This is a genomic window from Aestuariispira insulae (genome assembly GCF_003385955.1).
Lineage (GTDB): Bacteria > Pseudomonadota > Alphaproteobacteria > UBA8366 > Aestuariispiraceae > Aestuariispira > Aestuariispira insulae.
This window is the reverse complement of record NZ_QRDW01000001.1, coordinates 768,769-873,756: the sequence shown is the minus strand read 5'-3', so window position 1 is coordinate 873,756 and position 104,988 is coordinate 768,769. Positions and strand designations below refer to the sequence as shown.

General features: G+C 55.5%; 98 protein-coding genes, 2 other RNA genes and 1 pseudogene. 56 read left to right on the top strand and 45 right to left on the bottom strand.

Annotated features, from left to right (window positions below; genetic code table 11):
• The 7 genes from DFP90_RS04355 to DFP90_RS04325 form a co-directional block, all read left to right on the top strand.
• Positions 1-2,336 (top strand): methyl-accepting chemotaxis protein (locus tag DFP90_RS04355; protein ID WP_245956956.1); only part of this gene is annotated, 2,336 nt, incomplete at its 5' end.
• Positions 2,337-2,421: 85 nt separating this feature from the next.
• Positions 2,422-3,297 carry a CheR family methyltransferase gene (locus tag DFP90_RS04350; protein WP_115935159.1) on the top strand — a complete coding sequence of 292 codons (876 nt, stop codon included), beginning with the start codon at positions 2,422-2,424 and terminating at the stop codon, positions 3,295-3,297.
• 22 nt (positions 3,298-3,319) lie between these two features.
• A complete protein-coding gene (locus DFP90_RS04345) occupies positions 3,320-3,970 on the top strand; it encodes a chemoreceptor glutamine deamidase CheD (protein WP_181905183.1) in 651 nt (216 codons plus the stop codon).
• Positions 3,971-3,994: 24 nt separating this feature from the next.
• Positions 3,995-5,059, top strand: a complete 1,065-nt coding sequence (locus tag DFP90_RS04340) for a protein-glutamate methylesterase/protein-glutamine glutaminase (RefSeq protein WP_115935157.1) — start codon at positions 3,995-3,997, stop codon at positions 5,057-5,059.
• A 63-nt stretch (positions 5,060-5,122) separates the two neighbouring features.
• Positions 5,123-6,184: a methyl-accepting chemotaxis protein gene (locus DFP90_RS04335; protein ID WP_181905182.1), complete on the top strand. Its 1,062-nt coding sequence runs from the start codon at positions 5,123-5,125 to the stop codon at positions 6,182-6,184.
• 75 nt (positions 6,185-6,259) lie between these two features.
• A complete protein-coding gene (locus DFP90_RS04330; RefSeq protein WP_115935155.1) occupies positions 6,260-6,565 on the top strand; it encodes an STAS domain-containing protein in 306 nt (101 codons plus the stop codon).
• A gap of 89 nt (positions 6,566-6,654) precedes the next feature.
• Positions 6,655-7,860 carry a fused response regulator/phosphatase gene (locus DFP90_RS04325; protein WP_115935154.1) on the top strand — a complete coding sequence of 402 codons (1,206 nt, stop codon included), beginning with the start codon at positions 6,655-6,657 and terminating at the stop codon, positions 7,858-7,860.
• Positions 7,861-7,881: 21 nt separating this feature from the next.
• On the opposite strand, the gene DFP90_RS04320 is transcribed toward DFP90_RS04325, so the two are convergent.
• Complete coding sequence (locus DFP90_RS04320; RefSeq protein ID WP_115935153.1) at positions 7,882-8,784, bottom strand: ATP-binding protein; 903 nt, start codon at positions 8,782-8,784, stop codon at positions 7,882-7,884.
• Between the two features lie 244 nt (positions 8,785-9,028).
• On the opposite strand from DFP90_RS04320, the gene DFP90_RS04315 reads away from it, so the two are divergent.
• Genes DFP90_RS04315 through DFP90_RS04300 form a run of 4 tightly spaced genes read left to right on the top strand, consistent with a single transcriptional unit; the run spans position 9,029 to position 12,546 of the window.
• Positions 9,029-11,203: a heavy metal translocating P-type ATPase gene (locus tag DFP90_RS04315; RefSeq protein WP_245956955.1), complete on the top strand. Its 2,175-nt coding sequence runs from the start codon at positions 9,029-9,031 to the stop codon at positions 11,201-11,203.
• A complete protein-coding gene (cueR, locus tag DFP90_RS04310) occupies positions 11,200-11,604 on the top strand; it encodes a Cu(I)-responsive transcriptional regulator (protein WP_115935152.1) in 405 nt (134 codons plus the stop codon). The genes DFP90_RS04315 and cueR overlap by 4 nt, the downstream gene beginning before the upstream one ends.
• Before the next feature lie 23 nt (positions 11,605-11,627).
• Entirely contained in the window at positions 11,628-12,128 is a 501-nt protein-coding gene (locus DFP90_RS04305) for a c-type cytochrome (RefSeq protein ID WP_245956954.1), read from the top strand.
• Positions 12,129-12,138: 10 nt separating this feature from the next.
• On the top strand, positions 12,139-12,546 hold the full coding sequence (locus tag DFP90_RS04300) for a rhodanese-like domain-containing protein (protein WP_115935151.1): 408 nt from the start codon (positions 12,139-12,141) through the stop codon (positions 12,544-12,546).
• Between the two features lies 1 nt (position 12,547).
• Here DFP90_RS04300 and DFP90_RS04295 read toward each other — a convergent pair whose 3' ends face one another.
• Positions 12,548-13,768 (bottom strand): CaiB/BaiF CoA transferase family protein, encoded by a 1,221-nt coding sequence (locus DFP90_RS04295; RefSeq protein ID WP_115935150.1) that lies wholly within the window; start codon positions 13,766-13,768, stop codon positions 12,548-12,550.
• 184 nt (positions 13,769-13,952) lie between these two features.
• Here DFP90_RS04295 and DFP90_RS04290 point away from each other — a divergent pair, with 184 nt between their 5' ends.
• Positions 13,953-15,077 carry an alanine racemase gene (locus tag DFP90_RS04290; protein WP_115935149.1) on the top strand — a complete coding sequence of 375 codons (1,125 nt, stop codon included), beginning with the start codon at positions 13,953-13,955 and terminating at the stop codon, positions 15,075-15,077.
• 19 nt (positions 15,078-15,096) lie between these two features.
• Here the strand turns inward: DFP90_RS04290 and DFP90_RS04285 are convergent, their stop codons facing one another.
• The 5 genes from DFP90_RS04285 to DFP90_RS04265 form a co-directional block, all read right to left on the bottom strand.
• On the bottom strand, positions 15,097-16,005 hold the full coding sequence (locus tag DFP90_RS04285) for a lysophospholipid acyltransferase family protein (protein ID WP_115935148.1): 909 nt from the start codon (positions 16,003-16,005) through the stop codon (positions 15,097-15,099).
• A 2-nt stretch (positions 16,006-16,007) separates the two neighbouring features.
• Complete coding sequence (gene lpxK / locus DFP90_RS04280) at positions 16,008-16,979, bottom strand: tetraacyldisaccharide 4'-kinase (RefSeq protein ID WP_115935147.1); 972 nt, start codon at positions 16,977-16,979, stop codon at positions 16,008-16,010.
• Positions 16,980-16,981: 2 nt separating this feature from the next.
• On the bottom strand, positions 16,982-18,259 hold the full coding sequence (locus DFP90_RS04275) for a 3-deoxy-D-manno-octulosonic acid transferase (RefSeq protein ID WP_115935146.1): 1,278 nt from the start codon (positions 18,257-18,259) through the stop codon (positions 16,982-16,984).
• Complete coding sequence (locus DFP90_RS04270) at positions 18,256-18,963, bottom strand: lysophospholipid acyltransferase family protein (RefSeq protein WP_181905181.1); 708 nt, start codon at positions 18,961-18,963, stop codon at positions 18,256-18,258. The genes DFP90_RS04275 and DFP90_RS04270 overlap by 4 nt, the downstream gene beginning before the upstream one ends.
• 174 nt (positions 18,964-19,137) lie before the next feature.
• On the bottom strand, positions 19,138-19,437 hold the full coding sequence (locus DFP90_RS04265) for a hypothetical protein (RefSeq protein WP_115935144.1): 300 nt from the start codon (positions 19,435-19,437) through the stop codon (positions 19,138-19,140).
• Between the two features lie 193 nt (positions 19,438-19,630).
• Here DFP90_RS04265 and DFP90_RS04260 point away from each other — a divergent pair, with 193 nt between their 5' ends.
• Positions 19,631-20,119, top strand: coding sequence for an RT0821/Lpp0805 family surface protein (locus tag DFP90_RS04260; RefSeq protein WP_181905180.1), 489 nt, complete (start codon positions 19,631-19,633; stop codon positions 20,117-20,119).
• A gap of 80 nt (positions 20,120-20,199) precedes the next feature.
• Here the strand turns inward: DFP90_RS04260 and DFP90_RS04255 are convergent, their stop codons facing one another.
• From DFP90_RS04255 to DFP90_RS22775, 3 genes are all read right to left on the bottom strand, one after another.
• Positions 20,200-21,375: an acetyl-CoA C-acetyltransferase gene (locus tag DFP90_RS04255; RefSeq protein ID WP_115935142.1), complete on the bottom strand. Its 1,176-nt coding sequence runs from the start codon at positions 21,373-21,375 to the stop codon at positions 20,200-20,202.
• Between the two features lie 155 nt (positions 21,376-21,530).
• On the bottom strand, positions 21,531-22,652 hold the full coding sequence (locus DFP90_RS04250; RefSeq protein WP_181905179.1) for an alpha/beta fold hydrolase: 1,122 nt from the start codon (positions 22,650-22,652) through the stop codon (positions 21,531-21,533).
• A complete protein-coding gene (locus DFP90_RS22775; protein ID WP_181905178.1) occupies positions 22,621-22,998 on the bottom strand; it encodes a hypothetical protein in 378 nt (125 codons plus the stop codon). The genes DFP90_RS04250 and DFP90_RS22775 overlap by 32 nt, the downstream gene beginning before the upstream one ends.
• Positions 22,999-23,224: 226 nt before the next feature.
• Here DFP90_RS22775 and phaR point away from each other — a divergent pair, with 226 nt between their 5' ends.
• Positions 23,225-23,836, top strand: a complete 612-nt coding sequence (gene phaR, locus DFP90_RS04245) for a polyhydroxyalkanoate synthesis repressor PhaR (RefSeq protein ID WP_115935140.1) — start codon at positions 23,225-23,227, stop codon at positions 23,834-23,836.
• Positions 23,837-23,892: 56 nt separating this feature from the next.
• On the opposite strand, the gene DFP90_RS04240 is transcribed toward phaR, so the two are convergent.
• The 3 genes from DFP90_RS04240 to DFP90_RS04230 form a co-directional block, all read right to left on the bottom strand.
• Positions 23,893-24,426, bottom strand: a complete 534-nt coding sequence (locus DFP90_RS04240; RefSeq protein WP_115935139.1) for an RNA 2'-phosphotransferase — start codon at positions 24,424-24,426, stop codon at positions 23,893-23,895.
• A gap of 76 nt (positions 24,427-24,502) precedes the next feature.
• Complete coding sequence (locus tag DFP90_RS04235) at positions 24,503-25,279, bottom strand: DUF3750 domain-containing protein (RefSeq protein ID WP_115935138.1); 777 nt, start codon at positions 25,277-25,279, stop codon at positions 24,503-24,505.
• An 88-nt stretch (positions 25,280-25,367) separates the two neighbouring features.
• On the bottom strand, positions 25,368-25,967 hold the full coding sequence (locus tag DFP90_RS04230; protein WP_115935137.1) for a hypothetical protein: 600 nt from the start codon (positions 25,965-25,967) through the stop codon (positions 25,368-25,370).
• Positions 25,968-26,078: 111 nt separating this feature from the next.
• Between DFP90_RS04230 and DFP90_RS04225 the strand changes: the two genes are divergently transcribed.
• The 4 genes from DFP90_RS04225 (at position 26,079) to DFP90_RS04210 (ending at position 29,091) form a co-directional block, all read left to right on the top strand.
• The gene (locus DFP90_RS04225; RefSeq protein WP_281269673.1) at positions 26,079-26,954 is read left to right on the top strand and encodes a division plane positioning ATPase MipZ; all 876 of its coding nucleotides are present in this window, start codon (positions 26,079-26,081) and stop codon (positions 26,952-26,954) included.
• Between the two features lie 103 nt (positions 26,955-27,057).
• Positions 27,058-27,783 (top strand): vWA domain-containing protein, encoded by a 726-nt coding sequence (locus DFP90_RS04220; RefSeq protein WP_115935136.1) that lies wholly within the window; start codon positions 27,058-27,060, stop codon positions 27,781-27,783.
• A 4-nt stretch (positions 27,784-27,787) separates the two neighbouring features.
• Positions 27,788-28,477 carry a DnaJ domain-containing protein gene (locus DFP90_RS04215; protein WP_115935135.1) on the top strand — a complete coding sequence of 230 codons (690 nt, stop codon included), beginning with the start codon at positions 27,788-27,790 and terminating at the stop codon, positions 28,475-28,477.
• A 77-nt stretch (positions 28,478-28,554) separates the two neighbouring features.
• Entirely contained in the window at positions 28,555-29,091 is a 537-nt protein-coding gene (locus tag DFP90_RS04210; protein ID WP_115935134.1) for a hypothetical protein, read from the top strand.
• Between the two features lie 180 nt (positions 29,092-29,271).
• Here DFP90_RS04210 and ettA read toward each other — a convergent pair whose 3' ends face one another.
• Positions 29,272-30,951, bottom strand: coding sequence for an energy-dependent translational throttle protein EttA (ettA, locus tag DFP90_RS04205; protein WP_115935133.1), 1,680 nt, complete (start codon positions 30,949-30,951; stop codon positions 29,272-29,274).
• Positions 30,952-31,061: 110 nt separating this feature from the next.
• On the bottom strand, positions 31,062-32,339 hold the full coding sequence (locus tag DFP90_RS04200) for a LysR family transcriptional regulator (protein ID WP_281269687.1): 1,278 nt from the start codon (positions 32,337-32,339) through the stop codon (positions 31,062-31,064).
• Positions 32,340-32,527: 188 nt separating this feature from the next.
• On the opposite strand from DFP90_RS04200, the gene DFP90_RS04195 reads away from it, so the two are divergent.
• The 5 genes from DFP90_RS04195 to DFP90_RS04175 all read left to right on the top strand — a co-directional run bounded on the left by DFP90_RS04195 (position 32,528) and on the right by DFP90_RS04175 (position 37,008).
• Complete coding sequence (locus DFP90_RS04195) at positions 32,528-32,899, top strand: helix-turn-helix domain-containing protein (RefSeq protein WP_115935131.1); 372 nt, start codon at positions 32,528-32,530, stop codon at positions 32,897-32,899.
• Positions 32,900-33,114: 215 nt separating this feature from the next.
• A complete protein-coding gene (gene hspQ / locus DFP90_RS04190; protein WP_115935130.1) occupies positions 33,115-33,450 on the top strand; it encodes a heat shock protein HspQ in 336 nt (111 codons plus the stop codon).
• Between the two features lie 87 nt (positions 33,451-33,537).
• Positions 33,538-34,242: a DUF2927 domain-containing protein gene (locus tag DFP90_RS04185; RefSeq protein ID WP_115935129.1), complete on the top strand. Its 705-nt coding sequence runs from the start codon at positions 33,538-33,540 to the stop codon at positions 34,240-34,242.
• 9 nt (positions 34,243-34,251) lie between these two features.
• A complete protein-coding gene (locus tag DFP90_RS04180) occupies positions 34,252-35,220 on the top strand; it encodes a hypothetical protein (protein ID WP_115935128.1) in 969 nt (322 codons plus the stop codon).
• A 171-nt stretch (positions 35,221-35,391) separates the two neighbouring features.
• The gene (locus tag DFP90_RS04175) at positions 35,392-37,008 is read left to right on the top strand and encodes an acyl-CoA synthetase (RefSeq protein WP_115935520.1); all 1,617 of its coding nucleotides are present in this window, start codon (positions 35,392-35,394) and stop codon (positions 37,006-37,008) included.
• Positions 37,009-37,025: 17 nt separating this feature from the next.
• Here DFP90_RS04175 and DFP90_RS04170 read toward each other — a convergent pair whose 3' ends face one another.
• Positions 37,026-38,264: a bifunctional alpha/beta hydrolase/OsmC family protein gene (locus DFP90_RS04170; protein WP_115935127.1), complete on the bottom strand. Its 1,239-nt coding sequence runs from the start codon at positions 38,262-38,264 to the stop codon at positions 37,026-37,028.
• A gap of 141 nt (positions 38,265-38,405) precedes the next feature.
• On the bottom strand, positions 38,406-39,974 hold the full coding sequence (locus DFP90_RS04165) for an alkaline phosphatase D family protein (protein WP_245956953.1): 1,569 nt from the start codon (positions 39,972-39,974) through the stop codon (positions 38,406-38,408).
• A gap of 258 nt (positions 39,975-40,232) precedes the next feature.
• Between DFP90_RS04165 and DFP90_RS04160 the strand changes: the two genes are divergently transcribed.
• From DFP90_RS04160 to DFP90_RS04145, 4 genes are read left to right on the top strand one after another with little or no spacing between them, the layout of a single operon-like run.
• Positions 40,233-41,057: an N-formylglutamate amidohydrolase gene (locus DFP90_RS04160; protein WP_115935125.1), complete on the top strand. Its 825-nt coding sequence runs from the start codon at positions 40,233-40,235 to the stop codon at positions 41,055-41,057.
• Between the two features lie 12 nt (positions 41,058-41,069).
• Complete coding sequence (locus DFP90_RS04155; protein WP_115935124.1) at positions 41,070-42,227, top strand: carboxylate-amine ligase; 1,158 nt, start codon at positions 41,070-41,072, stop codon at positions 42,225-42,227.
• 60 nt (positions 42,228-42,287) lie between these two features.
• A complete protein-coding gene (locus DFP90_RS04150) occupies positions 42,288-42,605 on the top strand; it encodes a DUF1244 domain-containing protein (RefSeq protein ID WP_218044564.1) in 318 nt (105 codons plus the stop codon).
• A gap of 36 nt (positions 42,606-42,641) precedes the next feature.
• A complete protein-coding gene (locus tag DFP90_RS04145; RefSeq protein ID WP_115935123.1) occupies positions 42,642-43,358 on the top strand; it encodes an acetyltransferase domain-containing protein in 717 nt (238 codons plus the stop codon).
• Here DFP90_RS04145 and DFP90_RS04140 read toward each other — a convergent pair.
• Both DFP90_RS04140 and hemN read right to left on the bottom strand, forming a co-directional pair.
• Positions 43,355-44,605 carry a NupC/NupG family nucleoside CNT transporter gene (locus tag DFP90_RS04140; RefSeq protein ID WP_115935122.1) on the bottom strand — a complete coding sequence of 417 codons (1,251 nt, stop codon included), beginning with the start codon at positions 44,603-44,605 and terminating at the stop codon, positions 43,355-43,357. The genes DFP90_RS04145 and DFP90_RS04140 overlap by 4 nt on opposite strands.
• Positions 44,606-44,698: 93 nt before the next feature.
• Positions 44,699-46,063 (bottom strand): oxygen-independent coproporphyrinogen III oxidase, encoded by a 1,365-nt coding sequence (hemN, locus tag DFP90_RS04135; RefSeq protein WP_115935121.1) that lies wholly within the window; start codon positions 46,061-46,063, stop codon positions 44,699-44,701.
• Positions 46,064-46,248: 185 nt separating this feature from the next.
• Between hemN and DFP90_RS04130 the strand changes: the two genes are divergently transcribed.
• Positions 46,249-46,554: a DUF2312 domain-containing protein gene (locus tag DFP90_RS04130; RefSeq protein ID WP_115935120.1), complete on the top strand. Its 306-nt coding sequence runs from the start codon at positions 46,249-46,251 to the stop codon at positions 46,552-46,554.
• Between the two features lie 170 nt (positions 46,555-46,724).
• Here the strand turns inward: DFP90_RS04130 and DFP90_RS04125 are convergent, their stop codons facing one another.
• Together DFP90_RS04125 and DFP90_RS04120 are read right to left on the bottom strand one after the other, a co-directional pair.
• Entirely contained in the window at positions 46,725-48,080 is a 1,356-nt protein-coding gene (locus tag DFP90_RS04125; protein ID WP_115935119.1) for a peptidase MATCAP family protein, read from the bottom strand.
• 89 nt (positions 48,081-48,169) lie between these two features.
• The gene (locus DFP90_RS04120; RefSeq protein WP_181905177.1) at positions 48,170-48,928 is read right to left on the bottom strand and encodes a substrate-binding periplasmic protein; all 759 of its coding nucleotides are present in this window, start codon (positions 48,926-48,928) and stop codon (positions 48,170-48,172) included.
• Positions 48,929-49,125: 197 nt separating this feature from the next.
• On the opposite strand from DFP90_RS04120, the gene DFP90_RS04115 reads away from it, so the two are divergent.
• The 4 genes from DFP90_RS04115 (at position 49,126) to DFP90_RS04100 (ending at position 52,382) form a co-directional block, all read left to right on the top strand.
• The gene (locus DFP90_RS04115; protein ID WP_115935117.1) at positions 49,126-50,988 is read left to right on the top strand and encodes a DUF4153 domain-containing protein; all 1,863 of its coding nucleotides are present in this window, start codon (positions 49,126-49,128) and stop codon (positions 50,986-50,988) included.
• Positions 50,989-51,158: 170 nt separating this feature from the next.
• Positions 51,159-51,848 (top strand): substrate-binding periplasmic protein, encoded by a 690-nt coding sequence (locus DFP90_RS04110; protein ID WP_181905176.1) that lies wholly within the window; start codon positions 51,159-51,161, stop codon positions 51,846-51,848.
• Between the two features lie 128 nt (positions 51,849-51,976).
• Complete coding sequence (locus DFP90_RS04105; RefSeq protein WP_115935115.1) at positions 51,977-52,159, top strand: hypothetical protein; 183 nt, start codon at positions 51,977-51,979, stop codon at positions 52,157-52,159.
• Positions 52,160-52,163: 4 nt separating this feature from the next.
• Entirely contained in the window at positions 52,164-52,382 is a 219-nt protein-coding gene (locus DFP90_RS04100; RefSeq protein ID WP_115935114.1) for a DUF2061 domain-containing protein, read from the top strand.
• A gap of 114 nt (positions 52,383-52,496) precedes the next feature.
• On the opposite strand, the gene DFP90_RS04095 is transcribed toward DFP90_RS04100, so the two are convergent.
• A complete protein-coding gene (locus tag DFP90_RS04095; protein WP_115935113.1) occupies positions 52,497-56,015 on the bottom strand; it encodes an indolepyruvate ferredoxin oxidoreductase family protein in 3,519 nt (1,172 codons plus the stop codon).
• Between the two features lie 390 nt (positions 56,016-56,405).
• Here DFP90_RS04095 and DFP90_RS04090 point away from each other — a divergent pair, with 390 nt between their 5' ends.
• The gene (locus DFP90_RS04090) at positions 56,406-57,389 is read left to right on the top strand and encodes an SDR family NAD(P)-dependent oxidoreductase (RefSeq protein ID WP_115935112.1); all 984 of its coding nucleotides are present in this window, start codon (positions 56,406-56,408) and stop codon (positions 57,387-57,389) included.
• A gap of 71 nt (positions 57,390-57,460) precedes the next feature.
• On the opposite strand, the gene DFP90_RS04085 is transcribed toward DFP90_RS04090, so the two are convergent.
• Genes DFP90_RS04085 through DFP90_RS04075 form a run of 3 tightly spaced genes read right to left on the bottom strand, consistent with a single transcriptional unit; the run spans position 57,461 to position 60,724 of the window.
• A complete protein-coding gene (locus DFP90_RS04085; protein ID WP_115935111.1) occupies positions 57,461-58,453 on the bottom strand; it encodes a GlxA family transcriptional regulator in 993 nt (330 codons plus the stop codon).
• Between the two features lie 7 nt (positions 58,454-58,460).
• Positions 58,461-58,889 (bottom strand): OsmC family protein, encoded by a 429-nt coding sequence (locus DFP90_RS04080; RefSeq protein ID WP_115935110.1) that lies wholly within the window; start codon positions 58,887-58,889, stop codon positions 58,461-58,463.
• Between the two features lie 38 nt (positions 58,890-58,927).
• Positions 58,928-60,724 carry an AMP-dependent synthetase/ligase gene (locus DFP90_RS04075; RefSeq protein ID WP_342767791.1) on the bottom strand — a complete coding sequence of 599 codons (1,797 nt, stop codon included), beginning with the start codon at positions 60,722-60,724 and terminating at the stop codon, positions 58,928-58,930.
• Between the two features lie 151 nt (positions 60,725-60,875).
• Between DFP90_RS04075 and DFP90_RS04070 the strand changes: the two genes are divergently transcribed.
• Positions 60,876-62,651 carry a M3 family oligoendopeptidase gene (locus DFP90_RS04070; RefSeq protein WP_245956952.1) on the top strand — a complete coding sequence of 592 codons (1,776 nt, stop codon included), beginning with the start codon at positions 60,876-60,878 and terminating at the stop codon, positions 62,649-62,651.
• A 39-nt stretch (positions 62,652-62,690) separates the two neighbouring features.
• On the opposite strand, the gene DFP90_RS04065 is transcribed toward DFP90_RS04070, so the two are convergent.
• Together DFP90_RS04065 and DFP90_RS04060 are read right to left on the bottom strand one after the other, a co-directional pair.
• The gene (locus DFP90_RS04065) at positions 62,691-63,602 is read right to left on the bottom strand and encodes a tetratricopeptide repeat protein (protein WP_115935108.1); all 912 of its coding nucleotides are present in this window, start codon (positions 63,600-63,602) and stop codon (positions 62,691-62,693) included.
• Positions 63,603-63,794: 192 nt separating this feature from the next.
• Entirely contained in the window at positions 63,795-65,234 is a 1,440-nt protein-coding gene (locus DFP90_RS04060; RefSeq protein ID WP_115935107.1) for an aldehyde dehydrogenase family protein, read from the bottom strand.
• A gap of 403 nt (positions 65,235-65,637) precedes the next feature.
• Here DFP90_RS04060 and DFP90_RS04055 point away from each other — a divergent pair.
• The 6 genes and pseudogenes from DFP90_RS04055 to DFP90_RS04030 all read left to right on the top strand — a co-directional run.
• Positions 65,638-66,873: pseudogene (locus DFP90_RS04055) on the top strand (Re/Si-specific NAD(P)(+) transhydrogenase subunit alpha); the annotation flags it as partial.
• A gap of 123 nt (positions 66,874-66,996) precedes the next feature.
• Complete coding sequence (locus tag DFP90_RS04050) at positions 66,997-67,413, top strand: NAD(P) transhydrogenase subunit alpha part 2 (RefSeq protein WP_115935105.1); 417 nt, start codon at positions 66,997-66,999, stop codon at positions 67,411-67,413.
• Between the two features lie 22 nt (positions 67,414-67,435).
• Positions 67,436-68,830: an NAD(P)(+) transhydrogenase (Re/Si-specific) subunit beta gene (locus DFP90_RS04045; protein ID WP_115935104.1), complete on the top strand. Its 1,395-nt coding sequence runs from the start codon at positions 67,436-67,438 to the stop codon at positions 68,828-68,830.
• 153 nt (positions 68,831-68,983) lie between these two features.
• Positions 68,984-70,201, top strand: coding sequence for an ABC transporter substrate-binding protein (locus DFP90_RS04040; protein ID WP_218044563.1), 1,218 nt, complete (start codon positions 68,984-68,986; stop codon positions 70,199-70,201).
• Positions 70,202-72,157 carry a sensor histidine kinase gene (locus tag DFP90_RS04035; protein WP_115935103.1) on the top strand — a complete coding sequence of 652 codons (1,956 nt, stop codon included), beginning with the start codon at positions 70,202-70,204 and terminating at the stop codon, positions 72,155-72,157.
• Between the two features lie 381 nt (positions 72,158-72,538).
• A complete protein-coding gene (locus tag DFP90_RS04030; RefSeq protein WP_115935102.1) occupies positions 72,539-72,850 on the top strand; it encodes a hypothetical protein in 312 nt (103 codons plus the stop codon).
• Positions 72,851-72,997: 147 nt separating this feature from the next.
• Here DFP90_RS04030 and DFP90_RS04025 read toward each other — a convergent pair whose 3' ends face one another.
• Positions 72,998-73,183, bottom strand: coding sequence for a glutathione S-transferase (locus DFP90_RS04025; protein ID WP_115935516.1), 186 nt, complete (start codon positions 73,181-73,183; stop codon positions 72,998-73,000).
• A gap of 285 nt (positions 73,184-73,468) precedes the next feature.
• Between DFP90_RS04025 and DFP90_RS04020 the strand changes: the two genes are divergently transcribed.
• On the top strand, positions 73,469-75,235 hold the full coding sequence (locus DFP90_RS04020; protein WP_115935101.1) for a monovalent cation:proton antiporter-2 (CPA2) family protein: 1,767 nt from the start codon (positions 73,469-73,471) through the stop codon (positions 75,233-75,235).
• Positions 75,236-75,243: 8 nt separating this feature from the next.
• Here DFP90_RS04020 and DFP90_RS04015 read toward each other — a convergent pair whose 3' ends face one another.
• The 8 genes from DFP90_RS04015 to pgmG all read right to left on the bottom strand — a co-directional run bounded on the left by DFP90_RS04015 (position 75,244) and on the right by pgmG (position 83,165).
• Complete coding sequence (locus DFP90_RS04015; protein ID WP_115935100.1) at positions 75,244-76,230, bottom strand: DUF3179 domain-containing protein; 987 nt, start codon at positions 76,228-76,230, stop codon at positions 75,244-75,246.
• A 78-nt stretch (positions 76,231-76,308) separates the two neighbouring features.
• An RNA gene (rnpB, locus tag DFP90_RS04010) (RNase P RNA component class A) lies at positions 76,309-76,691 on the bottom strand.
• 93 nt (positions 76,692-76,784) lie between these two features.
• The gene (locus tag DFP90_RS04005; protein ID WP_181905175.1) at positions 76,785-77,291 is read right to left on the bottom strand and encodes a bactofilin family protein; all 507 of its coding nucleotides are present in this window, start codon (positions 77,289-77,291) and stop codon (positions 76,785-76,787) included.
• 158 nt (positions 77,292-77,449) lie between these two features.
• Positions 77,450-78,415 (bottom strand): thioredoxin-disulfide reductase, encoded by a 966-nt coding sequence (gene trxB, locus DFP90_RS04000; protein ID WP_115935098.1) that lies wholly within the window; start codon positions 78,413-78,415, stop codon positions 77,450-77,452.
• A 142-nt stretch (positions 78,416-78,557) separates the two neighbouring features.
• Positions 78,558-79,061 carry a dihydrofolate reductase gene (locus DFP90_RS03995; protein WP_115935097.1) on the bottom strand — a complete coding sequence of 168 codons (504 nt, stop codon included), beginning with the start codon at positions 79,059-79,061 and terminating at the stop codon, positions 78,558-78,560.
• A gap of 19 nt (positions 79,062-79,080) precedes the next feature.
• Complete coding sequence (locus DFP90_RS03990) at positions 79,081-79,875, bottom strand: thymidylate synthase (protein ID WP_115935096.1); 795 nt, start codon at positions 79,873-79,875, stop codon at positions 79,081-79,083.
• A 139-nt stretch (positions 79,876-80,014) separates the two neighbouring features.
• On the bottom strand, positions 80,015-81,667 hold the full coding sequence (locus DFP90_RS03985) for a vWA domain-containing protein (protein ID WP_115935095.1): 1,653 nt from the start codon (positions 81,665-81,667) through the stop codon (positions 80,015-80,017).
• A 109-nt stretch (positions 81,668-81,776) separates the two neighbouring features.
• Positions 81,777-83,165, bottom strand: coding sequence for a phosphoglucomutase/phosphomannomutase PgmG (gene pgmG, locus DFP90_RS03980; RefSeq protein WP_115935094.1), 1,389 nt, complete (start codon positions 83,163-83,165; stop codon positions 81,777-81,779).
• A 203-nt stretch (positions 83,166-83,368) separates the two neighbouring features.
• Between pgmG and DFP90_RS03975 the strand changes: the two genes are divergently transcribed.
• The 6 genes from DFP90_RS03975 (at position 83,369) to DFP90_RS03950 (ending at position 87,820) form a co-directional block, all read left to right on the top strand.
• Positions 83,369-83,827 carry a MarR family winged helix-turn-helix transcriptional regulator gene (locus DFP90_RS03975; protein WP_115935093.1) on the top strand — a complete coding sequence of 153 codons (459 nt, stop codon included), beginning with the start codon at positions 83,369-83,371 and terminating at the stop codon, positions 83,825-83,827.
• A gap of 92 nt (positions 83,828-83,919) precedes the next feature.
• Positions 83,920-84,528 (top strand): class I SAM-dependent methyltransferase, encoded by a 609-nt coding sequence (locus tag DFP90_RS03970; protein ID WP_115935092.1) that lies wholly within the window; start codon positions 83,920-83,922, stop codon positions 84,526-84,528.
• 3 nt (positions 84,529-84,531) lie between these two features.
• Complete coding sequence (locus DFP90_RS03965; RefSeq protein ID WP_218044562.1) at positions 84,532-84,918, top strand: hypothetical protein; 387 nt, start codon at positions 84,532-84,534, stop codon at positions 84,916-84,918.
• Between the two features lie 43 nt (positions 84,919-84,961).
• Positions 84,962-85,322, top strand: a transfer-messenger RNA (tmRNA) gene (gene ssrA, locus DFP90_RS03960).
• Between the two features lie 242 nt (positions 85,323-85,564).
• Positions 85,565-86,089, top strand: coding sequence for an SspB family protein (locus tag DFP90_RS03955; protein WP_115935091.1), 525 nt, complete (start codon positions 85,565-85,567; stop codon positions 86,087-86,089).
• Positions 86,090-86,200: 111 nt separating this feature from the next.
• Positions 86,201-87,820, top strand: coding sequence for a fumarate hydratase (locus tag DFP90_RS03950; RefSeq protein WP_115935090.1), 1,620 nt, complete (start codon positions 86,201-86,203; stop codon positions 87,818-87,820).
• A gap of 51 nt (positions 87,821-87,871) precedes the next feature.
• Here DFP90_RS03950 and DFP90_RS22655 read toward each other — a convergent pair whose 3' ends face one another.
• Positions 87,872-88,291, bottom strand: coding sequence for a hypothetical protein (locus DFP90_RS22655; RefSeq protein ID WP_147300928.1), 420 nt, complete (start codon positions 88,289-88,291; stop codon positions 87,872-87,874).
• A 300-nt stretch (positions 88,292-88,591) separates the two neighbouring features.
• On the opposite strand from DFP90_RS22655, the gene DFP90_RS03935 reads away from it, so the two are divergent.
• From DFP90_RS03935 to DFP90_RS03920, 4 genes are read left to right on the top strand one after another with little or no spacing between them, the layout of a single operon-like run.
• Entirely contained in the window at positions 88,592-90,016 is a 1,425-nt protein-coding gene (locus DFP90_RS03935) for a S8 family peptidase (protein WP_181905174.1), read from the top strand.
• A 13-nt stretch (positions 90,017-90,029) separates the two neighbouring features.
• A complete protein-coding gene (locus tag DFP90_RS03930; protein WP_115935086.1) occupies positions 90,030-90,383 on the top strand; it encodes a hypothetical protein in 354 nt (117 codons plus the stop codon).
• Between the two features lie 53 nt (positions 90,384-90,436).
• Positions 90,437-91,360 (top strand): EamA family transporter RarD, encoded by a 924-nt coding sequence (gene rarD, locus DFP90_RS03925; RefSeq protein ID WP_115935085.1) that lies wholly within the window; start codon positions 90,437-90,439, stop codon positions 91,358-91,360.
• A gap of 34 nt (positions 91,361-91,394) precedes the next feature.
• A complete protein-coding gene (locus DFP90_RS03920; protein WP_181905173.1) occupies positions 91,395-92,249 on the top strand; it encodes a VOC family protein in 855 nt (284 codons plus the stop codon).
• Between the two features lie 21 nt (positions 92,250-92,270).
• Here the strand turns inward: DFP90_RS03920 and DFP90_RS03915 are convergent, their stop codons facing one another.
• The 3 genes from DFP90_RS03915 to purD are packed head-to-tail and all read right to left on the bottom strand — an operon-like array spanning position 92,271 to position 95,212.
• Positions 92,271-93,605, bottom strand: a complete 1,335-nt coding sequence (locus DFP90_RS03915; RefSeq protein ID WP_115935083.1) for a TldD/PmbA family protein — start codon at positions 93,603-93,605, stop codon at positions 92,271-92,273.
• Between the two features lie 27 nt (positions 93,606-93,632).
• A complete protein-coding gene (locus tag DFP90_RS03910; RefSeq protein WP_115935082.1) occupies positions 93,633-93,899 on the bottom strand; it encodes a hypothetical protein in 267 nt (88 codons plus the stop codon).
• Between the two features lie 23 nt (positions 93,900-93,922).
• Positions 93,923-95,212 (bottom strand): phosphoribosylamine--glycine ligase, encoded by a 1,290-nt coding sequence (purD, locus tag DFP90_RS03905; protein WP_115935081.1) that lies wholly within the window; start codon positions 95,210-95,212, stop codon positions 93,923-93,925.
• Positions 95,213-95,384: 172 nt separating this feature from the next.
• Here purD and DFP90_RS03900 point away from each other — a divergent pair, with 172 nt between their 5' ends.
• From DFP90_RS03900 to DFP90_RS03890, 3 genes are read left to right on the top strand one after another with little or no spacing between them, the layout of a single operon-like run.
• Positions 95,385-95,789 carry a hypothetical protein gene (locus DFP90_RS03900; RefSeq protein WP_115935080.1) on the top strand — a complete coding sequence of 135 codons (405 nt, stop codon included), beginning with the start codon at positions 95,385-95,387 and terminating at the stop codon, positions 95,787-95,789.
• A gap of 52 nt (positions 95,790-95,841) precedes the next feature.
• Positions 95,842-97,419: an exodeoxyribonuclease VII large subunit gene (gene xseA / locus DFP90_RS03895; RefSeq protein WP_425452142.1), complete on the top strand. Its 1,578-nt coding sequence runs from the start codon at positions 95,842-95,844 to the stop codon at positions 97,417-97,419.
• Positions 97,416-98,240 carry a M23 family metallopeptidase gene (locus DFP90_RS03890; protein ID WP_115935079.1) on the top strand — a complete coding sequence of 275 codons (825 nt, stop codon included), beginning with the start codon at positions 97,416-97,418 and terminating at the stop codon, positions 98,238-98,240. Before xseA ends, DFP90_RS03890 begins: the two co-directional genes overlap by 4 nt.
• On the opposite strand, the gene DFP90_RS03885 is transcribed toward DFP90_RS03890, so the two are convergent.
• On the bottom strand, positions 98,241-98,663 hold the full coding sequence (locus DFP90_RS03885) for a rhodanese-like domain-containing protein (protein ID WP_115935078.1): 423 nt from the start codon (positions 98,661-98,663) through the stop codon (positions 98,241-98,243).
• 106 nt (positions 98,664-98,769) lie between these two features.
• On the opposite strand from DFP90_RS03885, the gene ftrA reads away from it, so the two are divergent.
• Positions 98,770-99,780 (top strand): transcriptional regulator FtrA, encoded by a 1,011-nt coding sequence (gene ftrA / locus DFP90_RS03880; protein ID WP_115935077.1) that lies wholly within the window; start codon positions 98,770-98,772, stop codon positions 99,778-99,780.
• Here ftrA and DFP90_RS03875 read toward each other — a convergent pair.
• Positions 99,730-101,115 carry a formimidoylglutamate deiminase gene (locus DFP90_RS03875; protein WP_115935076.1) on the bottom strand — a complete coding sequence of 462 codons (1,386 nt, stop codon included), beginning with the start codon at positions 101,113-101,115 and terminating at the stop codon, positions 99,730-99,732. The two genes, ftrA and DFP90_RS03875, sit on opposite strands and share 51 nt — an antisense overlap.
• 133 nt (positions 101,116-101,248) lie before the next feature.
• Between DFP90_RS03875 and hutI the strand changes: the two genes are divergently transcribed.
• Positions 101,249-102,481: an imidazolonepropionase gene (gene hutI, locus DFP90_RS03870; protein WP_115935075.1), complete on the top strand. Its 1,233-nt coding sequence runs from the start codon at positions 101,249-101,251 to the stop codon at positions 102,479-102,481.
• 9 nt (positions 102,482-102,490) lie between these two features.
• Here hutI and DFP90_RS03865 read toward each other — a convergent pair whose 3' ends face one another.
• The 3 genes from DFP90_RS03865 to DFP90_RS03855 form a co-directional block, all read right to left on the bottom strand.
• Complete coding sequence (locus DFP90_RS03865) at positions 102,491-103,375, bottom strand: pyridoxamine 5'-phosphate oxidase family protein (protein WP_115935074.1); 885 nt, start codon at positions 103,373-103,375, stop codon at positions 102,491-102,493.
• The gene (locus tag DFP90_RS03860; protein ID WP_115935073.1) at positions 103,372-103,992 is read right to left on the bottom strand and encodes a glutathione S-transferase family protein; all 621 of its coding nucleotides are present in this window, start codon (positions 103,990-103,992) and stop codon (positions 103,372-103,374) included. The genes DFP90_RS03865 and DFP90_RS03860 overlap by 4 nt, the downstream gene beginning before the upstream one ends.
• Before the next feature lie 106 nt (positions 103,993-104,098).
• Positions 104,099-104,974 (bottom strand): LysR family transcriptional regulator, encoded by an 876-nt coding sequence (locus tag DFP90_RS03855; RefSeq protein WP_218044561.1) that lies wholly within the window; start codon positions 104,972-104,974, stop codon positions 104,099-104,101.
• Positions 104,975-104,988 lie beyond the last annotated feature (14 nt).

The window sequence follows — 104,988 nt, the reverse complement described above, 5'->3', positions numbered from 1 at the left end:
ACTGTCAGGCCAATGTGATGTTAGCCGACCCTGACCTCAATATCGTCTATATGAATAATACCATGGTGGCGATGATGAAAAATGCGGAGGCGGATCTGAAGAAGGATCTGCCAAATCTGGATACGGAGAGTTTGTTGGGAACTTGTGTGGATGTTTTCCATAAGAATCCCGCCCATCAACGCGGCATGATCGAAGGGCTGACAAGCGCATATGAAACCTCCATCAATGTTGGTGGCCGGACTTTTGAGTTGATTGCTAGCCCGGTAAAAGACTCGAGAGGTGAGCGCATTGGTACTGTTGTTGAATGGGATGATGTTACAGAGAAGCTGGCCCGTGAGACGGCGGCCAAGCGGACAGCAGACGAAAACCAACGTATCCGGATCGCGCTTGATAATTGTCAGGCCAATGTGATGTTAGCCGACCCTGACCTCAATATCGTCTATATGAATAATACCATGGTGGCGATGATGAAAAATGCGGAGGCGGATCTGAAGAAGGATCTGCCGAACCTGGATACCTCCAAATTGATCGGGACCTGTGTGGATGTCTTCCACAAGAACCCGAGCCATCAACGCGGCATGATCGAAGCTCTGTCGAGTGCCTATGAGACCACGATCGAGGTTGGCGGGCGCACATTTGATCTGATTGCCAGCCCGGTTGTTGATGAAAACGGGAACCGTCTGGGGACGGTCGTGGAATGGGCGGATGTGACGGAAAAACTGGCGACCGAACGCGAAGCAACACGGGTGGCCAATGAAAACATGCGGGTGCGTGTGGCGTTGGATAACTGTGCGGCCAATGTGATGGTGGCGGACAATAGTTATGACATCATTTATATGAACCAAGCTGTCCTAAAAATGATGAAAAATGCGGAAGCCGATCTGAAGAAAGATCTGCCGAGCTTTGATGCTAATAATCTGATCGGGAACTCGATCGACAATTTCCATAAAAATCCCGCGCATCAACGCGGCATGTTGGAAAAGCTTGATTCCATTTATGAAACCTCGATCAAGGTCGGAGGTCGCACCTTCGATCTGATCGCCAATCCGATTGTCTCTGAAGCGGGGGAACGACTGGGCACCGTCGTGGAATGGAATGATGTTACCCAGGAACTGGCCATCCAGGAGGAAGTGGACGAAGTGGTCCAGGCGGTGGTGTCCGGTGATTTCACCAAATCGCTGGCCCTGGAAGGCAAAGACGGCTTCATGCTCAGCCTGAGCCAGGCGATCAATGGATTGAAGGACAATATTGAAAATGTCCTGAATGATGTGGCCGAAGCCCTGGCTTCCCTGGCGCGTGGTGATCTGACCAACCAGATTACTGCCGATTATCAAGGTACCTATGAGACCTTGAAACAGGATGTGAACCAGACGACCGAGCGGCTGGCGAAAACGGTGTCGGATATCATCACCGCCGCCAATGAGATCAGCAATGCTTCCTCCGAGATTGCTGCAGGCGGTACCGATCTGTCACAGCGGACCGAACAACAGGCATCCAATCTGGAAGAAACCGCAGCCTCCATGGAAGAAATGGCGACCACGGTGAAACAGAATGCCGAAAACGCCCAGCAGGCCAATCAGCTTTCTATCACCGCCCGGCAAACAGCCGAAGGCGGTGGTGATGTGGTCAGCAAGGCAGTAACAGCCATGGCCGGGATCGAGGAATCCTCGCAAAAGGTTTCCGACATCATCGGTGTGATCGACGAGATCGCGTTCCAGACCAATTTGCTGGCACTCAATGCCGCGGTTGAGGCGGCCCGTGCTGGAGAGGCCGGGAAAGGCTTTGCCGTTGTCGCCAGTGAGGTCAGGACGCTGGCCCAGCGGTCCAGCGAGGCGGCCAAGGATATCAAGGGGCTGATCCTGGACAGTGACGCCCAGGTCAAAGACGGCGTGCAACTGGTCAATCAGACCGGTGAATCGCTCTCTGAAATTGTCGACAGCATCAAACGGGTGGCGGACATCGTTTCCGAGATTGCGGCGGCCAGCGGCGAGCAGGCAACCGGGGTTGAAGAAATCAACACTGCCATCACCAATATGGATGAGATGACCCAGCAGAATGCGGCGTTGGTGGAAGAAAGTTCCGCCAATGCCCGTTCTCTGGAAGAGCAGTCTGAACATATGCTGGAGATGATGGGCTTCTTCAATATCGATGGCGCCCAGACAGAACCTGCGGAGCGGATACCGGCCAATAACGGCGTCCATAACGGGGCAAAGCCTGCAGCGAAAAAAGCCAAGGCGGAAAACCGGGCGCCGGAGAAATCCGGGAAACCGGCGAAACCCAAGAAAGCTGCAGCTGCAAGTGCGGCGCCCGTGGATGATGATTGGGAGGAATTCTAAGCAGCGATGATGGAGATTCCCGCTTCGCGCCGATACTTGCGGCGTGAAGTGGGTGCCCCTCATCAAATCACAGGATGTACCAGGCATGGCCACGCTGAAGGAAAAGAAAGCCTTGGAGACAGACCGCGAATTCCATTTCACGGATGCGGATTTTCATAAGCTGAGCAAGATGGTTTATGAAAGAACCGGTATTGTGTTGAAAGATCATAAAAAAAATATGGTCTATGGCCGGATATCACGGCGGCTGCGCCAGTTGGATTTGGATCAGTTCAAAGACTATCTGAGTTTGTTGGAAGGGCAGGGTGGTGCGGCAGAGATCGTGAATTTCGTCAATGCGATCACCACCAATCTGACAAATTTCTATCGAGAGGCCCACCATTTCGAACATTTGGGCAAGACGGTGGTGCCGGAGGCGATAGAGGCGATGCGCGAGCAGGGCACCCGCCGTTTCAGGGTCTGGTCGGCCGGATGTTCCTCGGGTCAGGAACCCTACACAATCGCCATGACCTTGTGGGAGCACATACCGGCGTTAGCCCAATATGACGCACGCATTCTGGCAACGGATTTGGATACCAACTGCTTGGATCGAGGTCGCTCCGGGATCTATCCGATGAAACAGGCGGACGGTATTCCTTCGGACTGTCTCAAGAAATATTGCCAGACGGGGAACGACCCCGAGGAAGGCACGGTGGTGATGATGGGGGATAAGCTAAAAAAATTGATTGCCTTCAAACAGCTGAACCTGATGGGGAAGTGGCCGATGAAAGGGCCGTTTGACGCGATTTTCTGTCGGAATGTCATGATCTATTTCGACAATGAAACCAAGGCCGAACTGGTCCGGCGCTTGTCGGCCCTGCTGAAACCACGGGGCTGGCTCTATATTGGCCATTCGGAATCCTTACTCTCCAATGCTGGTGATTTGGAATTGCAGGGGCGCACTGTTTATCGAAGAAAGAACTAAGTGAATGTTGGCGGTACAAAAAATGGATAAAGTAACAGGATCGCGTTATGCGGATGATCTGGACCCGGAGCACCCCCAAGAATCTCCGCTGCATTCCTATTTTGATCCCAAACTAAAACGGACGGCTGTGAAGGTGCGGCCCGGGACCCATTATGTGACGTCCCGCCAATCGGAAGTGATCGTCACTACGCTTGGGTCCTGCATATCCGCCTGTATTCGCGATACGGCTGCAGGTATTGGCGGCATGAACCATTTTATGCTTCCAGAAAGCGAGACAGGGTTATGGGGCGGGGCGTCGGCTGCACTGCGCTATGGCAACCATGCCATGGAGGTTTTGATCAATGATTTGCTGAAAATGGGCGCGGCGCGCAACCGGCTCGAGATCAAGCTTTTTGGCGGCGGTTCAGTGGTCAAATCGCTTTCCGATGTGGGAGAACGGAATATCAAATTCATTCTGCGCTATATGAAAAATGAGCATCTGGCGACGGCCGTGCAGCATCTGGGGGGCAAGCAGGCGCGCAGCATCTGTTATTTCCCCGACAGCGGTCGCGTGCGGATGAAACTGCTGGATCACAGCCGCGACAATGAAATCCTGGCGGATGAGAATGCATTCGGTTCGAAACTGTCGGAGCGGAAGAAAAGCGGCTTTGGCAATGATGCTGAATTGTTTTGATTTAGGGGATGGAGAGGTGGACCTGTGAGTGAGCCGATCAAAGTTGTTGTGGTGGATGATTCGGCGCTGATCCGGCGTCTGCTCAGCAGTCTTTTGGAAAAGGATCCGGAGATCAAGGTGGTGGGGACTGCGGCGGATCCCTATCAGGCAAGGACCATCATCAAGGAAACCAATCCGGATGTGATCACCCTGGATATTGAAATGCCTAAAATGGACGGGCTGGCCTTCCTGGAAAAGATCATGACTCTGCGGCCGATGCCGGTGATCATGGTGTCCTCGCTGACCCGGGCCGGGGCTGAGGTCACACTGCATGCCCTGGAATTGGGCGCGGTGGATTTCTTTGGCAAACCCAGCATCGATCTGGAACGTGGCATGGAGGAAAGATCCCGGCAGCTGATCGCCAAAGTCAAGGCTGCGGCGCGCGCGAAGGTTGCGCCGCGCAGCCGCACAGGCACAGAGGGGCCAGGCGCGCTGCAGGGATATAAATTCTCGACTACTGAGAAAATCATCGCAATCGGTTCCTCCACCGGCGGGGTAGAGGCTCTGCGTGAGGTCATCCCGCGTATGCCGGCAAACTGTCCGGGAATCCTGGTTGCCCAGCATATGCCGGCCAATTTTACCGGCACCTTTGCCCAACGGATGAACGGGATCAGCAATGTGACGGTCAGCGAAGCCCAGAACCAGCAACGCATTCTGCCAGGGCATGTCTATATCGCGCCCGGTAGCTATCATCTTAAGGTGAAGCGGTCCGGTGCCAACTATGTCTGCCAACTGTCGGACGAAGACCCGGTGACGGGGCATAAGCCTTCGGTAGATGTTTTGTTTGATTCCGTTGCCGAAGTCGTCGGGGCGAATGCTGTGGGGGTGATCCTGACCGGCATGGGTAAGGACGGCGCGTCGGGCCTGAAGAATATGCGCGATGCCGGTGCCGCCACCATTGGACAGGATGAGCCCTCCAGCGTTGTATATGGCATGCCAAAGGTGGCGTTTGAGATGGGGGGGGTGGAAGAGCAGATGGATATCCGCAAGATCGCGGAGGCCATCTTGCAGAAATGTGCCGTCAAGGGGGCCGGCAACATCCGGGTTTGAGGGGCAATCGAAAGATACGCATGATTGGATGCCGTCGATATGAAGAGTTTGTTGGATGGATCAATGACTGAAGATCCGCAAATAAGGGCCTTGTTGGATCAGTGGCTGGGACTGTCGGAGATGCAGCGCCGAACCTTTTCCGCCCTGGTGAACGAAGTGCGGACCACCAGTGACCTGGTGGAGGCCAGCGCCGACACGCTCTCGGGAGAGTTTCAAAAGTTGGCTGGCGTGACACGCTCTCAGGCGACTAATCTCGCGGAAGTGATCGAGAAGGCAAGCCGGACTGAGGTCGATGGAAAGGAAATTGCGGTTCGGGCCCTGATGGAGCAGATGCTGGGCGACCTGGAGAATATGGTCGAGAAAGTCCTCTTCATATCCAAACAAGGTATTCATGTGACCAATTCCCTGCAGGATCTGGTCGGGCATATTGATGCGGTGGATGATTCCATCAACCGGATCGAGGATTTCACCCGCCAGACAAACTATCTTGCCGTGAATGCCAAATTGGAGGCGGCAAAAGCAGGTGAAGCTGGAAAAGGCTTTTCCGTTGTCGCTGGTGAAATTGCCAGCATGTCCAAAAGCATTAATTCGCTGTCGGAGGATATCCGTACACGGATGTCAGGCGTGGTTGATGGCCTGGACAAAGGGCGTGATCTGGTTCGCGAATTAAATGCAATCGATATGTCCGACAATATTGTGCTCAAGGAGAAAATAGAGAAAGTATTACATGTATTGTTGGATCAGAATGACAAGCTTAATGAAACCGTCAAAGGATCGCTGAATGAGACGGAGACCATCACCAAGAGTATTGGTGAATTGACGACGACGATGCAGTTTCAGGACCGCACAAAACAGCGCATGGAGCATATAGTTGATATCCTTGAGGTTCTGGCTGGTGCCTCTGCGGACTTGTCTGAGACAACCCGCAATGAATGCCCTGACTTGAAAACAGTGGAGCTGGATGAAGCCTGGGTGCGCGGTCTTTTGGATCGGTTTTTGTTGGATGAGGTCAAACAGCGTTTCATCAGTCACGTTCTGATGGACGGCACTTTTGATGATGTGGATAATTCAACAGGCCGGGGCGTTGAACATGCTTCCGCCTCTGATGATATCGAATTATTTTAAGGATATATAAATATCTGACACGGATATAATATATTCTATCGGAAAGGTGAGGACCGGAAAAGGAGTCTACTCGGAATGGAATATGATATTGGCGCAAATGGTTCGGGCACAGTCTGTCACTTAAGCGCGGATCTGACCTTCAACGACCACGAAGCCTTTCGTGCCATGCTGGATGATGCTGTCGCTCAGGCAAGTGGGGAGATTGTGCTGGATCTCAGCAAGTTGGAATTCATCGATTCTGCTGGTATGGGAATGCTGCTGGTGGCTCAGGAGAGATCACAAAGCGAAGGCTGGTCCCTGGCGATCGACAAACCGCAGGGGCAGGTCCAGAAAATGCTTGAGCTGGCCAAATTGGGACAGGTGGTAACCATCCGATCCTAAATGATCGATTTTTTCCCATATCTATCTGGCTGCATGACATTCGATAAAAGGCGAATCCTGGGGGCGGTTTGGTTTTCCATGGATAGCAAATGGACGAAATGGTTCTACAGAACGATGTGAAACAGAAAGCCGCCTCAGAAGATATCTCTGATGCAAAAATTCTTATCGTCGATGATTTGCTACTCTTGCGTGAATTAATCAAAAATTATCTCTCGAATGAGGGGTTCAAGAATCTTTATACGGCTGAAAATGGTGTCGAGGCTTTGGAAAAAGTCCGGGAAATACGGCCTGATATCCTGATCCTCGATATTCTTATGCCGGAAATGAATGGATTTGAAGTCTGCCGTCAAATCAGAGCCAGTCCGGATTTTTCACAAATACCGATCCTGGTGCAGACTGGTGTCGAAGAGAGCGAAGACAGGCTTGAAGTCTTCAAAGTCGGCGCGACAGACCTGGTTTTGAAGCCAATCAACGGCGCAGAGTTGGTTGCCCGGGTGAAAGTGCATTTGCAAAATGTCTTCATGCAGCGACGACAGGCCCTATATCACCAGCGTATGGCCAGCGAGCTTGCCGCGGCGAGCAAAATCCAATCCAGTTTGCTGCCGTCCAAGGATCAAATGCGTCAAGCCAGGGAAAAGACAGGTTTTCGGATGCTGGCGTTTTACGAGGCATCGTCCGAGCTTGGCGGAGATTTCTGGGGAATGCGATTACTTGAAGGCGGTCGCCTCGCCTTTTTCATGGCGGATTTTTCCGGCCATGGTGTCGTGTCGGCGCTTAACACCTTCCGATTACATACCCTATTGAACCAGGCCGACCTGGACTGGGACCATCCCAAGCTTTGGATGCAGGGTGTGAACGAACATCTTTGCCGGGTTTTGTCGGTCGAACATTTTGCAACAGTCTTTTATGGTGTGCTTGATCCGACGAATAGCACCCTGCATTATTCCGCAGCTGCTTCGCCGCCGGTGGTGATTGGGACCAAGGCGGGTGATGGTGAATTGATCGATACATCCGGCCTGCCGCTAGGTATCTCCACGGATGCAAAATATGAGCAAAAAGAATATCCGTTTGCGCCTGGCGCTTATACGTTGCTCTACAGTGATGCGCTGATTGAAACTGAAGGTGAGGATGGTGAGGTCCTGGAGAGTGAGGCTGTTCTTGCGATGGCACAGGAACGGTCCAGTGAAATGGACCCTGATGTTTTGATCAACGGCATTCTGGATATTTATCCCGGCAAAGACCGGCGACCATTGCCGGATGATCTCACGCTGCTTGCTTTTGTCAGAGAGGTCTGATCTCAGGCCGCCTTTCCGGCGTTAATGGGATGTGCTGGAAAAAATGGTGACAACCACGGTATTGCCATTCCCGATATAACTCATTTCATCAAATGCAGAAGCGGCGGCAATGGCGATCCCCCTGCCATGAGCTGCTAGTAGGCGTCCCGGATCAAGCGTTAGATATTTCTGCCAGTCAAAGCCGGAGCCCTCGTCACGGATGGTGACGGTCACAGAATGGGCGCCGCGCAAAAACTCAATCCGGACTCTTTTGTTGGCATTTTCGGGCAGAGCCAGACGCCGATCCACCTCCTGTTTCCAGGTGCCGTCCTCCAACAGCTTTGTTTTGACTTCGTAATTGATGCCCAGATTGCCATGCTCTATGGCATTAACCATCAGTTCCGACAGTCCAAGGGCCATGGCGCGGGGGTCCGGCCCCGCCTGTGACAAAACTGTTGCCAAAGGGGCGACTTCTTCCAGCGTCCGCAATTCAAATCGGCCGGATTTCAAAATTTTAATGACCGCAGACTGGGTTTCCACTTCGCGGGTCAAGCGATCAAACTGTTCGTAGCTCAGGAAGGCCGCTTCCGTTATGGCAATCAGGCGACTGGCAGAGGCTTTTACGGGCAGATGGTGGAAAATCATTCCTGATTTGAGATTGCGATCAATACTGTCGTCGTCCAATTGGGCGCGCATGATGATCGGTGTATGCCGCAGGGAGGAATCGGATTGAATGCTTTCCAGGCAACTTGCAAGTTCCGGCAGTTTTTCAATATTGGGAAGGATGATCACGCCAAAATTGTCCTGGCCGGTTGTCATCTGCTCCAGCAGGCGTTCGGGTTCCTTCAGGGCGGTTACGGAATAGCCACCGTTTTCCAAGGCCTGGCTGGCAAACTGCCGGTTGTTGTCATCCGGCTCAACAAGCAAAACATGCTTTTTGGTCAAGCTTCCCCCATCTGGCTCGGAATATTTTGATACTAACCAATCCTCGCGAGCGATAGTCAATAATACATCTAAAATGAGAAAAAGTAATAAATTTTAGTCAGGGTCGCGCGTATTTATCCATGTCGGCCATTGCCATGAATACCGCCATTTCCATCTCTCTTGACCTTACAGTTACTGGAAGGGTTATGTTGGTCTTATCGAAATGATTGAAAGTTGCCCAATGCAGAAAGTCGCAGAAAAAAACATGGAACGCAGATTTTCCCTCGCCGTTAGTGGCATGACATGCGCCGGCTGTGCCAGCGGCCTGGAAAGAAAGCTGAAGGCGGAACCCGGTATCGCCGATGCCCTGGTTAACTTCGCCCTGGCCAAGGCAACGGTTTTGACTGCGGATTCCAAGATCGATATCGATCAGGTGATCAGGGCGGTTGATCGTGCGGGATATTCAGCGGCACCGGCGGAAAAGATAGGGTCGGATGATGGGAAACAATCCTATGACGGCTGGCTGGTGTTGGCGGCATTCCTGCTGACAATTCCGTTGGTATTGAAGATGTTCCTGCCTACAGGCCATGTTTTGGCCCCGTCGGGCTGGACGGAATTGTTGTTGGCGACCCCGGTCCAGTTTGTTGCCGGTTGGCGCTTCTATCGCGGTAGCTGGGCTGCGCTGCGGCATGGGAACTGGGGCATGGATTTGCTTGTCGTACTGGGGACGACCGCTGCTTACGGATACAGTTTGGCGCAATTGCTGCTGCTGTCCGGTGACGGGCATCTGTATTTTGAATCGGGCGCGGTGGTCGTCACGCTGGTCCTGTTGGGACGTTATCTGGAAGAACGTGCCAAAAAGCGAACCACCGAGGCCATCCGTTTGCTGATGGATTTGCAGCCTGATCGTGTAACAGTGTTTCGGGACGGCGAGTGGACCGAACTTCCGGCGGATTTTGTCCGGCCCGGAGACCGGGTGAAAGTTCTGTCCGCTGATCGGATCCCGGTGGACGGTCAGATCCAGGCCGGTGCCAGTGAAATTGACGAGCGCATGTTAACAGGCGAAAGCCTGCCGGTTGGAAAGAAAACAGGTGATCCGGTCTTTGCCGGTACGATGAACGGGTTGGGTGTGCTTGAGCTGAACGTCACCGCTGCGGCGGGCGATAGCCGCCTTTCCCGGATTGTTGATATCGTGACCAATGCCCAGCAGGGAAAAGCGCCGGTCCAGAGACTGGTGGATCGCGTTTCCGCCTGGTTCGTGCCGATTGTCCTGGTGATTTCCCTGCTGAGCCTGACCGGCTGGCTGACGGTGGGCGTATCTCTCGAACAGGCCCTGATGGCGGCTGTCTCTGTCCTGGTGATTGCATGCCCCTGTGCCTTGGGCCTGGCGACCCCGACCGCTGTTGTGGTCGGGACCGGGGCAGGCGCGCGTGCGGGCATTCTGTTCCGTGACATCGAAGCTTTGGAGCGGGCTTTCAATGTCAATGCCGTCGCGTTTGACAAGACAGGCACACTGACCGAAGGGGAGCCCGAAATCAGCGCGATTGCGGCTGTGGGGGACCGCACCGCAGATGAGGTCATGACTTTGGCGGCGTCTTTACAGCAAGATAGCAATCATCCTCTTGCCCTGGCGTTTCTCGATCACGCCAAGAAACTGGGGCTGGCGCTGGAGCCAGTGGAGGAAGTCGAAATACAGCCGGGGCAAGGGCTTTATGGGTGCGTTTCAGGCAGCCGGGTTGTTATCGGTAACCGATCTTTAATGGTGACGCAGGAGATCGCTTTGCCGGAAACTGCCGGGAATCCCCCGGCTATTGAAGGCGAGACCCAACTCTTTGTGGCATTGGATGGCCGCTTGGCGGCAGTGGTGAATGTCCGGGACAAAATTCGAGACAGCGCCGCAGCGACCATAGGGATTTTAAGACAAAGAGGGATCACCAGCCACTTGATTTCCGGGGATGCCCAATTGGTGGCCGATGCGGTCGGCCGGCAGGTTGGCGTGGATCAGGCCATGGGCGATGTGCGGCCCGAGGGCAAGGCCCGGGCGTTGGAGACAATCCGACAAACCAATGGAGTCGTGGCTATGGTGGGGGACGGCATTAACGATGCCCCGGCGCTGGCTGTCGCCGATGTGGGAATCGCCATGGGGGCGGGGTCCGACATTGCCAAGGAAACTGCGCCGGTCACTCTGATGCGGGCGGATTTACGCCTTGTTCCTGCGGTGTTTGATATTTCCCGCCGGGTGATTTGGAAGATTCGCCAGAATCTGTTCTGGGCCTTCATATTCAACATCATCGGTATTCCGCTTGCCGCTTTTGGCCTGCTTAATCCCATGATTGCTGGCGGTGCCATGGCCTTCAGCAGTGTGGCGGTTGTCAGCAACTCCCTGTTGTTGCGGCGTTGGAAGCCCGGTCTCTTACTGACAGAAGGGGAGCGGTCATGAATATCGGCACAGCAGCAAGCAAATCCGGGATGTCGGCCAAGACAATCCGGTATTATGAGGATATCGGACTGATCGCGCCGGCAAACCGCCGTGAGAGTGGGTATCGGGATTATTCAGAAGATGATGTGCATTTGTTGCAATTCCTGCACCGCGCGCGGTCCTTGGGGTTTTCGGTGAAACAATGCCGGGAGTTGCTGTCGCTCTACAAGGATCGTAACCGGGCCAGTGGGGATGTGAAGGCGATCGCGCTGGGCCATGTTCATGAAATCAGCGAAAAGATCAAAGAATTACAGGCGATGAAGGATACACTGGAAACCCTGGTGGACAAATGCCATGGTGATGAAAGGCCCAACTGTCCGATCCTGAAGGACTTGGCCGGAAGTGAGCCAAATAATAAATAGCAAAAACAGAACAGGAATATCAGGTGAGTGAAGTCAAAAAAACCAGAGGGCTCGGGCTGATTTTAGGTTTGGTTGCAGTCGCATTTGTCACAGGCGCGGTGCTTTATGTGGTCAATAACCAGAAAAAACGCAGTCCTCATTTTGCGGATTTCCGGAATGCGGAAATGGTTGCGCTCGGCGAACAGGTCTACGAGGCGAATTGTGCGATTTGCCATGGGGCCGGGCTGGAGGGGCAGCCGAATTGGCGTCAACCGTTAGCGAGCGGCGGCTTTCCTGCTCCTCCGCATGATGAAACCGGCCATACCTGGCATCATCCTGACCAAATGCTGTTTCAGGTGACGAAGTTCGGCGGCGCGTCTGTTGCCGGGGAAGGTGCGGTTAGCAACATGCCTGCCTTTGAAGGAATTTTATCCGACCAGGAAATACTGGCGTCGCTCGCTTACATCAAAAGCCATTGGCCGGCAAAGATCCAGGATGACCAGGAAAAGCTCACCTATCGGCAGACATTGCGCGAAAACAGATAGGGGAAGAGTGATGGCAATAAAACCGGTCAAGCAGCTGGTTGAGGACGCGGAACAAGAAATTGAAACCCTTGATCTGGAGGCGGCCAGGGTCCTGCTGGACGATGGGGATGTGTTGTTTGTGGATATCCGTGACATCCGGGAATTGTGGCATGAAGGCACGATACCGGGGGCGCTGCATGCCCCACGCGGCATGCTGGAATTTTGGGTTGATCCGCAGAGCCCCTATCACAAGTCGGAGTTTTCCCAGAAGGCGAAATATGTGTTTTTTTGTGCGGCCGGATGGCGATCGGCTCTGGCGACCAAGGCTCTTCAGGATATGGGATTGACCCCGGTTGCCCATATCCGTGGAGGTTTTGGTGCCTGGAAAGAGGCGGACCTGCCTATGGAACCGGTGGCAAGGCGCCAGAAACCGTCCTAGATCAGATAATGCCGGTTTCCCGCAACCGCTTGATTTCCCCATCGTCGGCCTGCAGGATCTCACGCAGGATCTCGTCCGTATGTTGACCCAAGGTTGGTGGTGCGTTCCGGTATTGCACTGGGGTTTCGGAGAATTTCACCGGGTTGCCAACCAAAGGCACCTTGCCTGTTTCCGATAAAGGGTGATCCATTTCGATGCGCATGCCGCGATGTTGCACCTGCGGATCCTGAAACACCTGCTCGATCGTGTTGACAGGGCCGCAGGGGACGCCTGCTTTTTCCAAACCATCAAGCCAATCCTGCATTGATTTCCCAGCCAGGATCGGTTCCATCAAAGCATGCAGGGCAGCCCGGTTCTTCACCCGGGCTTCATTTGTGGCAAAGCGCGGGTCATCTGCGATTTCGCCACAGCCGGAAAATTCGCACCATTTTCGGAATTGGCCGTCATTGCCTACGGCCAGGATGATATGTCCGTCGCTAACTTCAAAAGTGCGATAGGGAACGATATTAGGATGTTCATTCCCCTGCCGCTCCGGTGATGTGCCTGAGACCAGATAGTTGGTTGCCTGATTGACCAACCAGGCAACCTGAGTATCGAGAAGACAGCAATCGATATGCTGGCCCTTTCCGGTATGATCGCGGTGGCGAAGAGCCGCCAGGATCGCGGTAGAGGCATACATGCCGCACATCACATCGGCAACAGCGACGCCTACCTTCATAGGCAGACCGTCCACAGGGCCTGTAACACTCATGATTCCGCCCATGCCCTGGGCCAGATAATCGTATCCGCCGCGGTTGGCATAGGGGCCATCCTGTCCAAAACCGGTAATGGAACAATAAATCAAACTGGGGAATTCCTGGCGAAGTTTCTCATAAGACAGGCCATATTTATCCAACCCGCCGACCTTGTAATTCTCGACCAGGATATCGCAATGGGCCAACAGTTGGCGGATCAGGGCCTGACCTTCGGGCCGGGCAATATCGATCTCAATGGATCGCTTGTTACGGTTGGCGCACAGATAATAGGCGCTCTCGCTGCTATCCTCTCCATCCTTGCCTTTCACATAGGGCGGCCCCCATTTCCGAGTGTCATCCCCAGCCTTTGGCCGCTCGACCTTGATGACATCCGCCCCAAGATCTCCAAGCAGTTGTGTGCAGGTAGGGCCGGCAAGGATGCGGCTGAGATCAAGGATGCGGACACCGCTAAGAGGCTGGAGGCTCATGATTTTTCTTTCAGGCTTCGGAAATCTTACGTCAGATTGATCCTAGCGGGCCATCCGGCCCCGCGCCAGAGGGTGCAGGCTTCGTTTGCACGATAAAATCGCATAAGGTAAGCACGAAACTGAATTTTCATCCTGCCGGCAAGAGAAGCTGGAAACCTCAAAACAAAATTTAGGTTTAAGACTGATGGACATGCTTCCCAACACCCCATTTCTCCTCCTCGATCAGCAGAAACTGGAGGCGAATTTGGACCGAATGCAACAGGCGGCAAACGGAAAATCTGTGTTGCTCAGGCCGCATCTTAAAACCGCAAAATCCCTTGCGGTGGCTGAAAAGGCAATGGCGCGCGGCGCAAAGGGGATCACGGTTTCGACCCTGTTGGAAGCGGAGTATTTTTTTGACGGTGGCATCGCCGATATTATCTATGCGGTGGGCATGACTGCGGACAAGCTGGACCGGGCGATGGATCTTGTACGCCGGGGGGCTGATCTGAAAATCATGACCGATAACCTGGTTGTCGCACAGGCTATTGCAGATCATGGTCATCGGCATGGGCATTGCCATAAGACCCTGATAGAGCTGGATTGCGGTGATCATCGTGCCGGGCTCTTGCCTGAAGATCCGGATCTTCCGCAAATCGCGGCGATGTTGGAAAGCCAGGGGAAGGGTGGGTTTGCCGGGGTGTTGACCCATGCGGGCCATTCCTATGGGGAAAACACGCCTGCGGGGATTGAAAAAATCGCCAATGAAGAATCCGACTGCGCGCGCCGGGCCGTCGCAATGGTGACAAATGCCGGGTTCGAACCAGGGATCGTTTCCATTGGCTCAACCCCCACGGCGCTGGCTTTGGGGGAGCTAGACGGCGTAACCGAGATCCGGGCCGGGGTTTATATGTTTTTTGATGTCGATCAGATGGCGCGCGGGGTTTGCAACATCAGCGATCTTGCACTCAGTGTGGTCAGTACTGTGATCGGTCATAACCGGGCGGCGGGTAAGATCCTTCTGGATGCCGGAGGTCTGGCCTTGTCAAAAGATCGGAGCGCAGACAGCAATATGGCGCAGGCGGGCTATGGGTTGGTTTGTGACCTGGAAAGCGGGAGACGGCTGGATGGCCTATCGGTCACTGCTGTCAGTCAGGAGCATGGCCATGTGAAGGTCTCGGATGAACGGGATTATGTTCGCCTGCCGATCGGGGCCAAAATCCGCATCCTGCCCATCCATGCCTGCATGACCGCCGCTGCCTATCCGCACTATCATGTATTGCATTCCGGAAAACTGGTGGCGTTGTGGGAGCGGGTAAACGGCTGGTGAGCCTAGTGAAAAGGTGGATTTAGTCTTTGGGCCAGCGGTTATGAACCCAGAACCATTGTTCCGGTCGCTCACGGATCCAGCCCTCCAGTGTTGCATTTATCTCGGTCAGCAGCCGGCGGATATTTTCTTTTTTGTCAGCTCCGTCGGGCAAATCCATGGGTGGGTGGAAGATCACCTTGAACCGGGAACCGGGCAATCGGATCACCTGCATAGGGATCAGTGGGCATTTAAGCCGCAACGCAAAATCGGCCGGTGCGGTGGCGGTCATAGCATCGACCCCGAAAAAGGGGACGGGAATGCCCTCGTTTAATTTCTGGTCCACCAGGACACCCAAGGGTTTTCCTTCTTTCAAGACTTGCAAAAGACGCTTGGCCCCTTCGCGGCCTTTTGGAATAAGTTCCGCACTGGCTTTGCCGCGGACTTTCTGAAACAGTTTTTCGATCCAGGGATTGGATGCCTTGCGATAGACACTCACCATCTTAGTGCCACGGTCGGCAATGACGGTGGTGGCGATCTCCCAATTTCCCAGATGGCCGGTAAAGACGATGAAACTGGTACCGCTCTTGATAGCATCCAGGAGATACGCCTCGCCCACCACTTCTACACGGCTATTGGGGCCGGTTGTTGGCACTTTGTCCATTTGGGGCCATTCGCCGGCACCGCGGCCTAGATTGTCCCAAACGCCTTTAACGATCTCGTCAATTTCCTCCTGGCTTTTGTCCGGATAAAACCGCTTAAGATTTCGCCGGGCGACTTTGTCAGCGCGCAACAGAGGGCCGAATGTCCGAAACATGAAGGCGCCTAATCCAGCAGCCCAACGCAAGGGCACAGCCCGGCAAATGATAAGGCCAAGATAAATCAAGGCTGCCTGTACCGGATAGATCACTGCGGATTTGATCCAGCGTGTTTTCTGCGAATAATGCGCCATGTTTAAACTATGGACTCCAACAAACCCAATAATTTCAATTCGTTATCCCATCGAATTGAAATCGGGACAAATTTTACTTTATCTTTGTAAGATTCCGGCAGACGAACGTAATCCTTTTCAGTCGTCAGCAATTCTGCCTGCTGGGAACCTGCAATATCAACCAATTTTTCGAGATCGCTCTCATGATAGCTGTGATGGTCCGCAAAGGCATGAAATGAAGACAGATTGATTTCAAGAGACTGCAGGCTATCCCGAAATTTCTCTGGTCTGCCGATACCGGCAAAGGCCAGATAACGGGCCTGTTTATCCATGCCGGTCAGGTCAGAAATGATCTGGCCCCGAAAGACCGGTTTGTCCGGTTTGAAGCTGGTTGCATCCACAGCTTCCCCATCTCCTAAAAGCAGTATCGCATCGGCTTTTTTTATCGCATTTGTGATCGGTTCCCGCAGTGGCCCGGCAGGGATGAGCCGTTCATTGCCAAATCCAAATCCGGCGTCGATGACAAGCAGGGACAAGTTTTTTTTGAGGCTGGGATTTTGATAACCGTCATCCATTATCACAAGATCGCATCCAGCTTTCTCGATCTCCTTTATGCCTTTGACCCTGTCTCTTGAAACGGTCACCGGAGCCTCTTTTGCCAGCAACAGAGGCTCATCGCCAATCTGCCCGGCGTTGTGCCGGTTGGGATCAACCAGGACCGGCCCCGGGAGGCTGCCGCCATATCCACGGCTCAGGAAATGAGTTTTTTTACCGCGGCTTTGAAGCATTCGGGCAATGCTTTGTGCTACGGGGGTTTTCCCGGCACCACCTGCGACCGCATTGCCGACACAGATGACGGGGACCTGTGAGTGGTAGGGCGTGGTCAGGCGATTGCGCAGTTGGGAAATTCCCCAATAGACACAGCCCAGAGGAGCCAGCAATCTTGCCGGCAAACTATGTTTTTGATCCCATGTCCAATATCTCGGTTGCCGCATGATTAATCGCTGGCTCCCACTGGAAGATAGGGAGTGATGATCTTAATCATGCGGTCCACGACTTCCGCCTCTTTTTCAACAAATGCAGCAGCAAGAGAGCCTGCAATGGACAGTTTTTCAGGGGCTGTCAGATATCCGTCTAGCGCGTCGGCAAGCTGGTTTGCATCCTTCACTTCAACTGCCGATTTTGTCGCCAGCATGGCATCGGCCAGATCCCGACAGTTGGCCATATGGCTCCCAAACAGGATAGCATTGCCCCAGCGTGCGGGTTCCAGCGGATTATGGCCGCCGATGCCTGGAATAAGGGAGCCGCAAACTGCTGTGATACGGGACAGGCTGTAGAACAGATCCATTTCACCCAATGTGTCGGCTAAATAGATGCTGGTTTCATGCGTTGGGGTTTCACCCTGGCTGCGCTGGGCTGTGATAAATCCCTGTTCGATCAACGCGCGTTTGACCGTTTCTCCCCTTTCGGGATGTCTGGGCGCCAGGATTAACAGAAGGTCTGGATATTTTTTCCGTAAACGCTGTTGAGCCGAGGCGACAATGTTTTCTTCGCCCTGATGGGTGCTGGCAGCCAACCAGCAGGGACGACCGGCGATGGACAGTCCAAGCTCTGAATTCTCCGCGCCAGGCACTGAACGGGGGAGACCGGCGAATTTCAGGTTGCCCGGGTGTTGTGCACGGGGGAAGCCCAATGTTGCAAACTTCTCCCGATCACGCTCGGACTGAACCATGATCTCTTGAAAGCCGGACAGCAGGCTGTCGGCTATTCCCGGAAATTTCTGCCACCGACGGAAAGATCGATCGGAAAGGCGCGCATTGACCAGGATCATGGGAATGTTCCGCCGGCGTGTTTGGGCTAGCAGGTTTGGCCATAACTCCGATTCCATCCACAAAGCGAGATCGGGCTGCCAATGGTCCAGAAAGCGCCGGACCCAGGCGGGATGATCCAAGGGAATAAACTGATGAATGGCCCGATGGGCAAGTCGTTTTTCCATCATCTGGGCAGATGTGACGGTGCCGGTGGTCTGCAATATGGTGGCCTGTGGATGGTCCGCCAGCAACCGATCAATCAGCGGCAGGGAAGATACCGCTTCCCCGACGCTTGCCGCATGAATCCAGATGACAGGTCCTTTTGGCCGTGCGGCTGACGCGATGCCCTTGCGCTCGTTGACGCGGGCAGGGTCTTCCTTGCCACGCGCGAGGCGTTTTTTGATCAGGCGTTCCAGCAAGGGGCCCGAGAGCCAGGTCAGGCTTCTATAGGCGCCAAGGATCATGCTTTTGCTCCGTCAGCGGGCAAGGGAGCGCCTGGCGGTATGGGCGCATGTCCCATCATGCGATCGGCTTCATCGGTCAATTCGCGTAGATGATCTTCGAGTTTTTGCCGCAGTTCCTCTTTGTCCAGATCGGTTGAGAAGCCGGGGATGTCGGTCTGATCGCTCCAGATGAAGACACCTTTGTTAAAAGGGAGAGGAACGTTGAACCGGTCCCAGCTCTTCAAGATGATTCGCCGTTTGACGGAATAGGTTGTGAAGGTGATTCGGGCATTGGCGAGCCGCGCGATGATGATTGGGCCGTCTTTCATTCTTTGACGGGGGCCGCGCGGTCCATCCGGAGAGATGGATATGGCCGTGCCTTGCTTAATTTTCCGGACAACCGTTTTCGTTGCGCCAACCGCCCCCTTTGCAGAAGAACCGATGACGGAATCCACAGAAAAATAGGAAAGTGTGCGGGAAACCAACTGACCGTCACGATGACCCGATGCCAACACGGCCATGGGACGTTTTTTGCAATCCCAGGAATAGGCGGTCAGGGCAATGCGATTGTGCCACATCAGGACCAGGTAGGTTTGACCGTCTTCGATATGGCGATCTCTTTTGTCAAAGCCGACATAAGACCAGCGACTGGTGACAAAAACCAGACGGATATATTGCGCAATCAGCCAGCAGGCCAAACGATGCGCTCCATCGGATTTTATCATTTTTTTGAAGACCCTGGAGAGCTTCATCCCGTCCCCTGATTATCGTTGTGTTTCTTTTTGGTATGTGAGCCAGCCGGCGGGCTGCTTATATCATGCAAAATCAGGAACAACCAGTGCTGCTGGACCGGCCGCCAGCGGTACCGAAGTTTGAGCCTGTCTCTTCCCGATCGGCAATCAATCTTCGGATTGTTTTAGCCGGTATCCCAAAGCGGTCATGCAGTTTTCAAACTCTTCAGCTTTCCGCGCACGGGCATCCAGATAACGAAACTGAGTGTCCAGACTTTCATTGGCTGTGGAACCAGGATCCGTCACGGCATTCGAAGAATTGATTTCATGGCTCAATTGTTGGCTGGCCCGTTTGTCGGCCAGGCGGATACAACGGTACCGGTCCTGGGCGGTTTGTTCCACTGATCGCTTGGGATGTTCCCAGGGCGCATTCATGATATCTTGGGAGATACAGCCAGATAGCGCCATGACGGTTGCCATCAAGCCGAACGCGCGTCCGAAGAATCGTTGTTTGATTATCGGCGGGTTCCGGAATTTTGGAACATATCTTGCTTCTTGAGATGGTAATCGCATGATGTGGGAAGATTATGCCGTTTGCGGTTAGGAGATACTGATCAAGGCGTCTGTCGTTGATTGTTAGTCGGAGAGGTTTATGAAGGCAATGTCCAATAGTCGAATGATGGTTGCAGCGATGCTGGTCGTGGCCCCGCTATCGGGCTGTGTGACGGATTCAAATCTGAGCCGGGAAGACCGTCTCGCATCCGGGACGGGTCTTGGAATGCTGGCCGGCGGCTTGTTGGGCTATAGCATGGGCGGCGGCGATACAGCACCGATCATCGGGATGCTGGTTGGTGCCGGTGCCGGCGGTGTTGCCGGTTATTGGGCAACGGACCGACTGACCCGTTGGGATAAATCCGCCATGAATGATACAGCGTTTCAGGGACTGAATGAATCCAGCAGTGGCCAGACCCTGACCTGGGCCAATCAGGATTCCGGCAATTCCGGCAGTTTCACGCCTGTGCGAACCTTCCTGGATGCCAAAGGGCGGATTTGCAGGGATTTTGTCGTGACATTGGATGTTGATGGCACACCCCGAGAAGGTGAGCGGACCGCGTGCCGCACAGCAACAGGCGACTGGGTGATGCTCTGAGGAGTGGATATGCGTTGGTGCGTAAAAAAAGAAAGGGCTGCCTGATAGGCAGCCCTTTTTCAATATGTCGTGGTTTCTGATCAATCGCGGGCAACACACATGGAAATGCCCATGCCGCCACCGATGCAAAGGGTGGCCAGACCCTTTTTCGCGTCGCGTTTTTCCATTTCATGCAGCAGGGTCACCAGCACGCGGGCACCGGAAGCCCCAATTGGGTGGCCAAGTGCGATGGCGCCGCCGTTTACATTGACGATATCCGGGTTCAAACCCAGCTCATGCACAACAGACAGGGCCTGAGCGGCAAAAGCTTCATTTGCCTCAATCAGGTCGAGATCCTCGGCTTTCCAGCCAGCCTTTTCTAACGCGACCTGGGTGGCCGGGATCGGGCCGGTTCCCATGATGGCGGGGTCAACACCGGCGGTGGCCCAGGAAACGATGCGCGCCATCGGGGCGATACCGCGGGATTTTGCTTCGTCTGCGGACATCAGGACCAGGGCGGCGGCACCATCATTAATGCCTGATGCATTGCCAGCCGTCACGGTGCCTTCCCGGTCAAAGGCCGGGCGCAACTTTGCCAAGCCGTCTGCTGTGACACCGGCTTTCGGGTATTCATCGCGATCGACCACAATCTCGCCTTTGCGGGTTTTGATGGTGACCTGCACGATCTCGTCATCGAAACGGCCAGCATTCTGGGCCGCTTCGGCCTTCTGCTGGGAGTGGGCGGCATATTCGTCTTGCGTTTCGCGGCTGAGCTGCCATTTCTCGGCGATGTTTTCTGCGGTGTTACCCATATGATAGCCATTGAAAGCACACCACAAGCCATCGCGGATCATGGTATCAATGAATTGTACATCGCCCATTTTTTGACCGTCACGCAGATGGGCCGCGTGGGGAGCCTGGCTCATGCTTTCCTGGCCACCGGCCACTACAATTTTGCTGTCACCGTTTTTGATGGCCTGAAGGCCGAGTGCGACCGCACGCAGACCGGACCCGCAAAGTTGGTTGATTTGGAAAGCGGTTTTTTCAACAGGGATGCCGGCTTCCACTGCGGCTTGGCGCGCGGGGTTCTGGCCCTGGGCGGCAATCAGGATCTGGCCGAGGATGGCTTCATCCACGTCGGTGCCGTCCACTTTGGAACGGTTGAGGGCTTCCTTGATCGCGATCGCGCCGAGATAAGAAGCGGGTACGGAACTCAGAGCGCCATTAAAAGCGCCGATCGGGGTGCGGGCTGCACCGGTAATCACCACATCGGTCATGGAATGTCTCCCTCATATTTGCGTGATCTGCGTGCCTCGACCCAGGCCGCATCTGCTTGTGTTGCTGCATTGCAATATAATGCCTGTGGCGATGCAATACAACTATACATCCTCACCTGCACCTTATGGACCGATTATGACGGTTTAATGAGCGGTCATCCGGATTTTCGGATAAACTCGCCAATCAGCGGCCAGGTGCTGGATGCCGCGCGTCGGCCGGCCATCATACCGATATGACCGGCATTGATCGACCGGCTACGGCAAATTGGCAATTGCTGGGCCAGGGCTTCGGCGGAGGCTGGCGGGACAATCCTGTCCCCCTGCGGGATCAGCGCCAGTGAGGGTATCTCTAACTGCTGAGGATCCACGGGCTCTCCGAACAGGTGCCAGTTTTTCTGATGGGTTCGGTTTTGTTGATACCATCCTTCCAAACAATCAAGAGCCGCAGGGCCAACCAACGGCACGCCATCATTGAGCCAGTCTTCCAGGGCTACAAAGGATTTTGCAAACTCTCCATCCGGGGCGGTACTGGCGAATTTCGTGAATTTCCGAAGCGCTAGAAGGGGATCCAACCCGGTGAAAAACATCTGAAGAGCATCGGTCGGCAGGAATCCGACCGTTTCTATTGTCTGATGGATCATTGGCATCATCATGCCCAGAAGCGCGGACTGCCGACCGCCATCGCTGTGAAAGTCCCATGGGGTGGCCAGCAGGGTGAGCGTGGCGGTTTTTTCCTGTCTATGAATGGCTGCGCCCAGTGCCAGAAGGCCCCCCATGCAATAGCCAATCACCGAGACTGGACGCCCATGGCGATCACCGATTTCATCGATGAAATCGGCTAGTCGTCCGGTATAGTCACTTAATGAAAAACCGTGTTCGTCCTGTCCTGGACTGCCCCAATCAACCATGTAGGGGGTCAAACCTTGATCCCGAAGCCAGAGCATAAAACTGTTTTCCGGCGTAAGATCCAGGATATAGGCACGGTTGACCAGCGAGGGAATCACCAAAACCGGTTCTGCACCCTGTCGGCCATCTGAGAAATCAAGCAGGCATGTATTGCCGGACTGCGCGGCAATGGGCCGGTTTTGCGCGGTTCTTTGATAAGGGTGCGAACGATAGCGTTGGATACCATCCAGGAATAGGTTGAACCGTTTTTGGCTCACTAATTCCAGGGCTTCGAGCAGGGTTTTGTCCGCGTCTTGTTCCCGCCCGGTCCGGATTGCCTGCAGGTCTTGTTGGAGACCGTCAACCGCTTCCCGAAGGCTTGGATGGATCATCCCGCTGTTCCAGTCGGTCGAGCCGCTGGTTAAGCATCTCAAGAGTGCGGGCGAGCTCGCGAAGAGTGTCATCGCGGCTGTTAGATGCTGCGGTAGGGGGCGGGGCCCCATTCTCTTTCCCGGCCCCGGCGGGCTGTTGGAAGGCTGTGGAGTTTCTTTCATATGTCAGACCCTGTCCGGGAAAGGGGAAAGACGGACCGTCAGCGGTCGCAAAGCTATTAAACCGGTCCTGCCAGTTTTTGAAAATTACCTGATATTCCGGGTCTTGGGCCACCAATGTCATCTGTTCCTGCCAAAGGTCCAGCAGGCGGATGGCCAATTTTTGATAGTCGTTGGTTTCGCTCATGTCTGTTACTATAGGGGGGCGGTCCCAAAACTGCCAGAGCCCGGAAGGGTTTGGCCAGAAAGAGTGATGCGATGCAGCAAAGCCTTGGCGTAAGGCCTGTTATCTGTTATGCGTTGCACAATAAAAATGAGTGAACTCAAAAGAATAGGGTTACGCAGGCTCCAGATGACATGTGCAGGTGGGCTATGGCGTGACCAGGGGATGCAACTGAAGGCGGACGGCAGATATGTCGGATAATTCCACGGGCAAGGTCGGCCCGATTACGATCAAGAAATACGCAAACCGGCGGCTCTATAATACCGCGACCAGCAGTTATGTGACATTGGATCACCTCTGCCAGATGGTTAAGGACGGTGTTGAGTTTGAGGTTTTTGACGCCAAGACGGGCGAGGATATTACCCGTTCGGTCCTGACCCAGATTATTGTCGAGGAAGAAAGCAAGGGGGACCAAAATCTCTTGCCGATCAGCTTCCTGCGGCAGTTGATCAGCTTTTACGGTGATAATGTTCAACAGATGCTGTTGCCGCAATATCTGGATATGTCCATGCAGTCCTTCACCCAAAACAAGGATCAGATCCAGGATTACATGAACCAGACCTTTGGTAATGTTTTCCCATTTGGCAATCTGGAGGAAATGGGCAAACAGAATATGGCCATGTTTGAGCAGGCCATGCAGATGTTTTCCCCCTTTAATGGCGCTGGCTTTGGTGCCAAGCCCGCCGCGCCGGAACAGCGTGATGGTGCTGAGGAAGCGCCCGCCGGCAATGCGCTTGATGAATTGCAAAAACAGATGCAGATGATGCAGAAAAAGCTGGAAGACATGGAAAAAGGCAAATAAGCCGCTTCGTTCCGAGTTTTCTGTTTGAATTTAAAAGGAGGCCATAGCCTCCTTTTTTATAGGCGGTTCAGGTGGGACGGCCCGATGAGGCCGGAGAGCCAAACGCCATTTTTCGCCAAAAAGAACTGATGACCGGTTTGGTGCATCTCTAGTGCAGGGAGTGCCAGGATTATTGGTTTACCATGTCTGCTGCCGACCATTCGGGCCGTTTCGGCATCGGCAGAAAGATGCACATACTGACGCGACATGGGTTTTAAACCTTCTTTGAGTATCGTTTCCAAAAACCTTTCTGCGGTGCCGTGAAAAAGTGTTTCTGGGGGCTCTGTCGGCAATAGACCGAGATTCACCTGAATAGAATGGCTCTGGTTCGCTCGGATCAGTTGGCCATCTTCTGACAAGGCAAACCGTTTTTTCTCATTGGTGGCCACGACTTCCTCGATCAAGGCGCGGCTAAGCGGAATTGTCGCTTTTTCGATCAGTTCGTCGACAACGGCCCATCCCTCGGCATCCAGTTCAAGACCGATTTCACCTGGTTTGTGGCGCAGGATAAAGCTTAAGAATTTGCTGACCCGAACATGATCTGAAACCATGAATTTCCCCCTTTTTTGCAGACTTTGCAATCTCTCGCCTGGCGAAGGAAGTTAGTCAAGGTCGAAACTGAGGCGCCTACCGACGGGTATCCGTCTTCGGCCCGAGGGTGCCGATGAAAGGTAGGCGCAGGTTCAGATCACCCGGATCAATGCCAAAGCCCAAACCGGCGAGATTGATCTCCAAGCCTTCTTCCTTCGCGATGGTTAGGCCCAGCAATCCGGCCAGGGAGAGCTGGTAACCCGTGCCGCTGATGGCATCGTCGAAAAAGCGGTCGGGCCCGAGATAGTCCTTGCCGATGGCGGTGGGCGGGAGGTCCAGGCGCAGTTCCGGCACTTGGCGACCGATCCAGGCGACAAAGGTGTTGGAGTTGGGGCCGGGAAAAAGCGTGTATTCATTGGCGAAGGGATAGCGTTTGGCGGCGGCTTCGATCTTGTCGATGATTAATTCAGCTTTGCCACCCTGGATATCCACCAGCAGGTCAGGCCTGGATCCAAACCAATGGCGGTCGGGCACGCCCTCTTGAACCGTAAGTGCGGGCAGGCCGCGCCGGGCACGCCATCCTAAGATCTGGTAGATGGAATAGCTGTCCGCTCCGGCCCGTTTGACAGAGATCCAGGGATGGACCGCAAAAGTGCCGCGCCAGCTGAATGCCCGCGCCGCATAGATCTGGACCACAGCTTCCGTTTTGACTTTTGGATCCGGGGCAATCCCGGCAGAATCACGCCGGGCATTGCGCCAGTCGGCCCCAATGGCATTGGCCGTTGCGAAACCGGCAACCGAGAGGAGACCAAGTCCCACAGCCAACCATGTGAGACGCTTTGCTGACCGGCCGGATCGTTTTTTGTCGCTCATTTTCGCCATCCCTCCTAAATGGGCACAAACTGACATTGTGCAAGGAATTGTGGCTACTCCATGAGGGAATTATGTCAGAAACCGGGGGCTATTGCACCTTGGCTGATTGTACCACCGTTTCAGCCTGTCCCGGCGTCAGGGGTTCTCCGGCCGCGGAACAGTAATAACCGGCCAGGCTGGTAGATCCCTGCGGGGTTTTTAGAGCGGGGACTGCCTGGCTGAAAACCACGCAAAGCTGGCCGCCGGAGGAAAAACGCCGCCAGGTGGCGGTGCCGATCTCATTGTTCGTTTTAAAGTAATCCAGGAAGGTGGTTTCACGCCAGGCCAGGTCTGGCCAGAGCGCCAGGGTTTCCTTCGGGTCATCGGGCATTGTGCCGGAGGCATCATCCAGCGGCTGAATCAGGATCAATGCGCCCGACGCCTCCAGGCTGGTGCTGCGGTTCCAATTGGCTTCGCGGCGCAGACGGAAGGGATCTCGCAACAAGCGCTCTTGGTTGATGGGCCGAATCTCCTGTAAAGTCTCAAGATCGAGGGACAACTCAACAGGGGAAGGCATTCTGGCCTTGATTTTTTCCGGCACGAAGGCGGGATCCAGCGGGTTCCAATCCAGCTCGGCGCAGGCGGACAATCCCAGTCCTGCTGCCAGAATTGCCAGTGTCAGGCCTATCGGGGACCGTTTGATTTCCATGGTTGAATTCTCTCCCGAACCGGATATTGAAAGCATGTCGAAAGTAATATGACCCGGAGAGGCGTGATTAAGGCCGCCATAGGGTCGGGAAGTTTTTTTTAGGAACCGTGAATGAGTAATACCGTCGCACCAAAGAATGGCCAAGCCCCCAATCCGGAAGCAATGTCCCTTGAGGGGCACTCAAAGGTGATTGTGGTCGGCAATGAAAAAGGCGGCTCAGGCAAGTCGACCACGGTCATGCATTTGATGACGGCCTTGCTGCATGCGGGATACAAGGTGGCGGCCCTGGATCTGGATGCCCGTCAGGCGACCTTGAGCCATTATCTGGAAAACCGGCGCGACCTCATGGCGCGCAAGGGGCTGAATCTGCCGATGCCGGAATATCATGCAATCCTGCCCAGTGACAAAGTCAGCCGCGATGAAGCGCGCCAGGAAGATGAGGACCGGGTGGAAGAGGCGGTCCAGCGGCTACGCGCGGAAAACGACTTTCTGGTGATTGATACGCCAGGGTCGGATAATTTCCTGAGCCGGATCGGCCATTCCTATGCGGACATCCTGGTCACCCCGCTGAATGACAGTTTTGTCGATCTGGATGTTCTGGCCAAGATCGACCCGGATAATCACAATGTTATCCGGCCCAGCCAATATGCGCAGATGGTGTTTGAACAGAAAATGGCCCGGGCCAAGCGGGAAGGCCTGCATAAAACCTTTGACTGGGTTGTGATGCGAAATCGCATGGGGCATCTGGAATCCAAAAACCAGCAAGCCATGGACCAGGCGATCACCACGCTTGCCAAACGGATAGGCTTCCGGGTCGCGCCCGGATTTTCCGAGCGTGTGATTTTCAGGGAGCTGTTCCTGGATGGATTGACCCTGTTGGATCTTCGGGCGGCAGATACGGGAATCCGCATGAGCATGTCCCATGTGGCGGCCAGGCAGGAGGTGCGCGGCCTTTTGCAATCCATCGGTTTGCCCGTGATCGGATGACCGGGCAGCATCAAGCAGCCATTTTGATCAATATTAGCGCATGATCTTCAGAAAGTCTGGGTTGCCTCTAGGAGGCAGCCCCGTTTCTTCTTATATTCAGGTTATGGCCAAGTTACCGACAGATAAAGAAAAGCAAGCGCCTCAGTCCAGTCAGGCGGATGTGAATGCCTTCCTGGCGAAGGTTGAGAAGGCCGTACCGGCCCAGCGGTCCGCCAGCGACCGGCCGGGGCGGCTGATCTTTGCCATGGACGCGACCGCGAGCCGCCAGCCCATGTGGGATCATGCTTGTCATTTGCAGGCGGACATGTTCCGTGAAACGGCCAACATTGGGGGGCTGAGTATTCAACTGGTTTATTACCGAGGTTTCAACGAATGCAAGGCAAGCCGCTGGCAGCAGGATGGCAAAGGCCTGGCCCGGATCATGTCCGGGGTCACCTGTCTGGGGGGGCATACCCAGATCGGGCGGGTCTTGCGCCATGGGCTGAATGCCAATGACAAGGGCAAGGTGGATGCACTGGTTTTTGTCGGTGATGCCTTTGAAGAGGATATCGACGCGGTCTGTCATGATGCGGGGCAATTGGGACTGGTCGGCATCCCCGTATTCCTGTTCCAGGAAGGGCGGGATCCGGTTGCCGAGCGGGCTTTCAAACAGATTGCCAAACTGACCGGCGGGGCATGGTGTCCCTTTGATGCCGACAGCGCCAAACAGTTGCGGGATCTTTTGTCCGCTGTGGCGGTCTATGCGTCCGGAGGCCGGCAAGCCATGCTCGATTTTGCCCGGGATCGATCAGATTTGAAGCAACTGACCCAGCAGATCCGGGAGCGCTGAGCCTATGTCTTGGTTCTTGATGGGGGTCGCTGTACTGTTTTTCCTGTTGGCCGGCCTGTGGGCAATTGCCAATGCGGATCCTGAAAAACTGGCTCGGATCGCAAAATGGGTCTTCGTGACATTGCTGGTGTTGTTGGTGCTGACTCTGGTTGTGCGCGGCGGGTTTCATCTGGTCTGGCTGCTGATGTTCGGCCTGCTGCCCTGGATCGGGCGGTTGCGCAATATCTTTAAGGGAATGAAAGGGCCCAGCGCGGGACAGTTTGCCGAGGTAAAAAGCGACTATCTGCACATGCGCCTTGATCAGGTGCAGGGGGAGATGGACGGTTATGTGTTGAAAGGTGCGTTTGAAGGGCGCTACCTGAACCAGATGGATCTGGCGGATTGCATGGCGCTGAGGCGCGAGATTGACGGGGATGCCCGGTCGGTCCAGCTTTTGGAGAGCTATCTGGATAAGACCCACGGCCCGGATTGGCGCGATGGATTCGACAGTTCCGACCGGCACGCTGGCCAGGCGGCGGGCGCAATGTCGCGCCAAGAAGCGTTCAAGATCCTCGGTCTATCGGAGGGGGCCGGCGAAGAAGAGATCCGCAAGGCCCATCGGGAATTGATGAAACAGATGCATCCTGACCGCGGCGGTTCGGGGTATCTGGCGGCGAAAATCAATGAAGCGAAGGATGTTTTGCTGGGCCGGTGACTTTCATGCTTGCAAAGGGTGTGTTATCTGACCTGTCAAGTCTGTGATTGCCTCTTTGATCCTGATATTCTCTAGCTATGGAACAAAAGATTTCGCCCAAGGACCGTGACCGGTTTCGCAAGATCATTCTGGTCATGAAGTCTGCCACCATTGACGGTGAGCGTGACGCGGCCAGCATGGCCGCGACTCGTATGGCTGCGCAATGGGATATGACATTGGAAGAGGCGATCGAGGAAACCCATCCGGAGATTTATGGCGACCGCTATGCCGAGCGGGAGCGCACCGCACGGCGTCAGAGTGCTTATGAGGCCTGGGAAACAGGTACCATGCGCATGATGCGCAACAAGGAAGCCCAGGAGAAATACGCTTTCGAGCAGGCCAAAAGACAGGCCCGGCAACGGGGGTTGGATGAGCGGGAAAAGAATGCCGCCAACAGCAATGCCAAGCCCCGGGCCCGCAATTTTCACTCCAATGCCAAAGTCTCGCCGACGGATACCTTCCGGCTGATCACCGTGCTTTTGAAGGATGGCCTGCCTTTGCGGCGTGTGGCGGAATTGGCTGACGTGTCCACAAACGAAGTGGCCCGGGTCTATCTGTTGAACCGTGAGGCGTGAGGCTATTGGTGCTGGATTACCGGATCAAGTCCGGTAATGGCGATCAGAGATACGATCCCATAGAAAGACGTCATCCCCGGACTTGATCCGGGGATCTTGGGCTGAATTCTCCTGCACCACTTGCAAAAAGAAAGGGCCGCGAGTTTCGCGGCCTTTTCCCTTTTAGTCCCAACAGACCAGTTAGCGGCTGATCGGCTTGTATTTGATCCGGTGCGGCTGGTCCGCTTCCGCGCCCAGGCGGCGTTTGCGGTCGGCCTCATAATCTTCATAGTTGCCTTCATACCAGACGACCTGACTATCGCCTTCAAAGGCCAGGATATGGGTGGCGATGCGGTCGAGGAACCAGCGATCATGGCTGATGACCACGGCGCAGCCGGCAAATTCCAGCAAGGCTTCTTCGAGTGAGCGCAGGGTATCCACATCCAGATCGTTGGTCGGCTCATCGAGCAGCAGCACATTGGCACCGCTTTTCAGCATCTTGGCGAGATGAACACGGTTGCGCTCACCACCGGACAATTGGCCGACCTTTTTCTGCTGGTCGCCGCCTTTGAAGTTGAAGCTGCCCACATAGGCACGTGACTGAACCTTACGCTTGCCCAGCTCGATAATATCCAGACCGTCGGAAATCTCTTCCCAGACAGTGGCATTGTCGTTGAGCGTGTCGCGGGACTGGTCCACATAGCCAAGCTTGACGGTTTCACCCAGGCGCAGCGTGCCTTCATCCGGCTGTTCATTGCCGGTGATCATGCGGAACATGGTGGTTTTACCGGCACCGTTCGGGCCAATGACACCAACGATGCCGCCCGGAGGCAGGCGGAAGCTGAGATCATCGTAAAGCAGCTTATCATTATAGGCTTTTTTGATGTTCTCCGCCTCGATCACGACACCGCCCAGACGCGGGCCGGCGGGGATGGTAATCTTGGCATTGCCGGTTTCTTCGCGGTTGGAGTCTTCCAACAGTTTTTCGTAAGCCTGAATACGGGCCTTGGACTTGGCCTGGCGGGCCTTCGGGCTGGCGCTGGCCCATTCGCGTTCGCGGGCCAAAACCTTGGCGCGGGCGGCATCTTCCTTGCCTTCCTGAACCAGGCGTTTTTCCTTCTGTTCCAGCCAGGAGGAATAGTTGCCTTCGTAAGGGATCCCTTGGCCGCGGTCCAATTCCAAAATCCAACCCGTCACATTGTCGAGGAAGTAGCGATCATGGGTGACCATGACGACGGTGCCCGGATAGTCCCCCAGGAAGCGCTGCAGCCAGGAAACCGATTCAGCATCCAGATGGTTGGTCGGCTCGTCGAGCAGCAACATGTCGGGTTTGGAGAGCAGCAGATGGCACAACGCCACGCGGCGGCGCTCACCACCAGAGAGGTCTTTGACCGGCCAGTCGGCAGGCGGGCAGCGCAGCGCGTCCATGGCAATTTCCACATGGCGCTCCAGGTCCCAGGCGTCGGCGGCGTCTATTTTTTCCTGCAATTCGGACTGTTCGCCGATCAGAGCCATCATCTCGTCATCGTCGGTCACTTCACCCAGCTTCATGCTGACTTCGTTGAACCGGTCGACAACGGCCTTGATCTCGCCCAGCGCGTCCATGACGTTTTCGGCGACCGTCTTGCTGTCATCGAGCTCCGGTTCCTGTTTCAGATAGCCGATTTTAACGCCGTCAGCGGCACGCGCCTCACCGTTGAATTCCTTGTCCTCGCCTGCCATGATCTTAAGCAGCGTGGATTTACCGGCACCGTTGTAACCAAGCACGCCGATCTTGGCGCCGGGCAGGAAGGACAGGTGGATATTCTTGAGAACTTCCCGTCCGCCCGGATAGGTCTTGGAAACATTCTGCATGGAATAGACATACTGATAGGATGCCATGTCGGACCTTCTCCTCGCGAAATCTGGATAATCTAGCGCCCGATGTAACCGAATGTGCGCCCGGATGCAATCAATGAAACACCTGGTAGAGGGCGATCATGCCCGGTTTTTCAGGGGGAGAGCCTGGAAAGAAGCTTTTGCGCTAAGACGGTTGCGGCCGCGGATGTTTCCTCCATTCCATGCTGTTCCAGCATATTGACCAGTACCGGTGACCCGTCGGACAGGAACAGACGCAGCATCAATCGGAAATAGACAGCGTGCATGATGCGGCCACTCTTATGCGGGTAAGCTGCCCGTAACAGCTCAAAGCTCGGGATGCCTGTATTCAATGTCGAATAATATCCGTCATTGATTTTCTCGTCGAACTCCCCCCAGATATCCCGGTCACTGATCGAGACACCAATCGCCGTTTCCCGCCAGGCATTGCCAAAATATAAGGTAGCATTATGGCGCTCGCCAATATGGGCGGCGACCAATGTCTCATAATGGGGGCGAAGCGGCCTGCACATCATAAGCTCCGGATGCAGGGCGCGGATCTCTGATGAATTCCACAGGGGGTTTTTCTGCCACGCCTTGTAGAACCGGGCCAGGAAGGGACTGTAACTTTCCACCTGCTCAACATCCAGAGAGATCAGCTTCGGCCTCAGGGAAGGTTCAGGCAGATCGAAATTCTGTATCAGGCCTTTGACCATGATAAGCGGCCCGTCTTTTGAGGCGACCCGCACCACGATCCGGTGATAGGTGACATGCCGATAGGTGTTGTTGGCATCGTCGAGCCAGCCTTGAACCCGTGACAGGCTCGGCTCTCCAGTGACAAAGACCTTGTTATAATTTTTCGTCACGGTCCAGTCGTATGGGTGAAACAGGCCTGTTGGTTGCCGGAGCATGGCAACTTTGCCAATGGCATTTCGGCAATAATCCCATCCCTTATATTCCGCATAGTCATTCCGGCGGCCAATATGGTGGTAGATCCATTGGCCATTTTCCTCCCGGAAGGAGAGTGAGACGTTTTTCAGGGCATAGGCCTTGTCCGGATCGTTGCGCAGATCGAAATCGATGCTGGAAAGATCTTGCCAGAATTTTTTGAGTTTGGGTGACTGGTTGTCGATTTCCCTGTTGAAATCCAGCTCGATCACCTCTGTGGGCAAGGACCGGTTCAAATCCGCGGGAGAGAGATTGTTGAGCGAGGATTGCAGGCGGCTGTAATAAAGCTTTCCGGCATCGGTCAGCTTGGATCGCTTTCCGCGCACGGCCCTTTCAAACAGAGGCTGGCCGGCGATGTCTTCCAACGCTTTAATTTGGATGGAAAGGGCGGCGACAGATTTGCCCAGGCTTTGTGCCGCGTCCTGCAGGGTGATGTTGTCCGCAGCCGCCATAAAGGCGTAGATGGCCTGAATGCTTGGTATTTTGATCGGGGGGCTGATGGCTCTGATCCTGTTGGTCCGTTCCTGTTGCCCAAAACTTATTAAGTTTTTTTAAATAAATAAATCGTTTTGACGATTTCTCTGGCTCATTGGCGGTGATAATTTTTGCTGCTTGCGGTGGTTGCTTGTTGATTGGTTAAGTAGGGGGGGATATGGCACATCCAACGGATATTTACGTGGGCGCGAAGGTTCGCGAGGCCCGGATGCTGAAAGGGTTCAGCCAGGAAAGACTGGCGGAGAGGCTCGGGATCAGTTTCCAGCAAGTCCAGAAATATGAAAAAGGCAGCAATCGGATCGGATGCAGCAGGCTTTGGGATATCAGTGTCGTCCTTGAAACACCGGTGACCTTCTTTTTCAATGGTCTGGAAGGAGAGCACCATGAAGTGCACAGTGATATTTCACCGGTGTTATTGAGATTGGCAAAAAAAATCTCGGACATGCCGGGTGAAGCCAGACGACCTTTTCTGGCCTTCCTGAGTGTCATTCTGGAAGATGGACCTCATGATACCCGTGGTGCCATCTGACGCGGGTTCAATCAAAAACGTGATTTTAGGCGGTTGCTCAAATGATCCGGCTTTTTGGTGAGCTTGGGGGCCGGGGCCGTTTGGCTTGTCTGTGCCAGTATTTGACGTTTCGGGCTGTCTTCTTAAGGTTCGAGTAATCTTTTTTTAAATGTCGAGTAAGGTTTCCCGATTACAATTACAGGCATAACAACAAAGACAAAGATGGTGAGGTCACCATGTACGACTATCGAATGGCCAAATTTTCAATCGGAACGCCTGTGGAGCATAAACGCTATGGGTTCAAAGGCGTCATTTTTGACGTGGATCCGGAATTCGCGAATACGGAAGAATGGTATCAATCTATTCCTTCCGATGTGCGTCCAGACAAGAAACAGCCGTTTTATCATCTGTTTGCAGTTTCTTCCGACAGTGATTCCCCCTATATCGCCTATGTTTCTGAACAAAATCTGAAACAGGTTGCGCCCGGGGACGAGATCAATCATCCCGCTATTGTGGAATATTTTGATGGATCGTGCGGCGGTGTTTATCTGCCGCGACATAAGGTGAATTAAGACCACCGGCCGAATGTTCGGCTTGGTCTTGAGTTCAGAAAAACCCAGAAGATTGACAGGTTCGGTATCATCGCCATAACTTGCGCCATGCGAGTTATTTCTTTGATTGTTTCCTGTCTTCTTCTCGTCTCCTGCAACAGTCCTGAAGAAGTGAATCAGCGCCTGGTCCAGGCCTTTGACGATCTGGTGTTTTTTGTCGCACCTGACCGGCAGGGGGCTGAGGTTCGGCAATGGAACCCCTATCTTGTCCGTTGGGAAGGCGAGGTTCGGTATTTTGTCCAGGTGGAAGGTTCACCAGAACCGGGCATGCTGGAACAGATCGACAGGGCGATGGCCAGGGTTGGTGCGGTGGCCGGCAGAAAAGTCTCTCGGGCTGAAAAACTGACGGAAACAAACATTACGTTTACGTTGAATGCCACTGATCGCGATTATCGGATCAATGGTGCGGAACGGGCCAGTTGTTATGCGAATATTGACGAGATTTTTAAACCGGGAAACCAGTCTGAAGATGGTGGCAAGCTGAAAAAAGCGTCCATCTATCTGCCCGGTATGCGCCCAAGGGTGATGACTGCCTGTTTGGAGCATGAAATACTCCATGTATTTGGGTTTTGGGGACATACCCAGCGGATCCGATCAACGATGTCGTCTTTTGTCTCGGAAAATGAAATGACCAAGTGGGACGAGATGCTGCTCAAGGCGCTCTATAGCCCTAATCTCGAACCTGGTATGAAGCGTGAAGAGGCGCTTAAACGCGCCGAGCAGGAATTGTTGTTAATTTTGGCTGCAAGTTAAGAGGTATTTATGAAAAAACGAGTTTTACAGCTGACGATGCTGTTTGGCACCCTGGCGGCCTTGTCTGCCTGTGTGTCAGATTCTGATCTGGGGGTTCGCAACCGTGCGCTGACAGAGGCGGAAAGTCCTCTGGTATTTGATTATCCGGGCATTGAGGGAGGGTATAGAAAATTCCTCGCCGGGCGTTCGGTTGATTATCGCCAGAAATATCTCCAGGCCAATTATGGGCCCAAAAGTGGTGCCTTCCCGTCACTCGTCCTGCTTTTTTGGAAGCTGACCGATGTGGAGTATTATTATCCGAAACGTTCGATCGATGAACAGATGACAGTGTTTTTCGATACCCCGCCGAACCACAGCGAACCTGCTTTTGTTGTCTACACAGAGGGCCGTGCAGATTATGTCACCTTTGAAGACAATGGCGGGCATTGCATGTTTTTCGTTGTTAAATGGGGTGGCCATCTGTCCAGCAGAGGGGGGAACAGGGAATTGAATGGCCTGTTTTGTGATCAGAGCCAGATCGATAGCGCTAAGGCGGAAAAGGTGATCAAAAGCGTTCAAGTCCTCAATGAAGGGGAAGTGATCAAGGTTGCAAACAGCGAGAAGCCGAAAAAGGCTTCCGGTTCCGCGGGGCAAACCAGCACCATGACCGGGTTTAAGGCGGATCGTGTAGAGATTATCTGGAACGGCGTTTTTGATAAGCAGAAGCTTGATATCAACAGCCGTATGTATACCAGTTATGATGGCGTGATTTCATTTGAAGATCCGAAAACCGGTACATGCAAAGGGGACTTCATTCTTGATAAAGCCCTTGATCAGATGAAGCGTGGCGATCTGGCCAAAGGAAGCTGGAATATTGAATGCAGCGCCGGACAGGCCGCAGAAGGCCGCCTGAAACTGTATCAAGGTGATGAAGGAAAGGTACGCGTTTCCGGTGAGGGGGAAGACCGCCAGAAAAACGCGATCTCCTTCACGATGTAAGGCGGGCAGCAGTTACTATTGCTGTGATATGAAGTTGAAAAACCGGCTGCCCCCTCAGCCGGTTTTTTCATTTCGGATACCCAGTAATTGTCACGGGGTTTACGTTGATTTTTCTGGGAGCGGGATTCTGCATCGTGATATAAGGCACGCGCAATGAAAGAAGGGTGCGTGATGCTGAAAGCCGCTGGACAGTACGGGGAAGTCTATGACAGCTTCCAATGGCAGATACCTGAATATTACAATATCGGGGTCGATATTTGTGACCGTCAAAACCCGGCCGCAAAAGCCATCATTTTCCGGGACCAGGACGGTCAGGTCCGCGATTATAGCTTTGGCGACCTGAAAGCGCTATCCAACCGTTTCGCCAATCTGCTGTCGGCCCATGGGGCCATGCGTGAGGACAGATTAGCCATATTACTGCCCCAGGCGCCGGAAACGGCGATCGCGCATATCGCGGCGTATAAATCGGGCATGATCGCGGTGCCACTCTTTGTGCTGTTTGGGGAAGAGGCGCTGGAATACAGGTTATCTGCCAGCGGTGCCCGTTTCTTGGTGACGGACAAGTCCGGGGTGGAGAAGATCGCCACAATCCGGGACAGGTTGCCGGCATTGGAAGCGGTTTTCTGCATTGATGGCAGTATGGAAGACGCGCAGGATTTCCATGCTCTACTGGAACGCTCGTCCGACCGGTTTGAACCGGTTCCGACCAAAGCCGATGATCCGGCACTGATCATCTTTACGTCCGGCACAACGGGGAATCCCAAAGGCGCTCTGCATGCGCACCGGGTTCTGCTGGGCCATCTGCCGGGCGTTGAATTTCCGCATAATTTCTTTCCCCAGGATCAGGACCTTTTCTGGACACCGGCAGACTGGGCCTGGATCGGGGGCTTGATCGATGTCCTGTTGCCCAGTTTGCATCATGGTAAGCCGGTTCTGGCTTATCGCGCCGCAAAATTTGACCCGGAAGAGGCCTTCCGCCTGATGGCGGATTTCAAGGTCCGTAATGTTTTTATGCCCCCGACCGCTTTGAAACTGATGCGTCAGGTGGAAAAGCCAAGGGAGCGTTTCTCCCATGATTTGCGTTCCATCGGATCCGGCGGGGAAAGCCTGGGGGCTGGCCTGCTTGATTGGGGACGGGAGACATTCGGCATCAATATCAATGAGTTTTACGGCCAGACGGAATGTAATCTGGTGGTGGGCTGTTGTGAGCAGGCAATGGATATCCGGCCGGGTTCCATGGGCAAACCGATCCCGGGACACCAGGTTGAGGTCATTGATGCAGATGGCAATGTTTTGCCCGCCGGTGAACAAGGTCTGATTGCAGTGCGCCGTCCGGATCCGGTCATGTTTTTGCGCTATTGGCAAAATGAGCAGGCGACGGCGGAAAAATTCATTGGTGACTGGCTGCTGACCGGGGATACTGGCAAGAAAGATGAAGATGGCTATCTCTGGTATATCGGGCGCGACGATGACGTAATCACGACGGCGGGCTATCGCGTTGGACCGGGCGAGATTGAGGATTGCCTGATCAACCATCCGGCCGTTCAGTTGGCGGCGGTGATTGGCGTTCCAGATCCGATCAGGACGCAGTCGGTGAAAGCCTATATCGTTCTGCGGGACGGTTTTTCAGAAGATGAAACACTGACCCGTGAGATCCAGACTTATGTGAAAACCAAACTGGCGGCCCATGAATATCCGCGCGCTATTGCCTATGTCCGGGAATTGCCGATGACGACGACGGGTAAAGTGATGCGGCGTAAATTGCGGGATCTGCCTGAAAATAGCTGAGCTAATTCCAGCGCGCCCTATTCGTCATCTGCAAGGCGGCTGTTGATCTGGACTTCGGAATGCAGGGTTCTGTGAACCGGGCATTTGTCGGCAATCTCCAGCAGTTTTGCCCGCTCTTTGTTACTGAGATCGCCGATAAGCTCTATTCTGCGCTCGATCCTGTCTATTTTGCCGCCCTGCGACTCGCAGCTTTCGCAGTCATCGGCATGAATCTTCTCATGGCGTAATGTGACCTTGGCACGATCAAGGGAAAGCCCCTTGCGTTGTGCATACATGCGCATGGTCATCGTCGTGCAGGCACCAAGACCGCTTAACAGCAGATCATAGGGGGTGGGGCCTGTATCAGTGCCGCCGATCCGCGGCGGCTCATCCGCAAGAAGTTTATGGCGTCCGCCGACCGATATGGTTTGGGAGAACCGGCCGACACCGTTTTCCTGAACCAAAACTTCGCCTTCTGACAGATCTTCTGGATGGATGGCAGAGTCAGGGGCGGGAAGGTAGCGCCGTGCCCAGGATCCGAGAAGATCGGCCACATAGATCGCATCCTGCCGGTCGCTGAGCAGATGATCCGCCTGGTCCAGGGAGATGAAGCTTTTGGGATGTTTGGCGGCCTTAAAAATCTTAGCTGCATTTTCAATGCCGACCTGCTGATCCAGTGGAGCATGGAACACCAGCAGTGCTTTTTTCATGGTGGCAATTTCATCGGCCAGCCGTTGTTGGGCTATATCTTCCAGAAACTGCCGTTTGATTGTGAAGGGGCGGCCAGCCAGGGTTACCTGCGCGGCACCGGATTCCTGAATTTCCGGCAGGGCATAATGGAAATTCTCTTTCACATGATCTGGATCGGCCGGCGCATTGATGGTGGCAACCGCCTGCACGCTTTCCAATCTGGGGGCTGCCACCAGGACTGCTGCCCCGCCCAGGCTATGGCCGATCAAGAGTGCGGGGGACTCATATTCCTCTGCGAGAAACCGGGCGGCATCCTCTAGGTCTTCCACATTGGAACTGAAATTTGAATTGGCAAATTCTCCTTCGCTGGCACCAAGTCCTGTGAAATCAAATCGCAGCACAGCAATGTCATTATTTGTTAGGCCCTGGGCGATCCGGCTGGCGGCGAAAATATCTTTAGAACAGGTAAAGCAATGGGCAAAAAGCGCATAAGCCCTAGGCGTTTCCAACGGCAGATCCAGCCTGGCCGCCAATGTCTGCCCCTGGCGGTTGGTGAAAGTGATCTTGTGGCTGTCACCCCGTTTCATGGCTTGGCGTTCCCTGGTTGTTTTCCCGAAGATGGCTGAACAGGATCAGTCAGGAGAGCGATCACCACAAGGGGGCTATGGGTAAACAGTTCGCGAGCGGTGGTGGACACGCCCGGAGGTCCGGGCGTGTCCTGCCGCCGGTCAGCTACGGCGGACCGGATCGAGCGTGATTTTGTGCAACTCCGAATCGTCGCGATCCATCAGGCGCACAGTGAGCTGTTCGGTTTGGCCGTCGATATCCACAAGGCCAAAGAATTGAAGCCCCATGGACGGCGGCAGGTTTGCCCCCTGTTCCTTGGTCGGTGCCTTGACGAATTTGACTTCGGGGCCAAAGGTTTTGTCCAGGTCGTTCGGCCCAAAGGTGCCTGCATGGATCGGGCCGGAGACAAATTCCCAGAAAGGTTTGAAATCCTGGAAACTGGCTTTGTCCGGGTTATAGTAGTGAGCTGCGGTGTAATGCACATCAGCAGTCAGCCAGACGATGTTTTCAATGTCGGCATTCTTGATGAAGCGCAGCAGATCGGCAAATTCCAGCTCTCGGCCCTTGGCGGCGCCGTGGTCGCCGTTGGAAACCGCTTCCGCACCGGCTTTTTCTTTCCAGTTGTCCCAAACGATCAGGCCGATCGGCATGTCACAGGCGATCACTTTCCAGGTGGCTTTGGAGGCGGCCAGGGATTTCTTCAACCAGGCCAGCTGTTCAGCGCCCAAAATTCGGGAGGCCGGGTTCATCTCCGCTTCCATGGACGCGCCGTTGGGGCCGCGATAGGAACGCAAATCCAGGAAGAAGACGTCCAGCATCGGCCCATAGCTGATCTGGCGGTAAACACGGCCCGGCTCGGACGGCGTTTGGCGGATCGGGGTCATTTCATGGAAAGCCCGGCTGGCACGGGCGGCCAAAACATGGACATTCTTTTCGCTGTAACGATCATCGGCCATCAGGTTCTTGGCGTCGGACCAGTTGTTGACAACTTCATGGTCGTCCCACTGGAAGAAGGTGGGTACCTGGGCGTTGAAGTCACGAACATTGTCATCCATCAGATTGTATTTCCACTGGCCGCGATATTCCGCCAGGGTTTCCGCCACTTTGGATTTTTCCTGGGTCATCAGGTTTTTCCAAACCGTGCCGTCCTTCAGGGCAACTTCATCCTTCAGCGGGCCATCGGCATAGACGGTGTCGCCGGAATGGATGAAAAAGTCAGGCTGATGCTTGGCCATGGTGGTATAGGTTTTCATGCCGCCCCGGTCCTTGTCGATGCCCCAGCCCTGACCGGCGGTGTCACCGGACCAGGCAAAGCGGATGTTTCGCCGCGATGCCGGTGCGGTCCGGAAATGGCCGACCATCGGCTCGGAAAGCGCATTGATGTCATTGAGGTCGGCGAACTGAACCCGATAGAAGATATCCTGGTCGGACGGCAGGTTTTCGATCAGGCGCTTGGCGGCCAGATCGCTCTCGGGAAGGGCGTTGATCGGTGCCATCCGGACCGGGTTACGGAAACTGTCGGTGACGTCATATTCAACCATCATCCGGGCCGGGCGGTCGGTGCGCGCCCAGATCATACCGGAATCGGTGGTGACATCACCGGACTGCAAGCCGTGAGTGATCTGTGGCCGGGAGGCGGCCCGGGAAAGGCTCGGCATGGCAAAGCCGGTGGCCATGGCAAAGCCGGTTGCGGAAGCGGAGGTCAAAAAGCCGCGTCGTGAGAATTTCATTGTCATATCCTGCTCCGGGGATTGATTAAGGTAAGACCCGTGGTCGGCAGGTATTTCATTCCCGGTTTGTGATCATATGATTATTCCTGCGTGATGTTTTTCTGAACGTTGTTGGCTATCAGTTGTAAAGTTACACCCGGAACAATTTTGCCAGATCGTTCCCTTGCCGGGGGATGCCGGCGGTGGTTTGGGCTCAAGCCTTTATTACGGGACAGAAATCTGTATAGTCCGTGACCAGAGACATTATCCGGCTAAGTGATGACTGAAGTAATGACCCAATCCCGCCTTTTGACCGCCAATGATCCGGCCCCGGTAACCGTGAGCAATCCAGACGGGCGCGCGCCGGTTGTGATCGTCTGTGACCATGCGGGTCAGGCGGTGCCGGAGGCCCTGTTCGGCCTTGGCGTGCAACCAGGTATCATGGAACGGCATATTGCTTATGATATTGGCGCACAAGGTGTTGCAGATTATCTGTCACGCCGTCTGGATGCACCGGCTGTGATCGGCGGTTATTCCCGGCTGGTAATCGATATCAACCGACCAGTTGATGATTTTACCAGTATCCGGGAAATATCCGATGGTGACATTGTTCCGGGCAACCGGAATATTTCCGCCGAACAGCGCAAAGCGCGCCAGGACGAGATCTACTGGCCCTATCATGAACGTGTGGCCGATGCCATTGCCTCCCGGCATGAACATGGCCGCTTGCCGGCGATTATTTCGGTGCATAGCTGCACGGACCAGATGCGCGGCGCCAAACGCCCCTGGCATATCGGTGTCCTGATGAACCGGGACCGGCGCATGGGCGAGGCATTAATGAAGGTTCTGGCCAAACAGCGTCCGGATTTGTGCATTGGCGATAACAAACCCTATTCCGGCATGGACCCTTACGGCTATACTATTGAAACCCATGCACTTCCGGGCGGATTGCCCAATGTGTTGCTGGAGATCCGCCAGGATCTGATCCGGACCGAAGCGGGCCAGCAGGAATGGGGAGAAATAGTCGGTGACGCCCTGGAAGAGGTGCTGGCCGACCCGCATGTCTATACCGCCTATCAGGGGGAAGCCCGTTTGGCGGATTAAGGGGGCGCTTTCATGGCCAAGAAGATCAGCAGTCTGACCATCGGCATTGAAGAGGAATATCTTCTGGTTGATCCCGAGACGCGCCAGCTAACCAGCGATACCGGTGTCCAGGAAGCGGTTATCAATGATGTATTGAAGGAAGTGGATGAAACCATCGGTTTTGCCACGCCTGAATTCCTCAAGGCGCAGGTGGAGGTCGGCACCGCAGTCTGCCGTTCGATCGGGGAGGCACGGGAAAAACTGGTGCATATGCGCGGTGCCGTCGCCCGGTCTGCCAGGCGCCATGGCCTTGCGCCGATTGCCGCCTCAACCCACCCGACTGCCAATTGGCAGCAGCTGCAGCATACGGATAAAGAACGCTATAACATGCTGGCCAACGATCTGAAGGCGGTGGCCCAGCGTCTGGTGATCTGCGGCATGCATGTTCATGTGGGTTTTGATGATGATGATACTCGCATCGATCTGTTGAACCAGGTATCCTATTTTTTGCCTCATCTGTTGGTACTGACCACATCCTCGCCTTTCTGGCGCGGCCATAATACCGGCCTGAAATGTTACCGTCTGGCGGTGTTTGACGAATTGCCGCGCACCGGCCTGCCGGAACGGTTTGAAAGCTGGTCAGAATATCAGCGCCACTTAAATATGCTGATCAAGGCGGGTGTGATCGAAGATGGGTCCAAGATGTGGTGGGATATTCGGCCCCATTGCAAATTCCCGACCCTGGAAATGCGGATCGCCGACATCTGCACCCGGCTGGAGGATGGCATCACCGTGGCAGCACTCTATGCCTGTCTGCTGTCCATGCTGCAACGGTTGCGCCGCTCTAACCAGCGCTGGCGCATGTATTCCGATATGTTGATCAACGAAAACCGTTGGCGGGCGCAACGCTATGGCTTTTCCCAGGGGCTGATTGATTTCGGCAAGGCTCAGATCATTGATTATGCGGATCTGCTGGAAGAGTTGATCGAGTTGACGGCGGAAGACCAGGAAATCCTGGGTTGCGTGAGGGAAGTGGCGCAGGCGCGGGAAATCCTCCATCGCGGCAGCAGTGCTGACAATCAGGTGCGTGTCTATAACGAGGCCTTGGCGGCCAATAAAACCGAGCAACAGGCGCTGGATGACGTGGTGGATTGGCTCATTGACGAGACCGTGCATGACATCCCGGTTTAAAACCGCTGGGATCTGATTAGATATAACCGATGTTTGATTGAACTCTTGGGAGAGATAGAGATGGCGTCCATGGATGACCAGACACGCATTGAACTGGAAGCGGCTGCTTTCCGCACACTGGTGGCGCATTTCCGCGAACGCACGGATGTGCAGAATATCGACATGATGAATCTGGCTGGCTTTTGTCGGAACTGCCTCTCGAAATGGTACAGAAAGGCGGCTGAGGATAAAGGGCTGGACATGACTTATGATGATGCGCGCGAGATCATTTATGGCATGCCCTATGACGATTGGAAGGCCAAATACCAGAAAGAGGCCAGTGCGGAGCAATTGGCCCAATTTGAGATCTCCCACGCCAAAACTCATGGTGAAGGATAAGCCTCGCTTGTGAGCCTGGGAAAAGGGGAGAGGCGGGTGCCAACCATCCGATATGATCTGGTTGATGCGGTACGCGGTCTGGCCATTCTGGCCATGATTGTCTTCCATTTTTCCTGGGATCTCAGCTTTTTCGGGCTGGCTGATATTCAGATCACGTCAGATCCGTTCTGGGTCTGGTTCGCTAGAAGCATCGCCGGGACCATATTGCTGGTTTCCGGCATTGCCTTTGTGCTGGTCCAAACCAGGGGAATTCTGCCGAAACCCTTTGTCTTGCGATGGTTAAAGGTGGCAGCCTGTGCCGCTGTGATTTCCTTGGGAACCTATCAGATGGACCCAGGCAGTTTCATTTACTTTGGCATCCTGCACCATATCGCGTTGGCCAGTTTGCTTTTGTTGTTGCTCGGGCGTCTGCCGTCGATCCTGATATTGTGTCTGACAGCCTTCTTCCTGTCGGGGCCTTTCTGGCTGTTTTCAGAGGCTTTCGCCGCCCCCTGGCTTTCCTGGCTGGGTCTCTGGTGGCCGGTTGGGCAGCCCTCAGATTATGTGCCGGTTTTTCCATGGTTCGGTCTATCCTTGTCAGGGGTGATCCTGGGGCGCTGGATGTTGGCCCATCCTTGGATTCTCGGCTGGCGCACTGATCAGGCGATCTTCCGTCTCTGCGGTCTGGCCGGCCGGCACAGCCTGCTGATTTATATGCTGCACCAGCCGATCTTATTCGGTGGTCTGTATCTGGCAGTTACCTATATCCTCTAGAAACTGAGCAACCCGGCCACGGTGCCGGTCATGGCGGTTGCCAGGGTGGCGGCCAGGACGGATTTAAAACCCAGTTCCAGGATTTCCGCCCGTCTTTCCGGTACCATGGCGCCCAAACCGCCGATCATGATGCCGAGGCTGGGCAGGCTGGCAAAGCCACATAATCCATACAGCATGATGACATTGGCGCGTTCCGATAGGGTTCCCATCGGCAGCTTGCTCATATCCAGATAAGCAACAAATTCGGTCAACACCAAACGGGTTCCAAACAGCTCCCCGCTGACGAGGGCCTCGTTCCAACTCATGCCCATTAGCCAGGCCAGCGGCGCGAAGATCCAACCGGTGATGCGCTGGATGGTCAGCGGGGTATCATCAACATTGGGCAGGAAAGCGAATAGTTGGTTGACCAGATAGACCAGGGCCACGATGACAATCAGCATGGCAATGATATTGGCGATCAGTTTGATCCCCATGCCGGTGCTGTTGACTATCGCTTCCATGGCACTGTCGGCTTCCGCCGGTGGTGTCATACGGTCCGCTTCGGTGGCCTCGCCGTTATCGGGGACCATCAGGCGTGCGATCAACAATGCGGCGGGCGCACTGATGATCGATGCGGTCAGGATATGGCCCAGGACACCGGGGATGACATGGCCCAGGATCGTTGCATACAGCACCATGACCGTTCCCGCGACCGTGGACAGGCCCACTGACATGACCATGAACAGCTCCGCCCTTGTCAGGCGCAGGAGATAGGGTTTCACAAAAAGCGGGGCTTCGACCATGCCGACAAAGACATTGGCTGCGGCACTGACACCGACCGCACCGCCAATTCCGAGCGAACGGCGCAGCAGCCAGGAAAATCCGCGCACAATCAGTGGCAGGATTTTCCAATAGAAAAGCAGGCCGGAAAGTGCGCTCATCACCAGGATGATCGGCAGGCCGCGAAAGGCCAGGATCCAGGCCGCACCGGGGAAAGGTTCTTCGAAGGGAAGGGGGCCGCCGCCCAGATAGCCAAAGACAAGTTTGGTGCCGGCCTCGGTGGCCTGTTCAATGGCAAGCACCAGGGAATTCATCCATAGAAACAGCTCGCGCGAGACGGGCAGTTTCAACAGCAACGCAGCAATAACAAGTTGCAGCCCGATCCCTGCCAACGGCAGTTTCCACGAAACCGCACGTCTGTTTTCACTTATCGCCCAGGCCAGAAGGCAAATGACGACAAGCCCAAAAGATCCCTGAAAATAAGCCATGAGAACCCCTGAAAATAAAACTGTTTCAGGAGCTTACCCCTATTGTTCAGGCGGGGGAAGCCTTTCGGTTTGGCACATCCGGCAAGGGTTGTGTCAAACCGCTGCGGAATGACGCCCCTTTTCATTGCCGAGATATTGATCGAAGCGGGCGCAGATGACACGCACGAATGGTTTTCCGGCCTCTGTCACCGTGATGATAGAATCTTCCAGTTCCATCAGGCCGTCAGCAATCAAATCGGTCATTCCGGCAAGCTCGCTTTCGAAAAATTCCTGTGCGTCCGGGGATGCAGGGTCATGCTGGTTGAGCAGCAGATCCAGATCCACAGCATAGTGACACATCAACTCCTGGATGACTGACCGGCGGAGGTGGTCTTCACCGCTGACCGCGACCCCGCGGGCGATTGGCAATCTTCCGTGATCAATGCTGCGTTCATATTCGTGGATCGCGGTGTGGTTTTGCACATAGCCGCCGTCGCTGACCCCGATGGCGGAGGCACCGAACCCAATCAGGTTTTCCGCTTGGTCGGTGGTGTAACCCTGGAAGTTCCGTTTCAGGCGTCCTGCCTGATAGGCGATGGCCATTTCGTCTTCCGGATGGGCAAAATGGTCCAACCCGATCCGCACATAGCCTGCATCCAGGATCATCTGCGCGGCATATTCCGATTGTTCCAGCCTCAGGGCTGCGTCGGGCAGGTGCTCTTCGTTGATCAGGCGCTGATGCTTTTTCATCCAAGGCACATGGGCATAGCCGAACAACGCCAAGCGCGACGGTGTGAGGCTGAGCGCCAGTTCCACTGTGCGCGCCACATGGGAAACCTTTTGGTGAGGCAGGCCATACATCAGGTCCAGATTGATATTGGCAATCCCTTCCCGGCGCAGGTTGATAACAACCTCCTTGGTCTCATCAAACGGCTGGACCCGGTTGATCAGTTTCTGGATCAGGGGATTGAAATCCTGGATACCGATGCTGGCCCGGCTGACCCCGGCATCGGCCAGGGCCCGGGCCATGTCCAGCGTAACACCGCGCGGATCAATTTCCACGGCAAAATCCGTTCGGTCCATCAGATCAAAATGCTTTGCGGTCTGTTCCGCCAGCCGCAGGACGTCACCGGGTTTCAGGATGGTAGGCGACCCGCCGCCCCAATGGATGTGCTCGACCAGGCGTTTGGTGCCCAGTGCCTCTGCGGTTAACTCAATCTCGCGCAATAGCCTGGCCAGATAATTGGTCACCGGCAGATAGCGCTCGGTTATTTTGGTCATGCAGCCGCAGAACCAGCAGAGCGTATCGCAATAGGGGATGTGGAAATAGAGCGACAGGGGCCGCTCGCTCGGGATATCGGCCAGCCAGGTGCGATAGTCGGCTTCCTTCACACCGTCATGGAACTGCGGTGCGGTCGGATAGCTGGTATAGCGGGGCACGGGGCCGGAATATTTGGCGATGAGCTGTGTATCGGTCATGGTTATGATTTGTCATCAAAACGGTGCCAAGGCATTGACCTCGGTCAATCATTCGCCCTTTGGGCCAAAAAAAGCCTCATTTGGCCTTTTGAAACCGTTTGAACCGGTACCCGCCATTCGCTAAGGTGCGCCCCTCGCGGCAAAGGCCGCACATTGAATTGACCGATTGATTACAGGGGTGACGCATGTCCGATACCGAAGGTTTCCAGCCGAATGTTGCCGAAGCCATTGCCGAGGTGGAAAGCACCGCCGGTGCCACCGGTGTGACCGGGGAGCGCCTGCGTTCCATTATCGAGCGCATTGAACGCCTGGAAGAAGAAAAGGCAGCATTGGCCGAAGATGTGAAGGAAGTCTATGCCGAGGCGAAGGGGGACGGTTTTGACGTGAAGACCATTCGCCAGATCATCAAGATCCGCAAGATGGACCAGAATGACCGCGCCGAGCAGGAAGCCCTGCTGGAAACCTATATGTCGGCGCTTGGCATGGCCTGATCCGTCAGCGCAAAAAACTAAGGCTTATGTCAAGGGAGCGAAACTATTCGCTCCCTTTTTTTGCGAATTTTCAAATGCGTCTGAGGTCATACGGGCCGTTCTGTTTCGGGTGTTGGGTGCGCCCCGTTGGTTTTCACCATGTAACGGATGGTGATGAGTGGGCTTGGCGGTTAATCCAGATCCATGCCGTTGGTGCTTGCGACGGTTACATGGACGAAGGGGTCGCTCTCCCGGACCGGGATATCCAGTTTTGGGATATGGGCCAGCATGTCATGATAATGCTGGCGCACCTTCGTCAGGTTCACCCGATTTAGGAAGGATGAATAGGCGAGATAGGATATCAGGAAGCCAGAATCCACCACCCAGGGCGGCAAAAAGCGGGGGAAACGGCACAGGCCGTTTTCCGCCAGCATGATCAATGCGGGCAGGTCCTGAACATCCAGCTTTCCGGCAAAAAGCAGGTGCAAGCAATCCAGCCGACCGAACTGAACCGTGGCGCGCAGGAAATTATGGACCTGCAACAGGCCCTCCAGATAAACCACATCCTTGGTAAAGGGGGCGCCACCGGTGACCAGGCCGCCGCGCACGACCCGTCTGGCGGATTCAAAAGCCTGCCCTTCGCCATTGCCGCGTTCCCGGAAAAACTGGTAAAGCTCAAGGAAGTCGGCGCCTTCAATGGACATCTGGATCGCAATGACCCGATCGGCCAGACGGCGCAGCCGAGCTGGGTCCATGGCACCTGTGATCATCTCCGAAAAGACTGCAAGACCTTCCTGGGTCCGGGTTGTTCCCGGATGGCCGCCCGCCAGCAGCGGAAGGTCTTCCTGGGCTTTGCCATTCAGCGAGGTGGCTACATGGATGAAGGCTTCATGTTGGATCAATTGCTGCAGATCATGCGGCGTAAAGGCCGCACCACGGCGCAGCCGGATGGCACGGGGCCCGGCCAGCGCGTTGGCGGAGAGGCTGTCCACCACCGTGACTTCGGGAGCTTCTTCGCCAAAAAAACGCTCAATTACCGGGCGCATGCGCGCAGCCAGCTCATCAGCCCCCATCACCTCGGAAGGTTCCGGCGTGCCCAGCGGCTGCCCATCGGTGGGGCGGAAGGCCTCTAAAGTTTCATCCAACTGGAGGGCCAGGTCCAATGGGCGGCTTTCGCCATCCAGCATGGGGGCAGCCGGTGTCTTATACAGGCTTGCTGAATGGTCATGGAAAGCCTTGGTGCCGACGGCGGAAAGCATGCGCGCCCCGGTCTCCAGGGATTGGGCGGCACGGGTGAGCCAGAGATGGGCCGGACTGTCGCCATCGATCAGTTTCCGCGCCGCTGCCAGTTTTTCCTGTACCGGACTGTCATCGACCGGAACATAGTCATGGCGCGGAAGCTCCTTTGCCCCGTCGGTGAAGAATTTTGCCGCGACTTCCGGCGGCCAGCCAACCGTGCGAAGCACCCGCACGGGTTTTTCCGCTTCCCGAAGCAGGCGGCCTGCCTCCAACAGTTTTTCCCGTTGTTTTTTACTAAGTTTCGTCAAGGCCGCTCATCTTCCTGGCAATGGCTCTTTTTCAAATAATCATATCGCAGTTTTTCATGTTTAAAATCAGAATCTTAGCTGAGGCCATCTTAGTTTATTGGCGGCAGAGACCCGCCCAGACGTGATTCCGAGATGAATTGCTGGAAGCGGCCATCGGCTATAAGGCGGGCCAGGCCGCGGTTGAAGGCACGGATCAATTCAGCCGATTCTGGCTTTATCCGTGGGGCCAGCAGAAAGGTGCGTTTTTTCGAAAATGGCTGTGGGTGATAGGTGATGTGCGCGGCCTGGGCCGGTGTCAGGTTGGACTGGATGTAATAAAGCCCGGTATCCAGGGTTTCCGGAAAGGCATCGATCCGGTCGCCCACCAGTTTCCGGTAATTCAATTGGTCCCGGTTGACGAATTCCACGGATAGGATTCCCTGTTTGATCAAGGCATAGAATTCGGGTGTATAAGTGTAGCCATTTACTGCACCGATCCGGTAGTCGGTCAAATCTCCTAACTTCTTCCACTGAAAATCCAGATCCTTGCGGTGAAACCAGACAATCACGTCTTCGAACAGGGGATCACTGTAGATATGGTCTGCCTGGCGCTCCTTGGAATAGTACCAATAGGCAGTGGCATCCACCATGCCGTCCCGGGACAATTCATAGGATCGGGCCCAGGGGAAAAATCGATACTCGACCTCGATATTTTCGGACGCAAAGGCTTCACTGACGATGCGGGGGACCAATCCGAAATGGACGAATTCCTTTGAGGCATAGGGCGGGTATTCACCAGTTGATATGGTGATCGTCCGCGCTTGGTCGGCCCCTTGGGCGGCAGTCGCGACCAAAATACTTAGACACATTAAGAAGCATCTCAAGGAATTCTTCATCATCAGAGAAATCTCAGATAACCGTCCAATCTGGAAAGGATACCATAGGGTGACAAAGTTTCATTTTACAAAAAAATAACAGGTGAGTCCCAGCGGACCTTCTGCCTGGATTTTGCCATCTTCCAACAGTAGGTTGCCAGAAATTAACGTGTTTTGCGGGGGGAAGCCAAATGACCAATCATGCAGACAGCGGGATCCGTTTCTATCTGGCTGGGCTTGGCCTGCTACAGGGGGTTGCGATCTATCTGGTGCGGGAAAGTGGACTGATCGACCCTGCCATGCGCCTGCTGGAGGATACAGCCTTCCTGTTCCTCCTGATCACGCCGACAGTTTGCATGCTGGTGCTGGATGGAAAAACCTGGAAAAGTGCCATGGCCTTCTCAGGAGGGATGGGATTGCTGTTAGGGGGGCTCTATTATCTCTCGGTTTCCTGGATCGGTCTTGATAGCCTGATATCCAATGCCACCTATCGCGGCAGCCACGGTGGCAGCACATTTCAGTTTGCCTATTATCTCTCCTGCCTGGCGGTGGCGGCGATCTCACTGCCATTTTTTCAAAGACAGCAGGAAAAAGGCCCTGCACGTTTTTCCTATGCACCGTTGTTCCTTCATGCCTGGACCAATGTGCTGACATTATTGATTGCCGGGTTCTTCCTCGGCTTGGGTTGGTTGTTGCTGGCCTTGCTGGCTGCGCTGTTTGGGATGATCGGTATTTCGTTTTTTGGTGATCTGATCGATGAAGCCTGGTTCGGATTGCCTTTCTCCACTGCTTTTTTTGCGCTGGGGCTGGCCATGGCCCGGGAAAAATCCGGCATCATTCAGGTGATGCTGAAGCTGGTTACGATCCTGTCCGGCTTCTTAACCCCTTTGCTGGCCGGGATGATTCTGCTGTTTCTCAGTGCTCTTCCCTTCACCGGCGTTATGGGGCTTTGGGATACCCAGTTTGCTTCCCGGATCCTCCTATCGGCCCTGTTTCTTCTGATTCTGTTTGAAAATGCGGCGATCCAGACCGGCCAAGAGGAAAACCGGTTCTGGCGTCCGGCCGGGTGGTTGGTCATGCTGGCCAACATCCTGTTGCCGGTTCTGGGCATCCTGGCGGTTCTGGCCCTGAGCGAGCGGGTTGGACAGCATGGCTGGACCCCGGCCCGTTTTTATATGATGGCGCTGGCAATCTGCGGGTTTGTGTACGGGCTGGCCTATGCCGGGGCGGTGCTTTGGAAAAAGCAGGATTGGATGACCGCAGTCTGCCGGTTCAATCCGCTGCTGGCGGCGGGAACGGCATTGGTGGCCCTGGTGGTTCATCTGCCGGTGATAGAGCCTTATGGACTGAGCGCGCGTGATCAGCTGGCCCGGTTGAAAAACGGCGAAGTGATTCCGGAGGAATTTGATTTCGAACATCTGTTGACTGATTTAGGGACCGAGGGACAAACCGCCTTCCAATCGATCAAGGATGATCCGGAACTGATGGCGAACGAACGCATTCAAAGAAAACTGGCACTGGCGGAAGAAACTAAAAACCATTTCGGCGGGATGAGGATGGACCATCCTGCCGACATGGATGGGAAGGGCCGAAAAGATTTGCTGTTCGTCAGCGACTATATCGATATCTACCCCAAAGACGCGGTTGTTGCCGAAGAAGATGCCCGGGCGTGGCTGGATTATCATGGATGGCGTTTTGAAGACTGTTATGTCCGACAGGGGACGACTGAGACCAGATGCGCCATCCTTCTGGAAGATATGAATGAAGACGGCGCCGAGGATATGGTTCTTTTCAATTCAGGCACTGGGGCAGAGGCCAGTGTCTATCTTCGGACACGCTCTGGAAAATGGGAGTTTGGTTCTGATATGGAGCTGTTCAATCAGGAAACGGACAGCCAAATTGAAACAGGGGCCGGGAGCTGGCCGGAATTGAAGAGATACGTAGAAGAAGGGCGGTATTCCCTCGAGCCATCCGGCATTCGCGATCTGGTGATTGGCGGCCGGCGTTTTGTCCGGTCCGACATGATCCATCATATGCGCTGGCTGGATGATTAGATTACGACTGGTGCTTGATCCGGCATACCGGTTAAGCATTTCTTTGCAGCTTGGAGAGTATGATCACGGCGTAATTGTCGAATTGTGACCGATGGAAGCCGATGCCGCGTTTGTTCATCCTCTTTGCCGTATGTTTGTCTATTGCAACCCCTGCACAAGCGCAAGTCAGGGTGAATCTTCTGACCGAAGAATATGCGCCATTCAACTATCTGGAAGATGGGCGTTTGACGGGGATAGGCGCTGACATGGTCCGGGCCATGTCAGAAATGTTAGGGATACCGTTCAAAGCCAGAATCCTGCCTTGGAAACGGGCTTATCAACAGGCGCTGACCGATCCGGATACTGCGCTTTTTTCGACCACCCGTCTTCCAACCCGTGAGGAAGATTTTCAATGGGTCGGGCCGTTGTTTGAGGTTCAGGACTATCTGTTCGGCAATGATCAGTTTGCTATGGAGATCAACAACCTGGATGAGGCCCGGGATGTTGGATCAATATTGGTGCAAAATGGCGGCGGATCCCATGTTTATTTGAAATCGCTCGGGTTCCAAAATTTGCAGCCCTATACCGTAACGGACAAACAACTGGTCATGCTGACAATGGGGCGGGTCGATCTAATTTATCTGTCGGATCTGTCCGCCTATTATCAATTACGGATTAACGGCATGGCGTCCGATAAGATTAAACCGGTCTTCCGATTGAAAAAGGCCGAATTGTATCTTGTTTTTGCCAAAACTGCCGATCCACAAATCGTCGCCAGCTGGCAGGATGCTTTCGAACAGGTCAGGGCAACAGGCCGCCGAGAACAGATTATCCGGCGTTATCTTCCGCGGGCCAGTGCCGACGCTTCGGGAAGCTATTAATCCCGGCCATCGACAAAATGGTTTCCTGGTTATTATCATTAATCGGAAAAAACGAAAACAACCCTCATTAAAATCAATTTTGAGGATTAATGGGGGCGGCTTACCTTTGCGTTGAAAGGAGAGCCGACATGAATGACCAATATGATCTTTTTTGCCTGACAAAATTGCGAGAGGCGGCGGCCGGATCGCGCCAATTGATGGATGATATCGCCTGTGGATGCCTCGGATATCTTAGCGAACAGGGCTATGGTGCGATACCGGGCGGCATTGACCGTCCTTTCCTGGAAACCGTGCCGGCGCGGGAGGGGTGAGATCATGCGCCTTCTGGCCAAAACAGTGAGTTATGGCGTCACCCATCTGGCGGTGGCGACCGGTGTTGCCTATGCCCTGACCGGGGATCTGATGCTGGCGCTGGGCATTGGGATCATAGAACCGATGGTGCAGACCGGGGTCTTTGCCATCCATGATCATTTTTGGGAGCGAAAGCCTGACACAGGCCGGTTCCGGATCGGCTGCCACCATGCAGCGGCATGACGGAGCGCCCATGACGGATTTTCCAAAAAAAACAAACCCGGGAACGGAGTATGACGTTCCCGGGTTTGTTTCCCCTTGAAGACCTCCCTGTCGGGGTCTCAATACACGATGGCCCTATTCTGCGGCGCGGGCGATATTCTTTTCAGGGTTGAGGAAGCGCGCCATCAATGCCTCTTCATTGGCCTTCACATCCTGGATATGGCGTTCCTTCACATGACCAAATCCTCGGATTTGTTCCGGCAGAGCAGCGATCTCGGCGGCCAGGTCGATATTGTCCCGTTTGAGATGGTCCAGCAGTTTGGTGATGGTTTGCTCATAGCTGTCAATCAATTGACGCTCATGCCGGCGTTCTTGTGTATAGCCGAAGATATCGAAGGCGGTGCCGCGCAATCCCTTCAGCTTCGCCAGTATTTTCATGGCACCGAGCATCCAGGCCCCGTATTCCCGTTTCACCGGCGCGCCGGTATTGGGATCGCGTTCCGCCAACAGCGGGGCGGCCAAATGGAAACGCAGTTTGAAATCACCTTCAAAGGCTTCCTTCACCTGTTCCATGAATTCCGGCTTGGTGAAGAGGCGCGCCACTTCATATTCATCTTTGTAGGCCATCAGTTTGAAGTAGTATCGGGCGACGGCTTTGGCCAAGATGTCGCTGTTGGGGCGAAGCTTGGTTTCAGCCTCTTTTACCCGCTCCACCAGGCCGGCATAGCGTTTGGCATAGGCGGCATTCTGATACTCTGTCAGCTCCGCAACCCGGCGATCGACGATCTCCTCCAGGCTGTCTGCTTTGGCGATGACGGTTTTTGGTTTCTTGCCAACGGCGATGATCTTGCGGACGGCTTCCTGGTCATGGGCAGCCCGGCGGCCCCAGAGGAAGGCGCGCAGGTTGGAATCCACAGCCACTCCGTTCAATTTGACGGCTTCGGTTATGGCCTCTTCTGATACCGGAATGAAGCCTTTCTGATAGGCATATCCCAGCATGAACATGTTGGTGGCGATTGTGTCGCCCATCAACGCGGTGGCCAGTTCGGTTCCGGCAACAAAATGGGTGTTTTCCGATCCGACGCCATCGGTGATGATTTCCCGCAATTCCTGGCCGGGATATTTCATGTCCGGATTGGTGGTGAAAGCCCCGGTCAGCACCTCATGGGTGTTGATCACGGCCTTGGTGAATTCCCGGTCGGTCTTGGCCATGGCATCAAAACCGGCAGAGACCACCATGTCACACCCTAGCAACAGATTGGCGCCACCGGCGGCCAGGCGGACCGCATTGATGTCTTCCGGGTTGGCGGCAATCCGGATATGGCTGGCGACCGCGCCGCCTTTTTGGGCCAGGCCTGCCATGTCGAGGATGGAGATGCCTTTGTTTTCCAGATGGGCGGCCATGCCCAGGATCGCGCCGATGGTGACAACCCCGGTGCCGCCAACCCCGGTCAGCATGATGCCGTAGGGTTTGGACAGTTTCGGCAGAACCGGATCCGGCAGGGTTTCAAAGACATCGGTCACACCGGCCTTGTCGGCTGCCCCCTGGGCGGCACCGCTGCCCTTGCGTGGTTTGCCGCCATGGACAGTGACAAAGCTTGGGCAGAAACCGTCCACGCAGGAATAATCCTTGTTGCAGGAAGACTGGTCGATTTTGCGCTTGCGGCCAAATTCGGTTTCCTTGGGCTCGATGGAGACACAGTTGGAAACCTCGCCACAATCGCCGCAGCCCTCGCAGACCGCGTCATTGATGAAGGCGCGCTTAGCCGGGTCTGGGAACTGGCCCCGCTTGCGGCGGCGGCGTTTTTCCGCCGCACAGGTCTGGTCATAGATCAGGATGCTGGTACCGGGCACTTCGCGCAGGTCCTTCTGGATCTTTTCCAGTTCGCGCCGGTGATGGATCGTGGTCTGGGGCGGGAACAAATCGCCTGAACCGTATTTTTCCGGTTCGTCTGTCACCACCACCAGTTTCGAGATGCCCTCGGCATGAACCTGGCGGGCGATGTCCCACGGGGTCAACGGCCCGTCGAACGGTTGGCCGCCGGTCATGGCGACTGCGTCGTTATAAAGGATCTTGTAGGTGATATTGACCTTGGCGGAAACTGCCTGGCGGATGGCCAGCAGGCCGGAATGGAAATAGGTGCCGTCACCCAGGTTGGCAAAGACATGTTTTGTTTTTGAGAAATTGGCCTGGCCGACCCAGGTCACACCCTCGCCGCCCATCTGGGTAAAGGTGTTTGTGTCCCTGTCCATCCATTGAACCATGTAATGGCAGCCGATACCGGCCAGGGCCCGTGACCCTTCCGGTACCTTGGTTGAAGTGTTGTGCGGGCAGCCGGAACAAAAGAAGGGGAGGCGGCTGATTGAGGCGGAGCGTTTGGACAGCTGCTGTTCCTTGCTCTCCAGGAAGCCAAGGCGGTTGCCGAAATGGGATTCCATCTCCGCCGTTGTGCCGTCTTTCATACCACGCAGGCGGTCAACCAGGACACGTGCGATCCTTGCCGGGGTCAGTTCGTCGGCGGAGGGCAAAATCCATTCGCCTTTTTCGGAAAATTTGCCGACAACGCGGGGGCGCACATCTTCGCGCCAGTTGTACAGCTGTTCTTTGAGCTGGTTTTCGATGACCGCGCGTTTTTCCTCCACCACGATGATCTCTTCCAGGCCTTCGGCAAATTTGCGGATGCCTTCGCGTTCCAGCGGCCAGACCATGCCGACCTTATAGACGCTGATGCCGATTTCCTTGGCATATTCTTCAGAGATCTGCAGGTCTTCCAGGGCTTGGCGCACATCCAGATAGCTTTTGCCGGTGGTAACAATCCCAAGGCGCCGGTTCGGGCCGTCAATGACCGTCTGGTTCAGTTTGTTGGCCCGTGCATAAGCCAGTGCGGCATAAAGACGGTATTTATGCAGCATCTGCTCCTGCTCCAGTGGCGGGAACGGATATCGGATATTCAAACCGCCCTCGGGCATCTCGAAATCGGTTGGCATGGTGATCTGCAAACGGTGCGGATCCACGTAAACACTGGCACTGGTCTCCACCGTTTCCGCCAGGGTCTTGAAGGCGATCCAGAGGCCTGAATAGCGCGATAGCGCAATCCCGTGAATGCCCATGTCCAGATATTCCTGCACGCCGGCCGGGGCCAGGACCGGCATCATGGCATCCATGAAGGCATATTCGGTCTGGCTGGGAAGTGTGGAGGATTTGCAGGTATGATCGTCACCGGCCAGGACCAGGACACCGCCATGTTTGGAAGAACCTGCCGCATTACCATGTTTGAACACGTCTCCGGTTCGGTCGACACCGGGAGCCTTGCCGTACCAGATGCCGAAGATGCCGTCGACTTCACTGTCATTAAACAGCTGACTTTGCTGGGAGCCCCATACGGCGGTGGCGGCGAGATCCTCGTTGATGCCCGGTTGGAACAGGATATTTTTCTCTTCGAGATATTTCCGTGCTTTCCAAAGCTGCTGGTCGACGCCGCCCAACGGCGATCCCCGATAGCCGGAGATAAAGCCGGCGGTATTGAGGCCTGCCTTGATATCGCGTGCGCGTTGCATCAACGGCAGCCGGACCAGTGCCTGGATACCGGTGGTGAAAATCCGTCCGGATTCCAGAGTGTATTTGTCTTCCAGGCTAACAGAGGTGAGTTTCATCCCGTCTTCTCCCGATGTCATGGCGGCCGTTGGCCAACCGGTGCTTTTCCTTATGTTTCTATGCACCTGTCTTGGAATTATAGCGGAGCCATGCGTTGTTTCGTACTCAATAATAGGGTAGCATTACTGACCTAAACTGCAAGAAATATTATTACAAGGACGGGTAATTTTATTGCTGCAATGCGGTAAGCCTTTCAGAATAAATCGGGAAAATCCGCGTCAACATACTTTCCGTTGACGTAAAAGTCAGTTTCAGTCTTCTGAATTGCGTTTTGAAAGGCGGCCTAGATCCTTGTCAGAGGCCGGGATCACGGGTTATATCTTCGCCGCGCGATTTCCTGGCGTCGCGAATCGCGGGGCCGCAAAACAGATGGTTGGGTATCAAATCACATGACTGTTCTCGTTACCGGAGCGGCCGGCTTTATCGGCATGCATGTCTCACAATTTCTGCTCGACCGGGGAGAAAAGGTCGTCGGGATTGATAATCTGAATGACTATTATGATGTGAATCTCAAATATGCCCGGCGTGACCGCCTGGTGGGGCGCAACGGCTTTGAATTCCGCCAGGTTGATATCACTGACCGGGATGCGCTGAAAAAGATGGTTGAGGAACGACCGGATATTGACCGGATCGTTCATTTGGCGGCACAGGCCGGTGTTCGATACAGCCTGGAAAACCCGCACGCCTATATCGAGACCAATATTCTAGGGCATCTGAATATCCTGGAACTGGCCCGCCATAAGGAAGGCGGTGTTAAGCATATGGTATATGCATCTTCCTCTTCCGTTTATGGCGGCAATACCAAAATGCCGTTTTCCGTGGATGACCGGGTGGATACCCCCGTTTCACTTTATGCCGCAACCAAGAAAAGTGATGAGATGATGGGCCATGCCTATTCCCATCTCTACGGGATTCCCCAGACCGGCCTGCGTTTCTTCACCGTTTATGGCCCCTGGGGCCGCCCGGATATGGCTGCCTATATTTTCACCTCGAAAATGTTGAAGGGCGAGAAGATTCCGGTTTTCAACAATGGCGAAATGATGCGCGACTTCACCTATGTCGACGATATCGTCAAAGGGGTGATTGCCTGTTTGGATAATCCGCCGGAAGCAACCGAGGGCAAGGCGCCTCACCGGGTCTATAACATCGGCAACAATAACTCCGAAAAGCTTATGGATATGATCGGTGAGATCGAAAAGGCGACCGGGGTCAAGGCCGATTGCGATTTCCAGCCGATGCAGGCTGGCGATGTGCCCGCGACCTATGCGGATATCGAGGCGATCCGGAATGATTTCGGCTTTGAGCCGTCGACCCCGATTTCAAAGGGCATTCCGAATTTCGTGAACTGGTACAAAGAGTATCACGGAGTTTGATTTCGCGCCCTGGCGCGATCAACGGAAAGAGAAGGGCTGCTGTTCAACACGGGAGCCCTTTTTTCTAGGCTTTATTCCTGTTCAGCATTCTGTTCCCGGAACTCTTTGGGCGAGAAACCGAATTTCTTCTTAAAGAGCGCGGTGAAATAGGTGTGGTGCTTGAATCCGCATTCATAGGCGATCTCAGTCACCGTTTGCCCGGTATTGGTCAACAGGTCATGGGCCATGCGCAGGCGCATATCGCGCACAAATTCCTGCACGCCGATTTTCATCTCCTGGCGGAAACGCCGCTCAAGGTGACGTCGGCTCATATTGACCGCACTGGCGAGATCGGCGGTTGTGATCGGTTCGGATAAGGTGCGCTCGATAGTCAAAACCACCTGGCGCACTGCGGGGTCATTGACCCTGGCTGAAAGGGCTGGCAGGGGTTGTGAACGGGTTGGCGGGCGGGCCTCTTCCAGCATGAGAATGCGCTGGCATTTCCGGGCCCAGCGATCCCCGATATGCCGGTTGACCAGCCAGAGCGCCAGATCAGCCGCCCCCGCGCCCCCGGCACAGGTGATCCGGTTGCCATCTTCCAGATAGAGCTGGTCGGTTTCCAGGGGGATCTCCCCGAATGCTTCCACATAATCCCGGTGATGGTACCAGCTGATGCAGCTGCGCCGTCCCTTCATCAATCCGGCTTCAATCAGCGCAAAGGTGCCGTTGCAGACACTGATTAGAGGGATGCCCAGCTCATCAGCCTTGCGAAGATAGAGCAGGGTATGTTCGTCGAGTGAAAAATGCGGCTGTAAAAGGCCGCCGAAGACGGCGATATAGTCATAACGCTCAGGGCTCGCGGGCTGACGGTCGGTCGCAATGGTTACGCCGCAGCTGGCGGTTACCTGCGAATGGCCAGGGGCCATCACCGACCAGTGGCAGTTGCGCTGTTCGCTTCTATCGCCTTTGTCCGCCGCCAGACGCAAGACGTCAAGAAAGGCTGAGAAGGGAGAGAGGGTGAATTTTTCCAGTGGGATCAACCCCACGGAAAGAGAACTGCCCCCCATATCCCTGTCTGTCGTCATCGGCGTATCATTCCCCGGCTTCCAGGATCTTGATCTCGCGTGTGATTTTGGCGGCTTTGCCCATCATCACAGACGCAGAGCAGTATTTCTCCTTGGACAGGTCAACCGCGCGCTCTACTTTGGCCGGGGTGAGACCTTTGCCGGTCACGGTATAGATCATATGAATGTCGGTGAAGACTTTGGGATCGGTATCGGCCCGCGTCCCTACAATTTCGACCACGCAATCGGTTACCGGCTCGCGGGATTTTTTCAGGATGTGGATGACGTCGATCCCGGAGCAGCCACCAACACCCATCAACAACAGTTCCATAGGGCTCGGGCCCAGCCGGCCCAGCGGATCCCCTTCACCCATGGAAGCATCCAGCACCAGGCCGTGGCCAGACTCGTTATTGGCCAGCCAGCGGTTATTGTCGATCCATTGCACACGTGTCTTCATAAAATTCTACTCTCGTTACAGGCCGCGCAGGGACGGCGTTATTTCTTGTAAAGCGCTTCCAGGAGGTCGCCGTAATTTTCTTTGACGATATGCCGCCTGATTTTCAGAGATGGGGTCATCATGGCATTTTCAACAGAGAAGGGTTCTTCGATGATGATGAATTTCCGAACCCGTTCAATCACGGAGAGCCGGGCGCGGGTGCGTTCGATCGCATCATTTATCGCCCGGCGGAAAGCCGGATCTTCGGCCAGGGGCTGGTCATCAAGCGCGCCGCTTTCCTTGCGCCAGGTTGCCATAAATTCTTCGTCGGGCACGATGGCGGCCACCAAGTGGGGCTTTTGGTCTCCATAGACCATGCATTGGCCGATCTCGGGTTCCAGGCAGAGAATGCCTTCGACCCGCTGGGGCGAAACATTGTCACCGCCGGAATTGACGATGATATCTTTTTTCCGGTCGGTGATGACCAGATAGCCATCGTCATTCAGGTGACCGACATCACCGGTATGCAGCCAGCCATCGACAACGGTTTCTGCTGATTTTTCCGGATTGTTCCAGTAGCCGTTCATGACCAACTCGCCCCGGCAGAGGATTTCGCCATCCTCTGCGATCTTCACCTCGACATCGGTCATCGGCGGGCCGACGGTGCGCAGATTGTTCAACTCGCAGCGGTTGACGGCAATCACCGGTCCTGATTCCGTCTGGCCATACCCCTGAAGAACCCGTAAGCCGATAGAGAGGAAAAAGACGCCGACATCAAAATTCAGTGGCGCACCGCCGGAAACAAAGGTTTTCAATCGGCCGCCAAAGCGGTTTTGCACCTTTTTGCGCACCAGTTTTTCCAGGACAGCATCTAAAATCCGGTCAATGAAGGACAGGGATTTGGGATCTTCATAGCGTTTGCGGCCAAGGGCGATAGCTTTTAACAGCATCTTCTGTTTCAGGCCGCCAGCCTGTTCTGCGCCGCGCAGGATCCGCCCTCGGATGGTTTCATAGAGCCTGGGCACGGAAACCATGATTGTCGGCCGTACTTCCTCGATATTCGCGACCAGCTTATCAATGCTTTCCGCATAATAGATTTGCGCGCCAAATCCGATCGGTACGAATTGCCCGGCGGAATGTTCATAGGAATGGCTGAGTGGCAGGAAGGATAGAAACACTTCGGTTTCCTGGCCATAGCGCGGCAGGTGTTTGAGCACATCCTCCGCGCCCTTGCAGTTGCACAGAATGGATCCATGGCTTTGCATTACGCCGTTGGGGGTGCCGCTTGTGCCGGAGGTATAGATCAGGCAGCAGGTATCGGTTCGTTTCAACCCGCTGACGATCTCAAGGACATCATCCGGCTGGGTGCGGCCCTGTGCGGTGACCTCATCCAGTTCACGGACCTCCACCGACTGGGCCGGTTTTTGATCGATCGGCTCCATGGTGATGACCAGGTCAAGGCCGGCCTGAACGGCAGCCGGGATGAAATTCTTGGCCATGCGCTTGCCGGAAATGATGGCTACTTTGGCGCCGGAATCGCTCAGGACATGAACATGGTCTTCCACCGTGTTGGTGGTATAGGCCGGCACTGTGATGGCGCCGGTGGACATGATAGCCAGATCGCTGATGAACCAGGCGGGACGGTTCTCCGAGAGGATGATCACCCGATCACCTGGTTTCACGCCATTGGCCCGCAGCCCGCGGCTGAGTGCTGATACGCGCGCGGCGATCTCCGACCAGCTCTGGCTTTGCCAGCTGCCGTCTCTCTTGGTCCACAGGAAAGGCGCATCGCCAAATTTCTCGGCCTGTGTGAAAAACATGTCCGGCAAGTTTTTGATCGTGTCGTAATTCAGCACGCTGTTTTCCTGTCCTGTTTTATTACCCGCTGGCCGGTGCGGCTCCCGATGGTTCGGTTTCTTCGCGCCGGATGCTTGTTCTCTTGTCTGAAACCATTCATATACTTGTCAAAACCGTATGGAGTAAAGACGGATGGGCAAAGAGGTCGTGATGGAAAAAACTTTGGACAATCTGCCGGAATGGGATTTGAGCGATCTCTATCCTGGAATGGACAGCCCCGAGCTGGACCACGATATGGTGCAATCCTTTGAAAAGGCAGAAGAATTTTCATCACGCTATCAAGGTAAGGTTGCAGGGCTGGATGCCGCCGCCCTGGCAAAAGCGATCCGGGAATATGAAAATCTCGATGAAACGCTCTCAAGGGTCATGAGCTATGCCTATCTGGTTTACGCCGGTGACGTGACCGATTCGGAGATCGGGCGGTTTTTCCAGAATTGCCAGGAAAAGGTGAATGATATTTCCAGCCATCTTCTGTTCTTCACCCTGGAGATCAACCGGCTGGATGAAGCCATCCTCAACAGCATGCTGGATGAAGCGGCGGAGCTTGCCCATTATCGCCCCTGGCTGCGTGACGTGCGCGCCTTGCGCGATCATCAGCTGAGTGATGAGCTGGAAAAGCTGCTGCATGAAAAATCGGTCAGTGGTAAAGCGGCCTGGATCCGTTTGTTTGATGAGACATTGGCCTCGCTGCGATTTCCCTGCCAGGGGCGCGAGATGACGGCCACCGAAGCGCTCAACCTGATGCATGATCAGGATGCCACTGTCCGCAAAGAGGCGGCGCAGACCGTCGGCAAAGTGTTGGGAGCCAATATCCGCATCTTCACACATATCACCAACACATTGGCAAAAGACAAGTCGGTTGAGGATAGCTGGCGCGGTTTTGACCGGCCGGTTTCCGCACGCAACCTGTCCAACTATGTGGAAGATGAGGTGGTGGATGCGCTGGTCTCGGCCGTGAAGGATGCCTATCCGCGCCTGTCGCACCGCTATTACCGCCTGAAAGCCAAATGGCTGGGCCAGGAAAGGTTGGATTACTGGGACCGTCTGGCTCCGTTGCCGGATGAGGATGACGGCGTTATTTCCTGGGATCAGGCTCAGGAGACTGTGCTGTCAGCCTATGGTCGCTTTTCTCCGGATTTGGCGGCGATTGGCCAGAAATTTTTCGACAATGCATGGATTGATGTCCCGGCACGACCTGGTAAAGCGTCCGGGGCCTTTGCCCATCCGACTGTGCCTAGCGCACATCCCTATCTTTTGCTCAATTACCAGGGCAAGACCCGCGATGTGATGACCCTGGCCCATGAATTGGGTCATGGGGTGCATCAGGTGCTGGCAGGTGATCAGGGGCATTTGATGTCCGACACGCCTTTGACGCTGGCCGAAACCGCATCCGTCTTCGGCGAGATGTTGACCTTCAAAGGCATGCTGTCCCAGGAGGACGATCCGAAGAAACGCCGGGCCATGCTGGCGGCCAAGGTTGAAGATATGCTCAATACCGTCGTGCGGCAGGTGGCTTTCTTTGATTTTGAGCGCCAGGTGCATGATGCCCGTCTTCAAGGAGAACTGACAGCGGATCAGCTGGGCGATATCTGGATGAAGGTCTCTGAGGAAAGCCTGGGCGATGCCTTATGCTTTGATGAAGGATACCGGACCTTCTGGTCCTATATCCCGCATTTCATCCATTCGCCATTCTATGTCTATGCCTATGCCTTTGGTGATTGTCTGGTGAACAGCCTCTATGCGCTTTATGAAAATGCCGATGAAGGCTTTGTGGAAAAATATTTCGACATGCTGCGCGCCGGCGGCACCCTGCGGCACAAGGAACTGTTGGCGCCTTTCGGCCTGGATGCCTCCGACCCGGCCTTTTGGTCCAAGGGGCTGGATGTGATTGCGGGCTTCATTGATGAGTTGGAAAAGGAAGCCTGATCCGATGAAAGGGGAGTGCTTCCTGTCGCTGCGGAATTCTTAGTTCTTTGCGGGCGGGTTCCAGCGCTCTTCTTCCCGCTTTGCCGCTTCCAATTCTTCTGCTGTCATCTCTGCCTCCAACCGCTTTAGGGCATTGGGGGCTTCCGGGTGGCCTTCAATAGCAGCGATGGTCCACCAGTTATGGGCCTGGATTTTGTCAGCCTTAACGCCAAGGCCGGCATTTGCCATGGTTCCCATTGCAAATAGGGCGTCAACGGAACCTTGCTGGCTGGCGGCGGCAAACCATTTCAATGCAGCGCCGTAGTTTTTTTCAATACCTTTGCCGCTCAGATAGCTGTAACCGATATTATATTGGGCTTCGCGATGCCCCTGCTGCGCGGCTTCCTGGAAAAGGGCGTTGGCCTTTGGGAGATCAATGGCCGTGCCCTTGCCGTGAGCATAGAGCATGGCTAGTTCATATTGCGCATTTGCGTTGCCCCGGTCGGCCGCTGTCTGAAACCAATGGACGGCTTGCTCATAATTCTGATCAGTGCCGATACCATGCAGATAGCTATAGCCGGTGTTGATCTGGGCATGAACTTGGCCTTTACGGGCAGAGGCGAGGAAATATTCTTGGGCCTTTTGCTCATCAGGGCGGCGGCCAATACCCATGGCATAGGAAAGTCCCAGTTCCAGCAGGGCATCTGCTTGTCCCTGTTCAGCCGCTTTTTCCAACCACTCGATTGATTGATCGAAATTCTTCTCAACCCCCTGGCCATGCCGGTATAGAAGCCCCAGGCCGAACTGGGCATCCGGGGAACCGTTTTCTGCCAAAGGGTGCCATATAGCCAGTGCCCGATCAAAATCACCCGCCTGATAGGCTTGGAAACCTTCTGAGGCATCGCGAGCGGTGGCAGTGGATGATAGGAGGTGTGACATCATGAACAAGGCAACGAGCAGCAGGTTTTTCATGAGAAGTTCCCTTTTTGAGCGGGCGGTCTTGATTGGGGTAAGTACTTATTTTGTTCTACTTGAATGCAATATTATGGCGAAATTAAGATTGTTTTTCTCGAATTTGTGGCTGGGGAATGGAGAGGAAACTAAGAGAAAAGGCGGAAACTGAGGAAGTTTCCGCCTTTTTCCTAATTCGTTCACGCACAAGGATCAGTCAATGGCCAGGCCGCTCACCGATTTCACTTCCAGGAAGTCCTCCAGGCCCCAGATGCCGCCTTCGCGGCCGTTGCCGGATTGTTTGTAGCCGCCAAAGGGTGCGCCAGGCCCACGGCCTTTGCCATTGATCTCCACCATGCCGGAACGCAGGCGGCGCGCCACCCGGTTGGCCCTTTCCGCATCAGTGGTCTGGATGTAGTTGGTCAGGCCGTACACCGTGTCATTGGCGATGGCGATGGCTTCCTCTTCGCTGTCGAACGGGATGATCGAGAGGACCGGGCCGAAGATTTCCTCGCGCGCGATGGTCATATCGTTATTAACACCGGCAAAGACGGTCGGTTTGACATAATAGCCATTTTCCAGCCCGTCCGGCTTGCCGGGGCCGCCGGCGACAAGTTCCGCACCTTCTTCAATGCCTTTTTCGATCAGGGCCTGGATCTTGTCATATTGCAGCTGGGAGACGACCGGACCCACATGACGGCCCTCTTCGGAGGCGCGGTTGACCTGGGTGGAGGCTGCGATCTCGCCTGCAATTTTAACCGCCTCGTCATAGCGGGAGCGATGCACCAGCATGCGTGTCGGCGCGTTGCAGGATTGGCCGGTATTGTAGAAACAATGGCGTGCGCCGCGTTTTACCGCATTCTCATCGGCATCTTCAAAGATGATATTGGCACCCTTGCCGCCCAATTCCAGGCTGACGCGCTTGACCGTGTCGGCCGCATTCTTGGTGATGGCAGAGCCGGCGCGTGTGGAGCCGGTGAAGGAGATCATATCCACATCCCGGTGGCCGGACAGTTGGGAACCGACCCCAGGACCATCGCCATTGACCAGGTTAAAGACCCCGGCCGGGAAACCGGCTTCATCCATGAATTCCGCAAACAGCATGGAAGATAGCGGCGCGATCTCGGAGGGTTTCAACACCACAGTGCAGCCGACGGCTACAGCGGGTACCACTTTTAGTGTCACTTGATTCATCGGCCAGTTCCACGGTGTGATCAGACCGCAAACCCCGATCGGCTCCATCAGGATTTTATTGTCCGGGGCATGGTCACCGAGCGTTTTCTCGAAGGTGAAATTCTTGAATGCCCGGATAAAGTTGCGGATGTGATAGCTGCCGGATCCGGCCTGATCCTCGCGGGACATGGAAATCGGCGCACCCATTTCCAGCGAGATTGCTTCGCCCATCTCATCATTGCGACGCTCATAAATGTCGGCCAGCTTCTCAATCAGGGCCAGGCGCTCTTCAGCCGGGGTCTGGCTCCAGCTGTCAAAGGCCGCGCGGGCGGCCACAACGGCGGCATCGGTATCTGGTTGGTCGCCCAGAGAAATAACGGCGCATACTTCTTCCGTGGAGGGGTTGATCACATCCAGGTCGCGCGGCGTTTGCGGCTTGACCCATTTCCCGTTGATGTAAAAGTCGCGTTTTTCAATCATGTCTCTAAATTCCCGTTTCTCTTGGCCGCACGATCTTCAGCTGCGCACGGATTTCCAGTCTGCTTCCTGAGGTAATGCTCAAAATGGCTCCATGCAAGTGCCGGTCTGGATCAATTTATCAAGCCAATTGGCTCTATGTGATCACATTTGTGCGCTGCCATAATAATATTGCGACTGAATGGATCGGTAGTGACATGATTCCTGTGTGATTTTGCCGCACCGCCAAAAATTCACTGTGGAACCCTATTCAAAGAGGAAAATCAGTGTATAACAGTCGTCCGGGGTTTTGCGGAGACCTGGTGCGCGAACTGTATGAAAAAGACGGGCGGCACCCTATTGCGTGTAAAATGTTGTGTTGTGATAATGCAATGCAACAAAGATTGAACAGTGGGGCTTATATTTTATGAAGATCGCCATTCTCAAGGAACGGCGGCCGCATGAGAAACGTGTGGCTGCGTCACCTGAATCTGTCTCGAAATTCATCTCGCTTGGCGCCTCGGTCATTGTGGAAACAGGGGCCGGAGATGCGGCCAGCCTGTCGGACGACATCTTTGTCCAGGCCGGTGCCAGCATCGCCAAGACCGCAGCCGAAACCTGTAAGGGGGCCGATATTGTCCTGAAGGTGCAGCGGCCTATGACGGCGGCGGAAGGCCATGACGAGATCGCTTTATTCTCCAAGGGCCAGTCTCTGGCTTGTGTCGCCAATGCCCTGACCGAAGGGGATCTGGTTGGCCAGCTGGCGGAAAAGGGGGTGTCTCTGTTTGCCATGGAACTGGTGCCGCGCATCAGCCGGGCACAAAGCATGGACGTGCTCTCCTCCCAGGCGAACCTGTCTGGCTATAAAGCGGTGTTGGATGCCCAGGAGCATTTTGGCCGCGCCATGCCGCTGATGATGACCGCAGCCGGCACCATCAAACCGGCCAAGGTTTTCATCATGGGGGTCGGTGTTGCCGGCCTGCAGGCCATCGCGACCGCCAAACGGTTGGGAGCCGTTGTCAGCGCGACCGATGTTCGCCCGGCTACCGAAGAGCAGGTCCAAAGTCTGGGCGGCGAATTTGTCGCGGTTAAGGATGAGGAATTCCTCCAGGCGCAGACCGACGGCGGATATGCCAAGGAAATGTCCGACGGTTACAAAAAGAAACAGGCGGAATTGATCGCCAAGACCATTGCCCAGCAGGATATCGTGATCACCACGGCCCTGATCCCGGGCCGACCGGCACCGGTTCTTGTGACCGAGGATATGTTGAAAAGCATGAAGCCCGGTTCCGTGATTGTCGATTTGGCGGTTGAGGCCGGTGGCAACTGTCCCCTGAGTGAGTTTGGCAAAGTGGTTACAAAGCATGGGGTGACCCTGATCGGCCATGCCAATGTGCCGAGCCGCCTGGCGGAAACCGCCAGCCAGCTGTTTGCCAAAAACTTGCTGAATTTCCTGACACCGATGATCGATCAGGAAAAAGGGCAGCTGACCTTTGATATGGAAGATGAGGTTGTCACGGGCTCGCTGGTCACCCGGGACGGTGCCATTGTGAATGCGCGGGTCAAGGATGCAGTCGGATCGGCGCCGGCAAAGGCTGGCAAAACGGTAAAACCGGCAGCCACAGAAGCGCCGAAGGCGGCTGCGAAGAAAACAGCGGCGAAAAAGGCCTCCGCCAAAAAAGCCTCGGCAAAGAAAGCCGCGGCAAAGAAATCGGCGGCGAAAAAGACATCCGCCAAGAAGGCTGCGGCCAAAAAATCCGCGCCGAAGAAAGGGGAGTAAAGCCCGATGGAAAAACAGGAACTGATTGAAAAGGCGGAAAATCTGGCCAACCAGGCGAAAGAACTGGCTGAGGCCGTTGCCGCACAGTCCACAGAGATCGTCCCGGCCGTTGCCCAGGCAGCGGAAGCCAGTGGCGGCACGCCCTTTATCTATCTTTTCACCGCCTTCGTGCTGGCCTGCTTTGTGGGCTATTACGTGGTCTGGTCGGTGACACCGGCCTTGCATTCGCCCCTGATGGGCGTCACCAACGCCATTTCCTCCGTGATCATTGTCGGCGCACTGATTGCAGCGGGTCCTGCGGATATGAACCTGTCCAAGATCTTCGGCTTCATTGCTGTGGTCCTGGCCAGCGTGAATATCTTTGGCGGCTTCGTTGTGACCAACCGAATGCTTTCGATGTTCAAGAAGAAACCCAAAGCCTGATTAGGGAAGGGGGAAAGAACCCATGGAAAATCTATCAGCCTTCGCCTATCTGGCAGCGGCGATTTGCTTCATTATGGCCTTGAGGGGCCTGTCTTCACCGGAAACAGCGAGGCGCGGTAACATGCTGGGCATCATCGGGATGGTGATTGCCGTGTTGACCACGCTGGCCATGCCCAATGTGCTCTCTTACGAATTGATCCTGGCGGGGATCGTGATCGGTGGCGGGATCGGCACCGTGATTGCCCGCAAAATTGAGATGACGGCCCTGCCGCAACTTGTGGCGGCCTTCCATTCCCTGGTCGGTGCGGCCGCGGTTTTTGTTGCAGGCGCTGCCTTCTATGCACCGGAAGCCTATAATATTGGCGAAAGTGGTAACATCGCGGTAGCCAGCTTGCTGGAAATGGGGCTGGGAACGGCCATTGGTGCCATCACCTTCTCCGGTTCCCTGGTTGCCTTTGGCAAGCTGCAGGGCATTTTCCGCTCGGCGCCTGTGACCTTTGCCGGCCAGCATAAGCTGAATGCATTGCTGGGTCTCCTTATGGCGGTATTGCTGGTCTGGTTCTGCATGGACCAGAACCCCAGCACATTCTGGATGATTGTCATTCTGGCAACCGTTCTGGGCTTCCTGCTGATCATCCCGATTGGTGGTGCGGATATGCCCGTGGTGGTTTCCATGCTGAACAGTTATTCCGGCTGGGCGGCCTGCGGCATCGGCTTCACGCTTGCCAATACGGCTTTGATCGTGACCGGGGCCTTGGTTGGCGCATCTGGTGCGATCCTCTCTTATATCATGTGTAAGGGGATGAACCGGTCGATTATCAATGTGATCCTGGGCGGTTTTGGTGGTGAAGACAGTTCTGCCGGTGGGGCTGGCGGCCAGGTCGAGGACCGGCCGGTCAAATCCGGTTCTGCGGCGGATGCGGCCTTCATCATGAAAAATGCCAGCTCTGTCATCATCGTGCCGGGATACGGCATGGCGGTGGCTCAGGCCCAGCATGCATTACGCGAGATGGCGGATCTGCTGAAGGAAGAGGGCGTCAAGGTGCGGTATGCGATCCACCCGGTGGCGGGACGCATGCCGGGCCATATGAATGTGCTGCTCGCGGAAGCCAGCGTGCCTTATGACGAGGTCCTGGAATTGGAAGAGATCAACCGTGACTTTGCCCAGACCGAGGTTGTTTTTGTCATCGGCGCGAATGATGTGACCAATCCGGCGGCCAAGACAGACAAGGCAAGCCCGATCTACGGGATGCCGATCCTGGATGTGGAAAAGGCGCAGCAGGTCTTGTTCGTCAAACGCGGCATGGCCGCAGGCTATGCCGGTGTACAGAACGAATTGTTCTTCCGGGATAACACCATGATGCTGTTCGGCGATGCTAAACATATGTGCGAAGGCATCGTGAAGGCGATGGAATAACCGTACGATCAAACGGTTCTAGTCCAAGGGCGGGGAGGGTAACTTTCCCGCCCTTTAATTTATTCTTGCTAAAAGAAAATTAACAACTCCTCCCCTAGGTTGGAAGGCGGGTAAGAACCGGTTTTGGTGCCGGTCGCGATGCGGAGAGGAGCGATGCGTCTGCCAAATTTATCCGCATGCCGCAGCGGGGCAATGATTTGGGTTGCCATCCTGGCCGTGATTTTTTGCGGGGCCAGTCGATCTTTTGCGACTGAACCCTATCTGTTGGGCATGTCCACGGCCCTGACCGGTCCGGCGTCGGAACTGGGGCAGAATATGATGTTGGGGGTCAATGTCCGGCTTGCACGACGGAATGCGGACCACGGCATTCATAACAGGCTGGTTGCTCTGAAAGTCCTGGATGATGGTTATGAGCCATCAAGAACGGCACCCAATATGCGTCAGTTGATCGAGCAGGATCAGGTGCTTGCCGTGATTGGCAATGTCGGCACGCCTACCGCTATTGCCGCCCTGCCGATTGCCAATGAAGAAAGAACGCTCTTCTTTGCTCCCTTTACAGGTGCGGGCGCATTGCGGCGGGGGCCGCCGGATCGCTATGTCATCAATTACCGGGCAAGTTATGTGGAAGAAATGGCGGCCATGGTGGATGCCCTTATTACCCATGGCGGTCTGGTTCCGGAGGATATTGCCTTTTTCACTCAACGGGACGGTTATGGCGATGCGGGATATGCTGGCGGGATTGCCGCATTAAGGCGGCATGGCCTTGCCGATGACACGGCGATCATTCACGCGCGCTATGAGCGCAATACCCTCGCTGTTGAAAACGCTTTGGCGGATATGCTGGTGGCAGAGCGTCTGCCGAAGGCGGTGATTCTTGTCGGAGCCTATGGTCCAAGCGCCCGTTTCATGCGGCTGGCTCGACAAAACGGTGTTTCCTCCTTGATGCTGAATATTTCCTTTGTGGGAGGGGCGCCGCTGGCCAATGCGCTGGAGGGAGAGGTCGATGGCGTGGTTGTCACCCAGGTCGTGCCGCATCCAAACGATACCTCTTTGCCGATTGTCAGGGAATATCGTGAGGATATGGCCATCTACGCACCGTCGGCAGAACTCTCCTTTGGCAGTCTGGAAGGGTACATCGCCGCCAAAATCCTTTTGCGCGCTATGGCGGGTGCATCTGATCCCCTGACCAGGGAAGGGCTTGTAGAGGCCGTGGAGGGGTTGGGGCGTTTTGATATCGGCCTCGGTTTTCCCCTCGAGTTCAGCAGGCAGGAGCATCAAGCAAGCCACCGGATCTGGCCTACCATTTTGAAGGATGGTGAATTTCAACCATTTCGATGGGATCAGATCCACCTATATCTGGGGAAGGGCTGAATGGCCATGGGGGATCACCGGGAGTCAAAACGGATTATCCGGCTGTTGTGGATTTTGGTCGGCCTGACCCTGGCTATCGCGATTGTTGTCAATTTTGCGCTAGGCTGGGGAATCCTCAATCAACGCGACAGCCAGCGAAGAATATTTCAGGAGAAAATAACCCTTGCGGATCGGGAGGCTGAGATCCGTAAATTCCAGGGACTGAATGTCAGCACTGTCAGAATAACCTTGGACCCGAACCGGAATATGGAAGGGGCTTCGGGGCTTCAATTCAGCGCCTCCCTTAAACATGCCATTGATGTCCTGTTAAACACCTTTCCAGAAGAGAAAAAGGATGGGCATGGAGCAACGTTGGTTCAAATGGCGCTTGAATTGGAAAAGCTTACGCAAAAATCAATTGCCTGGCGCCGGTCATTTGAGCGGGTATATGCGGATGTTTCCTTGGAGAAAACGCTGGAAAGGGCCCGGGGCCATTTTTTTACGGTCCATGAGGAAATCAGCCGTTTGACCGGGCGCGAGAGATTGCGGGCTGCACAGGAATTGCGCCGTTTTGATGAGGCACCGGAACGGTTCCGTGACAGTTTGGCCAATTCGGTCATCCTGACGCATCGCAATATGCTGAAAAGCTTCATTGCTGATTTCCAACGCGAGATGGCTGATTTGCAGCGCTTGGTTGAAATATTGGGAAAAGAAACCTCCCATGATCGCCTGTCCGATATTCGGGATAACCAGTTGAAACCGAATTTTGAGCGACTGGATCGGGATAATCGTTTGCTTGCAAAGGTAAATCCGGAAAGCGCACGGATTGTTCAGGCAGAGTTGGAAGCTCTGCGAACCGCCCTGTTCGGAATTGGTTATGTGATTGATCAAGATCATCAAACGATCCAAATGGGTGAAGGCGGTTTGTATAATTTACGCCGTTCCTATCTGGATCTGGTGCATGAAGAAAGGGAGATGGAAAGAGAACTGGACCTGTTGGTCCTGGGATTTGAACAAGATTTTTCTTTGTTGCTTCAGGATGTGCAGGGGCGTTTGGAAGATCGTGAAAACCGGCTTCAGGGAGATCTCTCTGAAACCTGGCTTTATGTTTTCCTGCTTAGCATGGTGGGGGTGGTGTTTTTCCTTTTCCTGATCGGGCTAATCTTCCGGGGTATCTCACAACAGGTCGATTTGCTGGCTAAACTGCGCCGAGAAGCGGAAACCTCCAATGAAGTGAAAGGTAAATTCCTCGCGTCCATGAGTCATGAGCTCAGGACACCACTAAACGCAATCATTGGTTTTTCCGAAATGATGCGCCAAAAGGCTTTTGGCCCGCTCGGATCCTCCAAATATGTGGAATATGTAGAGGATATTCATCTCTCAGGCCGCCATCTATTGGAGATTATTGACGATATTCTTGATGTTTCCTCTATTGAAGCTGGCAAGTTTGAGATCACCGAAACGGAATTTGACCTAGCGGCTGCCGTTAATGATGCCTTGCAGATGGTTCTGATACAGGCGCGAGAGGCGGGAATCATCCTGCGCAATGACATGGTTGAAGAGGCATTACCCATCTATGCCGATCAGCGTCTGATACGGCAGATTATCGTCAATCTGCTCAGTAATGCGGTGAAATTCACGCAAGATGGCGGTGTGGTTAGTGTCGGGTTCGAGCGTTTGCCGGATGGCGGCTTCATTTTGCAGGTTACAGATACCGGTATCGGCATGGATGAAGATGGTATCGCCACTGCACTGACACCATTTGGCATGGTTCAAAACGCCTATGATAGCCGCCATAGGGGGACTGGGCTTGGTTTGCCGTTGGCCAAGAACATGATGGAACTGCACGGCGGCCGTCTGGAGGTACAAAGCGAGCCAGGGGCCGGCACCCAGGTTACTCTGGTCTTTCCGGCTTTCCGGTTACTGCAATCTACTGGGGCGATAGAAGGCTCGGTGACGGCGCCGTCGTCGCAGTGAAGCCGTTTTTGACCGCCTGGACCGATCGCAACGCTAGAAGGCTGAAATGGGCAAAGCAATTGAAAAAAAACATAGAATTCTAATCAGTTTAAGAATCTAAAAATTATTCCAAGTGAGATTTCCTCATTCGTAAAGTTTTAATTAACTAAAAAATTGCCTTTTGTTAGTAATCATTTGTTAACAAACGCATTAGGATCATATTAACAAAATTGTGCTAATTTAAATATTACGATAAATAGCTTCTAGTAATTAAAATGATATTTATATCATTCATAAAAATTCAAAGAACTATTTCGTATTTATCAAGGTGAGTTGACATGATTATTGTGCGCTCACAGGCAGAAAACTAACCGATCAGAATGATCTGAGAAGGAGGACGACATGAAGAAAGGCCTGTTTCTAGGTGCCGTATTCGGTCTTATGTGCGCCGTCGCCTCCCCTGCGTCTTCGCAAAATATCTGTGGGCCGCACGAGGAAATCGTCAAGCGACTGGAAAGTGGGTATCAGGAGAAACGCGCCGGTGTTGGCTTGGCGGGTAATGGTACCTTGGTGGAATTGTTCATTTCCAAGGATAAGGGAACATGGACATTCATGTATACCCGCCCGGATGGCGTAACATGCCTGATGGCCGCTGGTGGCGATTGGGAGCGGATAGAAGATCCGGTCGCCGTGACGGAAGAATTTGATTCCTGATTACACCCGCACGGTGACCTCTGTCATCAGACGGGCTTAGCAATCAGAATCGATTGAAAATCTGTGGTTGTGTCAGGGAAGGATGGGCGCTGACACAACCGGTCTTGAAAACGATCTAAAGATATCTTCTGAAATTTTGCGAAGGTCTCACGCGCTTCGCCCATTGGCGGCAAGCCGGAAATGATCAATTGCTTTGGCAAATTTATCCCGACAGCCGGGATTGCAGAAACCGACGATCTGCTCCCCGAGTCGGGTCAAGGAATCTGCTTTGACCGGCTTGCCGGACCAGGGGCAGGTGTCATTGATGCAGTCTTCGATATTCAGTTCTGGCATGATTGTTCTCCGGTATCTATTGAAGCTGGAACCAGAAAATATCCAATCCGGCATCATTGTGAATGACAGAAAGCCCTCAAATCCTGCCAGAAGAGGGGGCCAAAGATGATTGATCATCGGCAATGTCTGGGGATGTGTTTAAAAGTGGAGAAGCACTGCCGAGGCATGAATATCAAATTGAGTTGTTAACATAAATTAACAAAGACAATAACTTAACATCTTTTCAGTGCGCCCCGATTCGGCTATTCTAAAAGCCTCCCCGGGCTCCTTCGGCAGTATTGATTCATGAATGAACATATCAGCTTGGTCTATGGCTTGATCATCCTCGCAGGAGCGATTTTGATCGTGCCGTTGTTCAAGCGTCTCCGGCTTTCACCGATACTCGGCTATTTGGTCGCCGGCATGCTGATCGGTCCCCATGGCTTTGACCTGGTGCCCAAAGGGCATGTGATCGAGATTCTGGCCGAATTCGGTGTCTTGTTCCTGCTCTTCATGATCGGTCTGGAGTTGCCAATTGACCGGCTGCGGGCCATGCGGCGCTATGTTTTCGGCCTGGGGTCGGCGCAGGTGCTGGTGACTGCCTTCATCATTTTCGTAGTGTCGATCAATCTGGGGCTGGATATATCTGCAGCGATTGTGATCGGCTTTGGCCTGGCCTTGTCGTCAACGGCCACAGTTCTTGGAGAATTGTCTGAGCGCGGAGAATTGGTCCAGCGTTTTGGCAGGGTCTCGTTGGCGGTGCTCTTGATGCAGGATCTGGCGGTGGCGCCTCTGTTGGCGATGATCCCCTTGCTGGGCGATGATATCCCCAACAGCCAGGCGTTGATCCTGAAAGCCGTGCAGGGGCTTGCGGCGCTGGGTTTTGTGGCTTTGCTGGGCCGCTATGTGTTTCGTCCGCTATTTGCAGTGGTGGTATCGGTAAAAATGCCGGAGCTTTTCACCGCGACCAGCCTGTTTTTGGTGATTGGCACCAGTTTCCTGACGGCCGCTGCCGGGCTTTCCATGGCGTTGGGGGCGTTTCTCGCGGGCATATTGATGGCGGATTCCGAATATCGACATCAAGTGGAGGCGGATATTTCACCGTTCCGCGGATTGTTCCTGGGGCTTTTCTTCATGACGGTCGGCATGATCGTGGATGGCGGCTTGATCTTTGATCATGGTGCATTGATCATGTCGTTGCTGGTGGCGCTGTTGGTGGGCAAAGCCCTGATTATGGCCTTTTGTGCAAGGCTGTTTGGCCTGCGTTGGTCAGTGGCAAGCCGCGCCGGTATCACACTGGCTCAGGGCGGCGAGTTTGCTTTTGTGCTGATCGGGTTGGCGGTCAATGAAGGCGTCCTGCAAGGTGAAATCGAGCAAATCGTCTTCCTTGTTGTGGTGATGGGGATTGTGGCAACACCTTTCCTGATTTCATTGGGCGAGAAGGTCTCGCTCTGGTTCAAGGAAAAGGAAGAGCCGGAAGCCCCCATGCTCGAAGATGAGACCCTCGATCTTCGTAATCATGTGGTGATTGCGGGGTTTGGTCGGGTTGGTCAGACAGTGGCGGATTTGCTGGCGGAAATGCATATTCCCTATGTAGCGCTGGAATTAGACCGGGCGTTGGTTGCCGAAGGTCGGCGGCGCAATCTGCCGGTCTATTATGGTAACGCGGGCAATGCCCATGTGCTGGCGGCAGCGGGGATTGGTCGCGCGAAGGCTGCGGTGATCACGCTGGACCAGCATAAGGCGGCGGAGGTTCTGGTGACTGTGTTGCATCAACGCTGGCCCGATTTGCCAATCTATGCCCGTGCGCGCGATCTGGCCAACAGCGAGCGGCTTGAGCGGCTTGGCGCGGCTGAGGCAATCCCTGAAACTATTGAGGCCAGTCTGAGGCTGGGCGCGCGCGTGCTGCGCTCCATCGGGATCCCGCGCGAGCAGGTGCAACAACAGCTTGAATTGATGAGTGCGAATGATTATCGCCTGCTGCGTGAGCATGTTCAGGCAGTGGAAAAAGATGGTCAGCCGGAGCCGCCTGCGGCGGAAAAACGTAACGTGGCCAGCCAGGAAGCTGATTGAGTGCCATTCTAGGGCAGTGTGTGGATCGGTGCATCCGGCCTAAAGGCGTGAAAGGCAAAGGCGAAATCCACGAAATAGACCACATCCTGGCCATCTTTCCGGGCGGTGACCGTGCCCACATCGCGTCCTTCGGCAATGCGGCCGTGATCCAACGCTGAATTTTGGCCCGCTTGCCAGCTGAGAACTGTTCCATCAGAGGTGATAATGCTGCCTTTTTCCCTGAGCAACGCCAGGGACCAGGCCTCTTCTTTCCCGGCAAGGGAGATCACCCTTTGCAAAGCGTCGATATCTTTCGGCAGTTCGCCGTCATAAAGAAACGGATAACCGCTGTCATAGCCGCGATAGGGGTTTGAACCATAGGCCCTCATGCGGGAATTGTTTGGGATCAAAATCTGCGCGCTTTGGTCGGTTCGTTGTCGGAAACTGGCGAGACTTTCCAGCCGGGCGGGGAGCACTTCCAACCGCTTGCCGGTCAGGGTCCCGACAATGGCTTCGCCGGTGAATTGCTGCCACCAGCTTTCAGTCTGCCGGTCCCACATAACCAGGTCCGAATTGCGCAATTTGCCGGTTGTGCCGAAATCCAATGTCATTCCGTCAATCCTGCGGTCAAAGACAATCGCAGCGTTACAGAGCGGGCAGAAAGTGACGGCAATCGGCACCTCACCGATCCGGTCATTCACAATTTCATGCCACATCAAAATCCTGATCGGATAGGCCCGTGCGATACCATCCATTACCAGCCCGATCACCGGTTCGGTATCCTCGATATCGGTTACGTCGGCGATGGGCTTAAAAACAGGATGGTCGATCGGGGGGATGCCGTCTTTCGGCGGGCCGCCGGATTTGATCTCACCAAAATCCACGCTGGTTTTCGAGAAATCCGTTTGCGGCCATTCCCGCTGCCAGCGCTCGGGGGAGGCCAGAGCCGGTGCCATGAAACAGCTGAAAATAACCGCCAGGAGGAGGGATTGAAAATGTCGTTTGGGCTTTTGCATAGCCTATCATTGCGGGAAGATCGATCACAGCCAAATCAAGGCTGTGTGAAGACTTAGAGCTCGATGGGACGGGAATAGTCGATCAGATGGCCTGTAAGCCGGGTTCTGTCCACGCCTAAGCGTTGGATGGCCATTCATCTTGGGCTGCCGTCGCCGACAACCTCCTGCAACCTACCCGGACGGTGGCGTGAAAACCCGCCTGCCGGCCTTACCCGGCGACCATCCCTATTCGGTTTTGCTCCCGGTGGGGTTTACCATGCCCGCCCTGTCGCCAGGCCGGCGGTGCGCTCTTACCGCACCCTTTCACCCTTACTCCGCAACAGCGAAGCGGTTTGCTTTCTGTGGCACTTTCCCTAGGGTTGCCCCCGCCAGGCGTTACCTGGCACCGTGTTCCCATGGAGCCCGGACTTTCCTCGAACCCGCTGGTTTCCCGTGCGGGCCGCGGCCATCCAGCCATCTGATCGCGCCTGTAATAGGCGCACAAGCGTGGGAAATCAATAGCAGAGCGTGGAGAGACGGTGGAATTGCCCGCAGAAATATCTGTGGGATAATCCTTATTCCGCCGCTGGCAGTTTCTGTCCACTGCCGTTGGAACTGCCCGCGGGGGCGGGTTTAGCCGATGGACTGCCAAGAGCGGCAGACATGGGCGCGCGTGGCGGCATTTCCTTTTGATTGTCCAGCAGTTTTGCACCGACCTGCGCCTTTTCCTGAAGTTTGCGGCTATAGCGGCCTTCGACTTTAGCCCCGGCAGCAACTTCGAGAATTTCGTGATAGACGTCTCCGGTGACATGGGCGGTATTGTGCAAAACGACCTGCTTGGCACGGATTTCGCCCTGGACAGAGCCTTTGACAACAACTCTTTGAGCGCGGATTTTGCCTTCCATGCGGCCGGTTTCACCAATGGTCAGGGTTCGGCATCGGATCGAGCCATTATATTGGCCCTGCAGCAGCACATCGCCGTCACCGGAAAACTCTCCGGCAAGCTGCATGCCCTTGGCGATCACGGACCCTGGATCGGACTTTGCCGGAGCAGGATCCTTGTTGTCTGACGAACCGAACAACCTTTCCTCCATGAGATCGTGCAGCCGGAATGATCACGGCTGTCCCCTTCACCGAGAGGCATGCTACGCCATGTAGATGTTGAGCACAACTGATTCCTCCGGGCTGTCAAGACCGGAGGAAGGTATCTATCGAATTGTCGGGTTGGAAAGCCGGATGATTACTCGGCTGCGGCCATTTCACCGGCTTCCAGAGCGGCAATGAATTTTTCCGCTTCCAGGGCTGCCATACAGCCCATGCCGGCTGCGGTCACGGCCTGGCGATAGACTTTGTCGGTCACATCTCCGGCGGCAAAAACACCGGGGATATTGGTGCTGGTGGTGCCGGGTTTAACCAGGATGTAGTTATCATCATCCATGTCGATCTTGCCCTGGAAAACCTCGGTGGAAGGTTTATGGCCGATGGCAATGAAGACACCGTCGACATTCAACAGGCTCTCCTCGCCGGATTTGACATTTTTCAGGCGCAGGCCGGTTACACCCAGCGGGTTTTCGTCGCCGACAATCTCTTCCAGGACCGTGTCCCAGATCACTTCGATTTTCGGGTTTTTGAACAGACGGTCCTGCAGGATCTTCTCAGAACGCAGCTCGTCCCGGCGGTGGATCAGAGTGACCTTGTCCGCATGGTTGGTGAGATAGATAGCCTCTTCCACGGCGGTATTGCCACCACCGATCACGGCCACTTCCTTGCCGCGATAAAAGAAGCCGTCACAGGTGGCGCAGGCGCTCACACCGAAACCCTGGAATTTCTGCTCGGAATCGAGACCCAGCCAGCGGGCCTGGGCACCGGTGGAAATGATCACGCTGTCGGCGGTATAGACCGTGCCGCTGTCGCCGGTTGCACGGAAAGGGCGCGTGGTAAAATCAACGTCCATGATGATGTCATAGACGATATTGGTGCCGACATTTTCCGCCTGACCGCGCATCTGTTCCATCAACCAGGGGCCTTGGATGACATCGGCGAAACCCGGATAGTTTTCAACTTCCGTGGTGATGGTCAACTGGCCGCCGGGCTGCAGGCCCGCCACCATGGTCGGTTGCATATTGGCGCGCGCGGCATAGATGGCGGCGGTATAGCCGGCCGGGCCGGAGCCGATAATCAGAACTTTGCTATGTTGCGCGCTCATTTCGCTGCACCTTTCACATCTCAACAATCAACGGGCGGCCACTGCTCTTAAGCTGGCCTGGTTCCTGAAAATAGGCATGGCGGCCCAAATCGCAAGGGCGTAAGCGGCAATTGCCGCCGGATTTGCGCGCCGCGCCATTCTGTTATGACCGCCGGTCATAAATAACAAAGGCAAATTCCGGAATATCATCAACCGCTTCCACGGTTTCGCGGGATATTTCCTGCCAGTTGTTTCGGTCAAACTCAGGAAAATGGGCGTCACCATCCGGTGCCAGATCCACTTCCGTGATATAGAGCCGGTCGGTCAGATTCAGCGAGCTTGCATAAATCTGCGCGCCGCCGATGATCATCACATCTTCCACGCCAAGGCGTTCTGCTTCGGTTTTTGCCTTGTCCAGCGCCTCTTCCAATGTCGCACAGACCGAGACGCCCTCGGGCGCGTAATCCTGTTGGCGGGTGATGACGATATTCGGGCGGCCCGGCAAGGGACGGCCGATCGATTCAAAGGTCTTCCGGCCCATGACAATCGGTTTGCCCATGGTGGTGGCTTTGAAGAATTTCAAATCACCTGACAGATGCCAGGGCAGGCCGCCTTCGCGGCCAATCACATGGTTGCGCCCCATGGCGACAATTTGGCTGATACGCATGGCTTGTTACTCTTGGAACTTAAACGGCGACGGGCGCGGGAATATGGGGCTGAGCCACGTAATCCTGCAGCTCAAAATCCTCAAAGGTGAAAGCGAACAGATCCTTCACATCAGGGTTGATATGCATATGCGGCAGGTCGCCGGGTGTGCGGCTGAGCTGTTCATCCACCTGATCGAAATGATTGTGATAGAGATGGGCGTCACCGAAGGTATGGACAAAATCGCCGGGCTCTAGGTCACAGACCTGTGCCATCATCATAGTCAGTAGGGAATAGGAGGCGATATTGAACGGCACGCCCAGGAACAGATCCGCGCTGCGCTGGTAAAGCTGGCAGCTGAGTTTCCCATTCGCCACATAAAACTGGAACAGGCAATGGCAGGGCGGCAGCGCCATCTTATCCACATCGGCCACATTCCAGGCGCTGACGATCAGGCGACGTGATTCCGGGCTGTTGCGGATCTGGTCGAGCAAACCCTGGATCTGGTCGACCGTACCGCCGTCAGGGGTTGGCCAGGATCGCCATTGATGGCCGTAAACCGGTCCAAGGTCGCCTTTTTCATCGGCCCATTCATCCCAAATGCGGACACCGTTATCCTTCAAATATTTGATGTTGGTATCGCCCGCCAAGAACCAGAGAAGCTCGTGAATGATGCTTTTCAGATGCAGCTTCTTGGTCGTGGTGACCGGGAAGCCGGCGCTGAGATCAAAGCGCATTTGGTGGCCGAAAACGGAGCGGGTGCCTGTTCCGGTGCGATCGCCCCGGTCGGTGCCAAAGTCGCGCACTTGGCGCAAAAGATCCAGATATTGCTGCATGAAAATCGCCCGACGGATAATGATTGGCCGTTACATCCCATATCATACCCGATTCGGACAAGGGTTAGTTATTCCATGATACAAAAAGACGGGCGACAGAAGCCGCCCGTCGTGATGGTCTAGGTCAAGGACGAGAAGTTCAGCGCGATGCGAGGTTCAACCCGTCGGCCAGTTCCAGCAGGGTGACAAACTCCCGGCGATAGCCTTGGATATCCTCACCCAGGCTGCTTTCCGCCAGCTCCTGGATATCAAGGAGGCTCATTTCGCCAAGATAGTCGCTGTCCCGCAAATAGTGTCCAAAGGCTGCAACAGCTGCGGAGAAGCGGAAACGGTTGCCGGTTTCGCGCAGGTCATCATGCATGTCGGCCACCATAACTGGATATTCCAGCAGCTTGCTCTTTTTGCCTTCCGGCTCCTTGTAGCGGACCTTGATGAAGGCCAGTTCATTCTGGCTTGCCGTGAGCACCGCCGGGTCTGAATAGCGAAGCGGGTCCACCTTGGTGCCGTTGGATCCGACCAGGGCAACCTCATAAAGCGCGGTTACCGTATGGCCGGCTCCAATCTCGCCGGCATCAACCTTGTCATTGTTGAAGTCCTCACGTTTGAGCGCGCGATTTTCGTAGCCGATCAGGCGATATTCTGCGACGATGCCGGGATTAAACTCCACCTGCAGCTTCACATCCTTCGCGACCGTCATCAAAGTGGAGGAAATCTCCTCCACCAGAACTTTCCGGGCTTCGGAAAGCGTGTCGATATAGGCGTAATTGCCATTGCCGAAATCGGCCACCTGTTCCAGCAGATGATCGTTCAGATTGCCGGTGCCAAAGCCAAGAACGCTCAGGGATACGCCGGACTTGCGTTTCTCCTTAATCAAGTCGCGCAGTTTGTCGACATTACTGAGACCCACATTCAAGTCACCGTCGGTGGCCAGAATCACCCGGTTGATTCCATCCTCGATCATTGTCTCTTCCGCCTGGTCATAGGCCAGATTAATCCCGGCTTCGCCGTTGGTGCTGCCACCGGCGGTGAGATTATCGATGGCGCGGATAATTTTGGCCTTTTCATCGCCTGCGGTCGGTTCCAGCACAAGCTGGGTATTCCCGGCATAGGTGACAAGGGCGATCCGGTCCTGTTCGCGCATGCGGTTGACCAACAGCTTCAGCGAGGATTGCAGCAGGGGCAACTTGTCCCGGGCCTGCATGGAACCGGAGACATCGACCAGGAATACCAGGTTGGCCGGCGGCCGTTCTGCATGGGGTTCGTCATAGGCCTTTATGCCGATATGAAGCAATTTGGTGTTGCCGTTCCAAGGTGTCGGGGCAACTTCGGTCGTGACAGTGAAAGGCGCGTCCTGATCAGAAGGTATTGGATAATCATAGTCGAAATAATTGACGAATTCTTCAATCCGGACCGCTTCCTTGGGCGGCAGTTGGCCTTCGTTAAGATAGCGGCGCATATTGGTGTAGGAGCCGGTATCCACATCCACGCTGAAGGTTGAGACCGGGGCCTGGCTCACCAGATGGACCGGGCTTTCATCCAGATCCGCGTAGTTTTCACGGTCTTCCAGTCCGGGTAGGATGATCTGAGTTTTTCTTTCCCGGGTTTCCATCGGCGCGCCCATCGAGGCCGGTGCCTCATAGAGGCCGGAGCTTGCCTTAGCGTTGGCTTCAGACACAGTGGCACCGGTCGAACGTTGTTCATTTTGCTGCTGAACGTCACAAGCCGCCAGCAGGACAAGGCCGCCGGCCAGGGCGGTCCTTAACAGGAGACCGGAAATTACAGAATTTTTCATAACACTTCCCCTCGGAAAAAATTTCAGGATCGAGGGATAAGGTTCGCTTGTGCCGGCAAAGAGGCGGAATTGCGGTCAAATCGAGGCAGGAACCCAGTCAGGGTTGTGCCTAGGGCAAATCAAGACCGGACAGTCTCAGCTGTCTTCTCAGGGTGTCTTTCAGATATTCCAGCCCTTCATGGCTGGTCGATTCGCAACGGGCCACCAAAACCGCCTGGGTATTGGAGGCACGTAGCAGCCACCAGCCATGCTTTGTGCTGACCCGGACACCATCGAGCGTGGAAATCTCGGCCTCCGGCTCGGTGGCCAGTCTTTCGGCGACTTCCCTGACCACCTCAAACTTGCGGTTTTCATCACAATCAAAGCGCAATTCGGGCGTATTCACGGTGGTGGGCATGGCATCCAGGATGTCGGCCAGGGGTTTTTCTCCCCGGCCGAGGATCGAAAGCAGGCGCACAGCCGCATAAAGCGCATCATCAAATCCGTAATAACGGTGTTTGAAGAAAATATGCGCACTCATCTCGCCCGCCAGCAGGGCGCCGGTCTCGACCATCTTGGCCTTTACCATGGCATGGCCGCTTTTCCACATGATCGGTTTGCCGCCAAGCTTTGCCACCTCGTCAAAGAAGGTCTGGCTGCATTTCACATCGCCAATAATGGTGGCGCCGGGATGCTCGCGTAAAATCTCCCGGGCGAACAGGATCATCATCTGATCTCCCCAGACCACGCGCCCTTTTTGATCGACGACACCAATCCGGTCGCCATCGCCGTCAAAGGCAATCCCGAGATCACATTTCCGCGTGATGACATGGGCTTTCAACTGTTCCAGATTTTCCTCAATCGTCGGATCCGGGTGGTGATTGGGGAAACGGCCATCTATTTCTTCATTGAGCAGATAATGGGTGCCAGGCAGCCGGGCTGCCAGTTCCTGCATGATCTCGCCCGCTGCACCGTTTCCGGCGTCCCAGGCGACGGTCAGCGGGGTGGCGGGAGAAAAATCCTCCATGAGGCGGTTCACATAGGCCTGGGCAACAGGCGCGTTTTCTTGCGCGCCGGCGACTTCTTCAAAATTTTCTGCCTCTATCAATGTCCCCAGCCGCTGGATATCGTCGCCATGGAAAGACTGTCCGTTCAGCATCATCTTAATGCCGTTATATTCCGGCGGGTTGTGGGAGCCGGTGATCATCATCCCGGCATCGGTGCCCAGGTGATGGGTTGCGAAATAGAGCATGGGGCTTGGCCCTCGACCGACACGCCGCACGGTCATGCCGCTTTTCATCAGGCCGCCGACCAGGGCCTGTTCCAGCGCGGGGGAGGAGAGACGGCCATCAAAGCTGACGGCCACCGTCTTGCCGCCCTGCCCGCGGACATATGTGCCAAAGGCGCGCCCGATCCGATGCACCACCCCTTCATCCAGATTTTTCCCGACAATGCCCCGGATGTCGGAGGCGCGCAAAATACTGCGATCAAAGGGCAGGGAGGAACTCTGGTCGGTCATGGATAGGAATGGCTCTGTTGTTGTTCTTATTTCCAGGCAATTTTCCGGATTATGAATGAATCGCCGGGTCTTGCCAGCTCTAAAACCAGTTGGGGCGCGATCCGGGTGAATTCAGCCGAATTGACAGATGCGGGCTGTATTTTATTGACAAGGAAGAGCGGTCACCTTATATGGTTCGCCAGACGAACTAAGTTGGATGGACCATGTCTCTGGAACAGTCTCTCGATCAGCTTTACCGGTATTTGGGGCGCCTTTGGAATGACCCAGCCAAACGGCCGGGTAAGCTCTCTCACAGCGAATATGAGTATCTTCGGGGGATCGAACGCCTGGATGGGGACAAGATCGCTAAAACCGGATCACATAGTGATGTCTCGGATGATGGCCACCATTTGCAGGATCTTGTAGCGGTCTTGGGGGTGAATAAGGCCTCCGCCAGTGTGGCCGTCGCCAAACTGGAGAAAAAAGGGCTGGTTCAGCGTTTTCCGTGCCAGTTCGATGCCAGGGCGCAGCATATTGTCCTGACGCCATTGGCCAGGGCCTGCCTGACCCAGGAAGAAGTGGTATATCAGGAGGCAGTTGATCGTATCAATGCGACCTTGACCCCGGAAGAACAGGCACAACTTGCGATCTGCCTGGACAAAATCACCGGAAGGGCACGCTAAACATAGGCCGAAGCATCTTCGGGCAGGGCAGGTTCCGACCTGCCCCATTTTTAAACTTAATAAGTTAGTTAGACGAACAAAAGGAATGAATCATGACAGACCATAAGAGCCGACATACCGGTGTGGAAGAAAGAGGGCAATGGACGGAGGAAAATGCCCTTTGGTACATCCGGAACTATGGCGAACATCCCATTAACGGGATCACGGCGCAGCGCGCGCAACTGAAGCCTGTCGACACAGTGCTGGATATCGGCTGCGGTAGCGGATCGGCCCTGCGCGCGGCTTTGGCCGACGTGACTGTGGGGGAGCTGATCGGGGTCGACCCCTCGGCGACCATGATTGCGGCGGCGATAGAGCAAACAGACGGTCTAACAGGCGCTGAGCGGACACGTTTTGTCGAAGCAACCGCAGAAAATCTACCCCTCGACCGGGAGACAGTGTCGGTCGCCTGGGCGGTCAATTCCCTGCATCATTGGTCGGACATCCCGGCGGGTCTCGCAGAGGTGACCAGGGTTTTAAAAACCGGCGGCCGGTTCCTGGCAGTGGAAGAGATTTTCGAAGAAGACGGACGGGGGATGACGGGTGGCGCGCTGGCCGCTTGCCTGACCAGGGCCGGTTTTGGGATTCGCACGGCTGAGATACTGGAGACCCCCGACAGTCGCATGAATTTGGTTGAGGCCATCAAAATCGAAAGGATCTGAGCGATGGAACTGGATTTTACCAACGCCTTGATCGGATGGGCACTTTATATTCTGATCTGGATGAAGCTGCCGGAATGGGGCAGCTGGTTCAACCGCCTGCTCGGCCTGCTGCCCCAGCCGTTGCAAACCCTCTATGAACAATGGCGCTGCCCTTATTGCGTGGGCTTTTGGATCGGGCTTGGCCTGCATGCCGCAACCGGGCTTTGGACCCTACCGGTCCTGATGGATCTGCCGGAATTCTGGGGCAGTGCGGGGCCCTATCTGGCCTGGTTCTTGGATGCGCTGGTGACCGGTACATTGATGCTGGTGATGAAACTGGGCTTGGACGCCATCGCATTTCCGGCGTTGCTCGGTCACAAGGCCCGCAGTGAGATGATAGCGGGTAAATAAGCAACCGGCCCGCAGGGGATGATACCAAACAGTTACGCCATTCGGCCTTTTCATCCCAGGTCCGAACCCCTATATAAGGGATGTCGGGCAACCGACTATGGTGTTACAGGGCCTAATGGAATAAGCGCAGCGGACCCGGGGGCGGTACCCGGCGCCTCCACCAACGACACAACCATCCTGATCAGATGGTGTCAGTGGGGGCGAATTAGGATCGACGCGCGTGGTAAAGATTTTGTCTGCACTCGGCATGGTACCGCCGTTATCGGGCCAGATTATAGTTGCAAACGACAACAATGATCAGGTTGCAGTTGCTGCGTAAGCAGTCTTCTAAGACCGAATTTAAGTCCTGAGGTCTGATCACTTCAGGCGGGGCTCGGGGGAGCCTGGCAACAGAATCCCCCATTGATCCGCAGGCCGCCAATCATGCACGAATTGTTAAGGGTTTCGATCCTATAGTGACGGTGTAAGGCTGTGACGGTGGTATTGTGGCGATTGTCGTGTTGCGGAAGTCCCAGCATTCTGCTAACCGACAGAGTATTGGTAAAACTCAGGTTGATGGCCGGAAATCAAGGCGCTAAAGTCCTGCCGGACAGATTGTTCAAATTGGATGATCAAAAACCTGAAGGCAGATAGGTAGCGAGAGGGTATGACGGAAGATTTACTCGGGTATAACGAGATGGTCGAAACCGCAATGCGGTCCGTGGTGCGCCAGGCCTTGGAAAAGGCGGCGAAAGACGGACTGGCAGGCGAACATCATTTCTACATCACCTTCCGTACCGATCATCCTGACGTGATCATGCCCGCGAATCTGCGCGAGCGTTATCCCGAGGAAATGACCATCGTGTTGCAGCACCAATATTGGGGCCTGCAATCGGATGCCGAAGGCTTCGAAGTCGATCTCAGTTTCAATCAGAAACTGGAGCATCTGCGCATTCCCTTTGACGCGTTGATCACCTTTGCCGATCCGTCGGTCAATTTCGGCCTGCAGTTCCATGTGGATCCGGAAGATGATTCTTATGGTGCCGACCAGCTTGGTGCCGAACCGTCCTTTGCCCAGGATGATGTGCGCCAGGAGGAGGCTTCTCCGGAAGGCGATTCTGATGGTGACGGGGATGATTCGGGTGGCGGCAACAATGTGGTTGCCCTGGACGCCTTCCGCAAAAACAAATAACGAGCGTATGCTCAAATCAGCCCGGACCCTTTTTCCGGGCTTTTTTATATGCCGGGGGCGCCTGCCAGCCGGCTAAAACATCAGGAATGACCGGCAAGGTCAGAGGATAAAATGACGGCTACACCTCAGGATGGTCTGTTTCCGTTGGGACCGGACAATACCCGCTATAAAAAACTCAGCAGTGATTATGTGACCACCACCGAATTCGACGGTGAAGAGATCATCAAGGTTGATCCGGAGGGTATCCGCCTGCTCTGTGAACAGGCTTTCATGGATATCAACCATCTGCTGCGTCCCGGTCATCTGCAACAGTTGCGCAATATCCTGGATGACAAGGATGCCTCGCCCAACGATCACTTCGTGGCCCTGGATCTTTTGAAAAACGCCAATATCGCGGCGGGCGGGGTGCTACCCATGTGCCAGGATACCGGCACCGCGATCATTATGGGCAAGAAGGGCCGACGGATCTGGACTAAAGGCGCGGATGATGCGGCGCTGGGGCAGGGGGTGCTGGACGCCTATGCCAAGCGCAATCTGCGCTACAGCCAGGTCTCGCCCGTCTCCATGTTCGAAGAAACCAATACCAAGAACAACCTGCCCGCCCAGATCGACCTCTTTGCCGAGGGCGAAGATGCCTATAAATTCCTGTTCATGGCCAAAGGCGGCGGCTCGGCCAACAAGACATTCCTGTTCCAGGCAACCCCCAGTTATCTTCAAAAAGACCGGATGATCGGTTTCCTGGAAGAGAAGATCCGGACATTGGGTACGGCCGCATGCCCGCCCTATCATCTGGCCATCGTCATTGGCGGCACCAGTGCTGAGATGAATTTGAAGACGGCGAAACTGGCCAGTGCGCGCTATCTGGATAACCTGCCGACCAGCGGTGGTGACAAGGGCCAGGCTTTCCGGGATCTTGAGATGGAAGAGATCGTTCATGAAATGACCCGTAATATGGGGATTGGCGCACAGTTTGGCGGGAAATATTTCTGCCATGACGTGCGGGTGATCCGCCTGCCGCGCCATGGGGCCAGCCTGCCGATCGGGCTGGCGGTTTCCTGTTCCGCAGACCGTCAGGCACTGGGCAAGATTACAAAGGACGGGATCTTCCTGGAGGAATTGGAAACCAATCCGGCAAATTATCTGCCGGAGGTGACCGATGATCATCTGGAAGGCGACGTGGTCAAGATCGACCTCAACCAGCCCATGTCCGAGGTCCTCAAGATCCTGGATGGTTGTCCGGTGAAGACCAGGCTCTCTCTGACCGGCACCATCATCGTGGCGCGTGATGCGGCGCATAACAAACTGCGCGAGCGCCTGGATCGGGGCGAAGCACTGCCGCAGTATTTCAAGGATCACCCGATTTATTATGCCGGTCCCGCCAAGACACCGGAAGGTTTTGCCTCCGGTTCCTTCGGCCCGACCACGGCCGGAAGAATGGACAGCTTTGTCGATCAGTTCCAGGCGGCGGGCGGCTCCATGGTGATGTTGGCCAAGGGCAACCGCAGCCCGCAGGTGCGTGAGGCCTGTCAGAAACATGGTGGTTTCTATTTGGGTTCCATTGGTGGTCCGGCGGCAAGGCTGGCCCAGGATTGCATCAAATCCATCGAGTTGGTGGAATATGAGGAATTGGGTATGGAGGCGATCCGCAAGATCCATGTGGAGGATTTCCCAGCCTTTGTCGTGATTGACAATAAAGGCAACGATTTCTTCAAGGAATTGAAGTTGGGCTGATTCCTTGTTTCTTTCCGATTTTCAAAAGGCGCTGGGAAACCGGCGCCTTTTTTATTTTATGTCTAGGCTGTCCAGCGGGGCGGTAGGGTCCAGCATTTGCGGCTCTATGTCATCCGGGGCCGTTTCCTGTCGGGCAGGGCGGTGCCGCTCAGGCGGTCCGGCAGCCGGCATGATTTTGTCCAGGTCAATTTCCTCGGTAGGAGAGAGTGGGATCAGATTGTCTTTTTGGGCGATTTCCGCTTCGTGCTGAATCAGGGAAAAGGTGACGGCAAGACCACCGGCAATGATCAGAAGGCAGGCCAATATGTTGAAGCCCCAACCTTGAAAGCGGCCGGGCCTTGCGGGTGGTGATCGTGATGAAGAGGAATCTTCAGTCCCCAGTCTCCAGCCGATATCTTCCGGAGACATGCCTCGGTCTTTGAGGGCCTGCAGGATGGGCCTGCGTGGCTTGTCCAAATACGGGCTCGTCATAGGTCTTCTTCCCCAAATCCGTTCGGAACATGCGGGGAAAGGCGTATTGAAATGCGTTCATCCGCCTCCCAAAACCATCCCGAACGCAGAGCCAGTATGGCATTTGATAGGCTTCAAATCAATAATTTTGCAATTTAATGGGGTGGAGTGCGTATATTTTTCAACGATAACAATGGACTGGATAAAGAGAATTTTCCTGTAATTCGGTGTATGATGGGGTTGCGGCAGTAACCGGCTGAAAAAAGGGTGCCGCCTTTTCATAATGCCGGACGAGTTTCATTCCTGTTGCAGGATATGGTTATGGCCCGATACTTATCAAACGGATTGTCTGGAGGGATCAACGGCATCGTAATGCTGTTGATCGGATCAATGGCCAATTTGCCATCGGTTCATGCGGATGATTTTGCCCAATTGACGGAACGGGCTGCGGAGAGCGGGCGGGTAACCGTCCTGGCCGGTGAGTGGCAGCCGATTACCGGTGAGATCCGGCCGGAGGATCTGGAAAGCGCCATCACAGGAACCGCCGACCGGGAAAAGGAAATTGCCTCTCTGTTGAGCCATGTTGAAAAGTTCGGTGGGGATGCCCGTGCCTTGCGCCAGTATCGTTATCTTCCCGTCGCGGCCTATTCAGTGGATGCCAAAGGGCTGGCAGCGCTCAGGGATTATTCAGAAAATATGCGTGTCTGGTCGGATGTGCCGATGGGGGTTTCCCTTACCGACAGTGTGCCGATGATTTCCGCGCCGGCCTTTTGGGCCAGCCATGGGGAAGGCCATGGGCAGACCATTGCCGTCCTTGATGCGGGCGTGGATGCGGGCCATCGGTTTTTTGGCGGTCGTGTGATCCGAGAAGCCTGCTTTACCAGGAAAGCCTGCCCCAATGGCGGCGACAGCATGTATGGCGCAGGAGCGGCGCAGACGGATAACAAGCACGGCACCCATGTGGCCGGGATCGCGGCCGGTTCCGAACCGGGTTTGCGTGGGGTGGCGCCAAAAGCAAGCATCATTGCCCTGAAAGTCCTGAAGGAAGATGGCATGGGCCATGCGTCTGATATCCTGGCCGGGCTGGATTATCTGATGCATCTGGTCTTGAACGAGGGTGTTTCCCTGGCCGCGGTCAATCTCAGCCTGGGGGCTTCGGAAGGGTCGAACAGCCTTTGCGCGGATAATCCTTTTGAGGCTTTCGCCCGTTTGTTCCGGGCGAAAGGCATCATTCTGGTGTCGGCGTCGGGCAATGCCGGCAAGGAGAATTTCCTGAGCCTGCCCGCCTGCGCGCCATCGATTGTCAGTGTCGGGGCGGTTGATGACCATTATGCGGTCGCGGAGTTTTCGAACTGGTCTCCTTATTTGGACTTCTTTGCGCCCGGGGTGCAGATCATGTCGTCGGCGGATATGCGTGGCTATTGGTATTTGAGCGGCACCTCGATGGCGGCTCCCCACGTGAGCGGGGCCATCGCCCTGATTCGGGGGCGTTCCCCGGAGATGACGGTTGATCAGCTGTTGGCCTCGCTGCGTTCAAACAGGCTTGTTGGAAATACCGGCATTCCGATGGTGGAGCTGCCGGGGCCTGGGCAGAAACCCAGCACCAGTGAAAAATCGCCGCCGGTCCTAGACCCAATCATCACGCCGAAACCAAAACCGGTACCGAAAAAGACGGAAACGGGAACCATGCCGGTCGATGGCGGATTATCCTCCGATCAAGATGGCGTGACCGCCATTATTCAATAGGAAAAGAAGCGCAATGACCTTTCTGAAACAGGCTCATTTTTCTGTCTTTCTACTGGGAGCTATTTTCTTTCTATCGGCTTGCCAGGACGAAAGCGCTGACTTGGCGGCGGAAAAAATCCCGGTCGTGGTTGAGTTGGATATCGCTGGCTATCCGGCGGGTGATACGCCCAAGGCCATTGAGCAGGCACAGCAGGCCCTGTTGGCAAAGGTGGCGGAAACGGAAATGGATTTCTCTGTCTCCAGAACCTATCGCATGCTGCCGCACCTGGCGCTTTCCACCGATGGCGATGGTCTGGCTTTCCTGTTGTCGCAAAAGGAGGTTTTAGCGGTCCGTCCAGACCGGACTGTTTCCATTCTTTCACAATAGCTGCAGCGAAAAGGACGCTTGAGCATCAAACAAATTGATGCCAATGACTGGGGATGGACAAGATTTCACCTTCCGCCGTAACAGGCGATGAGAACCGGGCAGGCCTGTTTTTCGGGCTGACCGCGTTTGGCATCTGGGCACTGTTCCCGCTTTATTGGGAACGGCTTGATCATGTGGATGCGGTGGAAATACTGGCCCATCGCGCTTTATGGACGGCGCCCATCTGCGCCCTGGTGCTGGCCTATAATCGGGAGCTGCGTGAGGCCTTCAAGGTGTTCCGGCAGCCGCGCACCCTGGCCCTGCTGGCCCTTTCTATGGCGATGATCAGCTTTAACTGGGGTGTCTATATTTGGTCGGTTACCCATGGCGAGGTTCTTCAGGCCAGCATGGGCTATTTCCTCAATCCTCTCGTGAATGTTCTAGCCGGTCTCACCTTGTTTCGGGAGAAATTGCGCCTGGGCCAATGGTTCGCGGTCGGTTTGGCGGCGACAGGGGTTGTTTATGCCGGTTTTGCATTTGATACCTTCCCCTGGATCGGGGTCAGCCTAGCGGTCACTTTTGGGGCCTATGGTGCGCTTCGCAAGATGGTGACTGTTTCTGCGGTGCCGGGCCTGTTTGTGGAAACGTTGCTTATCCTGCCATTTGCTCTGGGTTATATGCTGTGGCTGTATCAGACCGGGACGGGCCAGTTCCTGGTCGGGGATCTGTCAACGGATCTGTTACTCTTGGGGGCTGGGATCATGACTGCGGTGCCGTTGCTTTGTTATGTAGCAGCCGCAAGACGCCTGCCGATCTCGACCGTGGGAATGCTGTTTTATATTACGCCCAGCGGCCTTTTCATCCTGGCGACCACCCTGTATGGCGAAACGGTGACGGTGTCGGATATGATAACCTTTGGTTTCATCTGGGCCGGGCTGATCCTGTTCACTTTCGAGCGGCAGCGTCATGCCCGCCGACTGCGTGAAACAGCCGTCTGAGCGATCAACATCCATTTTTCAGGGGGAATGTATCATGTCATCCAAGACAGCGATTGCGGGAATTGATCATTCCATCATTGGGGTGCGTGATCTGGAGGCGGCCCGGGAGACCTATTTGAAACTGGGGTTCACCGTGACCCGCAGGGGCCGCCATATCGGCTGGGGCACCGCCAACTATTGCATCATGTTCGGGCCGGATTATCTGGAGATCCTGGGCATTGTTGACCCCACCCAATTTGATGCGGGGCTGAATGATTTCATCCGCATACGGGAAGGGTTTTTGAAACTGGTTCTGCGCAGTGATGATGCGGATATGACCGCCCGGCATCTGAAAGCCGCCGGGTTTGACATGCAGCCGGTTCAGGATCTGGCCAGATTGTTGGAAATGCCGGAAGGCGATGTCAAACCAGCCTTCAAGCTGATGCATCCCAAAGACGGAAACCTGCCAGGCTTTTCCGGTTTCCTATGCCAGCATCTGACACCGGATTTGGTCTGGCGGCCGGAATGGATGGCCCATGAAAATGGCGCAAAGGCTGTTCATGCCTATGTGATCCTGCATCAGGATCCAGAGAGCCTGGCCGCGGTCTATGAAAGCTTCTTTCAAGAACCGGTGGTCCGCCAGCCGGGCCGGTTGATCGTTGAAACTGGTGGCGGCAAATTGGTCTTCATTCACCCCGATCAGATGGATCAGCTCTATCCCGGCCTGGAATGGGTGGGGCCTCTGGAGGATGGCACGATCCTGGCTGCCAGTATCGCGGTGGAGGATACTGATCGGACGGAAGCGGTGCTTTCCTGCAATGGTGTCGGGCATCTACGCCATGGGGATGGTTCTATTCTGGTTCAGCCTGGTAATACCCATGGAATCGCCCTGGCTTTTCAGGCGCTGTGATCACTGCGGGCAGCCGGACCGTCACATCCCGGCCAGGGTCATGCCATCGATGCGGATAGTGGGCGCATTGCAGCTATATTTAAACTCAAGGTCGCTGGCCGCCGTCATTTCCATGAACATGTCTTTCAGATTGCCCGCGATGGTCACTTCGCTGACCGGATAGGCAATCTTGCCATCGATGATGGCGAAACCGGAAGCGCCCCGGCTATAGTCGCCGGTAACGCCATTCACCCCCATGCCCATCAGGCTGGTGATATAGAAACCCTGCTTGATATCCGCCATCAAGTCTTCCGGCGAGAGCTGGCCTGCTTCAATATGTACATTGGTGGTGGCGGGCGAGGGCGGTGAGCCGACACCGCGTGCCGCGTTGCCGGTGCTTTCCATGCCCAGCTGGCGCGCGGTCCGCAGATCCAGGACCCAGGTGGTCAACTGACCGGCATCCACCAGTTTCTTGGCATGGTTGGCCAGGCCTTCCGCATCAAAAGGTTTGGAACCCAGGCCGCGCAGGCGGTGCGGGTCCTCGACAATGGTGATGCTGCTGGCCATGACGGCCTGGCCCAGTTTGTCCTTCAGGAAGCTGGTGCCGCGTGCGATGGAGGCCCCGTTGATCGCGCTGGTCAGATGCCGGGCAAGGCCGTTTGATATGCGCGGATCAAAAATCATCGGCATGGCAGCGGTGCCAATCTTTTTTGGCCCCAGCTTGGCAACCGCCTTGTTGCCAGCGGTCCGGCCGATCTCGTCCAGATTGCCGAGATCAGACCCGTGGATCACATTTTTGAAATCATAATCGGTTTCCATCTCGACACCGCTGCCCGCCAGAACAGACACGCCCACCCCGTGGCGGCTGTTGCGATAAGTGCCGGAAAAACCGTTGGACGCGACCAGATTGACTTCCCACTGGTTCCAGTCTGCCTCTGCACCCTCCGAATTGGTGATGCCGTCTACGGCCAGGGCCGCTTCCTCGACAATGCGCGCACGCTCGATCAGGGTCTCCGCATCCGGCTCCTGGGCATCATAGAGATCCAGATCCTTGGGTTGGCCGGTGAACAACTGATCCGGATCAGCCAAGCCGACATATTGATCTTCCGGAACGGCCTTGGCCATGGCGATCGCCTGATCCACCAGGGTATCGAGCGAGGCGGTGTCCCAGTCATTGCTGGAAACCATGGCTTGGCGCTGGCCCACGAGAACTCTCAAACCCAGATCATGGGCCTCCGACCGCTCCAGCTTCTCCATCTTGCCAAGCCGTTGGGCATGGGAGACGGAAATGGCGGTGGCGCCCAGCGCGTCTGCGGCATCGGCCCCTTTTGCCAGAGCCTTTTTAACCAGATCGTTGAGCAGGGTTTGGGTGTCCATGAAACAGGCGCTCCGTTGGTATTGCGTTTATTGTGACAGGCTATTGAACACGGCCCACAGGGTAAAGCCGATAATGCAGCCTCCGGCGAATATGGTGACGATCTTCACCCGCCGCAAATTTTCCGTGAGATCGGGCAGTTCATCCGGGTGATGGCGGTCTGCTGAATTTTCACGCCCGGCTTTGCCTGATCGGCCTTTGGCAACCCGCCGGAGCAGGCCGAACAGAACCACGATAAAGAGGATGAAGGCTGCCACCAGCCAGCTATGTTCGCGAATGAAATCCGCTGAGGTCATGGCAGTCCTATCCTTCCCTGCCGTCAGTTTTCCGCTTTTTCCCGCCCGACCGCGCGCCAGCCGATATCGGTGCGAAAATAGCCGTGAGGCCAATTCACCTTATTGACGGCCTCATAGGCCTTGGCTTGTGCATCGGTGACGGAATCTGCGCGTGCGGTCACATTCAAGACCCGGCCTCCGGTGGCCAGCAGATCGCCATTTTCGCCAAGCGCGGTGCCTGCATGGAAAATAGTGACCGCTTCATCCGCTTGCGCGGCATCCAGATTTCGGATCACGGTGTTTTTCTCATAAGCACCCGGATAGCCGTCGGCGGCCATGACCACGGTCAGGGCGGTTTCATCCTTCCAAGCGGGACGCGCCTGGTCCAGCGCGCCGCTGGCGGAAGCGTCCAGCAGCGCCAGGATGTCGTTGCCCAGGCGCATCATCAGGACCTGGCATTCCGGATCGCCGAAACGCACATTAAATTCGATCACCTTCGGGCCCTGAACCGTAATCATCAGGCCTGCGAACAAAACCCCTTTATAGGGTTTGCCCTCATTGGCCATGCCGATCATCAAGGGCGTGATAATGGTTTCCATGATCTGGGCTTCGATTTCAGGCGTGCAGACCGGGGCGGGGCTGTAGGCGCCCATGCCGCCGGTATTGGGGCCTTTGTCGCCGTCGAAAACCGCTTTGTGATCTTGGGCGGAACCAAAGGCGCGGGCGGTCATCCCGTCACAGATCGCAAAGAAGGAAAGCTCTTCGCCGACCATGCATTCCTCGATCACCACTTCCGCGCCCGCATCGCCAAAGGTGCCGCCGACCATGGCATCATCCACGGCTTTCAGGGCTTCTTCCAGGCTCTGGGCGACGGTGACCCCTTTACCGGCGGCCAGGCCGTCGGTTTTGACCACGATGGGCGCGCCCTTTTCTTTCACATAGGCGCGGGCGGCTTCCACATCGGTGAAGCGCTGATATTCGGCGGTGGGGATTTCATATTTCGCCAGGATATCCTTCATGAAGCCTTTGGAGCCTTCCAATTCGGCTGCCGCTGCACTGGGGCCGAAGGATTTAATCCCGACCGCATCCAGCTTGTCGGCCAGGCCCAGCACCAGCGGCGCTTCGGGGCCGATCACGACCAAATCGATGCTCTGGTCCATGGAAAACTGGACAATCCCTTCCACATCCTCGGCCTTGATGGCAACGCATTCGGCCACATCCCGGATGCCGGCATTGCCGGGCGCGCAAAACAGCTGCTCGCACTGATCGGATTTGGCGATCGCCCAGCAAAGGGCATGTTCCCGGCCACCGGAACCAACGACGAGAATTTTCATGGGAATTCAGTCTCTCTAGCGATGAAAATTGCAAAGATGGTTTCTTCTGGGCGGGGTTTTAGCATGGCTCACCCCAATTGACGACCTTTCAAACGCGATATTGTGAAACAGGGCTTGTCTCTTTAGGTTTGCGGGTCCGTCGAAATTTAGGGAACCAGTCTTGAGGTATCAAATGTTGTTGCGTGCTGTCCGGTCTTTTGCGCTTAGCTGTGCGGTTCTGCCGATCCTGCTCTCCCAAGCGGGTGCGGAGGATCAGGATGTCCTGAAAATCTTTGACCGGTTCGTCACCGCCGAGATCGTCGCCACAAGATGCGGCCAGATGAATGAAGAGACCGTGCAGAAATACCAGGCCAACTTCATGGCCCTGATGCCGGCCGTCTATAAACAGCTGGCCGAGATGCGCGAGGATCTGGATAAGAAACAACGCCAGGCCATTATCGAGGCACGGCGCCAGATGCTGAGACAGAATGTCACCGCTAATATCCAGGATATGGGCTGTGACCATGAAACTATCCAGAAGATCCTGGCGCTTTATAAGGTTCATGCGGAGTGGAATGCGTCTGGTGATGGTGCATGACGACCGTTCCATTGGCCTTTGCCATAGCGACGATGAGCAATAGAATACTGTTATGATGGATTTGTTTGACGCACCGCCGGAACCCAAGGCGGAAAAAAAGCCTGCCAGCAACCTGCCCGAATTGACGGTGACAGAGCTCTCTCTCGTGCTGAAACGCACGGTCGAGGATGCCTTTTCCTATGTCCGGCTGAGGGGTGAGATTTCCGGTTTCAAGCGGGCGGCCTCCGGCCACATGTATATGGCGCTGAAAGATACCGATTCGGTCATTGATGGGATCTGCTGGCGCGGGCAGGCCTCGAAACTGTCGGTGTTGCCGGAAGACGGGCTGGAAGTGGTGGTGACCGGCAAATTGACCACCTATCCCGGTCGCTCGAAATACCAGATCGTGATCGAGAGCATGGAACTGGCGGGGGAGGGCGCGCTCCTGAAACTGCTGGAAGAACGGCGCAAGAAACTGGCCGCCGAAGGCCTGTTTGCGGAGGAACGCAAGCGTCCGCTTCCTTTCCTGCCCCAGGTGATCGGCGTTGTGACCTCGCCCACAGGGGCTGTCATCCGCGATATCCTGCACCGGCTGAAAGACCGCTTCCCGCGCCATGTATTGCTCTGGCCGGTCATGGTCCAGGGGGAAGGTGCGGCGGAACAGGTGGCGCGCGCCATTGCAGGGTTCAACCGGCTGCCCGATGGCGGCAAGGTGCCAAGGCCCGATCTGTTGATCGTCGCCAGGGGCGGCGGCAGCCTGGAAGATCTTTGGGCCTTTAACGAGGAAGTGGTGGTGCGCGCGGCGGCGGCAAGCGAAATTCCGCTGATCTCCGCAGTTGGCCATGAAACCGATACCACCTTGATCGATTTTGCGTCCGACCGGCGCGCGCCGACCCCGACGGCGGCGGCGGAAATGGCCGTACCGGTGCGCACCGACCTCATTGCCATGGTTAAGGATATGGACCGGCGGGCGATCAGCGGCCTCAATCGTCAACTGCAGGAAACCGCCCGCCATCTGGAAGGGTTGGGCCGCGGCCTGCCGAAACCGGATAGTCTGCTGCAGGTGGCGTCCCAGCGATTGGATGATTATGCGGAGCGGCTGGGCCTTGGCTGGCAGGCGGGCCTGCGCAGCCTAGAACAGCGCACGGCGCTGGCCGGCAGCCGGTTGCGTTCCCCGCGTGAAGTGCTGGACCATAAGGCCGAACGGCTGGCTGGGTTGGGCGAGCGACTGAATACCGCCCTTAATCAAGCCAGGCGGCAGGCGGAACGGCGTTATGAGGACCGGCGGCTGGGCGAGCGGCTGGATCAGGCCTTTGGCCGGATCGCAACCGATGGGAACCGTCATCTGGAACGGCTGGATGCGCAGTTGGAGGCACTATCCTATCAAAATGTCCTGAAGCGCGGTTATGCCGTGGTCCGGGATGAAAACGGGCAGGTGATCAGCACCGCGGAAGCGGCCCATGCGGCGGGCAATGGCTCGGTCGGTTTCCAGGATGGCGGTGTGGATGTGGTTTTTGGCGCGGGCAGCTTTGCCGATGTCATCACAAAAAGGACCCAGCCGAAACCGAAAGCCAAGGCCAAGAAAACGGAAGCGGCAAAACCGGACGAGGCGGAAGCCAAGCCGGAAAACAGACAGGGAAGCTTGTTATGAAATGGATGGGTGTTTTCCTGGGGCTGATGCTGGCGCTTGGCACAGCCAGGGCTGATGACCGCACGCAATTGGACGGGAATTTCACTCAGGGTGGTTTGGTGATTGGCAAGACCTTGCCAGGTACGACCATTCAGTTTGACGGTCGGCAGGTGCGGGTCTCAAAAAACGGTGACTTCATCATCGGCTTTCACCGGGATGATCCAACGGCCATGGCGCTGGAAATCCGTTATCCCGACGGCAGTGCGGAAACACGTCCGCTTTCCATCGTCATACGGGACTATCAGATTCAGCGCATTGACGGTCTGCCGCCCAAAAAGGTGACGCCGCCGGAGAGCCTGCTGAAACGCATCCGTGCGGAGGCAGCGAAGGTAAGGGAAACCAGGAAAATCGACCGGGATACGACCTGGTTCCTGGAGGGTTTCATCTGGCCGGCCAAGGGCCGCATCTCCGGTGTTTACGGATCACAGCGGGTGCTGAACGGCCAGCCGAAACAGCCCCATTACGGCATTGATATCGCAGCGCCCAAGGGAACACCGGTCCTGGCTCCGGCCTCCGGCATAGTCACATTGGCGGAACCGGACCTTTATTATTCCGGCGGCACGATCCTGTTGGATCACGGCCATGGGCTGGCCTCCGGTTTCCTGCATCTGGACAAGGTTGAGGTGGCGGTCGGGCAGTTCGTGAAAAAGGGCGAGCGGCTCGGCACCGTGGGGTCGACCGGCCGCTCGACCGGCGCGCATCTCGACTGGCGGGTCAACTGGTTCGACAAACGGATCGATGCCAGCCTTCTGGTCCCGCCCATGGATGCGGCGACAAACTGATCATTTTTGCCGCACATGGCCCGGTTCTGGACCGTTTGCAAAGTCAAAGCCCTCATCGGCCCAGCCGGTCATGCCGCCGATCATTTCCTTGACCGGCAGGCCCAATTCGGCCAGGCGGATCGCCGCCTTGTTGGCCCCGTTGCAATGGGGCCCCTCGCAATAGACCACAAACAGGGTGTTGGCCGGAAATTCCGCCATCTTGCGTTGGATGATCTTGCGGTGGGGCAGGTTGATGGCACCGGGCACATGAGCTGCCTCATAACAATCGGGCGGGCGCACATCCAGCAGGATGAAATCATGATTGCCGGTCGCCATGGCTTCATGGGTGTCCCAGCAATCCGCCTCGAACCCAAGGCGCGCCTTGAAATGGTCAAGTGCCTTATCGGAGGGGGCGGCGGGTGTTTCGGTAACCGGACTGGCCATTTTTATCATTCCTTTCGGCGGATGTTGTTTGGTTCCTGGAGGATAGGTACCGGCGCATATTTCGTCTATTGGCGTGAATGACAATATGCGTTAATAAAGTGCCATTATGAGAAACATTGACCAAAACGGCCCCTTGGCCTGCATATTGGCCTATGACGGCCTTTGCACTTTTGAGTTCGGCATCTGTGTCGAGGTGTTTGGCCGCAAGCGCCCGGAGCTGGATGTAGATTGGTATCGTTTTGCGGTGATTGCCCGGGAAAAGGGCCCCTTTGCCATGGATGGCGGATTGATGGTCCAGGCTTCGCACGATCTGGAAATGGGGGAAGAGGCGGATTTGATCATTGTGCCGGGCTGGCCCTCGCCGGATGCACCGGTGGATCCGGCGGTGATTGGCCTGTTGCAGCGGGCGGTGGCGCGCGGGGCCATGGTCGCCTCCATCTGTTCCGGTGTCTTTGTGCTGGCGGAAGCGGGGCTGTTGGCGGGGCGGCGGGCGACAACCCATTGGCGATACACCGATGCTTTCCATCGGCGCTTTCCCGAGATCACCCTGGAACCGGATGTGCTGTATGTGGATGAGGGGCAGGTGCTTACCTCCGCAGGCTCGGCGGCCGGGCTGGATCTCTGTCTGCATATCGTGCGGCGGCGCTTTGGTGTGGAGGTCGCCAATTCCGTTGCAAGGCGCTTGGTCCTGCCAGCCCATCGGGAGGGCGGTCAGGCGCAGTTCGTGCCAAAGCCCGTGGCCAGGTCCGGCGGCGGGGATCTGTCGGGACTGATGGACCGGGTCCGCCGTCAGCTGGATCAGGAATGGACTGTCACACGCATGGCTGGGGAAGCGGGCTTTAGCCTGCGTACGCTCATTCGCCGGTTCAAGGACGGGACCGGTCAAAGCCCGCTGGCCTGGCTAACGGCGGAGCGTGTGGCCTATGCGCGGGAATTATTGGAGACCACAGATTTCAATGTGGAGCAGATTGCGCAGCTCAGCGGGTTGAACACGCCGGAAACCCTGCGCCATCATTTCCGCAAACAGGTGGGGATTGCCCCGCTGGCCTACCGGGCGGCCTTCGGATCAGGCGGTCAGCCGCTCAAGCACCGCCTTGAAACGGGTGCGGATCTCTGATTCCAGCGGATGGGTCCGCTCCCGGATGCGCCAATGGCCGCCGACCATGACATCCCGGATGAGATTATCATTCCCGGAAAAGACCAGGGCATCCAGGATCTGATCCCCGTTTTTGCCATGCAGGTTCACATGATCCGCGTCCAGCACGATCAGATCGGCCCGTTTGCCAACAGCGATGGTTCCTGCATTGCGGGCCAGGGCTTGCGCGCCACCATGTGCCGCCTCGGTCCAGAGGGTGGCCCCCACGGATGGTTGGGTCTCACTGGCCGCCAGATTGCGCCGACGGTGGGTCAGGCGCTGGCCATATTCCAGCAGGCGCAGCTCTTCCACCGGGCATTGGCTGACATGGCTATCGGACCCGATGCCCCAGATACCTTTCTGTTCCCGGAAGCGCAGGAAGGGGAACAGGCCGTCGCCCAGATTGGCCTCCGTCGTTGGACAGATCCCGGCTACGGCCTTTGATGCGGCGATCCGATCACATTCCCCGTCGGTCAGATGGGTGGCATGGACCAGGCACCAACGCCCGTCCACCTCGATCTTGTCATAGAGCCATTCCACCGGGCGCTGTCCGGACCAGGCAAGGCAATCCTCCACCTCGCGGACCTGTTCCGCAATATGGATATGGACCGGCGCAGTGTGGTCTTCCTCATGCAGGCTGGTGACTGCCTGGGTTAGATAGGCCTCATCCACAGCGCGCAGGCTGTGCGGCGCCAGGCCGACCCGGATGTTGGGATTATCTGCAAAGGCCTGCCTGGTGGCGGAAATGATCTCTATTATGCCGTCCGGATCATTCTTGAAACGCTGTTGAGCGGTGCCAAGCGGCGTGGCACCGAAACCGCCATAGGCATAAAGCACCGGCAGGTGGGTTGCCGCGATCCCGGTCGCCTGGGCGGCCTGCATCACCCGGCAGGACATTTCCGCGATATTGTCGTAATGGGCGCCGCCGGGCCCATGGTGGAGATAATGGAACTCACCGATCGCAGTATAGCCGCGTTTCAGGCATTCCAGGTAAAGCTGGGCGGCGATGGCCTGGGCGTCTTCCGGGGTGATGCGGGCCAGGAAACCATACATCACCTCGCGCCAGGTCCAGAAACTGTCCTGTGGGTCGCCCTGGCGCTCGGCAAGGCCCGCCATGGCGCGCTGAAAGGCGTGGCTGTGCAGGTTGGTCATGCCGGGCAATACTGGGCCGTCGGCTATTTCCGCATCCGGAATCTCATCAGGGGCTAAAGCGCTTTGAACAACGGTCAGATCGCCATCGCAATCCCATTCCAGCAGGATATTTTCGGCCCAGCCATCGGCCAGCAGGGCGGATTTTGCAAAAAGACGATTGGCCATTTTTCGTTCCCGGCGGTTAGAATTGCGCTTTTAATGCCCGGCGCATTATGATTAATCTAGCTTGTATATACAACTTGAATGCCAATCAGGACAATAGGCAATTCAAGCAGTTTCATTTTCGAGAGGCAGGCCCATGTGGGATACGATCTGGATCAACGGCAAACTGGCAACCATGGACGCGCGCCATATGGCCAACGGCGATGGATATGGTGCGATTCCAGATGGTGCCATCGCTATTGAAGGCGACCGGATTGCCTGGGTCGGGCGCATGCGCGAACTGCCAGACCGGCCGGAAGCCCTGGCAACCCACGTGCGGGATGCTGGCGGGCGCTGGATCACGCCGGGCCTGGTGGATTGCCACACCCATCTGGTTTATGGCGGTAACCGCGCCAAAGAGTTTGAATTGCGCCTGACCGGTGCCAGCTATGAAGAGATTGCCCGGGCCGGCGGCGGGATTGTTTCCACTGTCCAGGCAACCCGTGCCGCCAGCGAGCAGGAGTTGTTGGAAAGCGCCTCGGTCCGGCTGGAACGGCTGATGGAAGAAGGTGTCACCACGGTTGAGATCAAATCCGGCTATGGCCTGGATACGGAAACCGAATGCAAGATGCTGCGGGTTGCCCGGAAATTGGCCGATCAGCATTCCATCACCATCCGCACCACCTTCCTGGGCGCCCATGCGCTGCCGCCTGAATTTAAGGATAGACCCGATGAATATATCGATCTGGTCTGTTCCGAGATGCTGCCCAAAGTGGCGGAACAGGGGCTGGCCGATGCGGTGGATGCTTTTTGTGAGGGGATCGGTTTCACGCCGGCACAGACGGAAAAAGTCTTTCAGGCGGCGGAACGCTATAGCCTGCCGGTGAAACTGCATGCGGACCAACTGTCTGACCTGGATGGGGCAGCACTGGCGGCCAAGCATAATGGTCTTTCCGCCGATCACCTGGAATATACCAACGAAAAGGCGGTCAAGGCCATGGCGCGGGCCGGAACGGTGGCGGTGCTGCTGCCCGGGGCATTCTATTTCCTGCGCGAAACCAAGATGCCACCGATGGAGGCCTTCCGCGAACATGGGGTGCCGATTGCGCTTGCCACGGACAGCAATCCGGGCTCCGCGCCGGTGACATCTCTTTTGTTGATGATGAATATGGCCTGCACGCTCTTCCGGATGACCCCGGCGGAGGCGCTGGCTGGTATCACCATTCATGGCGCAAGGGCATTGGGACTGGCCGACCGGGTCGGTAGCCTGACGGTGGGCAAGCGCGCGGATTTTGTGCTCTGGGATATCGAGGAACCGGCGGAACTGGCCTATCGAATCGGCCATAATCCCTGTGCCGGGGTCATCCGGTCCGGGCATATCGCCCGGTAATTTTTCGGCTCAGTCAACACGCCTGACCGGCAAGGCCCCGCGCAGCCAGTGTTTTGTCTCGGGTTTGAATTGCCAGACCCGCTCCACGCCGGTGGCGGGGCTTTCTCGGCCGTCGGCTGGCATGATCCTGGCTGTCCCTGTCATCTGTAAAACATCACCGGTCCGGAAATCCGGAAAGGTCAATCCGGTTTGGGGATAGGTCATGATATTGCCCAATGTGTTGAAAAAACGGTTCCCTGAATAGTCAGGGATCAGCAGGGTATCCTCGTGGCGGGTGACAAAACCGGGCGGCCCGCCGCGGTGGGACACATCAACGGTCAGATGATCTGACGTTCCTGGCCCCGCCGTTGCGACAAAGAAGCAGGTGGCCCGATCGATCAGGCGACAGGCTTTTGCATCGAACCCGATAAGGGGGGCGGCAGGGTGATGGTATAGAGCCTGTTCTTCCCAATGCCACGGTTCAATATATTTCGGGCAATTGCCGAAGCTTTCCCGGATCTCGATGGTAATGCCATTGGCACAGATGCTGTGAACCTGACCGTTGGCCCGGTTGCGCCGTCTTGTCGGGAATTCCAGGCCCAGCAGCCCTACTTCCAGGCCCGGTGCCAGTGAATTTGAGAGCGGATCACCGGGGGGGATGTTGCTATCAAGCACTAAACTATTGTCCGTGGGGCTTGAAATGAAACCTGATGGCCCACCAACGATCGATGCCCAGGCATGTCCCTGTGCATCCAGATGACCGGTCACGAGCATGGGCAGTTGCGCGAAAAACTGCCGATGTTGGTCCGGCATATGGTCCCGGATCACTTTGCGGCCGATCTCCGCCATCCTATCGGCAACATCTAGGCTCTCCTGCAGGGCGCGCTCGCCCGCATGAAAGGGGGAGGATTTCATGCGGCCAACCCGATTTTTGAGGCCGGGATCGGGGTGAAGCCTGGCAGCGCCTCAACCCGTTTCAGCCACTGGCACATGGCGGGATAGGGATCGATTGCAATGCCGCCTTCGGGGGCATGGGCGATGTATCCATAAAGCGCCACATCAGCAATGGTCGGGCGTTCCTGGACCAGCCAGGTCCGGTCTTTGAGCTCTTCCTCCAATAGGCAAAAGAGCCAGATTGCGGTTTCCGAAGCTTTTTCCCGGTCAATTTCCAGCCCGAATAGGTTTGCAATGCGTGCCTGTGCCGGACCGTTCCTGAGTTCCCCTGCCGCCAGCGACAGATAGCGTTGGATCCGGGCCATGGTCAGCGGATCGTCTGGCAGCCAATCAGGGGCATAGCTGCGGGCCAGATACACCAGGATTGCGTTGGAATCCGACAGGATCACATCGCCATCCCGGATCGCTGGCACCTGACCGGTCGGATTGACGGTGAGATAGGGATCCTGCTTATGCTCCCCTGCCAGAAGATCAATTGTGATCCGCTCATGTTCTATGCCGACCAAACCGGTAAATAATACGACCCGATGGGCATGGCCCGACAAAGGATGCTCATAGATTTTGAGCTTTTCCGCCATGGTCTCTCTCCTTCCTGATGAATGATCTGCAAGGAAGATACTATGGGGCAAGCGGGAAGATAATTGAGTTATTTGGCGAATTAATGTCTCCAAAATGGAGATAGTTTCATTGGGGCAAATCGCGGCAATAATCGGCCAGATAATCTACCAGCACACGCACGCGCGCGCTGAGATGACGGTTATGAGGATAGAGCGCATAGACCCCGACCCCTTCCAACTCATTCTCTTCAAATAGCAATTCCAATTCTCCTCGAGCTACCATGGGCCCTGCGGCATAAAGCGGTGTCAGGGAGATGCCGAGCCCGGCCACGGCCATGTCGCATGCGGCTTTTGGCGTATTAGCGGCAAAAGGTCCGCTGACCCGGACCCGACGAATATCGCCATTAACCTGATACGGCCAGAGATTGCCGCTGTGAAAATTGCTGTCGATCAAGCATTTATGACGGCCAAGATCTTCCGGGCTCTGCGGTCGGCCATGTTCCACGAGATAGGAGGGGGCAGCGCAAAAGACCAGCCGCATCGGGGCCAGTTTCCGGGCCATCATGGTTGAATCGCCGGGCGACCCCACCCGAATGGCCAGATCAAGGCCCTCATCTACAAGGGATAGCGGCACATTCGTCAGGTTGAGATTGACTTGGATTTCCGGATATTGCCGCAGGAACGGGGCCAGCGCCGGGGTGAGAATCTGTTCGCCAAAACCGGTTGGCGCGGTCACCCGGATAACACCACCGGGTGTGCGATGGCGGTTTTTGACGGCTTCTTCAACTTCGTCAAACTGATCCAGCAAGGGCTGGCAGCGCTCATAATAGGCCCGCCCGATATCTGTCAGCGCGACGGATCGGGTGGTCCGGTTGAACAGCTGGCATCCCAGTTCCTGCTCCAACCGTTGGATCATCTTGCTGGCCTGTTTGTTCGATATGCCGATTCGCCGCCCGCCCTGGGTAAAGGATTGCTCGGCAGCCACGGCAACAAACACACGCATACAGTCAATTTTAT

Excerpts from the sequence above, each read along its gene's own strand:
- DFP90_RS04350 (WP_115935159.1), top strand. The coding sequence starts at position 2,422 with ATGGCCACGCTGAAGGAAAAGAAAGCCTTGGAGACAGACCGCGAATTC.
- DFP90_RS04345 (WP_181905183.1), top strand. The coding sequence starts at position 3,320 with ATGGATAAAGTAACAGGATCGCGTTATGCGGATGATCTGGACCCGGAG.
- DFP90_RS04335 (WP_181905182.1), top strand. The coding sequence starts at position 5,123 with ATGACTGAAGATCCGCAAATAAGGGCCTTGTTGGATCAGTGGCTGGGA.
- DFP90_RS04330 (WP_115935155.1), top strand. The coding sequence starts at position 6,260 with ATGGAATATGATATTGGCGCAAATGGTTCGGGCACAGTCTGTCACTTA.
- DFP90_RS04325 (WP_115935154.1), top strand. The coding sequence starts at position 6,655 with ATGGACGAAATGGTTCTACAGAACGATGTGAAACAGAAAGCCGCCTCA.
- DFP90_RS04315 (WP_245956955.1), top strand. The coding sequence starts at position 9,029 with ATGGAACGCAGATTTTCCCTCGCCGTTAGTGGCATGACATGCGCCGGC.
- cueR (WP_115935152.1), top strand. The coding sequence starts at position 11,200 with ATGAATATCGGCACAGCAGCAAGCAAATCCGGGATGTCGGCCAAGACA.
- DFP90_RS04300 (WP_115935151.1), top strand. The coding sequence starts at position 12,139 with ATGGCAATAAAACCGGTCAAGCAGCTGGTTGAGGACGCGGAACAAGAA.
- DFP90_RS04295 (WP_115935150.1), bottom strand. The coding sequence starts at position 13,768 with ATGAGCCTCCAGCCTCTTAGCGGTGTCCGCATCCTTGATCTCAGCCGC.
- DFP90_RS04290 (WP_115935149.1), top strand. The coding sequence starts at position 13,953 with ATGGACATGCTTCCCAACACCCCATTTCTCCTCCTCGATCAGCAGAAA.
- DFP90_RS04285 (WP_115935148.1), bottom strand. The coding sequence starts at position 16,005 with ATGGCGCATTATTCGCAGAAAACACGCTGGATCAAATCCGCAGTGATC.
- lpxK (WP_115935147.1), bottom strand. The coding sequence starts at position 16,979 with ATGCGGCAACCGAGATATTGGACATGGGATCAAAAACATAGTTTGCCG.
- DFP90_RS04275 (WP_115935146.1), bottom strand. The coding sequence starts at position 18,259 with ATGATCCTTGGCGCCTATAGAAGCCTGACCTGGCTCTCGGGCCCCTTG.
- DFP90_RS04270 (WP_181905181.1), bottom strand. The coding sequence starts at position 18,963 with ATGATAAAATCCGATGGAGCGCATCGTTTGGCCTGCTGGCTGATTGCG.
- DFP90_RS04265 (WP_115935144.1), bottom strand. The coding sequence starts at position 19,437 with ATGGCGCTATCTGGCTGTATCTCCCAAGATATCATGAATGCGCCCTGG.
- DFP90_RS04260 (WP_181905180.1), top strand. The coding sequence starts at position 19,631 with ATGTCCAATAGTCGAATGATGGTTGCAGCGATGCTGGTCGTGGCCCCG.
- DFP90_RS04255 (WP_115935142.1), bottom strand. The coding sequence starts at position 21,375 with ATGACCGATGTGGTGATTACCGGTGCAGCCCGCACCCCGATCGGCGCT.
- DFP90_RS04250 (WP_181905179.1), bottom strand. The coding sequence starts at position 22,652 with ATGATCCATCCAAGCCTTCGGGAAGCGGTTGACGGTCTCCAACAAGAC.
- DFP90_RS22775 (WP_181905178.1), bottom strand. The coding sequence starts at position 22,998 with ATGAGCGAAACCAACGACTATCAAAAATTGGCCATCCGCCTGCTGGAC.
- phaR (WP_115935140.1), top strand. The coding sequence starts at position 23,225 with ATGTCGGATAATTCCACGGGCAAGGTCGGCCCGATTACGATCAAGAAA.
- DFP90_RS04240 (WP_115935139.1), bottom strand. The coding sequence starts at position 24,426 with ATGGTTTCAGATCATGTTCGGGTCAGCAAATTCTTAAGCTTTATCCTG.
- DFP90_RS04235 (WP_115935138.1), bottom strand. The coding sequence starts at position 25,279 with ATGAGCGACAAAAAACGATCCGGCCGGTCAGCAAAGCGTCTCACATGG.
- DFP90_RS04230 (WP_115935137.1), bottom strand. The coding sequence starts at position 25,967 with ATGGAAATCAAACGGTCCCCGATAGGCCTGACACTGGCAATTCTGGCA.
- DFP90_RS04225 (WP_281269673.1), top strand. The coding sequence starts at position 26,079 with ATGAGTAATACCGTCGCACCAAAGAATGGCCAAGCCCCCAATCCGGAA.
- DFP90_RS04220 (WP_115935136.1), top strand. The coding sequence starts at position 27,058 with ATGGCCAAGTTACCGACAGATAAAGAAAAGCAAGCGCCTCAGTCCAGT.
- DFP90_RS04215 (WP_115935135.1), top strand. The coding sequence starts at position 27,788 with ATGTCTTGGTTCTTGATGGGGGTCGCTGTACTGTTTTTCCTGTTGGCC.
- DFP90_RS04210 (WP_115935134.1), top strand. The coding sequence starts at position 28,555 with ATGGAACAAAAGATTTCGCCCAAGGACCGTGACCGGTTTCGCAAGATC.
- ettA (WP_115935133.1), bottom strand. The coding sequence starts at position 30,951 with ATGGCATCCTATCAGTATGTCTATTCCATGCAGAATGTTTCCAAGACC.
- DFP90_RS04195 (WP_115935131.1), top strand. The coding sequence starts at position 32,528 with ATGGCACATCCAACGGATATTTACGTGGGCGCGAAGGTTCGCGAGGCC.
- hspQ (WP_115935130.1), top strand. The coding sequence starts at position 33,115 with ATGTACGACTATCGAATGGCCAAATTTTCAATCGGAACGCCTGTGGAG.
- DFP90_RS04185 (WP_115935129.1), top strand. The coding sequence starts at position 33,538 with ATGCGAGTTATTTCTTTGATTGTTTCCTGTCTTCTTCTCGTCTCCTGC.
- DFP90_RS04180 (WP_115935128.1), top strand. The coding sequence starts at position 34,252 with ATGAAAAAACGAGTTTTACAGCTGACGATGCTGTTTGGCACCCTGGCG.
- DFP90_RS04175 (WP_115935520.1), top strand. The coding sequence starts at position 35,392 with ATGCTGAAAGCCGCTGGACAGTACGGGGAAGTCTATGACAGCTTCCAA.
- DFP90_RS04170 (WP_115935127.1), bottom strand. The coding sequence starts at position 38,264 with ATGAAACGGGGTGACAGCCACAAGATCACTTTCACCAACCGCCAGGGG.
- DFP90_RS04165 (WP_245956953.1), bottom strand. The coding sequence starts at position 39,974 with ATGAAATTCTCACGACGCGGCTTTTTGACCTCCGCTTCCGCAACCGGC.
- DFP90_RS04160 (WP_115935125.1), top strand. The coding sequence starts at position 40,233 with ATGACTGAAGTAATGACCCAATCCCGCCTTTTGACCGCCAATGATCCG.
- DFP90_RS04155 (WP_115935124.1), top strand. The coding sequence starts at position 41,070 with ATGGCCAAGAAGATCAGCAGTCTGACCATCGGCATTGAAGAGGAATAT.
- DFP90_RS04150 (WP_218044564.1), top strand. The coding sequence starts at position 42,288 with ATGGCGTCCATGGATGACCAGACACGCATTGAACTGGAAGCGGCTGCT.
- DFP90_RS04140 (WP_115935122.1), bottom strand. The coding sequence starts at position 44,605 with ATGGCTTATTTTCAGGGATCTTTTGGGCTTGTCGTCATTTGCCTTCTG.
- hemN (WP_115935121.1), bottom strand. The coding sequence starts at position 46,063 with ATGACCGATACACAGCTCATCGCCAAATATTCCGGCCCCGTGCCCCGC.
- DFP90_RS04130 (WP_115935120.1), top strand. The coding sequence starts at position 46,249 with ATGTCCGATACCGAAGGTTTCCAGCCGAATGTTGCCGAAGCCATTGCC.
- DFP90_RS04120 (WP_181905177.1), bottom strand. The coding sequence starts at position 48,928 with ATGTGTCTAAGTATTTTGGTCGCGACTGCCGCCCAAGGGGCCGACCAA.
- DFP90_RS04115 (WP_115935117.1), top strand. The coding sequence starts at position 49,126 with ATGACCAATCATGCAGACAGCGGGATCCGTTTCTATCTGGCTGGGCTT.
- DFP90_RS04105 (WP_115935115.1), top strand. The coding sequence starts at position 51,977 with ATGAATGACCAATATGATCTTTTTTGCCTGACAAAATTGCGAGAGGCG.
- DFP90_RS04100 (WP_115935114.1), top strand. The coding sequence starts at position 52,164 with ATGCGCCTTCTGGCCAAAACAGTGAGTTATGGCGTCACCCATCTGGCG.
- DFP90_RS04095 (WP_115935113.1), bottom strand. The coding sequence starts at position 56,015 with ATGAAACTCACCTCTGTTAGCCTGGAAGACAAATACACTCTGGAATCC.
- DFP90_RS04090 (WP_115935112.1), top strand. The coding sequence starts at position 56,406 with ATGACTGTTCTCGTTACCGGAGCGGCCGGCTTTATCGGCATGCATGTC.
- DFP90_RS04085 (WP_115935111.1), bottom strand. The coding sequence starts at position 58,453 with ATGACGACAGACAGGGATATGGGGGGCAGTTCTCTTTCCGTGGGGTTG.
- DFP90_RS04080 (WP_115935110.1), bottom strand. The coding sequence starts at position 58,889 with ATGAAGACACGTGTGCAATGGATCGACAATAACCGCTGGCTGGCCAAT.
- DFP90_RS04070 (WP_245956952.1), top strand. The coding sequence starts at position 60,876 with ATGGAAAAAACTTTGGACAATCTGCCGGAATGGGATTTGAGCGATCTC.
- DFP90_RS04065 (WP_115935108.1), bottom strand. The coding sequence starts at position 63,602 with ATGAAAAACCTGCTGCTCGTTGCCTTGTTCATGATGTCACACCTCCTA.
- DFP90_RS04060 (WP_115935107.1), bottom strand. The coding sequence starts at position 65,234 with ATGATTGAAAAACGCGACTTTTACATCAACGGGAAATGGGTCAAGCCG.
- DFP90_RS04050 (WP_115935105.1), top strand. The coding sequence starts at position 66,997 with ATGGAAAAACAGGAACTGATTGAAAAGGCGGAAAATCTGGCCAACCAG.
- DFP90_RS04045 (WP_115935104.1), top strand. The coding sequence starts at position 67,436 with ATGGAAAATCTATCAGCCTTCGCCTATCTGGCAGCGGCGATTTGCTTC.
- DFP90_RS04040 (WP_218044563.1), top strand. The coding sequence starts at position 68,984 with ATGCGTCTGCCAAATTTATCCGCATGCCGCAGCGGGGCAATGATTTGG.
- DFP90_RS04035 (WP_115935103.1), top strand. The coding sequence starts at position 70,202 with ATGGCCATGGGGGATCACCGGGAGTCAAAACGGATTATCCGGCTGTTG.
- DFP90_RS04030 (WP_115935102.1), top strand. The coding sequence starts at position 72,539 with ATGAAGAAAGGCCTGTTTCTAGGTGCCGTATTCGGTCTTATGTGCGCC.
- DFP90_RS04025 (WP_115935516.1), bottom strand. The coding sequence starts at position 73,183 with ATGCCAGAACTGAATATCGAAGACTGCATCAATGACACCTGCCCCTGG.
- DFP90_RS04020 (WP_115935101.1), top strand. The coding sequence starts at position 73,469 with ATGAATGAACATATCAGCTTGGTCTATGGCTTGATCATCCTCGCAGGA.
- DFP90_RS04015 (WP_115935100.1), bottom strand. The coding sequence starts at position 76,230 with ATGCAAAAGCCCAAACGACATTTTCAATCCCTCCTCCTGGCGGTTATT.
- trxB (WP_115935098.1), bottom strand. The coding sequence starts at position 78,415 with ATGAGCGCGCAACATAGCAAAGTTCTGATTATCGGCTCCGGCCCGGCC.
- DFP90_RS03995 (WP_115935097.1), bottom strand. The coding sequence starts at position 79,061 with ATGCGTATCAGCCAAATTGTCGCCATGGGGCGCAACCATGTGATTGGC.
- DFP90_RS03990 (WP_115935096.1), bottom strand. The coding sequence starts at position 79,875 with ATGCAGCAATATCTGGATCTTTTGCGCCAAGTGCGCGACTTTGGCACC.
- DFP90_RS03985 (WP_115935095.1), bottom strand. The coding sequence starts at position 81,667 with ATGAAAAATTCTGTAATTTCCGGTCTCCTGTTAAGGACCGCCCTGGCC.
- pgmG (WP_115935094.1), bottom strand. The coding sequence starts at position 83,165 with ATGACCGACCAGAGTTCCTCCCTGCCCTTTGATCGCAGTATTTTGCGC.
- DFP90_RS03975 (WP_115935093.1), top strand. The coding sequence starts at position 83,369 with ATGTCTCTGGAACAGTCTCTCGATCAGCTTTACCGGTATTTGGGGCGC.
- DFP90_RS03970 (WP_115935092.1), top strand. The coding sequence starts at position 83,920 with ATGACAGACCATAAGAGCCGACATACCGGTGTGGAAGAAAGAGGGCAA.
- DFP90_RS03965 (WP_218044562.1), top strand. The coding sequence starts at position 84,532 with ATGGAACTGGATTTTACCAACGCCTTGATCGGATGGGCACTTTATATT.
- DFP90_RS03955 (WP_115935091.1), top strand. The coding sequence starts at position 85,565 with ATGACGGAAGATTTACTCGGGTATAACGAGATGGTCGAAACCGCAATG.
- DFP90_RS03950 (WP_115935090.1), top strand. The coding sequence starts at position 86,201 with ATGACGGCTACACCTCAGGATGGTCTGTTTCCGTTGGGACCGGACAAT.
- DFP90_RS22655 (WP_147300928.1), bottom strand. The coding sequence starts at position 88,291 with ATGACGAGCCCGTATTTGGACAAGCCACGCAGGCCCATCCTGCAGGCC.
- DFP90_RS03935 (WP_181905174.1), top strand. The coding sequence starts at position 88,592 with ATGGCCCGATACTTATCAAACGGATTGTCTGGAGGGATCAACGGCATC.
- DFP90_RS03930 (WP_115935086.1), top strand. The coding sequence starts at position 90,030 with ATGACCTTTCTGAAACAGGCTCATTTTTCTGTCTTTCTACTGGGAGCT.
- rarD (WP_115935085.1), top strand. The coding sequence starts at position 90,437 with ATGGACAAGATTTCACCTTCCGCCGTAACAGGCGATGAGAACCGGGCA.
- DFP90_RS03920 (WP_181905173.1), top strand. The coding sequence starts at position 91,395 with ATGTCATCCAAGACAGCGATTGCGGGAATTGATCATTCCATCATTGGG.
- DFP90_RS03915 (WP_115935083.1), bottom strand. The coding sequence starts at position 93,605 with ATGGACACCCAAACCCTGCTCAACGATCTGGTTAAAAAGGCTCTGGCA.
- DFP90_RS03910 (WP_115935082.1), bottom strand. The coding sequence starts at position 93,899 with ATGACCTCAGCGGATTTCATTCGCGAACATAGCTGGCTGGTGGCAGCC.
- purD (WP_115935081.1), bottom strand. The coding sequence starts at position 95,212 with ATGAAAATTCTCGTCGTTGGTTCCGGTGGCCGGGAACATGCCCTTTGC.
- DFP90_RS03900 (WP_115935080.1), top strand. The coding sequence starts at position 95,385 with ATGTTGTTGCGTGCTGTCCGGTCTTTTGCGCTTAGCTGTGCGGTTCTG.
- xseA (WP_425452142.1), top strand. The coding sequence starts at position 95,842 with ATGATGGATTTGTTTGACGCACCGCCGGAACCCAAGGCGGAAAAAAAG.
- DFP90_RS03890 (WP_115935079.1), top strand. The coding sequence starts at position 97,416 with ATGAAATGGATGGGTGTTTTCCTGGGGCTGATGCTGGCGCTTGGCACA.
- DFP90_RS03885 (WP_115935078.1), bottom strand. The coding sequence starts at position 98,663 with ATGGCCAGTCCGGTTACCGAAACACCCGCCGCCCCCTCCGATAAGGCA.
- ftrA (WP_115935077.1), top strand. The coding sequence starts at position 98,770 with ATGAGAAACATTGACCAAAACGGCCCCTTGGCCTGCATATTGGCCTAT.
- DFP90_RS03875 (WP_115935076.1), bottom strand. The coding sequence starts at position 101,115 with ATGGCCAATCGTCTTTTTGCAAAATCCGCCCTGCTGGCCGATGGCTGG.
- hutI (WP_115935075.1), top strand. The coding sequence starts at position 101,249 with ATGTGGGATACGATCTGGATCAACGGCAAACTGGCAACCATGGACGCG.
- DFP90_RS03865 (WP_115935074.1), bottom strand. The coding sequence starts at position 103,375 with ATGAAATCCTCCCCCTTTCATGCGGGCGAGCGCGCCCTGCAGGAGAGC.
- DFP90_RS03860 (WP_115935073.1), bottom strand. The coding sequence starts at position 103,992 with ATGGCGGAAAAGCTCAAAATCTATGAGCATCCTTTGTCGGGCCATGCC.
- DFP90_RS03855 (WP_218044561.1), bottom strand. The coding sequence starts at position 104,974 with ATGCGTGTGTTTGTTGCCGTGGCTGCCGAGCAATCCTTTACCCAGGGC.